This window comes from Pseudomonas sp. PAMC 26793, assembly GCF_000313235.1.
GTDB lineage: Bacteria > Pseudomonadota > Gammaproteobacteria > Pseudomonadales > Pseudomonadaceae > Aquipseudomonas > Aquipseudomonas yamanorum.
Genome location: NZ_AMXG01000045.1, coordinates 1 through 113003 on the forward strand (window position 1 = coordinate 1; position 113003 = coordinate 113003).

Sequence of the window (113003 nt, forward strand, 5' to 3'; positions counted from 1 at the left end):
CCCGGCGTCCTGCCGGGTTACCCACGCTCCAAAGCCTGCGTTCGGCCAGCGTGGTTTAACGGGGCGCCTAAGATCAAGATCAAAATCAAAAGCAAGAGCACAGCGGCCTCCCGGCCGGCTTGAGTGTTTAGAAGCAAAATCAAAAGCTAAAGCGGGCACGGTCAAATGTGGGAGCTGGCTTGCCTGCGATAGCATCAACTGGGTACACCTGATGCACCGAGGTGTCTGCATCGCAGGCAAGCCAGCTCCCACAGAAAAGCAGCTCTGTTTTCGCTCTGGCTTTTGATCTGGCTTTTAACACTCAAGCCGGCCGGTAGGCCGCTGTGCTCTGCTTTTGATCTGCTTTTGATTTTGATCTCGGGCCCCGTAACCACGATGGCCGCAAGTAGGCACGGTGGAGCGGGTAAATCGGCAGGGATGCCGATTTAGCCGCGCCGGGCCATGGATGGCCCGTCGCGGCGGCCCGCGGAATCGGGCCGGGGGGCGGGCATGCCGAGCCTAGGCGAGGCACCGAGTGGTGGGGCAAAGACCTTTTGGTTACTTTTGGGGCGTTTGCCAAAAGTGACCCGCTGTAAGAGCGGAACCCTAAGCGGCCGTTACCGCAGCAACGGATATGTACACCGTCCATTACAAACAACTCAAACCCCACACAACGAACGCAACAACCCCGTATCCAAATGCCGCTCTACCAAATCCGCCAACCGCTCAATATCCCGCTCCCGCAACCCGTGATAATCCACCTCTTGCACATCTTCCAACCCGGCCCAACGCAACAAAGCACTACAGGCCGCCGGAGCCTCAAACAACCCATGCAAATAGGTCCCAAAAATCTGCCCATCCTCACTCTGAGCCCCATCCCGACGCCCATCGTCCAACTGCACCGCAGCCCGCACCAAACCAGCGCCACTGGTAACGCCCGCGTGGATCTCATACCCACTCACCTCGGCATCCTCCAGCAACAACCGCCCGCGCACATTACGCAGCTGCTTCTCCTCCTCCAGGGTCGTACTGAACGCCAACAACCCCAACCCCGCACTCGACCCGCAAGGCCCTTCCAACCCGAGCGGGTCATGCACCTGCTCCCCAAGCATCTGCAACCCACCACAAATCCCCAGCACCTTCCCGCCATAACGCAGATGCCGCGCCACCGCCGTGTCCCACCCGTTGGCCCGCAAATACGCCAAATCACTGCGCACACTCTTCGAGCCCGGCAAAATAATCAGGTCCGCCGCAGGAATCGCCTGCCCCGGCCCCACAAACTGCAAATCCACCTGCGGATGCAACCGCAACGGATCAAAATCCGTGTGATTACTGATCCGCGGCAATACCGGCACCACCACCTTGAGCACTTGCGCCGCCTTGTCGATCTGGCGCTGGTCGATACCGTCCTCCGCCTCCAGATGCAGATCCATCACATACGGCAGCACCCCCACCACCGGCTTGCCCGTACGCGCCTCCAGCCAATCCAGCCCCGGCTGCAACAGCGCGATATCGCCGCGAAAGCGATTGATGATGAAGCCTTTGACCCGCGCCTGTTCGGTGGGTGACAACAATTCCAGCGTGCCCACCAAGTGCGCAAACACCCCGCCGCGATTGATGTCGGCAATCAGCAGCACCGGGCAGTCCACCGCTTCGGCAAAGCCCATGTTGGCAATGTCATTCGCCCGCAGGTTGATCTCGGCCGGCGAACCCGCGCCCTCGACCATCACCACCGGATACGCCGCACTCAACCGCGCATGAGAGGCCAGCACCGCCTGCATCGCGATGGCTTTGTAATCGTGATAAGCCACGGCGTTCATGGTGGTCACGGCGCGCCCGTGGATAATCACTTGGGAGCCTGTGTCGCTGTTGGGCTTGAGCAGCACCGGGTTCATGTCGGTGTGGGGCGCCAGGTTCGCGGCCTGGGCCTGCACCGCCTGGGCTCGGCCGATTTCCCCGCCTTCGGGAGTCACGGCGCTGTTGAGTGCCATGTTCTGCGGCTTGAAGGGCACCACCGGGATGCCCTGGCGCACCAGCCAGCGACACAGCGCGGTCACCAACGTACTTTTGCCCGCGTCGGATGTGGTGCCCTGCACCATCAAGGTACTCATGAGGCTTCCCTGTAGGCGCTCAGCGCCTGTTCCAGCCGTAACCAGTCGGCCTCGGTATCCGGCAGGCCGAAACGCAAGCTGCTGTTGTCGACAAACAGGCGCAGCAAAATACCGCGCTGAGCCATGAATTCATGCAGCTGTTCTGCGCGGTCCGTGATCATCCACTGAAACAACCCGCAGCCGCCCTGAGGTCGCAAGCCATGGCGTTCAAGCAGGTCAAACAGACGCTGGCTGGCCGACTCGCAACGCAGCCGCTGTTGCGCATGGCCGACGGTATCGCGCAGGCAGACTTGCCCAAGCACCCGCGTCGGCCCGCTGACGGCCCACGGCCCCACCTGTTCGGCGAGCAGCTTGAGCAGATTGCGCTCAGCCAGTACGAAACCCAGCCGCACGCCAGCCAGGCCGAAGAACTTGCCGAACGAGCGCAGCACGATCAGGCCGACTTGATGGGCCTGGCTTGCCAGGCTCAACTGCGGGGTGATGTCCATAAAGGCTTCATCCACCACCAGCCAGCCACCGCGCTGGGCCAAGCGTGCATGCCAGTCCAGCAGGCGTTGCGGCGTCAGGCTCAGGCCGGTGGGATTGTTGGGGTTGACCACCACCAGCACGTCGAGGCTCTCGAGGAAGAAGTCGACTTCCTGCTCCAGTACTTCGCGCACGATGTACCCGGCGCGACGCCAGGCTTCGGCGTGTTCGGCGTAACACGGCGACAGCACACCAACCTTGCCCGTCCGGCGCAGGCGCGGCAATAACTGGATCGCGGCCTGGGAGCCGGCCACGGGCAGTACGTGGGTCGCGCCGTAATATTCGCAGGCGGCCTGTTCCAGGCCGTCATCGGTTTCAGGCAGGCGCGCCCAGGCCCGCAGCGGGATGTCCGGGATCGGAAACGGCCATGGCGCCAGGCCACTGGACAGGTCCAGCCAATCGGCCTCTGCAATACCGTAATTCAACGCCGCCTTGCGCAAGCGGCCACCGTGCTCAAGCATAAAACTCAGCCCCCACACACAGGATCAGCAACCACAGCCACACGCCGCGCTGCACCAGTTGCCAGCCGCGCTCGATGGAGTCCGCATCCGCGGGCGGCCCTTCGCCCAGTTGCGGGCGCTGGTGCAGCTCGCCGTGATAAATCGCCGCGCCACCCAGCTCCACCCCAAGGGCGCCAGCCCCCGCCGCCATCACAGGGCCAGCATTGGGGCTGTCCCAGGTCGGGCCCTGGGTGCGCCAGCATTTGAGGGCCAGGCGGCTTTTGCCCAGCAGCGCGTAGGTCAACGCCACCAGGCGCGCCGGAATGTAGTTGAGCACATCGTCGATCTTGGCCGCAGCCCAGCCGAAACGCTCAAAGCGTTCATTGCGATAGCCCCACATGGCATCCAGGGTGTTGCTCAGACGATAGAGCACCACGCCGGGCACGCCAGCGACCACAAACCAGAACAGCGCCGCAAATACCGCATCGCTGCCGTTTTCCAGCACCGATTCGGTGGCCGCACGGGCAACTTCAGTGCGGTCCAGCTCGCTGGTCTGGCGACTGACCAGGTAGCTGACGCGTTTGCGCGCTTCGTCCAGGTCATCGCTGCGCAGCGCTTGCGCCACCGGCAGCACGTGTTCGCCGAGGCTGCGCATGCCGAGGGCGCAATACAACGCAAGGATTTCCAGGACCCAACCGATGTAAGGCGCCCACGAGAGGGCCGTGGCCAACAGGGTCAGCGGCACCACCGCGATCACCCAGGCAGTGACGCCATGGCTGCGCCAGCCACGGCCGCCGGAGTTGAAACGCTGCTCGATGCGCCCGGCAAAATTGCCGAACGCCACCAGCGGATGCCAGCGCCTGGGCTCGCCCAACAGCGCATCCAGCGCCACCGCAGCGACACTCAGCAAGGCCACACTCATTGACTCACTCCCCAAACATTCTCATACAGCATGTCACTCAGTGGCCGTGGTTCGGTCCAGCCTTCGAGCTGCAACATCGGTGCCGGGTAGAACTCGGTCACCGGGCCCAGGCACAACACAGCCAGCGGCTTGGCGCCGGGCGGCAGGCCCAGCAGGTCGGCCAGGGCCTGGGGCTCGAACAGCGAGACCCAGCCCATGCCCAGCCCTTCGACGCGGGCTGCCAGCCATAGATTCTGGATCGCACAGGACAACGACGCCATGTCCATTTCCGGCATGGTGCGGCGCCCGAAGATATGCCGTTCGCGATCGTCCATCAACGCCGCCACCAGTACTTCGGCGCAGTCGTTGATGCCTTCGACCTTGAGCTTCATGAACTGGTCGGAGCGCTCGCCAAGGGCCTCGGCGGTGCGTACCCGTTCTTCTTCCACCAACTGCTGGATCTGGCCGCGCAGGTTGCGGTCGCTGATGCGGATAAAACGCCAGGGCTGCATCAACCCGACGCTGGGCGCCTGGTGGGCGGCTTGCAGCAGGCGGTGGAGCAATTCAGGCGCGACGGCGCCGCCGCTGAAGTGGCGCATGTCGCGGCGCTCGGCGATGGCGCGGTAGACGGCTTCGCGATCGGCTTCCGGAAAGGCGTTGTCAGTCATGGCCTCATCGCGGGCAAGCCCGCTCCCACCGTAGATGGCGTTTCAACTCGGTCAAGTGTGGGAGCAGGCTTGCCTGCGATGGCGGCCTCAAGGCTTGGCGCAAACAAGGCAGCCACCGCCGTCGGGTTGGACGGGAAGTAAAAGTGTACGTAGGAAGCCGTCATCCGGCCCTGACGATAAACCGCCTCGGCGCCGCGCCCTCCATTAGGGCTCAGGCCCCGGGCAATCGGCTGCCACTCGGTGCTGGTCAACGAATGATGGTAGGTGTGGCCGCGCAACAGGCCTTCGGGCAGTTCGACGTTTTGCAGCGCCAGTGCCGCCAGGCGCTTTTGCATCACGGCATCGCCCTGGAGCAGGCCCACCAGTTCGGCACGGGTACCGTCGACATCGGTGAGCGAATCCAGCAGATAGAGCATGCCGCCGCATTCGGCCAGCAGCGGCTTACCGGCAGCGTGATGGGCGCGGATGGCGTCCAGCATCGCGGTATTTTCCGACAGCGCCTGGTGATGCAGTTCCGGGTAACCGCCGGGCAGGTAGAGGCTGTCAGCTTCGGGCAATGCGCGGTCACGAATCGGCGAGAAGAAGCACAGTTCGGCGCCCATCGCCCGCAGCAGGTCGAGGCTGGCGCCATAGGTAAAGGCGAAGGCTTCGTCACGGGCCACGGCGATGCGTACGCCGGCCAGTAACGGCTCAGTCTCGATCACCTCGGGTGCGGCGAACTCCACCGGCGGTGGCAGCGCTACCTCACAGCTGCTGCCCAAGGCTTGGGCGGCGGCGTCGAGGCGCAAGTCGAGGTCGTTCAGTTCACTGGCCTGCACCAGGCCGAGGTGGCGGCTGGGCAACTCGATGCCGGTGTCTCGGGACAGTGCGCCGTACCAGCGCAGGCCTTCGGTGAGGCTGCCTTCAAGCAGTTGCGCATGGCGCAGCGTGCCGACACGGTTGGCCAGTACGCCGGCAAACGGCAGGTCCGGCTGGTAACGCGCCAGGCCCAATGCCAGGGCGCCGAAGGTCTGGGCCATGGCCGTGCCGTCGATCACCGCCAGTACCGGCACACCAAAGTGCCGCGCCAGGTCGGCGCTGGAGGGCGTGCCGTCGAACAGGCCCATCACGCCTTCGATCAGGATCAGGTCGGCTTCCCCCGCCGCTTCCCACAGCAACCGGCGACTTTCCTGCTCGCCCACCATCCACATGTCCAACTGATAGACCGGCGCACCACTGGCGCGCTCGTGGATCATCGGGTCCAGAAAGTCCGGGCCGCATTTGAACACCCGCACCTTACGCCCCAGGTTGCGGTGCAAACGGGCGAGAGCGGCGGTGACGGTGGTTTTGCCCTGGCCGGACGCCGGCGCGGCGATCAGCACAGCAGGACAGTGACGGGGCTGATTCAAAGTTCGATGCCTTTCTGTGCCTTGATACCGGCCTGGAACGCATGCTTGAGCATGCCCATTTCCGTCACGGTGTCGGCCATTTCGATCAATTCAGATTTCGCGCCACGGCCGGTGACCAGCACGTGTTGCATCGGCGGGCGGGCCTGCAGGTCGCTGAGTACCTGGTCCAGGTCAAGATAGCCGTGCTTGAGGGCGATGTTCAGCTCATCCAGCACCACCAGGCCGATGGCCGGGTTCTGCAGCATTTCCCGGGAGACCGCCCAGGCGGCTTCGGCGGCCACGATGTCGCGCGCACGGTCCTGGGTTTCCCAGGTAAAACCTTCGCCCATTACGTGGAAGCGCACCTGCTCGGGGAAACGGCGGAAGAACAGTTCTTCGCCGGTGCTGTTGCGGCCCTTGATGAACTGCACCACGCCGCACTGCATGCCGTGGCCCATGGCCCGCGCCAGCATGCCAAAAGCAGAACTGCTCTTGCCTTTGCCGTTGCCGGTGAGCACCAGCAGCAACCCGCACTCGTTCGGTGAATTGGCAATGCGCTCATCAATCACGGCTTTTTTGCGCAGCATGCGCGCCAGGTGGCGTTCGTCACGATCGGGGGATTCAGTCATGGCAGCTCTCCGTTGGGGCTGGACAAAAACGGCGGGCAGGAAAAAGACACATACAGACAGCCAAGCATCGCCCACCGTGATGCTGTTGGATGGATCAGGCCGGTCTCCGGGCTCATGAGTGGCATTGGATGCCGAGGGTGCGCCTTCCCATATCGCGGGCGATACAGTGGCTTAAGGCACCGTCTTGACTCATTTACCGTTGCGGGGGCAGCGCCGGGATCGTGGCGGCACTGTAGAAAAATGCGCTCACTCACCGGCTTCCCTGTTTCACTCAGTCGGCGCGTACGCCACAGAGCACCTGAAACAAGCCGCGAAGGTTAGTGGGTTGGGGGTGGAGCGTCAATTAAAGCCGGACATGCGCGTGAACCATCGAGCCGCTACACGCCTCTACCCTACAGGTATTAAGGAGAAAACCATGCACAAGACCCGACTTGCCCTACTGATCATGGTCGCCGGCACCCTCGCCGCCTGTGGCGAAAGCTCTACCCTGCAAGTGTCCGACGGCACCGGGCCCTCGCCCAAGCTGCCGGAACCGAATAAAACCCTGATCCCCACGGTAAACATCGCCCCGGCCATCGGCTGGCCCGAAGGCGCCAAGCCGACCCCAGCGGCAGGCACCCAGGTGGCCGCGTTTGCCGAAGGCCTGGATCACCCGCGCTGGCTGTACGTACTGCCCAATGGCGATGTACTGGTGGCGGAAACCAACGCACCGCCCAAGCCAGACGATGCCAAGGGCATTCGTGGCTGGGTGATGGAAAAAGTCATGGGCCGTGCCGGGGCCGCCGTGCCCAGCCCGAACCGCATCACCCTGCTGCGGGACGCCGACCACGACGGTGTGGCCGAAACCCGCACGGTGTTCCTGGAGAACCTGAACTCGCCGTTCGGCATGACACTGGTGGGCAACGACCTGTATGTGGCCGATTCGGACAAATTGCTGCGCTTCCCTTATCAGCCAGGGGAAACCTCGATCAAGGACGCCGGCACCACCGTCACCGACCTGCCAGGCGGCAGCATTAACCATCACTGGACCAAGAACGTGATCGCCAGCAAGGACGGCAGCAAGCTGTACGTCAGCGTAGGCTCCAACAGCAACGTGGGGGAAAACGGCCTGGAAGCGGAGCAAGGCCGCGCCGCGATCTGGGAAGTGGACCGCGCCACCGGCCAGCACCGCATCTTCGCCTCCGGCCTGCGCAACCCCAACGGCATGGCCTGGGAACCGCAAAGCGGCAAGCTATGGACGGCAGTCAACGAGCGGGATGAAATCGGCAGCGACCTGGTGCCGGACTACATCACCTCGGTCAAGGATGGCGCCTTCTATGGCTGGCCATTCAGTTACTACGGGCAGCACGTGGATGGGCGCGTGAATCCGCAGAACCCGGAGCTGGTGGCCAAGACGATTGCACCGGACTACGCGGTGGGTCCGCACACAGCCTCCTTGGGACTGACCTTTGCCGAGGGCAGCAAGTTACCGGCGCAGTTCAGCCATGGCGCGTTTATCGGCCAACATGGTTCGTGGAACCGCAAGCCCCACAGTGGCTACAAGGTGATCTTCGTGCCGTTTGAAGGCGGCAAACCGAAAGGCCAGCCGGTGGATGTGCTGACCGGCTTCCTCAACAGCGATGAGAAAGCCATGGGCCGTCCGGTCGGTGTGGTGATCGACAAGCAGGGGGATTTGCTGGTGGCGGATGACGTGGGGAATAAGGTGTGGCGAGTGTCGGCGGCTAAATAGCCAACTTCGCAAACACCGCAAAACAAATGTGGGAGCGGGCTTGCTCGCGAATACGGTGGATCAGCCGACAATTAGGTGACTGACACACTGCATTCGCGAGCAAGCCCGCTCCCACATTTGGTTTCGTGTTTTCCTAGGGGTTTCGTGCCAGGTGCTCGGCCGGCAACACGCGCTTGGCGCTCAGGTAGGCGTTCTGCCAATAGGCCTTGGACAATGTGTCCAGCTTCACCGTACCGCCGGTTTGCGGCGCATGCACAAAGCGGCCTTCACCTACGTAGATCCCGGCGTGGCTGACCTGCGAGCCGCCGCCGGTGGCGAAGAAGATCAGGTCGCCGGTCTGCAGGTTGTTTTCGCTCACGTCCTGGGCGCGCATCACGATCAGCTCGCGAGTGGTGCGTGGCAGAGAGATGCCTGCCGCGTCACGGTAGACGAAACCGATCAAGCCACTGCAATCAAACCCCGAGTCCGGCGTGTTGCCGCCCCAACGATAAGGCGTGCCGACCAGGCCCAGCGCACGAAAAAGCACGTCTTCGGCCGCAGGCGAGAAACTTTGGGTGGCGTAGGTATTGAACACCGGCTTGGGCTTGACGGCCACGGGAGCCGGCGGAGGACGGCTTGCGCAGGCGCTGAGGAGCGCGGCGCAAACAAGAAGAATTAGGCGGGCCGAGGTCGACATGGGCAGAACAATCCTGATCTGGATGCGGCTTTCGCTGCCGAACGTTGAAAAACAGAACGCGCAAGCAAAGCTCGCGCGATCAATTTACAACAATGTCCAGGGATTCTAGCGCTTACACGTCAAACTTCAAGTATCACTTTAACTTTACTTGCTAGCGGTAACGGTAGTCGGGGCCATCGCCAGGGCGCGCTTGGCTTCGATGAAGGTTTTGCTCCAGTAGCTGTCGCCCAGGTTGTCGACTCGCACACCACCGCTGCGGCGGCTGCTGGAGTGGATAAACTGGTTGTCGCCGAGGTAGATACCGGCGTGACTGACGCGACCACGGCCAGCCGTACTAAAGAAAAGCAGATCACCGGGCTTGAGGTTGTTTCGTGCGACCAACGGTGCATCCACGTTGATCATTTCGCGGGTGGAGCGCGGCAGATTCATGCCAGCTTCCTCGCGGAACAGGTAGCCGATGAAACCGCTGCAGTCGAAACCGGCTTCAGAGGTACCGCCGAAACGGTAACGGGTACCGATCAGGGACATGCCGCGTTCGAGAATGCTGTCGGCCAGAACTGGAAGCTGGTAAGGCTTGGCGCCGGCGAAGTCGGCGAGTTCTTTTTCAGTTGCGATCTCTTCCTGATAAACAGTGGAAGACTGCGACGCAACGAATTTTGCCTGGGACTGCTGTACTGGTTTTTGCTGCTCAGCCACGTTTTGAGTGTGGGTGGCGCAACCAAACAACAGGGTAACGAGTGCGAGAGGCACGAGGGGTGCGAAGCGATTTAGCATGGGCACGACCGTGGCTGATGTGTAAAGAAGCCGAGACTATGCCTTCTATCACATCCATTTGCAAATTCAATCGTGATCTATGTGACTTCTTGTTTGAACGATGACATCTAAGCCCTTAACACCCCATGGACCCCATTTGCGTGGCCAAAACGGCCAAAACGCAGGATTTCTGGCGCCTGGAATTTGCCGAAAACCGCGATTTTAAAGGGCTGGCTACCAGCCGAGGGTTTCCTTCAGGAAGGGAATGGTCAGCTTGCGCTGGGCCTGCAAGGAGGCCTGATCGAGCTGTTCGAGCAAGTCGAACAGTGCACTCATGCTGCGGGTGCCACGGGTGAGGATAAAATGCCCGACTTCATCCGTCAGGTGCAATCCACGGCGGGAAGCACGCAGTTGCAGGGCACGCAATTTGTCTTCGTCGGACAATGGGCGCATCTGGAAAATCAACGCCAGGGTCAGCCGTGACTTCAAGTCCGCCAGGTTCACCGGCAGCTCACGTGGAGAGGTGGACGCGGCAATCAACAAACGCCGACCACTGTCCCGCAAACGGTTGAACAGATGGAACAGCGCCTCTTCCCAATCCGCCCGCCCCGCTACCGCCTGCAAATCATCCAGGCACACCAGTTCGTATTGTTCAAGGTTGTCGAGGATCTCGATACCGCGATCCAGCAGCTCCGCCAGCGGCAGGTACACCGCCGGTTCACCCATCTGTTCGAAGCGCAGGCAAGCGGCCTGTAACAAGTGGGTACGCCCCACGCCGTCCTTGCCCCAGAGGTAGATCAGGCTTTCGGTCCACCCGGCGTCGGCTTCGCAGAGCCGCTCGACATAGCCGAGTGCAGCGGCATTGGCGCCTGGGTAGTAATTGATAAAGGTGGCGTCGTCACGCAGACGCACACCTAGGGGCAGCTGAATCGGTTTCATGCTGACTGAACGGTTCCAATCGAACCGTTAGTGACCTCTGTGTAAAGTTTGCAAAGTTTATACCCGTGACGCCGGGCGCACAATGCAGCAGACCACAAGCAAAATCAAAGGTTTGCGTTAACTTGTTGGATTTGGTGAAGATTGTTTGACGCAATGGCGAAACGCCAGAGCCCATAAAAGACAAACCCGGCCTTGAGCCGGGTTTGTGATACTGCGGTTACAACTCCGGTTCGTCGACCCCGGAGTACATGTCCGAGTCCTTGTACAGGTCGTGCACATGGCGCACCAACACCATGATCACCGCCGCCACCGGCAGCGCCAGCAGGATCCCGGTGAAGCCGAACAGCTCGCCGCCCGCCAGGATCGCAAAGATCACTGCCACCGGGTGCAGACCGATCCGGTCACCCACCAGCAACGGCGTCAGCACCATGCCTTCCAGGGCCTGGCCGACCATGAACACCGCGACAATCCCAAGCATCGGGTACAGGTCGCCGTGGAACTGGAACAGCCCGGCCACCAGCGCCGCACCGATACCAATCACAAAACCCATATACGGCACGATGGCCGCCAGCCCGGCGATCAGGCCGATCAACAGCCCCAGCTCCAGACCAATAGCCATCAGCCCCGCCGCATAGATGATCCCCAGCGCCAGCATCACCAGCAACTGGCCACGAACGAAGGCGCCAAGCACCTCATGACACTCCTCGGCCAGGGAGACGATGCGCTCCTCACGGTCGCGTGGCAGCAGGCCGCGGATCTTGGCCATCATGATGTCCCAGTCCCGCAGCAGGTAGAACGCCACGACCGGGATCAGCACGAGGTTGGTCAGCCAGCCGATCAGCGCCAGGCTTGAAGCCGTGGCCTGGCTCAACACCACGCCGACGATGTCAGTGGTCTGGCCCATGTGCTCACTGATGGCGGCCTTGACCTTGTCGAACTTCCAGAAGCCATCTGCCAGCCCCAACTTGGCCTGCGCCCACGGCATGGCCGTGTGTTGCAGCCAGTCGAGCATCTGCGGCGCCAGTTCATAGAGCTTGAACAACTGCTTGGCCAGCATCGGCACCAGCACCAGCACCAGCGCCGTGATGATCAAAGTGAACAACGCAAACACCGCCACCACTCCCCAGGTACGTGACAGGCCGATCTTTTCCAGGCGATCCACCACGGGATCGAACAGATAGGCCAGCAGCAACGCGACCAGAAACGGCGTCAGGATCGAATGCAGCAGGAACACAAAAACGCACAGCAGGACGACCCCGCCAATCCACACCCAACGACGCGTATCCGCCATAAACCCTTCCCTCTGTTATTTGCTTCCTGCTTCTATATAAGAAGGAAGGTTTACCAATGAAAACGTAGTTGCGGCGTCGGCTCGACCGGCGCCGGTTGTGCACCTTCCACCACCGGCTGCGGAGCCGGCGCTTCACCCGCCGGGATTTCTTGCAACTTGGCCAGGCTCAACTGGGTGCGCAACTGCTCGGCGCTGCCATTTACACGATAGACGATGCGAGTGCCATCCACCCGCACCGGCTGGGCACCGAACGGCTCCAGCAGGTGACCCAGGGCGGCGTAATGTTCCAGGTTCATGCCCTGCACTTCCAGCAACTGATCGCTGGTGGCAGCGCCGGCCTTGACCGCAAAGCGCGGGGCCAGGCGTTCGCTGACAGCCAGCAGCACGGCGTCGGCCAGCGTGGCGGTGTCAGTACCGGTGGCGGTGCCCTGCTCACTTTTATCGCCCAACCACAGGCGCCACTTGGCCGACCATTGGCCACCGTCTTCGCGGGCATGCACCGCCAGCAAGGCGTCGGCGCCATAACGTTCGGACGCGGCACGCAGTGGCGTGGCGTCGGGGCTTTCAAGATTCGGAGCGGTGGCGACGATTTGTTCGTCCAAATCACCCAACGGCAGGCGCAAAGGCAACCCACGGTGCTGGGCCGCGCGGCGCAACGGCTGGGCGATGGCTTGGCCATCGCCTACCAGGCTGCTGCCGTCGACGGAGTCGTTCAGCCACCAACCGAGGATCGACGGCCGATTGCTGCCCCACAGCGCCAGGCCTGCGCCACGCAGGGCGCGATCGGTACTGACGGGGTCGAAATCCACCTGCAGGCTTTCCGGAGGGCCTGCGTCGTAGCCGTACTGGCTGATGATCTGTTGCGGGTCCTTGCGAATGGCCGCCAGGCCTGGGCCATCGGCGGCCTTGGCGTCGCCGGTCAGGCGGATCACCAGGGTTTGCAGGGCACGCTGGGTAGCCTGGTCACGCTCCTGGGGAGACTGGCTGCTGACTGGCTCCAGCACTTGATAGAGGCCATTGAGGGTTTCGGCATGACTCGCCAGGCTGACCAACGACAAACAGCCCACAAAAAAATATTTACTCAGACCCATGAAAGAAGATTCCCGAACGGCAAAATAAGCGGTTGGAACAGACCGCGTGAACACTGTTGAGCAAGGCTGTGACCACAGCGACCGGCAAAACATTCACAGGGTCTCGGTAAGTTTTTGTACTGTCATAACGATAGCGAGTTAAAGGCTATACCTTAATACGGCCCGTGACCGACTCGATTAGCAATTTTTTAACAGCTATTGCCCCTGCCCGTCGGCCCGAGGATGGCCGCTGCCCCTCAAGCCTGATAAAATCGCGCGCCTTCGCAGACCGTCAATGGCAGGCCATGCTGAAACTTCAGGTTTCGGTATACCCGCCGCATTCGGTCGTTACCCCTGAATCCCCCCTAAAGGCCTGGATCATGAGCAAGCAACCCTCCCTGAGCTACAAGGACGCCGGTGTAGACATCGACGCCGGTGAAGCATTGGTCGAACGCATCAAGAGCGTCGCCAAGCGCACTGCGCGCCCCGAAGTCATGGGCGGCCTGGGCGGTTTTGGCGCCCTCTGCGAGATCCCGGCCGGCTACAAGCAGCCTGTATTGGTCTCCGGCACCGACGGTGTGGGCACCAAGCTGCGCCTGGCACTGAACCTGAACAAGCACGACAGCATCGGCATCGACCTGGTTGCCATGTGTGTGAACGATCTGGTGGTGTGCGGCGCCGAGCCACTGTTCTTCCTTGACTACTACGCCACCGGCAAGCTCAACGTCGAGACCGCGACCCAAGTGGTTACCGGCATTGGCGCTGGCTGCGAACTGTCCGGCTGCTCCCTGGTCGGCGGCGAAACCGCTGAAATGCCAGGCATGTACGAAGGCGAAGACTACGACCTGGCCGGTTTCTGCGTCGGCGTTGTCGAAAAATCCGAAATCATCGACGGCTCCAAAGTCGCCGCCGGTGACGCCCTGCTGGCCCTGCCATCGTCCGGCCCGCACTCCAACGGCTACTCGCTGATCCGCAAGATCATCGAAGTGTCCGGCGCCGATATCGAAACCATCCAGCTCGACGGCAAGCCTTTGACCGACCTGCTGATGGCCCCGACCCGTATCTACGTGAAGCCGCTGCTCAAGCTGATCAAGGACACCGGCGCAGTCAAGGCCATGGCCCACATCACCGGTGGCGGCCTGCTGGACAACATCCCGCGCGTACTGCCTAAAGGCGCCCAGGCGATTGTCGACGTGGCCAGCTGGCAGCGCCCGGCAGTCTTCGACTGGCTGCAAGAGAAAGGCAACGTCAACGAAAGCGAGATGCACCGCGTGCTGAACTGCGGCGTGGGCATGGTCATCTGCGTGGCTCAAGAGCACGTTGAAACCGCGCTGAACGTCTTGCGTGAAGCCGGCGAGCAGCCTTGGGTCATCGGTCAGATCGCCACCGCTCCTGAAGGCGCGGCTCAGGTTGAACTGAAGAACCTTAAGGCGCACTGATGCCTGCAACCTGTGATGTCGTGGTGCTGCTCTCCGGCACCGGCAGTAACTTGCAGGCCCTGATCGATAGCACGCGTACCGGCGACAGCCCGGTACGCATCGCTGCGGTGATCTCCAACCGCAGCGACGCCTACGGCCTGCAACGCGCCAGGGACGCGGGTATCGACACCCGCTCCCTGGATCACAAGGCCTTCGAAGGTCGCGAGGCCTTCGACAGCGCCTTGATCGAACTGATCGACGCCTTCAACCCCAAACTCGTGGTACTGGCCGGCTTCATGCGCATTCTCAGCGCTGACTTCGTGCGCCACTACAACGGGCGACTGCTGAATATCCACCCGTCCCTGCTGCCCAAATACAAAGGGTTACACACCCACCAGCGTGCCCTGGAGGCCGGCGACACCGAGCACGGCTGCAGCGTGCACTTTGTTACCGAGGAACTCGATGGCGGGCCTCTGGTCGTACAGGCAGTAGTTCCGGTAGAGTCTGCGGACTCTGCGCAGACGCTTGCGCAACGGGTTCACACCCAGGAACACAGGATTTACCCGCTGGCTGTTCGCTGGTTCGCTGAGGGGCGGTTGATTCTTGGCGACCACGGTGCATTATTGGACGGTCAGTTACTTGCGGCCAGCGGCCACTTGATTCGAACCTAGGAGACTTTATGCGTCGCGCCCTGCTCTTCGCCTTTGCGCTGTTCGCCTTGCCTGCCGTGCAAGCGGCAGACCTTCACCCTTTCTCCGCGAGCTACACCGCCGACTGGAAACAGTTGCCCATGAGTGGTTCGGCAGAACGTAGCCTGACCAAGAATGACAACGGCAGCTGGACCTTGAATTTCAAGGCTTCCATGATGATCGCCAGCCTGACTGAAACCAGCGTGATTCGTTTCGACAAAGATGCCCTGCAGCCGGTGAGCTACACCTTCGAACGCGGCGGCCTCGGCAAGACGAAGAAGATCAACCTCGACTTCGATCAGACGGCCAAGAAAGTCACCGGCTTTGAAAACAAGGACCCGGTCAACGTGGCCCTTCAAAGCGGCATGCTCGATAAGTCGACTTACCAGTTGGCATTGCAGCGCGATGTTGCCGCCGGCAAGAAAAGCATGAGCTACAACGTCGTCGAAGGCACTGATGTCGACACCTACGACTTCCGCGTGATCGGCCCGGAAAAGGTCCAGACCAAAGCCGGCTCCATCGATGCAATCAAGGTCGAGCGCGTGCGTGACCCGACTCAAAGCAAGCGCATTACCCAAATGTGGTTTGCCAAGGACTGGGGCGGCATCCTGGTTGCCCTGCGTCAGGTCGAGACCGACGGCAAGGAATACAACATCATGCTGCAAGACGGTACCGTTGACGGCAAGGCTGTCAAAGGCAGCTGATCCTCAGCACAGTGAAAGAGCCCCGCGCATGCGGGGCTTTTTTTCGCCTGTCACCTGACGCCAACATGAAACTTTTGTCATATAACTCAGCGCCCTGCGACGCAATGTCGCGGTTTCCGTGGGCTCGGGCGATTACTGCAAATCCTGTAAAGGTGTGTTGCAATTCCTGGTTATTTACTTAGCAAGCTAACAAATCATATAACAAAGGCCTGCGACGCCTTGCCGCAGATCAACCAGAGATTGGAGCAAGCAGATGACTGTAAAAGTAACTGAACGCGACGATGAACATATGTCCCATGAAGCAGTAGCCCACGGGATTCACATCTGGGATGTACACCAGCAAGACCTGCTGGTCGGCATGTTTCACGACGAGACCGAAGCTCATAATTATAAAAACGAGCTCGAGACCCTTGAGATGAAACGCCAGGCGCAAAGCTCCTGAAACTCTGAAATCCTGTAGGTAGCCAGCCCCACGCAGCTGGAATATCTAAAAACACAAACCCCGCCTTTTGAGCGGGGTTTGTGTTTTTGGGGGTTGGGGGTTGGGATTTTGGGGGCGCTTCGCGCCCCAGCGGGAGCAAGCTCCCTCGCCACAGCAAGCTTACTCACCACAGCAAGCTCCCTCGCCACAATGTGGTTTCTAACGCATTACCACATCAGATCGTCAGGGATCTGGTAGGCGGCGTACGGATCATCCTCATCCGGCACCTGGCTTTCGGTCAGGACGTTCATCTGGACAATACGCTCCGGCGCCCGCTCCTGGATCTTCAGCGCGGCTTCGCGCGGGATTACCTCGTAACCGCCACCGTGATGCACGATCGCCAGGGAGCCGTTGCTCAGCTTGTTACGCATCAGCGTGTTGACCGACAGGCGCTTGACCTTCTTGTCGTCCACGAAGTTGTAGTAGTCCTCAGTGGTCAGCTTGGGCAGGCGCGAGGTTTCGATCAGTTGCTTGACCTGGGCAACGCGGGCCTTGGCCTCGGCTTTTTCCTGCTGCTGACGGTTCAGCTCCTGATCACGCTTAACCTTCTCGGCATGGGCTTCGATAGCCAGGCGCGCCTGGCTATCGTCGGCTGCGACCTGGCCTTTATGCACTAGCCGCTGCTGTTTCTGTTTCTCTTTGCCGACCTGCTTGGCCTGCTTTTGGTTGACCAGGCCTGCTTTGAGCAACTGGTCGCGAAGGGAAATGCTCATGGTGCTTACTCACTTGGGCAACGGCTCAGCCGCAGCTGGACAGATTCTTTTCCTGGCGTTTGGCTTCGCCCCACAGGGCGTCCAACTCTTCGAGGGTGCAATCTTCTATGGATTGGCGTGTGTCGCGCAATGCCTGTTCGATAAATCGGAAACGTCGTTCGAATTTGGCGTTGGCTAAACGCAAGGCCGCTTCCGGGTCGACCTGGAGGTGACGGGCCAGGTTGACCGCCGCAAACAGCAGGTCGCCCACCTCATCCGCGATGGCTGCCGGGTCGTTATCGGCCATGGCCTCCAGCACTTCATCCAGCTCTTCGCGTACGTTATCCACCACCGGCAACGCGGCCGGCCAGTCGAACCCCACCTGCCCGGCGCGCTTTTGCAATTTGGCGGCACGGGAAAGCGCCGGCAAGGCTGTGGGCACATCGTCCAGCAAGGACAGTTGCTCCGGTGCGTCGGATTTTTCCGCACGCTCCTCGGCCTTGATCTGCTCCCAGCGTTCCTTGACCTGTTCTTCACTCAACTGCGGGATGTCCAGCGGCGCATACAAGTCGCCGGTGGGGAACACATGCGGGTGACGGCGAATCAGTTTGCGGGTAATGCTGTCGATCACCCCGGCAAATTCAAAGCGCCCTTCTTCCCGCGCCAGCTGGCTGTAATACACCACCTGGAACAACAGGTCGCCCAGCTCACCTTGCAGGTGATCAAAATCCCCGCGTTCGATGGCATCGGCGACTTCGTAGGCTTCTTCCAGGGTGTGGGGGACGATGGTGGCGTAGGTTTGCTTGATGTCCCACGGGCAACCGTATTGCGGGTCGCGCAGGCGGTTCATCAGGTGCAGCAGGTCTTCAAGTGAATACATCAGTCTCTTTCCGCAGAAGTGGGAACGCTGAAGATCAACTGTGGGAGCGGGCTCGCTCGCGAAGGCGGTGTGTCTGTCAAATATCAGGCAACTGACACGACGCCTTCGCGAGCAAGCCCGCTCCCACATTTTAGTCCGCGCTCATCCAGCTACTCATGGTGTCCGATTGCGCCGGGTCTCAATGATGTTCGGCAGCTGGGAAATACGCCCCAGCAACCGCCCCAACGCGTCCAGCCCCGGAATCTCGATGGTCAGGGACATCAATGCGGTGTTGTCCTCTTTATTCGAGCGGGTGTTGACCGCCAGCACGTTGATCCGCTCATTGAGCAGCACCTGCGACACATCGCGCAGCAGGCCGGAACGGTCGTAGGCACGGATGACGATGTCCACCGGATAGGTCAACACCGGCACCGGGCCCCAGCTGACCTGGATGATCCGCTCCGGCTCACGCCCGCCCAGTTGCAACACCGAGGCACAGTCCTGGCGGTGAATGCTCACCCCACGTCCCTGGGTGATGTAACCGACGATAGCGTCGCCCGGCAATGGCTGGCAGCAGCCGGCCATTTGCGTCATCAGGTTGCCCACGCCCTGGATCTGGATATCGCCGCGCTTGCCCGGCTTGTAGCCGGTGGCTTTACGCGGGATCAGTTCCAACTGCTCGCTGCCACGTTCCGGCTCAACCAGTTGCTGGGCCAGATTCACCAACTGCGCCAGGCGCAAATCGCCCGCACCGAGGGCGGCAAACATGTCTTCGGCGATCTTCATGTTGGCCTTTTCGGCCAGCTTGTCGAAGTCCACCTGCGGCAGGCCAAGACGCGCCAATTCGCGTTCGAGCAAGGTCTTGCCGGCGGCGACGTTCTGGTCGCGCGCCTGCAATTTGAACCAGTGGACAATCTTCGCCCGCGCCCGGGAGGTGGTGATGTAGCCCAGGTTCGGGTTCAGCCAGTCGCGGCTCGGCGTACCGTGCTTGCTGGTGATGATCTCGACCTGTTCACCGGTCTGCAGGCTGTAGTTGAGCGGCACGATGCGCCCGTTGATCTTCGCGCCACGGCAGTTGTGGCCGATCTCGGTGTGCACGCGGTAGGCAAAATCCAGCGGCGTGGCGCCCTTGGGCAGGTCGATCGCGTGGCCGTCGGGGGTGAAGATGTAGACCCGGTCGGGTTCGATGTCCACCCGCAACTGGTCGGCCAAACCACCGATGTCGCCCAGCTCTTCATGCCATTCCAATACCTGGCGCAACCAGGAGATTTTCTCTTCGTACTGGTTGGACCCGGCCTTGACGTCGGTGCCTTTGTAGCGCCAGTGAGCGCATACACCCAGCTCTGCCTCTTCGTGCATCGCATGGGTACGGATCTGTACTTCCAGCACCTTGCCCTCGGGGCCGATCACTGCCGTGTGCAACGAGCGGTAACCGTTTTCCTTGGGGTTGGCGATGTAGTCGTCGAATTCCTTGGGGATGTGCCGCCACAGCGTGTGGACGATACCCAGCGCGGTGTAGCAGTCGCGCATTTCCGGCACCAGCACGCGCACGGCGCGCACGTCATAGATCTGGCTGAAAGCCAGGCCCTTGCGCTGCATTTTGCGCCAGATGGAATAGATGTGTTTGGCCCGGCCGCTGATGTCGGCTTCAACGCCGGTGGCCTGCAATTCCGTGCGCAACTGGCTCATCACGTCGGCGATGAAACGCTCACGGTCCAGCCGCCGCTCGTGGAGCAGCGTGGCGATCTGTTTGTATTGATCGGGTTCGAGGTAACGGAAGGACAAGTCTTCCAGTTCCCACTTAATATGGCCAATGCCCAGGCGGTGGGCCAGGGGCGCGTAGATGTCGAACACCTCGCGGGCGACGCGGTTGCGCTTTTCGTCGTCGGCGGTTTTCACCGCACGAATCGCGCAGGTGCGCTCGGCCAGCTTGATCAGCGCGACGCGTACGTCGTCGACCATCGCCACCAGCATCTTGCGCAGGTTTTCCACCTGGCCCTGGGTGCCCAGCACCATGGACTGGCGCGGGCTGAGGCTGGCACTGATCGCCGCCATGCGCAGCACGCCGTCGATCAGCTTGGCCACCACGGTGCCGAAACGCTGGCTGACGGTGGGCAGTTGAATATGCCCTTCGCGCACGCCGCGATACAGCACCGCTGCAATCAGCGAATCCTGATCGAGCTTGAGATCGGCGAGGATCTCGGCGATTTCCAACCCGGTGCGAAAGCTTGAAGTGCCTTCGGCCCACAGGTTCTTGGCCGCATTGTCTTGCTGTTCAGACTCACGAGCGAACTCGCAGGCTGCTTTCAAGGCTTCACGGTCCAGTGCCGGGTCGACACTGATGGCATGATCCAGCCATGCCTCGAGATTGATACTGCCGTCGGTGTTGATCGGCTGGTGTGCTCTCACCTGTACCATCTTGCTTACCTTCCCTACGACGCACCTTGAGTGCGTCAAAATCATCGCTGACCTGCTTTACAAAAAAGCTTGTGCACGCTCCCTGGCAGGTCACAGGCCCAGGAGATGCAGGCCAGTCGGATTAAACGGGCGTCCTAGCCCGCTTCAAATAACGCCATGGCCTCGACATGGGCCGTCTGGGGAAACATGTCGAGGATCCCGGCACGTTTTAGCCGGTAGCCTTGCTTGACCAACTCGACCGTGTCCCGCGCCAGCGTTGCCGGATTGCAGGACACATACACCAGGCGATCAGCCCCCAGGGTAGCGAGCTTGCGCACAACCTCCAGGGCACCATCGCGGGGTGGGTCCAAGAGTACCGCAGAAAAGCCCTGTTTGGCCCACTCCGCGTCGGTCAAAGGCTGAGACAAATCGGCCTGAAAAAACTGCACATTATGCAAATCATTGCTGACAGCGTTGTGTGCCGCCCGGTCCACCATGGCCTGCACGCCTTCCACCGCCACCACTTCCCGCACTTGGCGTGCCAGCGGCAAGGCGAAGTTGCCCAACCCACAAAACAAATCCAGCACCCGCTCGTCGGGCTTTGGCGCCAGCCATTCCAGGGCCTGGGCGACCATCGCCGCGTTGACCCCGGCGTTGACCTGCACGAAGTCTCCCGGGCGGTACGCCAACTGCAGATCCCACTGTTCCAGACGATAGCCCAAGGCCTGGTCCGGTTCGAAGGGTTGCGGCTGCCCCTCTCCATGCAGCCACAATTGCGCTTCATGAAAAGTACAAAATTCCTGCAGGATCGTCAGGTCCGCTTCGGACAAGGGCGCCATGTGTCGCAACAACACGGCGATCGACGACCCGCTGAACAACTCCACATGCCCCAACGCCTGAGGTTTGCTCAAGCGCCGCAGCATGTTTGGCAACCGCTGCATGATCGGCTGCAAGGCCTGTACCAGCACCGGGCAATCATCGATGGCGACGATGTCCTGGCTGGCCACGGCGCGAAAGCCGACTTCAAGTTTCTTCGCCTTGGCATCCCAGCGCACAGCCACGCGGGCGCGGCGGCGATAGCCGAATTCCGGCCCGCTCAAAGGCGCGGCCCACTCTTGGGGTTCGACACCGGCCACGCGGGATAATTGCTCGGCGAGCATGCGCTGTTTCAGGGCGAGCTGTTCGTCATGGGGCAAGTGTTGCAGGCTGCAACCGCCGCAACGGCCAGCGTGCACACAGGGTGCCGGGCGGCGCAGTTCGCTGGCGGTAAATACGCGCTCGGTGCGGGCCTCGACCACTTTGCCGTGGGCGCCCAACACCCGCGCTTCCACTTCTTCGCCGGCCAGGGCACCCACCACAAACCAGGTGCGACCTTCAAAGAACACGATGCCACGGCCGTCGTTGGCCAGGCGCTCGATGGTCAGGCGCTGCTTCTTGCCTACTGGAATCTGTGGGGCCCGGCTGCCGCCCGTCGGTTGGAAGCGCAGGCCTCTCTCGTGCTTGGCCATCAGTTGGGCGCGTCGAAAATGCCGGTCGACAGGTAACGGTCGCCACGGTCACAGATGATCGCGACGATCACCGCATTTTCCAACTCTTGGGACAAGCGCAACATTCCGGCCACGGCGCCACCGGACGACACGCCGCAGAAAATACCTTCTTCACGGGCCAGACGGCGGGTGGTGTCTTCGGCTTCACGCTGGGCCATGTCGATGATGCGATCAACCCGAGCGGCGTTGTAGATCTTCGGCAAATACTCTTCGGGCCAACGACGGATCCCCGGGATCGCCGAGCCTTCCATCGGTTGCAGGCCGACGATCTGGATCTCGGGATTCTGCTCCTTGAGGTAGCGCGAGTTGCCCATGATGGTGCCGGTGGTGCCCATCGAACTCACGAAGTGAGTGATGGTGCCCTGGGTCTGGCGCCAGATTTCCGGGCCGGTGGTGGTGTAGTGCGCCTCGGGGTTGTCGCCGTTGGCGAACTGGTCCAGCACCAGGCCACGGCCTTCGGCAGCCATACGCTCGGCGAGGTCGCGAGCACCTTCCATGCCTTCTTCCTGGGTGACCAGGATCAACTCGGCGCCATAGGCGGTCATCGCCGCCTTGCGCTCGGCGCTGCCGTTGTCGGGCATGATCAGGACCATCTTGTAACCCTTGATCGCCGCAGCCATGGCCAGGGCAATCCCGGTATTACCGGAAGTGGCTTCGATCAGGGTGTCGCCGGGCTTGATCTGCCCACGCAACTCGGCGCGGGTGATCATCGACAACGCGGGGCGGTCCTTGACCGAGCCGGCCGGATTGTTCCCTTCGAGCTTGAGCAGCAAGGTATTGCTGGTGTTGCCCGGCAGGCGCTGCAAGCGGACCAGCGGGGTGTTGCCGACGCAATCGGCAATGGTGGGGTACTGCAAGGTCATGGCGTATTCGCAATCCAGACTGCGGGGGCGACCATCATACCGGGAAAGGCTGGCGGGCCATATCACGCAAAGTGTGGTGCTTATCGCTTAATGGAATAAGTCAGGCGGGGCCGTGGTTTCGCTGGAACACTTCATCGCCCATCGCGGCAATTTGTCCGTCGATCAATGCCTCAAACGGTTTCAGCAGCGGCTCGAATGACGTGGGCGCTTCGAGCACCTGCAACGCCTGCACGATGGCCTCCACCGTCGACAATGCCCCGGGCCCCGGCGCCTTGCGCAACCGGTACCGGGACACGGCGCCCTCCGCCAGCGTCACTCTCGGCAGTGCCGCCAACAACGGGTTGAGGTGCAGCAACTTGCGCGCCTTGCGCCAAGTGCCGTCCGGCACTACCAGCAACAACGGTTCGTCGGATGGCGTGTAGGCCTGCAACGGTTGTGCATCCTCGGCAGGGAATAACAATCGCGCCTGATAACCCGGCGGATTCAACAACCCCTGCAAATTCTCAAACACCTCCCCCACCACCAACTGCGCATTCACCAATCCGAGCGCCGCCAGCCGCGCCGTATTCAAGGCGTGATTGACCTCGCTCGGATGCTGCAACAGCAACACCCGAGTGCGGCTATCCAGCCGGGGGATCAGCGGGCACAGGCAATGAGCAGTGGGCCGCAGGCAGCGGGGGCATTGGGGTCTGGACATGGTTTCAGGCCTGGTTGAGCTGGGCTTTAAGTAAATCGCGGAAGGTCTGGATCAGTGGTTCGCGGCTGCGGCCCCGGCGCATGATCATCGAGAACGGCGCCTGGTAACCAAAGGTCGCCGGCAACAGCACCCGCAAATCACCCTTGTCGGCCCAGGCCTGGGCGTAGTGTTCCGGGAGGTAGCCGATGTAGGCGCCGGACAGCACCAGGATCAGTTGCGCCTCCATACTTTCCACCGTGGCGGCGCTGTGCTTGAAGCCGTGGCGCGCCAGTTCGGCCTGGCTCCAGTAACCACGACCGACCATGCGTTGCTGGGTGATCACTTGCTCGGGGATGCGCCGCTCGTTGAACAACGGGTGGCGGGTGCTGCAATACAGCCAGTGCTGCTCGCGGTACAGCGGCATGTAGATCAGCCCGCTCATGCGGTTGGAGAAGGCACCGATGGCCAGGTCCAGGCGATTGTCCTGTACCCCCAACTGCAATTCGTAAGGGCTCATCACCGACAAGTGCAGATGCACCGCCGGGTGTTCCTGGCTGTAGGCGCCGATGACTTCGGCAAACGGCAGGGCTTTGTCACTGACGGTGGAGTCGAGCACGCCGAGTTTCAGGGTGCCGCGCAACTCGCCTTTCAGCGCAGCGGCGTATTGCTCGAAACCTTCCAGCTCGCCCAGCAGGCGCAGGGTTTCCTGATGGAACAGCTCGCCCTTGCTGGTGAGGCTGAACCCGCCCCGGCCGCGATGGCACAGCACCAGGCCCAACGCGGCTTCCAGCTGGCTCATGTAAGTGCTGATGGCCGAGGTCGACAGGTTGAGTTCGTGCTGGGCATTGGCGAAACCCTGATGCCGCACGACGCTGACGAAGATGCGCAGGAGTTTCAGGTCGGGCAAGGCGTTGGCCATGGGCTCTCCAGAAGCAAACATAAAACCTGTGGGAGCCGAGTTTACCTCAGGCATTAGTTTAGAAAAATCTGAACTAAGTATTTGCCCCTGCCGATTCTTCCCTTCCCGTGCATTTCGCAGAATCGGCCTCTAATAAACACAACGATGAGGCAATCCCGTGGACAAGATTTTCCACCAACCACTGGGCGGCAACGAAATGCCGCGCTTCGCCGGCATCGCCACCATGATGCGTCTTCCCCATCTGCAATCGGCCAAGGGCCTGGATGCCGCCTTTGTCGGCGTGCCCTTGGACATCGGCACCTCCCTGCGTGCCGGCACCCGTTTCGGGCCGCGGGAAATCCGCGCTGAATCGGTGATGATCCGCCCTTACAACATGGCCACCGGCGCCGCGCCGTTTGACTCGCTGTCGGTTGCCGATATCGGCGACGTGGCGATCAACACCTTCAACCTGCTGGACGCCGTGCGCATCATTGAAGAAGCCTACGACGAGATCCTCGAACACAACGTGATCCCGATGACCCTGGGTGGCGACCACACCATCACCCTGCCGATCCTGCGGGCGATCCACAAGAAACACGGCAAGGTCGGGCTGGTGCACATTGATGCCCACGCCGACGTCAACGACCATATGTTCGGCGAGAAAATCGCCCACGGCACCACCTTCCGCCGCGCCGTGGAAGAAGGCTTGCTGGATTGCGACCGCGTGGTGCAAATCGGCCTGCGCGCCCAGGGCTATACCGCCGAAGACTTCAACTGGAGCCGCAAACAAGGCTTCCGTGTGGTCCAGGCCGAAGAATGCTGGCACCACTCCCTGGCACCCTTGATGGCTGAAGTGCGCGAGAAAGTCGGCGGCGGCCCGGTGTACCTGAGCTTCGACATCGACGGCATCGACCCGGCCTGGGCGCCTGGCACCGGCACCCCGGAAATCGGTGGCTTGACCACGATCCAGGCGATTGAAATCATCCGCGGCTGCCAAGGCCTGGATCTGATTGGTTGCGACCTGGTAGAAGTTTCGCCGCCGTACGACACCACCGGTAATACCTCGCTGCTCGGCGCCAACCTGCTGTACGAAATGCTCTGCGTATTGCCGGGTGTGGCGCACCGCTGATGAGCGCCCAGGCCGAGGTATTAAAAGCCGCGGCCGACCTGGTGTCGGCCTTCGCCCGCAATGATCGCGATGCCTATTTCGGTGCGTTCAGTGCCGACGCCAGCTTCGTGTTCTACACCCTCCCCCAACCGCTGCTGAGTCGCGATGCCTATCAGGTGTTGTGGGACAGCTGGCGCCGGGACGAGGGATTTGAGGTGCTGTCCTGCACCTCAAGCAACGCTTTCGTCAGCCTGCACGGTGACGTCGCGGTATTTGTGCATGACGTGGCCACCGAGCTGCGCATGAACGGGGAGCAATTCTTCAGCCAGGAACGCGAGACCATTGTCTTCAAGCGACAAGGGGATCGCACACAACAAAAAGAAGGCCTGTGGCTGGCCTGTCACGAACATTTGTCCGCTATGCCGGAAGGGCTGCCGCCCCATTAGCCAATGTGATCGGAGCAGATCATGAATAATAAAAACAACGAAAACAGTATTCGCAACATAGAAACCAACGGCGTCGAACAGATCCCGGACCACGAACGTACCGCCGGGCCGAAGGATTTGTTTCGCCTGATTTTCGGCGGTGCCAACACCTTCGCCACCGCCGTGCTGGGGAGCTTTCCTGTGCTGTTTGGCCTGTCGTTCCAGGCCGGCGTCTGGGCGATTGTGCTGGGCGTGCTGGTGGGTGCAGTGATCCTCGCGCCCATGGGCCTGTTCGGGCCGCTCAATGGCACCAATAACGCCGTGTCTTCCGGTGCGCACTTTGGCGTGCACGGGCGGATTGTCGGCTCATTCCTGTCGCTGCTGACCGCTATCGCGTTCTTCTCACTGTCGGTGTGGAGTTCAGGTGATGCGCTGGTGGGCGGTGCGAAACGTCTGGTGGGCTTGCCGGAAACCGACCTGACCCTGGGCCTGGCCTACGGCGTGTTCGCCATCCTCGTACTGACGGTGTGCATCTACGGCTTTCGCTTCATGCTGTGGGTCAACCGCATCGCGGTGTGGGCGGCGAGCCTGTTGTTCCTGCTGGGCATCTTCGCCTTCGCCCCCGCTTTCGACAGTCACTTCGCCGGCACCGTTGCCCTCGGCCAGGCTGGCTTCTGGGCGGCGTTTATCGGTGCGGCACTGGTGGCCATGAGCAACCCGATTTCCTTCGGCGCGTTCCTCGGTGACTGGTCGCGCTACATCCCCCGGGAAACCTCGAAGACGCGGATCATGCTGGCGGTGGTGTTCGCGCAGATCGCCACCTTGATCCCGTTCCTGTTCGGCCTGGCCACCGCGACCATCGTGGCAGTCAAGGCACCGGACTACATCGCGGCCAACAACTATGTCGGCGGCCTGCTGGCGGTGGCACCGAGCTGGTTCTTCCTGCCGGTGTGCCTGATCGCGGTCATCGGCGGCATGTCCACCGGCACCACCTCGCTGTATGGCACCGGCCTGGACATGTCCAGCGTATTCCCGCGCCTGCTGTCTCGGGTCAAGGCGACGCTGCTGATCGGGGTGATGTCGATTGCCTTCATCTTTATCGGACGTTTCGCCGCCAACCTGGTGCAGAGCGTGTCGACCTTCGCCGTGCTGATCATCACCTGCACCACGCCGTGGATGGTGATGATGATCATCGGCCTGATCGTGCGCCGGGGTTACTACTGCCCGGACGACCTGCAAGTGTTCACCCGCGGTGAAACCGGCGGGCGCTACTGGTTCAGCCATGGCTGGAACTGGCGCGGCCTGGGGGCCTGGATCCCGAGTGCGCTGGTGGGCCTGTGCTTCGTCAACCTGCCGGGGCAGTTTGTCGGACCGCTGGGCAACCTCGCCGATGGCATCGACATCAGCTTGCCGGTGACCCTGGGCCTGGCCTCGCTGGTGTACCTGACACTGCTTCGTCTGTTCCCTGAACCGGCTGCCGTCTACGGGCCGACTGTGGCGAGGGAGCCTGCTCCCGCTCGACTGCGCAGCAGTCGCGAGGCCGCCTGATGAATTGCGTGGAATGGATTGGGGCTGCTGCGCAGCCCAGCGGGAGCAAGCTCCCTCGCCACACAGCCCCCTTTAGCCTTACATAAAAAAGATAATCGGAGACCCGCCGTCATGGCCTTAGATCTATTCGTCGTCCTCATCTACGCCGCCGGCATGCTGGTGCTCGGCTACTACGGCATGCGCCGCGCCAAGACCCATGAAGATTACCTGGTGGCCGGCCGCAACCTCGGCCCGACGCTGTACATGGGCACCATGGCCGCCACGGTGTTGGGCGGTGCGTCCACCGTCGGCACCGTGCGCCTGGGCTATGTCCATGGTATTTCCGGTTTCTGGCTGTGCGCCGCGCTGGGTGCGGGGATCATTGCGCTGAACCTGTTCCTGGCCAAGCCGCTGCTGAAGCTGAAAATCTTCACCGTGACCCAGGTCCTGGAAAAACGCTACAACCCCATGGCCCGCCAGGCCAGCGCAGTGATCATGCTGGCCTACGCGCTGATGATCGGCGTGACCTCGATCCTCGCCATCGGCACCGTGCTGCAAGTGCTGTTCGACCTGCCATTCTGGATTTCGGTATTGGTAGGCGGCGGCGTGGTGGTGGCGTACTCGACCATCGGCGGCATGTGGTCGCTGACCCTGACCGACATCGTGCAGTTCGTGATCAAGACCGTCGGCCTGATGTTTATCCTGCTGCCGATCTGCCTGTACCGCGTCGGCGGCTGGGATGAACTGGTGGCCAAACTGCCCGCGTCGAATTTCAGCTTCACTGAAATCGGCTGGGACACCATCATCACCTACTTCATGATCTACTTCTTCGGCATCCTGATCGGCCAGGACATCTGGCAACGGGTGTTCACCGCCCGTGACGAAAAGGTCGCCAAGTACGCAGGCACGTTCGCCGGTTTCTACTGCATCCTCTACGGCCTGGCCTGTGCGCTGATCGGCATGGCCGCCCATGTACTGATCCCGGACCTGGACAACGTCAACAACGCGTTCGCCGCCATCGTCAAAGTCTCGTTGCCGGACGGTATCCGCGGCCTGGTGATCGCCGCCGCCCTGGCCGCGATGATGTCCACCGCCAGTGCCGGCTTGCTCGCCGCGTCCACCGTATTGACCGAAGACCTGCTGCCGCGCCTGCGGGGCGGTAAACAGTCGAGCCTGAAGATCAACCGCCTGTTTACCTTGCTGACGGGCGTTGCCGTGCTGGGTATTGCATTGGTGGTGAACGATGTGATCAGCGCGTTGACCCTGGCTTACAACCTGTTGGTGGGCGGTATGTTGATCCCGCTGATCGGCGCGATTTTCTGGAAGCGTGCGACGACTTCCGGGGCGATCACCTCCATGACCCTGGGCTTTGTGACCGCACTGGTGTTCATGATCAAGGATGGGTTGGATGCCAACACGCCGATCTACTACAGCCTGGGCGTGGGCCTGGTGAGTTTTGTAGTGGTGAGCTTGCTGTCCCGTCGCCCGGAGGCGGTGGCGGCTCGGGCGATCTGAACGAACCCTTGAAAGAAGCTTTCTTCAGCGGGTGCGACGTCGGATGTCGCACCCGTTTTTTTATTCCCACATTGCCGAAACAGCTGGCGCTCTCGCCTGGATGACTTCCTGGACCAAAGATGCCCAAACCAATCCCTGGGTGGTGCCTGCGGCATAAGTTGCCCCCGCTGCAATTCGGTTGTATGCGGACCAATGAACGATTGAAAGTCCATCTGCGGTGCCGGGCCTGGCACATTCGATAATGTGCAATTCGCCGCTTTCTATCGCCCTGCGGTAAGACTCCGGAAAGTGCCGAGAAACAGCCGCCAGACACGCCGCCAATATCTGCTCCTTGTGCTCTTGCGTTGAATCAGGTGGAACCTGCCCGCCGGAGACAAGAATGCAGTCCCCGTCCAACCGGCAATTCATGACGCCGATTGGCAGATCGTACTGCAGCTTGAGTCCGCGCATTTCGACACCTTCATTACCAACGGCGCGAAGCTTGAAAAACCAGCCAATGATCGCAACTACCTCCGGCTCCTCTACCCCCATGGCGGTGACGACGAAGTGCTCTCTACTCAGGTCAGCAATTTGGACCGGGCTAAGGTGCACGGGCATGAACTGAACCCCGGAGCGCCGCAAAAGCGACGCCATCTCCTCCATAAGATCGCTGAACTCCAGATCGTAGCCCGACACCTCAATCGCCCGACAGACCCCAGGGACGCCATACGTTGCCTGGAATTGCAGTTGACCGATCTCTGCAAGTTCACGTCCCGGCTTGCCACTCGGCCAAGGCCTGTTTTCGATATTGCGTTGCTCGCTGATCGCGGCCTCTACGCCACTGGCACCGTCCACATAGGCGCGTACAATCCGCGACCGCGCGAATCGCGCCAACGACGGGTTGTCGGCCAGGAGCTTTTCAAACAGCTCGATGCCGGCTCGATTGCACTCAACGGCCAAGTACTGATTTCCGGGAGTCAGATAATCGTTATGCAGCGGCTTTGCAGTCGTCTCCGTTGCTGACAGATGACGCATGTTCACCTGCTTGTGACTGGCGCCATCCCGCTCCTGATTTCCTCCGTAAACCATGACCTGATAATTCGCCAGGCGGAACATCGCGGCTTGGAGCAGGCCGTTGATACCTCTGCCGATGATCGACACGCGCGGCGCAGCGGCATCGGCCTGCTGAGGGGGGATCGTCAAGGAGTGTGCAAGCTTGCGCCTGACAAGGCCGCGCAAGGCCATCAAGCTCAGTTGCACAGAGACCGCATAGTCGAGGTCGCAATGGCAGGCTTCGGTGGTGGCCGCCTGTGTCGTCAGCATCGCCGGCTTGCGCCACGTGGAGACACAGCAGCCGAGCGCTTGTGCACGCATCCGAAACGCATCCAATGTCCGGGGGCCGTAGTCCAATACCAGCTGGGTATCTTCAGCCATTGCCAGGGTCTGCAAAGCATCATCGCTAAAGACATCCGGCTTGGAGACACAGACCAGGCGAGCTCGTCTGTGCAGACGTTGAATGAGGGTCCGATCAATACGATGCGCGGATTCATCATTCAAGGACACGCATACGGCGATCGCATAGGCCCCCTCCAGCGCCTCGAGCCAGTCTGCGACAAATGCAACTCTACAATCGGAAGAGGCTTTCCCCATATTGCCAGCTACTCGATCACGTCGATCTAATACCTTAATCCGAATACCCGGATCTTGATCAAGCAGTAACTTAACAAGCTCTTTCCCTACATTGCCGTATCCCAGTACACAGATATCACGGGGCATGGAGCCATCCGCCAGTGTCAGCCAGTGTGCAATATAGGCGGCAACATGCGGCGCGTTTATGCCTGGCGTATTGATTACTTGAATATTGTGGGAGTCGCAAAGATCCAGTCGCACCTTATCCAGACTCGCACCACGGCGGACCAAATGGAGGTTTCCAAATGGATGAGATATACGCCACTGGCCGATGACGTCGGCATCGATAACTTGGTCTGCGACAACGATCGTTGATGGGCGCAGAAGTCCAATCTGTATAAGCAGAGCTTGCTTGGTTAATGCCGGAGGGAAAAACACGACGTTGCTGGGTGCGTCAGCCTTCCAGCCTCTGGATGCAGGTGCGATATGCAAGATATTTTCGGTGGTGGCGATCAGTGAAGCGGCGACTGGAGGAACGGAAGAAAGCATCATGGCTTTATCTCCAACAATTCTGACTTGCGCAGGGGAAGTTCAATAACGGTGGGGGATTTGAAAACGCAAACGATACAAATCTTTTCCTAACGGAATTCAACCTACGCTTATCTTTAGAATTGAATAAGCCAGCCGACTCTGACAAACAGGTAGTCCGATTCCGACACTTGAACGCCAAAACCTGACTGACGTGCACAGATTCGGACTACTCAACTATTACCGTGAAACATCAAACGGCGTGTTCAAAAAGCTTTCCCGACTACAGTTTGTTTGCACGTGCACAAAACAAATGTGGGAGCGGGCTTGCTCGCGAATACGGTGTGTCATTCAGTGTAAAAGCCACTGATACACAATATTCGCGAGCAAACCCGCTCCCACATAAAATTTATGCCGCTCCAGGCTGCACCCAAACCCAGGGGTTTGAGCGCTTTTCCAGGACTTACCTGCGACGCGGGCGACGCTGCTCGTCATCGGTGCGGATTGGCACCGGTTGCAGCGGTGGCTCGATCAAGCCGAGTGCGACGCCGAGGTCGTGCAGCCAGTTTTGCAGTTTCTCTTTCATGGTGCCCCCTTGGGGTAATGCCGAGCGGCTGGAATTCTGTGGCCGCTTCCTACAGATAGTAGTCTTAAGTCCTACCTATTGCTTGAACGAAACCACAACGAACTATTACTGAATTGATCAAAATCCTGACGGATCGTTCAAGCGATGGCTCTGGTTTCGCTTTCCGGTAGCACCTTGCCCTCTTGTTGCAGGTCAATCCACGCATTGAGGTTAGCGCCGAGCATACCCTTACGCCACATCAACCAGGTGGTGGCGCTGGCAAATGGCTCCGCCAACGGATGAATGGACACGCTGTCCTTGCCCGGCAAGCTGTCGAGCATTGATTCCGACATCAGCGCCACCCCGGATCCGGCGATCACACAAGCCAGCATGCCTTGGTAGGACTCGATCTCGATAGCCCGGCCCATGGCCACGCGGTCGTGGGAAAACCAGGCTTCCAGGCGCGCACGGTAGGAACAACTGCGTCGGAAAGTGAACACCGAGCGGCCGGCAACATCCTGCGGCCCACGCACGGGCGGGTGATCCGCCTCGCAGATCAGCAGCAGGCGCTCTTCGCACAGCGGCACGCCATCGAGGGTGGCGAGGGTCAACGGCCCGTCCACCAGCGCGGCGTCCAGGCGCCCGGTGATCAAGCCTTCCAGCAGTTCACCACTGGGGGCCGACTGCACCTGCAGGTTCACCATCGGATACGCCTTGTGGTAGCGCGCCAGCAGCTTGGGCAAATGAATCGCCGCCGTGCTGTACATGCTGCCGAGCACAAAGTCGCCGGCTGGTTGCCCGCCTTGCACCGCGCCATGGGCTTCGTCGTGCAGGGCCAGCAAGCGTGCGCTGTAATCCAGCAGTACTTTGCCTGCGGGAGAAAGCTGCAAACGCTGACGCTCGCGTACGAACAGTTCGACGCCCAGCTGTTCTTCCATTTGTTTAAGCCGGGTCGACAAGTTGGACGGCACCCGGTGCAAACGCTCGGCGGCACGGGTGATGGAGCCCTCCTCGGCCACGGCCTGGAAAATCCGCAATTGACTAAACTCCATCACCTTTCTCCAAAACTGAACAAGTTACTCACTATTATTCATTTCTACAGAAAGTCAATCCGCTTTAGCCTGATGGTCACTCGCTGCTCCCAGGAAAAAACATCATGTCACCGCTGATCCGCTTACTCGCCAGCTTTATCGCCTTGATGATGGCCATGGGCATTGGCCGCTTCGCGCTTACCCCGCAAATGCCGCATTTGCTCAGCGAAGGGCAGATCGACCTGACCGGCGCGGGCCTGATTGCGGCGGCCAACTACCTGGGCTATTTCGTCGGCGCGGTGGATTCGATATTCGCCCGCAGCCATCACCATGTACGCGGACGCTTGTACGGTGGGCTGTGGTTATGTGTGCTGCTGACCCTGGCGTCGTACTGGGCCCATGGGTTCTGGCCGCATCTGCTGCTGCGCTTCGGTACCGGCGTGGCGAGCGCCTGGGCGTTGGTGATGATCACCAGCCTGAGCCAGCCGCTGGCCATTGCGGCCGGGCGCCCACGCTTGGGTGCGCTGGTATTTGCCGGGCCGGGGTTGGGGATTCTGTTGACCGGGCTGCTGGCGCTGGGCTCCAACCTGCTGGGGCAGGATTCTGCAACCTTGTGGCTGGTGTATGGCGTGGTCGCGCTGGTCATGCTGCTGGCAATCCTACCGTTCCTGCCCAAGCCTTCCGCCACCAGCTCCCCCGCTGCCAGCCACACTGACGTGGCCAGCAACGGCAGCATCACTCACCTGTGCTGGATCTACGTGTTGTATGGCCTTGGCTACATCATCCCGGCGACATTCCTGTCGCAGATGGCCAGCGCGCAATTCAAGGGCGCCTGGCAGGCGGACCTGTTCTGGCCCTGCTTTGGCCTGGCCGCCGCAATTGGCGTGGTGGTCGCGAGCCTGCGCCGCAAGGACCCGGACACCACCCGTCGCTGGCTGATGACCACCCTTTGGCTGCAAGCGGCCGGGGTGTTTGCCTGCCTGCTGGGCAACGGTTGGGGCCTGGCGCTGGGAGTGTTGCTGTGCGGCGGGCCATTCCTGGCGTGCATGCAACTGGTGATGGCGCGCTTGCGTGAGGTCGCCCCCCACGGCTACCAGCGCAGCACCGGGTTGCTGACCGCCAGCTTTGCAATCGGCCAATTGAGCGGGCCGTTGCTGGCGTCGGTGAGCAGCCACCTCAGCGGTGGCCTGCAACCGGCGCTGGTGGTCGCCGGCGCCGGATTGCTAGTGGCCGGATCGGTCCTGGTCAGCCGGCAACCATCGGCACAGGCGCACGCACCTGTTCACGCCGCGCCAGCACCAGGAAAAACAGCCCACCCAGGAAGCAGCCGGTAAACCAGGCGAAGTTGGCCATGCCCTGCAGCGCCGGGGTAAAGGTGATCGCGACGCCCACCAGCGTCGCGGGTACCAGCGCCTTGACCGCCGTCCAGTTCACGCCACCATCGAAGTAGTAGCGCCCGCTCGGGCTGTCATCGAACAGCGCATCCACGTCGATCTTCTGCTTTTTGATCAGGTAGAAGTCCACCAGCAGAATCCCGAACAACGGCCCGATAAACGCGGCGAGGATGTCGAGGGTGTAGTGGATCATCAACGGGTTGTTGAACAGGTTCCACGGAGTGATGAAGATCGACGCCACCGCGGCAATCATCCCGCCGGCGCGCCAGCTGATTTTGCTCGGTGCCACGTTGGCAAAATCAAAGGCCGGCGAGACAAAGTTGGCGACGATGTTGATGCCGATGGTCGCGGTAACGAAGGCGAACGCCCCCAGCAGCACGGCCATGTCGTTGTCGATGCGCGAAACGGTAGCGATTGGATCGTGGAGCATTTCGCCGAACACCGGCAAGGTGCCCGAGACGATCACCACGGTGACCAGGGAGAACGCCAGGAAATTTACCGGAAGGCCCCAGAAGTTGCCGCGACGCACGTCCTTCATCGTCCGGCAGTAGCGGCTGAAATCACCGAAATTCAGGGTTGGCCCGGAGAAGTACGACACCACCAAGGCGGTCGCCACGATGATTTGGCCAAACGCTTGCCAGCCTGACAGGGACTTTTCCGCCAGGGTGAAGCTGATATTGGCCCAGCCGGCCTTCCAGACGATCCAGCCGGCCAGGGCAAACATCACCGCATAGACGATGGGCCCCGCCCAGTCGATGAAACGACGGATGGACTCCATGCCGGCCCAGAACACCAGCGCCTGGAGCGTCCACAAGCTGAGGAAACCGAACCAGCCCAGGTACGACAGACCGGCAAAATGCGGCTCTGCGTATACCGCCATCTGTGGGAAAAAGCGCAGCACCACAATGATCAATGCGCTGGATGCCAGGTACGTCTGGATCCCGTACCAGGCCACCGCGATCAAGCCGCGAATTACTGCCGGGATGTTCGCCCCAAAAACCCCAAAGGCCAGCCGGCAGATCACCGGGTAAGGCACCGCCGCCTGCTGGCTCGGCTTGGCCACCAGGTTGGCGATCAATTGCACAATGCAGATCCCGGCGAGCAAGGCAATTAACACCTGCCAACTGGCCAGCCCCAGGGCGAACAGGCTGGCGGCAAATACGTAGCCACCGACGCTGTGCACGTCGCTCATCCAGAAGGCGAAGATGTTGTACCAGTTCCATTTTTGCGGCAGCGGCCCCAGGTCCTGGTTGTACAGGCGCGGGCTGTAGCCTTTGGGCAATTGTTCGGTCATCGCGGGGCTCCTCGTAAATACCGGCCTGCCACCCGCGACGGGAGTGCGTACGGGAGGCGGCATCGTTTGTATACGAGTTGATGAGCAGAATGCGTGCCAATGAATTAAAACTCGGCACAATCCCTCTGGGACAACGGTCTACAGAAGGTTACACAATGGCACGGGGATGATTAGACGGTGCAGGCTCGCTCAGGGATGGTGCAGACCAATCCTGTACACAATCAATTGTGCACCCTGCGTGCACATTGATAGCCCACGGTGCAGCAAACGGCACTGAGGAAGGTACCCCACGCAATGTCCATGACGGCCAACCCGGCGGACCAGCCCTGCAAGGTCGCCCAATTGCTCAGGTCATAAGTGCCATAAGCCACCAGCCCCAGCAACGCACCCAGCCGCGCGGCACGTTGCCAGCCGCCGCTCGCCAAAGCCGGAAGGACGACAAACACCACACAACCGAATACGTAGAGGACATAGAACGCCACGGCCGGGAACAGGCGCGGCTGGTCGAGCATCAGTGGGCCGAGCAGCGCTTTGTAGGTCGGCCCCATCAGGACGCCGAGCCAAAGACCGTCGAGGATCAGAAAAGCAAGCAAGGTGCCGAGGTAGGCGAAGAGTGTTTTCCTGGACATCCTGGCGGGCCTTTTGTAGGAGCGAACGTGCTCCTACAAAAGAGCAAACCGGAATCAGCTTAGTTCAATGCGATCCGCGTGGATCACGATGTGACCCTGTTTGTAGAGGGCACCGATGGCCTTCTTGAAGTTGCCTTTGCTGACACCGAACAAACTGCTGATCACTGCCGGATCGCTTTTATCGCTGACCGGCAAGGTGCCGTTGTTGTCACGCAACTTGGCGAGGATCTTCGAGTTCAGGCTGGACGCTGCCTCTTCACCCACCGGCTGCAGGCTCAGGCTGATATTGCCGTCAGCGCGGATTTCCTTGATGAAGCCTTTCTCTTCCTTGCCCGGGCGCAGGAACTTGAACACTTCGTTCTTGTGGATCAGGCCCCAGTGCTTGTTGTTGATAATGGCCTTGAAGCCCATGTCGGTGGCTTCGGCCACTAGCAAGTCAACTTCCTGGCCGACCTTGTAGGTGGCCGGGGTCTTGTCCAGGTAGCGGTCAAGGCGCGCAGTGGCGGTGATGCGCTTGGTGTGTTTGTCGAGGTAGACGTGCACCACGCAATACTCACCGGCAGTCAGCTGGCGCTTTTCTTCGGAGTAAGGCAGCAGCAAATCCTTGGGCAGGCCCCAATCGAGGAAGACACCGATGCTGTTGACTTCAACCACTTTCAGACTGGCAAATTCACCCACCTGTACTTTTGGTTTTTCGGTGGTTGCGATAAGTTTGTCATCGCTGTCCAGATAAATAAAAACGTTGAGCCAGTCTTCATCTTCACTGGGAATATCTTTGGGGATATAACGGTTGGGCAAGAGGATTTCGCCCTCTTGATCACCATCCAGGTACAAACCAAAGTTAGTGTGTTTAACCACTTGCAAGCTGTTGTAGCGCCCGACTAAAGCCATTTCCAATACCCTCATTGCGTGGGCGGCATTCTACCCGAGTTGACGGCGGCGGTCCCGTGTAGCGGCGTACAGCCCTGAAAAATCATGGGTTTGCCGGGCAACGCCCCGCTCGTCAGATCATCAGCCTGAATTCTGCCGGCGCCCCGGGCATGTTTTCTTCCTGGGTTTCGATTTAAAACAGCGAGTTAGGTGACTATTTCAATCATTCATTGCAGACAATTCATAAATCCGCCGTATATTTCAGGAGGATATTTGCCAAGCAATTGTCAAGCATTTCATGTACGATGCATGGCCAAGTTAATTTTCTACAGGTTAGTGGCCGCCATGCGCGTAAAAGCATCCAACAGCAAAGCAAAGCCAGCTCCCGCCGTTGAAACCAGCGAATCGATCAACAGCCAAATCGCTGCATTCCTCAAGCAGGGCGGCGAAATCCAGCAGATTGCCAAAGGCGTAAGCGGCCAGACTTTCGGCCCGTCCAAGCAGATCACCCTGGGTAAAAAGTAATACTTGCGCATCACACCTGGTCCCTAAGCGCTTTGCCTTTCAAGGCGCTAGGACTAGAGCCCGCAACACCCTCTGATCCACCCCTCTTTTACACCAATCGACGAACGGGCTTCATCTGCGGACCATCGTCGGTATGCTTGCACACGTCTAGATCGGGCATTTGCCTGATATTTCCCGTTACTGCTCCTCGCTTTTCATGGAGTGAAGCATGCTCAAATCCTGCATTTTCCTGGCCGGTGCCCTGTTGGCCAGCCCCCTTGCCGAAGCGCAGGTTTTCCAGCGTGAACTGGGTGATTTCGACCTGAAATTGGGCACAACCCCTAGCCGAAGCATGGCTCAAGGCCTGGTAAAGCCCACTGCGCCCGGGAGCGACTCGTTCCACGGCGGCCTGGACCTGAGCCACGGCAGCGGCCTGTACCTCGGCCAATTCTCACCGAGCATGGGGATTTCCCCTACCAGCAATCTCGAGGTCGATTCCTACTTGGGCTTCAAGCGCCCTTTTGACCAGACCCTGGGCTACGAGCTGGGGATGATTCATTACAGCTATCCCAAGCTGAGCCCCCTCGACAGCCAAGAGTTCTACGGCGGCCTGACTGTGCTGGGCAACCGCTTCGGCGCCTCCTTCAGCAACGACCCGGACCGCCAGGACAGCACCGTGTTTGCCGACCTCGGCGGCACCAAGCCTTTCGGCATCGGCGTCAGCATGAAGTACACCACCCACCAGTTGGGCACTCCGGTCTCGGTCGCCGATGGCAGCTCCATTCGCAACTTCAGCGATTGGTCAGTGCAATTCTCCCGACCGTGGATGGGCGTCGACCTGAACCTGATCTATAGCGACTCAAGCCTCAGCGGCGGCGATTGCTCGGCCTACTCCGGACATAACTCGCAATGCGACGGACTATTGACCCTGAAAGCAGAGCGGGCGTTTTATTGATGGGCTGAACTGTCGCTGCACTGACGGGTTCAGATGCAATACTCTCGTCTGCGCAAGGACTCGCTCATGCTGCGTCGGTTAAAATTTCTGGTGATGTTGCTGACCCTCAGCCTGGTGCTCGCCGGCTGCAACCGGGTAGGGCTGGCCTATCGCAATCTGGATGTGATCATCCCCTGGACCCTCAGCGACTACCTGGACATGAATGCCGGGCAGAAGAGCTGGTTCAACGACAAACTCAAGGAACACCTGGCCTGGCATTGCACCACTCAATTGCCGGGCTACCTGGACTGGCTCGACCGCCTGCAACAGATGGTCGACAACAACCAGGTGACCGACGCCGCACTGCAAACCCGGACTACCGAGGCCAAGCAAGCCATTGCCGAAAGCGCCCGGGCGATCACGCCGTCTGCCGTCGAGCTATTGCAGGGGCTGGACGACCAGCAAGTACAGGCTATGGAGCAAGCATTTGCCAAGGACCTGCGTAAGCGTCAGGACGAGTACCTGAAACCGCCCCTCGAGCAGCAGATCAAGGAGCGCGCCGAGCGCATGAACAAACGCCTCGATGCATGGCTCGGGCCGTTAAGCGCCAACCAGCAGAATCGCGTCACCGCCTGGTCGATCGCCTTGGGTGAGCAGAACCAGCAGTGGATCGGTAACCGCGCTCACTGGCAGGCGCTGTTTATCGCAGCAGTCAAAGACCGCCACAGCAGCGACTTCCCCCACAAGATCGAACAACTATTGGTGGACCGCGAAAGCCTGTGGACCCCGGAATACCGCCTGGCCTACGCCCAGACCGAAACCGCCGCTCGCCGCCTGATCGTCGACCTGATGTCGCAGAGCACCGTGCAACAACGCCAGAAGCTGACGCAGAAGATCGACAAGGTGCGCAGCGATTTCCAGGCGCTCAAGTGCCTGAAAAGTGCCTAACCCGCAAGCCTCGGACTCACGGTGCCTATTTCAGCACAGACATGTAAGGCTCCGGACCGCTTGAAGCGGCTCGTTTCAGCAGGTTGAATCAGCAACAGTCAAAACCAAAGGCGTACACCCATCACCCAGCGCCATTCGCTGCGGTCATCGCCCTCCTCACGTACGTATTTGGCCGTTTGGCCGTAGGAACGATTCCAGGTGACGCCAACGTAAGGCGCAAACTCGCGGCGGATTTCATAGCGAAGCCGCAGGCCTATTTCGCTTTCAGAAAGACCGGAACCGATCTGACGCTGCGGGTCGTTCTTGCCGTAGAAATTGATCTCGGCCGTCGGCTGGAGCACCAGCCGATTGGTCAGCAGAATGTCGTAGTCACCCTCAAGGCGCGCCGCAGTCTGGCCGGCCTCGCCGACAAACAAGGTTGCCTCGGCTTCAAAGTTGTAAAGGGCCATGCCCTGCAGCCCGAAAGCGGCCCAGCTTTCACTGTCGCCGGGTTTGAAATCCTGGCGCACACCGCCCACCAGATCCCACCAGGGACTGATGGCGTGCCCCCACAACGCCTGGACCTCTGCCTTCTCGGTCCTGCCCTTGGCCCGCTCGCCCTCAGTACGCAACCACAAGCGGTCAATGTCGCCGCCCACCCACCCTTTGGCATCCCAGCTCACCGCGCGACCGTCGTCCGCGCCCTGCCACTCCAACTGGTTGATCACAAACAGCGAGTTGATCTGGCTGTCATGAACCCTGTGCCCATCGGGAGCGTCATAGACCGCCGCGCGGTCAGCGTCGGTCAACGCGGGAATCGGCGTGCGACTTGAGGTCGTGACAGCCGGGCTCATCCCTTGCATCTGACTGTGATCCATCTGCCCGGCCGCCAGCGCAACAGGACCGACGATTGTCGTTGCCAACATCAACACAATACGGTTCATGGTCGCTCCTCACTCGTGCACGCGGACTTCACGGAACATGCCCATTTCCATGTGGTACAGCAGGTGGCAGTGATAAGCCCAACGCCCCAGTGCATCGGCGGTCACCCGATAGCTGCGCCGGCTGCCAGGCGGCATATCGATGGTGTGTTTACGGACTTTGAAGTGGCCATTTTCGTCTTCCAGATCACTCCACATGCCATGCAGGTGAATCGGATGAGCCATCATCGTGTCGTTGACCAACACCACCCGAACCCGCTCGCCATAGGTCAGCCTGAGCGGCTCGGCGTCAGAGAACTTCACGCCATCGAACGACCAGGCGAACTTTTCCATATGCCCGGTGAGGTGCAACTCAATCGTGCGGCCGGGCTCACGGCCATCGGGGTCGTCAAAGGTGCTTCGCAGGTCGGCATAGCTCAGCACCCGGCGCCCGTTATTTCTCAAGCCGATGCCAGGGTCGTCGAGCTTCGGAGCAGGACTCATCGCCTGCATGTCCACCAGCGGGTTATTCATTTCGCTGGCGGGATGGTTTTGCATCGACATCCCCGCCATTGCGCCATGATCCATGCCGGCCATATCTCCCATGGCGCCGTGGTCCATGCCGCCCATCCCCATATCGTCCATGGTCAGCCAGGGGCGGGGATCAACGGGCGGAACAGGCGCCACCAGGGCGGCGTGACTGCTGAGGGTGCCTCGGGCGTAGCCGGTTCGGTCCATCGACTCGGCGAACAGCGTGTGCACGGCCTGCGTGGGCTCGACGATCACGTCATAGGTTTCGGCCACGGCAATTCGGAACTCGTCGACACTCACCGGCGTTACCGGCGTTACCGGCTGCCCATCGGCCGCCACCACGGTCAGCTTCAGACCGGGAATGCGTACGTCAAAGTAGGTCATGGCCGAGCCATTGATGAAACGCAGGCGGATCTTTTCGCCAGGCCGAAAGAGCCCCGTCCAGTTCACGTCCGGGGTCTGGCCATTGATCAGGTAGGTGTAGGTTGCGCCACTGACGTCCGCAAGGTCGGTAGGGTTCATCTTCATTTCGGCCCACATCGCGCGGTCAGCGACGGTGGCCGACCAGCCCTTCTTGCCGACATCCTGGATGAAATCACCCACGGTGGGTTTGTGGTAATTGTAGTAATCGGACTGTTTCTTCAGGGTCTTCATCAGCGAAACGGGGTCTTCATCCGTCCAGTCTGTCAGCATCACCACGTAGTCACGCTCATAGCTGAAGGGTTCGGGTTCCTTGGGATCAATCACCAGCGGCCCGTATACACCCTGCTGCTCCTGAAGACTGGAATGGCTGTGGTACCAATAGGTGCCATGCTGGTTGACCGTGAACTGGTAGACATACATCCCACCCGGCTCGATGCCCTTGAAACTCAAGCCGGGTACGCCATCCATGTTGGCGGGCAGGATGATGCCGTGCCAATGGATCGACGTGGGCTCCGCCAGGCGGTTCTTTACCCGCAGCGTCACGGTGTCGCCTTCGCGCCAGCGCAATAGCGGGCCGGGCAAGCTGCCGTTGACCGTCAGCGCCGTACGCGCCTTGCCGGTGAAGTTGACCGGGGTTTGGCCGATAGACAGATCAAATTCAGTCCCCGCCAGGACGGTGGGCTGCCCCGGGCCGGGCAGCGCCCAGACCGGCGGTCGCCAGAGCCCGAACCCACCCAGCAGGCCGCCGGCAGCCAAGCCTTTGACGAAAGTTCGCCTGGAAGTATTGGAGTGCATGCCGATTCAGTCCCATCAATTGAATGGCAGCAGGTTATAAGCCTGCAGCTGTCAGCAGGCTTAGCGTCACATTACCGATTGGTCAGTTTCGCCCGGCACCGGATACAGGTGCCGGGCGAAGAAGATGAGGCGCGATGGGGCTCAGGCAATCTGTGCTTTCGAAGCCACTTCATCGAACGTCGCCGGATCCAGCGCATCCACCTGCTCGTCCAGCACCTGCCGCGGGTGACTTTCGCCGGGGATGCTGCTGTCGATCAGGCTCAGCAACTGTGAGCCGCGCAGCGTTAATTTGAAATTCTCACCATTGCCGCACTCTTTCTCTGATCGCGACTCAATAAAGCCGCGCGTGAACAACAACCCCTCGTAATCCGCTGCGAGCTTTTTAAACTCATCGAGATTACCGATGGACTCTCCGGCGGCAGTCCTTTTAGTCGCTTCCTCTTCGGCATATTTGCGCGGGGCGAAGCTGGCGCCACCGTTCTGTACTTCATGCAGCAATCGTTCGATCAAATCCCAATCGTAAGTCGTCATCCTGATTCCTCCTGAAGGCACACGAAATAGGCCCTTCAAAGGTGTGACATGCCGGACCCATCGTCCGTTCAGCCTAGCGGACAAGCGCGATTTCGCTGAACTTTTAAGCGTTCGGAACCCTCAACCGAACATCATCGCCCTGGAGGTCCGAATCATGAAAACCCTGCTGAATATGGCCGTCGCGGCCACGCTGCTCGCCGCCCTGCCCGCCTGGGCCTGCACGCTGGAAGAAGCCACCGCCAAACGTGAGCAACTGGCCAAGGAGGTGACCAAGCTCACCCAACAGAACCCGCAGAAGGCCAAAGAGATCAACGACGAGCTGCAGAACATGAAGCTGGAAACCGCCAGCGCAGACCTGCCCGACAAGTGCCAACTGATCGACCAGCGCCTCAAGGAAATAGACGAGGCCGCTGCAAAAGCCAAAAACTGAGGCAAAAAAAACCGGACATTGTCCGGTTTTTTTGTGGTTCAAGCCTTATTCGGCAGCCGGTGCTTCCGGCTTGCGGCGCTTCAGAGGCGCCATGCCGTCCTTGCTGACAAACGACAGGTTGTCGGTCTTTGGACGGTTGGCAATCTTGCGCTTGGTCGGCGACTTGGCGCCGGCCTTCTTCTTGTCGCCCTTGGCGTCGACCTTTTTCTTCTTCACGCCAACGGCCTTGCCCGATGCCTTGACCTTCTTCGGCCCGCCGTAGGTGCCTTTGACTTCCTTGATGGTGCGGCGCTCGAACGACTGCTTCAAGTAGCGCTCGATGCTCGACATCAGGTTCCAGTCGCCATGGCAGATCAACGAGATCGCCAGGCCATCGTTACCGGCACGCCCGGTACGGCCGATACGGTGTACGTATTCGTCGCCGCTGCGGGGCATATCAAAGTTGATCACCATGTCCAGGCCGTCCACGTCCAGGCCGCGGGCCGCAACGTCGGTGGCGACCAGGATCTTCACGCCGCCTTGCTTGAGGCGGTCAATGGCCAGCTTGCGGTCCTTCTGGTCTTTTTCACCGTGCAGGACGAACGCCTTGTACTCCTGAGCCACCAGGCGACCGTAGATGCGGTCGGCCATGGCCCGGGTGTTGGTGAACACGATGGCCTTCTGATAGGTCTCGTTGGCCAGCAACCAGTTGAGGATCTGCTCTTTGTGCACGTTGTGGTCAGCGGTGATGATCTGCTGACGGGTGGTCGAGTTCAGGTCGCTGACGTTGTTGACCTGCAAGTGCTCAGGGTTGTTCAGGACCTTGGCGACCATGTCGCGCAAGGTCGAACCACCGGTGGTGGCCGAGAACAGCATGGTCTGCTGGCGGTTCACGCACTCTTGCACCAGGCGCTGCACGTCGTCGGCAAAGCCCATGTCGAGCATGCGGTCGGCTTCGTCGAGCACCAGGACTTCAACTTCCTTGAGGTCCAGGTTGCCGGCGTTCAGTTGTTCGATCATCCGGCCCGGGGTGCCGATCAGGATGTCCGGCACCTTGCGCAGCATGGCGGCCTGGACCTTGAAGTCTTCACCGCCGGTGATCAGGCCGGACTTGATGAAGGTGAACTGCGAGAAGCGCTCCACTTCCTTCAAGGTCTGCTGGGCCAGTTCGCGGGTCGGCAGCAGGATCAGGGTCTTGATGCTGACGCGGACTTTTGCCGGGCCGATCAGACGGTTAAGAATCGGCAGGACGAAAGCGGCGGTCTTGCCACTCCCGGTTTGAGCCGTCACCCGCAGGTCACGCCCTTCGAGCGCGAGCGGGATGGCCGCTGCTTGCACAGGCGTAGGCTCGACAAATTTAAGCTCGGCCACGGCTTTGAGCAGGCGTTCGTGCAGGGCGAATTGGGAAAACACGGGTGCTACCTCGAAGAAATACAAAAAAACAGCTGCATAGGGTAACGGTTTCGGGCGCTCAGGCCGAGTTTCTTTACGCGAACTGCGTTAATCAGCCGCTTTTTTGTCAGGGGATTTGTCCACAACCACAACTTTGACGTACTTAAATGCTCTAATCGGCCCGTCACGTCTTACAGAAGAATCGCGTTTACCCATGGATATCAAACAGCTCTGGCTCAACGTCAAAGACCTTTGGGGCACCCTCGACGAACACCCGCTGCTGCATTCCAGCCTCGCCCTGGTGGTGTTGCTGGTGGTGGCATTGCTGCTCGGACGAGTGGCTCGCTACCTCATCCTGCACGCCGTCAAGCTGCTGGGCCGGCAACCCGCGCTGCACTGGCTCAACGACCTGCGGCACAACAAAGTCTTCCATCGCCTGGCACAGATGACACCGTCACTGGTAATCCAGTTCGGCCTGTACCTGGTGCCGAACCTGAGCAAGACCGCCACTCTGTTCATCGGCAATGTCGCCCTGGCGTTCACCATCCTGTTCATGGTGCTTGCGATCAGTGCACTGCTCAACGCCCTGCTGGATATCTACGCCCGCACCGAACACGCCCGCACCCGCTCGATCAAGGGCTACGTGCAGTTGGCGAAGATGGTGCTGTTCGTGTTTGGCGCCATCATCATCGTCGCCACCTTGATCGACCGCTCGCCGCTGTTGCTGCTTTCCGGTTTGGGTGCGATGTCGGCGGTGATCCTGTTGGTCTACAAGGACACCCTGCTGTCGTTCGTCGCCAGCGTGCAGTTGACCAGCAACGACATGCTGCGGGTCGGCGACTGGATCGAAATGCCCCAGGTCGGCGCGGACGGTGACGTGGTGGACATCACCCTGCACACCGTGAAGGTGCAGAACTTCGACAAGACCATCGTCTCGATTCCCACCTGGCGCTTGATGTCCGAGTCGTTCAAGAACTGGCGCGGCATGCAGGCTTCCGGTGGCCGGCGAATCAAGCGCAGCCTGTACATCGATGCCAGCGGCGTGCGTTTCATCCGCGACGACGAAGAGCTGAGGCTTTCCCAGGTACACCTGCTGACCGACTACATGAGCCGCAAGAAGGCCGAACTCAAGGCCTGGAACGAAGCCCAGGGGAATGTCGCCGCGATGTCCGCCAACCGTCGGCGCATGACCAATATCGGCACGTTCCGCGCGTATGCCTTGGCCTATTTGAAAAGCCATCCGGAGATCCAGCCGAACATGACCTGCATGGTGCGGCAGATGCAGACCACGGCCCAGGGCATTCCGCTGGAGATCTACTGCTTCACCCGCACCACCGCATGGGCCGACTACGAGCGGATCCAGGGCGATATCTTCGATTACCTGCTGGCGGTGCTGCCGGAATTTGGCTTGAGCCTGTACCAGCAGCCGAGCGGCGGTGACTTGCGGGCGGGGATGTTGCCGGCGGTGCTGGGGGCCAGTCATTTGCCGGAGGCTGAGCAACGTCATGGTTGACTAGGTCGGCATGCCGTGGCGAGAGGGTCGAACCCTCGCCACGGGCGTCACCATTTTTGCCAAACAAGCCCCATGCAGCAAGCCAGGAGCCAAGCGATCCCGAAGTAAAACGGCCAGGTTGCCCAACGCCTTAGGGCCAAAGGAACTGACGCCAGCTCCTTCGCAGTAACCTTCCCAGCTTTAATATGAGCTTGAGGTTGCATCAGAAAACCAATAATCACGCTCAAACGCATAGTTTTATCGATCAGTCGATTTTTTCGCCAGAAACGCTTGTTGCGCTGAATGGCATCGTTTTCACTAAAATAGCTTTCCAGCTCATCCAGTTTTTTGTATTTGACAAACAGGTCTGCGCCCAACATGACTAAGGCCTCAATGAACAGAACAATTACGAAGGCAATACCCAGGGACATGATTATTGCCCTACTGATTCATACATAAGATCGCCTACCTCTTCTCCACCTGCCCCTAGAAGGCTACCTCCCGCATAACCTCCAGCCGCTCCGCCCACTATCCCGCAAGCAAGCTTTCCAGCGCCCTTCAGAACCACTCCCAGGACCAAGCTGCAAACACGCCGCGCAGCCTCAGCGCCAGCAATTCCGCCTCGCGCTGCTCCCACCACACCACCCACCAACTTCCCCCCCTCCACATACTTCGCCCGAGTGCACTGCGCTTCCCGCCCTTGCATGCACGCTTCTTTAATCTCTAACCCCGTCACGCCAACATCCAACGCTAAACCTATATAAGTCCCCTTGCCCAAAAATTTCGACGTTTCAGCAATACTGCGAATCCGCTGCGCATAACCAACGATTTCACTCTTGTGCAAATAGCTCTTGGTGGAAATCCCTAACACTTTCTTCAGTGACTTATTCGTTTGCAGGCTGGTACCCAACCGCGCCGCACCTTGCAGTTGAATATCCAAACGCCGGAATAACAGCTGGCGCTGCTGGATAAACGCCTCCTTGTTCACAGCACCGCTCTTCAGTTGCTGATGCAACCGTTCAATCTCCTCCAGTGTGTGCTTGACCTCATCCAAATGCCGCCCCCAGGCAGACGCCGCACTGCCGATGCCAATCGAGCTGTACCCCAGCAAACTTTGCAACAAGTCATAGTTATTGATCACCGCCGCCCCCGCCGATGCGTCCAGTTCCAGATTGCGGCGAATCTCTTGGGCATGGCGCATCAACCACGCATCGTCGGCGGTACACGCCACACCGTAGTCGTCTGGAATGATCACCATCTGCCCCGGCGTCACCAGGCGGTCCTGGCGCAAGTGCAGATTCAGCGCGTCGAATTGATCGGAGAGCTGCCGGCTGGACCCGGTCAGCAGCCGGGATTTCAAACTGAGGTAGTCCGTAGTGCGATCATTGATGTATCCCTGCGCCATAAATTACATCCCTGATGTAATGAATATGGCGTCGGAATATAAGCAGGCGAGTACGCCCGGGACACAAGCCTGGGAAGGCGGAAATCACATTTGGGAAATCACCTACTCGGCAGGTAATCAGAGCCTACAAAAACACCTCGAGTTAACGTGCCAAACGGCCCGACGACCGCAGGCCCAACCGACTGATCCACACCGCCGCCAGGATCACCGAGCCCCCCAGGAACAGCCTGCCGAGCGGCTCGTGTTGATTCCAGATCAGCAAGTTCAGCAACAATCCCACCGGCACATGCAGGTTGTTCATCACCGCCAATGTGCCGCCATTGACCAGGCACGCGCCCTTGTTCCACCAGTACATGCCCAGTGCCGTGCTGACCAAGCCCAGGAATACCAGCACGCCCCATTGCAACGGCGCTTCCGGCAGGAAGTTGGCCTTGCCGAACATCAGGAACGCCGGCAACGCCACCGCCAACGCGCCGAGGTAGAAGTAACCAAAGCGCCGGTAGTGCGGCAGATCACTCGGATGACGGGCCACCAGGTGTTTATAAAGCACCTGCCCGGCGGCATAGGTGAAGTTGGCCAGTTGCAGCAGCAGGAAGCCCACAAAGAAGTTCGGGGTGATCTGGTCGAAGCGGATCACCGCCGCCCCGCTCACCGCGACCAATGCGGCCACCAGCGCCCAGGGATTGAAGCGGCGGTTCAACGCGTCTTCGATCAGGGTCACGTGCAACGGCGTCAGGATGGTGAACAGCAACACCTCCGGCACCGTCAGCACACGGAAGCTCAAGTACAGGCACACGTAAGTCACGCCAAACTGCAGCGCGCCGATCAACAGCATGCCGCGCATGAACGCCGGTTCTACCGAGCGCCAGCGGGTCAGCGGGATAAACACCAGCCCGGCCAACAGCACGCGCACCAGCACCGCGAAATAACTGTCGACGTGACCGGCCAGGTATTCGCCGATCAAGCTGAAGGAAAACGCCTGGATCAGCGTCACAACAAGTAAATAGCCCATGCTCGCCTCATTTTGAATGGGCGCGACATTAGCGGTTTTCGGACACTTGCGAAACTCAAGGCAAAAAAAACCCGACCTCGCTAAAAGCGTCAGTCGGGCGGGAGCACTCAGGAGCAAAAAGTGCAAAGGGAGGTTCGATACGCGTACTTGAAGGGTTGCGTGGATCTATCTAAACAGCGGGCGATTATCTGACGATTAACATCTCACGCCACTTGGGCAAGCAGTGCCTTGGCCTGGTTCACGCCTTTTTCCTGGAAGTCGCCGCCCAGGTTCACCCCTTCGGCATGAATGAAGGTGACGTCGTGGATGCCGATAAAGCCCATGACCTGACGCAGGTACGGTTCCTGGTGATCGGTGCTACCGCCGGCATGAATGCCGCCGCGGGCGGTCAGCACAAAGGCGCGCTTGTCGGTCAGCAGGCCCTGGGGGCCGGTGGCGGTGTACTTGAAGGTCACACCGGCACGCAGCACATGGTCCAGCCAAGCCTTTAGGGTGCTGGGAATCGCGAAGTTGTACATCGGTGCGGCCATCACCAATACATCAGCGGCCAGCAGCTCATCAGTCAGTTCATTGGAGCGATCCAGGGAAGCCTGTTCGAGCGTGCTGCGCTGCTCGGCAGGTTTCATCCAGCCACCCAGCAGGTGGGCGTCCAGGTGCGGCACCGGGTTGATGGCAAGGTCACGCACGGTGATCTGATCAGCCGGGTGAGCGACTTTCCATTGGCTGATGAATTGTTGGGTCAGTTGGCGGGAGATTGAGTCCTGCTGACGGGCGCTGCTTTCGATGATCAGAACACGGGCCATGATTATGTAAGCTCCATCGGTGAATGCTGTAAGGCGATGGAGTGAAGGTTAATCAGAGCCCGTTCGATTAAAAAGCGTAAAAAACTGCTATAACCCATCTATAAATTTGTTTATAAGCGGAGTATTGCTGTAGGCGTCCTCCGCTTTTGCCTTATTTCGGTGCGCAGGTCAGCTGGATACGCATCTTGATAATGGCACGGCTGAAATTGACCGTGGTGTTGGTGGTTTTCCCTGCCGCGACCGTGACCTTGCGGGTACGCGGCGCTTCCGGACCATTGGTAAAGCGTACCTTGCACTCCGCGTCATTGGGGCCGTAGTTGGTGAGTTGGATCGAACTGATGTTGCTGTCGACGTCCGACGCGCTGTAATCGATCTTCACGCCCTGAATGTCTTTCGTCACATCGGTACTGAATGCAAACGCACTCAACGGCAGCAGCGCCAGCAGCACACAACAGAATTTTCTCATTCGGCAGTCTCCAATAAGGACCGCCAGCTTAGGACAAGAGGAGCTCATCTTGAAAGCGCCCCGCGTTACCCTTGATCAATGGCGCACCCTGCAAGCCGTGGTGGACCATGGCGGCTTCGCCCAGGCGGCCGAAGCGCTGCACCGCTCGCAATCCTCGGTGAGCTACACCGTGGCCCGCATGCAGGACCAACTCGGCGTGCCGCTGCTGCGCATCGACGGGCGCAAGGCGGTGCTCACCGAAGCGGGTGAGGTGCTGCTGCGCCGCTCCCGGCAACTGGTGAAAAACGCCAGCCAGCTTGAAGACCTGGCCCACCATATGGAACAAGGCTGGGAGGCCGAGGTGCGGCTGGTGGTCGACGCGGCCTACCCCAACGCCCGCCTGGTGCGCGCCCTCACCGCCTTTATGCCGCAAAGCCGTGGCTGTCGGGTACGCCTGCGCGAGGAGGTGTTGTCCGGTGTCGAAGAGCTGTTGATGGACGGCATGGCCGACCTCGCCATCAGCGGGTTCATCATTCCGGGTTACCTCGGTACGGAAATGAGCGACGTCGAATTTGTCGCCGTGGCCCACCCCGAACACCCGCTGCACCAATTGCACCGCGAACTGAGCTTCCAGGACCTGGAAAGCCACATGCAGGTGGTGATCCGCGACTCTGGCCGCCAGCAGCCACGGGACGTTGGCTGGCTCGGCGCCGAGCAGCGCTGGACCGTCGGCAGCCTGCCCACCGCCGCGACCTTTGTCAGCAGCGGCCTGGGCTTTGCCTGGTTGCCCCGACACCTGATTGAACGCGAACTCAAGGAAGGCCTGCTCAAGCTACTCCCCCTGGAACGAGGTGGCAGCCGCAACCCGACCTTCTATCTTTACTCGAACAAGGACAAACCCCTGGGCCCGGCCACGCAGATTCTTGTCGAATTGCTGCGCACCTTCGACACTGCCCCACTGGACGCGCCGTTCGCCGCACCGCAGCAAGCCTGAACAAGGAGTTCCCATGGCCTATTTCGATCATGAAGGTTGCACCCTGCATTACGAGGAATATGGCCATGGCGCGCCGCTGATCCTGATCCACGGCCTGGGCTCCAGTTGCCTGGATTGGGAGCTGCAAGTGCCGGTACTGTCACAACACTACTGGTTGATCGTGGTGGATGTGCGCGGTCACGGACGCTCCGACAAACCCCGGGAGCGCTACAGCATCGCCGGCTTCACCGCCGACCTGGTGGCCTTGATCGAACACCTGCAGTTGCCCCCGGCCCACGTGGTCGGCTTGTCCATGGGCGGCATGATTGCCTTTCAACTGGCGGTGGATGAGCCACAAATGCTCAAGAGCCTGTGCATCGTCAACAGTGCGCCCCAGGTCAAGGTTCGCACGGCCAGCGATTATTGGCAGTGGGCCAAGCGCTGGAGCCTGGCACGCATCCTCAGCCTGAGCACCATCGGCAAAGCCCTGGGCACTATGCTGTTTCCCAAGCCCGAACAGGCCGAACTGCGGCGCAAGATGGCTGAGCGCTGGGCAAAAAACGACAAACGTGCTTACCTCGCCAGCTTCGATGCGATTGTTGGCTGGGGCGTACAGGAACAACTTTCGAAAATCTCCTGTCCAACCCTGGTCATCAGCGCCGACCACGACTACACCCCCGTGGCGCAGAAAGAAATCTATGTAAAACTGCTGCCCGATGCGCGACTGGTGGTGATCGAGGATTCCCGCCATGCCACGCCGCTGGACCAACCCGAACACTTCAATAACACCCTGCTCGATTTTCTCAAGACAGTCGAAACCACAACCCAGGATCACTGACCCATGCTGAAAAAAATCGCCTTCTTTGCCGGTTCCGTACTGTTCGCTGCCAACCTGATGGCGGCCGAACCCGCCAAGCCCCCTCACGTCTTGATCACCACCACCAATGGCGACATTGAAATCGAACTGGATCCGGTCAAGGCCCCGATCAGTACCAAGAATTTCCTGGCCTATGTCGACAAAGGCTTCTACACCAACACCATTTTTCACCGGGTAATCCCGGGTTTCATGGTGCAGGGCGGTGGGTTCACGTCGCAAATGTCGCAAAAGCCGACCGACGCACCGATCAAGAACGAAGCCAGCAACGGCCTGCATAACGTGCGTGGCACCCTGTCGATGGCACGTACCAACGACCCGAACTCCGCCACCAGCCAATTCTTCATCAACGTTGCGGACAATGCCTTCCTCGACCCTGGCCGTGATGCCGGTTACGCGGTGTTCGCCAAAGTGGTCAAGGGCATGGACGTGGTCGACATCATCGTCAACTCGCAAACCACCACCAAACAGGGCATGCAGAACGTGCCAATCGATCCTGTCCTGATCAAGTCGGCCAAGCGCATCGACTGAAGGCTACAGGGAGTTTCGCGCGGTGCCCGCAAGGCACCGCGCGCATTTGAACAGGAGAGCCCGCCGCGCGGGCGTCATACCTAATGCTCTATCGTCGTTTTGAACAACTGATCGACATCTTCCGCGACGCTCCCAGCGCGGCACCTCCCGATAAAGTCCTGCCGTTCTACATCTATTACCTGCGCCAGGTATGGCCGTGCTTTGCCGCCTTGCTGGTGGTGGGCCTGATCGGCGCGCTGATCGAAGTGGCGCTGTTCAGCTACCTGAGCCGCATCATCGACCTGGCCCAGGGCACGCCGCCCGCCAACTTCTTCCAGATCCACGCCAATGAGCTGATCTGGATGGCCGTGGTCGCCCTGCTGCTGCGCCCGGTCTTCGGCGCCCTGCATGACCTGCTGGTGCACCAGACCATCAGCCCCGGCATGACCAGCCTGATCCGCTGGCAGAACCACAGCTACGTGCTCAAACAGAGCCTGAACTTCTTCCAAAACGACTTCGCCGGGCGCATTGCCCAGCGCATCATGCAAACCGGCAACTCCCTGCGCGACTCTGCGGTGGCCGCCGTGGACGCGATCTGGCATGTGGCGATCTACGCCATCAGCGCCCTGGTGCTGTTCGCCGAAGCCGACTGGCGCCTGATGATCCCGCTGATTACCTGGATCATTGCCTACAGCCTGGCCTTGCGGTACTTCGTGCCACGGGTCAAGGAACGCTCGGTCATCTCCTCCGAGGCACGCTCCAAACTGATGGGGCGCATTGTCGACGGCTACACCAACATCACCACCTTGAAGCTGTTCGCTCATACGAATTACGAGCAGAACTACGCCAAGGAAGCCATCGCCGAGCAAACCGAGAAAACCCAGCTGGCCAGCCGCGTCGTGACCAGCATGGACATCGTGATCACCACCATGAACGGCCTGCTGATTGTCTTCACCACCGGGCTGGCCCTGTGGCTGTGGACCCAATCCCTGATTTCGGTGGGCGCCATTGCCCTGGCCACCGGCCTGGTGATTCGGATCGTCAACATGTCCGGCTGGATCATGTGGGTAGTCAACGGCATTTTCGAAAACATCGGCATGGTCCAGGACGGCCTGAAAACCATCGCCCAACCGCTGGCAGTGACCGACCGCGAGAATGCCCCGCGCCTGGAAGTGCCCCATGGCGAGGTGCGGTTCGATCAGGTGGACTTCCACTACGGCAAGAAGAGCGGAATCATCAGCGGCTTGAACCTGGACATTAAACCGGGTGAAAAAATCGGCCTGATCGGTCCGTCCGGCGCGGGTAAATCCACCCTGGTCAACCTGCTGCTGCGCTTGTACGACCTGCAAGGCGGACGCATCCTGATCGACGGCCAGAACATCGCCGACGTCGCCCAGGAAACCCTGCGCGAACAGATCGGCATGATCACCCAGGACACCTCGCTGCTGCACCGTTCGATCCGCGACAACCTGCTGTATGGCAAGCCGGACGCCACCGACGAAGAGCTTTGGGCCGCGGTGCACAAGGCCCGCGCCGACGAGTTCATCCCGTTGCTGTCGGACGCCGAGGGCCGCACCGGCCTGGACGCCCACGTCGGTGAACGCGGGGTCAAACTCTCCGGCGGGCAACGCCAGCGGATCGCCATCGCGCGGGTGCTGCTCAAGGACGCGCCGATCCTGATCATGGACGAAGCCACCTCGGCACTGGATTCGGAAGTGGAAGCGGCGATCCAGGAAAGCCTGGAAACCCTGATGCAGGGCAAGACGGTAATCGCCATCGCCCATCGGCTTTCTACCATTGCCAGAATGGACAGGCTGGTGGTGCTGGAAAAAGGCCAGATTGCCGAAAGCGGCAGCCATGCCGAATTGCTCGCACACGGCGGTTTGTATGCCCGACTGTGGCAACACCAGACCGGCGGGTTCGTCGGAATAGACTGATTCCGTTGGTTAACTGCACCCTCAATTCCGAACAATTCTGACAGTTTTCTCCATCTCACTGGTCTTGCGACACAATCCTGCTGTACTCCAATCAGGCCCCAGGAGGGCCCTGATTTAAGGCGGCAGGGAAGCGTCACAGACCCGTTAATCAGATAGAGCAATCTACTAAGGATGTGTTCATGTCACTGTTCAAGCGTTCCGTTACGGAAGGACTGGGTACGTTTTGGCTGGTGTTGGGTGGCTGCGGCAGTGCGGTACTGGCCGCATCGTCGCCTGTCGGGATCGGCGTGCTCGGTGTGGCCCTGGCGTTCGGGCTCACGGTACTGACCATGGCATTTGCCATCGGGCACATCAGCGGTTGCCACCTAAACCCGGCGGTGTCAGTGGGGCTGGTAGTGGGCGGAAGATTTCCGGCCAGGGAGTTACCGGCGTACATCATCTCCCAGGTCATCGGCGGCATCGTCGCCGCTGCGTTGTTGTACTTCATAGCCAGCGGCAAGCCAGGGTTCGAACTGGCCTCGGGCCTGGCGAGCAACGGCTACGGCGAGCATTCACCCGGTGGTTATTCAATGGCGGCAGGCTTTGTCTGTGAGCTGGTGATGACGGCGATGTTCGTGCTGATCATCCTCGGCGCCACCGACCGCCGCGTGCCGGCGGGTTTCGCGCCGATCGCCATCGGCCTCGCGTTGACGCTGATCCACCTGATCTCGATCCCGGTCACCAACACCTCGGTCAACCCGGCTCGCAGTACCGGCCCGGCGCTGATTGTCGGCGGTTGGGCGCTCCAGCAGTTGTGGATGTTCTGGCTGGCGCCGATCCTCGGTGCAGTGATCGGCGGCATTACCTATCGATGGCTGTGCGCGGAAAAACCCGCCTGAGTCAAACGGGTTCAGCCCTGCCGGTAAGGCAGGGCTGCCCTCGCCTCCTCGGCATACGCCAGGACCCCCACGCTTTCGCGCTCCAGGAAATCCGCCACCGCGGTCTTCAAACCCGGATGTCGCAGGTAATGCCAGGAATGCGTGATCACCGGCTCAAACCCGCGAATCAACTTGTGCTCGCCCTGGGCACCGGCGTCGAAACGCTGCAGGCCATGGGCAATCGCGTAGTCCATACCTTGATAGAAACACGTCTCGAAATGCAGTCGGTCGAACTCCGCCAGGCAGCCCCAGTAACGCCCATAAAAGCTGTCGCCACCGATCAGACTGAAGGCCATGGCCACCGGCCGTGAGCCTTGCTTGGCCAGCACCACGCGAATCGCCTCGGGCATGCGCTCGGCCAGCAGGCTGAAAAAATTCCGGGTCAGGTACGGCGATTGTCGGCGGATGGCGTAGGTATTGGCGTAACAGGCATAGACAAAATCCCACTGCGCCTCGCTCAACTCATGGCCTTGCAACCATTCGAACTCAATCCCCTGCCCCGCCACCTGCTCACGCTCCTTGCGCATCTGTTTACGCTTGCGCGAACTCAGGGCGTCGAGGAAATCCTGGAAGTCGCGGTAACCGCGGTTCTGCCAATGAAACTGGCAGCCCAGGCGTTGCAGCCAACCCGGCTGCTGGGCCAGGGCAGTGTCGGCCAGGGCGTCGGTAAAGTTGATATGGGCACTGGAAAGGCCTTCGATTTCCAGGTAACCGGGCAGGCTTTTAAGTAGTTCGAAACCGTCCTCGGCACGGGCGGCCAACAGGCGCGGGCCGCTGACCGGGCTGAAGGGCACGGCCGTGAGCAATTTCGGGTAATAGTCGATGCCCGCCCGCTCGCAGGCGTCGGCCCAGCCGTGGTCGAACACGTATTCGCCGTAGGAATGCCATTTGCGATAGCTGGGCAACGCGGCAATCAGCCGGCCACCTTCATAGTGCAGCAAATGCTCCGGCTGCCACCCGGAGTGCGGGCCGATGCTGGCGCTGTCTTCCAGGGCACTGAGGAACGCATGGCGCAGAAACGGCTGATCAGCGGGGACCAACCCATTCCATTCATCGGGCGCAATCTCGGACAGGTTATTCAAACGTTGTAACGGCATCCCATTCCCCGACGGTCACGGCTTTGTGTAGGAGCGAGCTTGCTCGCGATGGTCGTTAACGATAACGCGAGCATTCTGACAGAACGCGGTGATCTCTGGTTCTTTGCGAGCAAGCTCGCGCTTACAAGACTCGACGCAAAAAAAAGCCCCGCCAAACGGCGGGGCAAACCAAATGAGGAGCGCTTTGACGGATGAAGAAAAAGCGCTTTGGAGCGGTATTGCGGGTTGCTTAGAACACGTACTGCACGCGGGCCACGATGGCGTCGCCGCTGTCGTCACCGGCGGCGTTGACGATTTTGTCGGTCTTGGCCTTGATGTAGTTGGCAGAGATTTTCACCGCTTCGTTGGCGTACCAGTTCACCCCAATGATGTTCAGGTTGGCCTTGGCATCGCCCACTTCCCGGGTGGCGGTGTTGCGCACCACGTTTTTGTCATCCACGGTGATATTGTCGTAGCGGTAGAACACTTCCCACGCGCCGTACTGCTTGTTCTCGGGCTTGATGGTGTCGAACTTGGCGCCGTCGAGTTTGTAGACACGGGATTCGCCGGTCAGGGTGTACGCCACCTGGCCGTAGAAGCCGCTGGCTTTCACGTCCTGATAGGCACTGCTGTCGGCCTTCAGCTTGCGGTTCAGGTATTCGCCCTGCAGGGACAACGGACCACGGGCGAATGCAAATTCGCCGCCGAACACGGTGTCGGTGTCGTAGGCGTCGTTCGCCGTCAGGCTGCCGGAATCCAGGCCCACACCGCCACCAAAGGTCGCTCGGTTGCCGTTGGCACCGGCATCGTTGCCGCCGTTGGTGGAAACGCCACGAACCCCAAGACGTGGACGAATACGCGAGTCGAAGGCCGTGTCTTTCAGGTCACGTACCGCGTAATCCAGGCCCAGGTGCAGCACGTTGCCGGTGTCATGCATCGGTGCGAACACCGCACGGGCGTTGAATTGCTTCACGCCTTTGCCGTTCTTGTCGTTGATGTCCTTGGAAGAAACGCTGGCCGACAGGTAAGCCATGTCACCGACGACCGAACTGGCCTGGATACCCATGCCGTTGGCGTGGGAGTGAATCCAGTCAGCGACTTCATACGCCGCGTTGCGGTCGATGCCGGTCACCCACTTGGAGCTGGTGGCTTTTTCCAGGCCGAAGTCTTCGTCGAAGCGGCCGGCGCGGATCACGACAGGCTTGAAGCCGGTGTAGGAAAGGGAAGCTTCGTCGAAGTAACCATCATCGGCGTTGCCGGAGTTGTGGGACAGGTCGTAGTTGACCTGGTACTTCCAGTCCTTGTAGACGGTGCCGCCGAACTCGATGTAGGCACGGCGGAAATAGGCCGCGTCAGCCGAGTCACCATTCTTGGTGTAAAAGCCATCAAACGTACCGTAATCGGCCTGCAAACGACCACCCAGCTTGAAGCTGAAATTCTGGTCGGTGGTTGCAACCTCAAGGCCGCCCTTGGTTTTGACAACGATATCGGCGCCGTCAGTAGTGACAGTACCGGCGAAAGCCTGGGCGGTGACAGCCAGGGCCAAGGCGCTGGCCGCGAAACCGGCGAAGTGCTTACGGATCATCGAAGAATTCCCCTAATTGATGGTCTTGTGCATTGGTAAAACACGCGGTTTAGAGCCGCTGGTGTTGGGGGGGCGATCTTGGCGAGGGGATATTTCAGCCGGGTTGCTGGAACATAAAGATTTTGTTACTCGTGAACTTTTTAATAGCCAATCGAAATAAGCCGAAGCCCTTGTAAATCATGGCTCCAGCGCTAAAAAATGGTAAAAATGCCAGATATTGCAAAATGTAAAAACACCCGAGAAAAATGAATATTTTTTCATGCTGGTTATTTTTTGAGCAAAAAAAAGCCCGCATCATTTATCGATGCGGGCTTCGTTTCTGTGTGAAAAGTGACGGGTATTACTGGTCGCGGGAACGCTCGGCGGCCAGGCGTTCGGCCAACGCATCAACATCGGCGATGGGCGGCTCGGGCAGGATTTTCAGCGTCGCCTGCATCAAGCGCATCTGCCGGATAAAGCGCCGGCAGTTGGGGCAAAACATCAGGTGGTGACGCACCAGCAGACGCTCGCGAAAGGTCAGTTGCCCATCGAGATAGTCACTGGAACGCGCCACTTGTTCTTTACAGGTCAACATTCGCCGGTTTCCTCAAAATGCTCCACCGTGGCGAAGACTTTAAGCCGTGCTCGATGCAGCAGCACACGAACATTGGAGAGCGATAGCGTCAGAAGATTACAAATCTCCTCCAACTCCAGCCCCTGACGTTCGCGCAGCAGCAGTACGCTGCTTTGCAGTTCGGAAAGACTGGCCAACGTGTGCTCCAGGCATTTGCGCAGTTCGTCTTCGGTGAGCAGCGCTTCGGGAGTGTCCTGATGCCAGGCAAACGGCGCGACGGCCCAGTGGCCATCGTCAGGCACAAAGCGGTCATCGCCGATGGTGCCGTGGGGCGACGGCAGGTCATCAAGCAGCACTTCCCGGCGATTTTGCTTGTAGCGGCCTTTGGCCGAGTTGGCCGTGATGGTCAGCAGCCAGGTCTTGAGGCTGGAGCGCCCTTCGAACTTCGCCAGGTTGCGCACCACCGACAGCCAGGCGTCCTGAACCACCTCATCGGCATGACGCTGGCCAACGATGGCATAGGCCACTGCACGCATGGCGCTCTGGTAGGTGGTGACCAACTCCTTGTAGGCTCGCTGCTCACCCTTGAGCAATCGTTCAAGCAGGTGCGCGTCGTCCGCTGCTGCCATTCAAGACCTCGATGTCAAAACATGATCAGCGTTTGCGCAGAATCACGCTACCAATCGAATACCCGGCGCCGAACGAGCTCAGCACGGCCACAGCGCCCTTGGGCAAGTCGTCCTGGTAGGTGTGAAACGCAATCACCGAACCCGCGGAGCTGGTGTTGGCGTAAGTATCGAGGATCACTGGTGCTTCTTCCACCGAAGCCTCGCGGCCCAGCAGTTTCTTGACGATCAGGTGGTTCATGCTGAGGTTGGCCTGGTGCAGCCAGAAGCGCTTCACATCGCCGACATTCAGCTGGTTTTCCGACAGGTGCTTGCCGATCAACTCGGCGACCATCGGGCAGACATCACGGAAGACTTTGCGGCCTTCTTGCACGAACAGCTTGTCTGGGGCACCGATGCCCTCTTCCGCCGCGCGGTTGAGGAAACCAAAGTTGTTGCGGATGTTGTTGGAGAACTTGGTCAGCAGCTTGGTGCTCACCACGTCGAACTGGTGGTCGGAAGTGGCCAGGTCGGCCCGCTCGAGAATCACGGCGGTGGCCGCATCACCAAAGATAAAATGGCTGTCGCGGTCACGGAAGTTCAGGTGGCCGGTGCAGATCTCCGGGTTGACCATCAGGATCGCCCGGGCCTGGCCCAACTGGATGCTGTTGGCGGCGTTCTGGATGCCGAAGGTCGCCGAGGAACAGGCCACGTTCATGTCAAAGCCGAAACCCTGGATGCCCAGCGCTTCCTGGACTTCAATGGCAATCGCCGGATACGCCCGCTGCAGGTTGGAACAGGCAACGATCACACCATCGATGTCGGCGGCGGTCTTGCCGGCGCGCTGCAAGGCTTGCTCGGCAGCACCCACGGCCATCTGGCAGAGGATCGACCACTCGTCGTTGGAGCGCTCAGGCAGGCGTGGCGCCATGCGCTGCGGGTCGAGAATGCCGGCCTTGTCCATGACAAAGCGGCTCTTGATGCCCGAGGCCTTTTCGATGAAGGCGGCGCTGGATTCGGTCAGTGGCTCGACGTCACCGCGTTCGATGGCTGCGGCGTTATCCAGGTTGAACTGTTGCACGTAAGCATTGAAAGACTGCACCAGCTCTTCGTTGGAGATGCTGTTGGCCGGGGTGTACAGGCCTGTGCCGCTGATGACGACGTTATGCACGGTCGTTCCTCTAAATCTGTTCAGGCAGAAGGGTATTGGTACCGTCGTACCAAACCGTAAGTAGTTTTATGCCGCTCAGCGGCCTTCAAACGGGTAACGCTTTATTCCATCGCGCCATGGCTGCGCCAGCCCAATTCGACGATCCCGGCATTTATAACCGCGAAGTTTGCCATAAAGCCTGGGGTTTGGCGCCATTTGCTCGACGGGCGCCTGTCCCCGGGATTGTGGTCACGCTTCGACCAGGCTCCATTGCTTGCTCAGGCGCTTGTCGGAAATCGGCACCTTGGTGCCCAACTGCTGGGCAAACAACGACACCCGGTACTCCTCCAGCCACCAGCGATACAACTCCAGCTGAGGGTCGCGCTTGCCTTCCTGGGCGTGCTTGTTCAAGCGGTTCTGATACTGGCTCCACAAGCCACCCAGCTCGGTACTCCAGACCCGATCTTTCTGCACCTGGCTCGGCAGTTTCTCCAGGCGCAACTCGATGGCCTTGAGGAAACGCGGCAGTTCCTTGAACCATTGCGCCGGGGTTTCCCGTACAAAACCGGGATACACCAGGTTGCTCAGTTGCTGCTTGATGTCATTGAGAGCCACAGCCTGGGCCAGGTCAATCTTGCCCTTGAAGCGTTTTTGCAGGCCATGCCACAGTTTCAGGATGTCGAGGGTCAAGCGCGCCTGGCGCTCGGCATGTTCGGTCCAACTGCCACGCTTGCGCTCGGCCAAGGCGGCCAGGCCGGCGCCGTCACGCGGCAGGCTGGCTTCGCCTTCCAGCACGCAGCTGTCGAGGCTGGCCAACAGAATGTCTTCCACCAGGGCCTCGATACGCCCCAGCTCGCGGTACATCAGCCCCAACTCGGTCAGGCCGGGCAACTTGCCCCGCAGAAATTTTGCCGGCTCGGCCAGTTGTTGCAGGAGCAAGCGCTGCAAGGCCCGACGGTGCTGGAACTCCGCCTCGGCGGCGGTGGAGAAACGCCCTTCCTTGACCGTGCCGTTTTCTTCCACCAATGCCGGATACACCGTCATCGACAGGCCGGCGATGTTTTGCTGGGTTTTCTCGGCCACCGCTGCAAAGACCTTGGCTTCCACCGGCTGCTGGCTTTTCGCGGTCTGCGGCACGGCCAATGCGGCTTGGCTGGCTTCGGCAAAGCGCGCAGTCAGCTCGGCCAGGTCGCGGCCTTCACCGAGGAACTTGCCCTGGCCGTCGACCACTTCAAGGTTCATCTTCAGGTGGTTTTCCACCTGCTGCGCAGCCTCGGCCCAGGCTTCATCGCTGACCCGTGCCCCGGTCATGCGCAGCAACTCGCGCCCCAATGCCTGGGGCAACGAGCCTTGGCCAAACTCGATGCGTTGCAGGGCCGCCTTGACGAAATCCGGTACCGGCACGAAGTTCTTGCGCAGGGCCTTGGGCAAGTTGCGCACCAGGGCAATGCACTTGGCCTCGATCACACCCGGCACCAGCCACTCCAGGCGCTCGGGCGGCAAGGCCGGCAACAGCGGCGCCGGCACTCGCAAGGTCACGCCGTCCCGGGGATGGTTGGGTTCAAAGTGATAACTCAAGGCCAGGGCCAGGTCGCCCAAGTGCAAGGTGTCCGGGTAATGGGCGGCGGTGACTTCACTGGCCTCGCGGGCCAGCACGTCTTCTTCGCGCATGATCAACAGTTGCGGGTCTTTCTGGCTGTTGACCTTGTACCAACTGTCGAAGGTCGCAGTCTGGTGGATCTCGGCGGGCAGGCGCGCATCGTAGAAGGCGTACAGGGTTTCCTCGTCCGCCAGGATGTCGCGCCGGCGAGCCTTGGCTTCCAGCTCATCCAGTTGTTCCAGCAGTTGCTGGTTGGCCGTCAGGCAGCGGGCCCGGGACTGAATCTCGCCGCGCACCAGGCCCTCGCGGATAAACAGCTCACGGGACGTCACCGGATCAATCGGCCCGTAATGCACCGGCCGGCGCCCGACGATGATCAACCCGAACAGGGTGATCTGCTCAAACGCCACCACTTGGCCGCGTTTCTTCTCCCAATGGGGTTCGAAATGGTTTTTCTTGATCAGGTGCCCGGCCAACGGCTCGATCCAGTCGGCGTCGATCTTGGCCACCATCCGTGCATACAGCTTGGTGGTTTCCACCAGTTCGGCGGTCATCAGCCACTGCGGGCGCTTCTTGCCGATGCCCGAGGAAGGGTGAATCCAGAAACGCCGCTGGCGCGCGCCGAGGTAATCGCCCTCTTCAGTCTTCTGCCCGATCTGGCTCAGCAGGCCGGACAACACCGCCTTGTGCAGTTTCGGGAAGTCCGCCGGTTCCTTGTTGACGGTCAACTGCATGTCGCGGCAGATCAGGCTCAACTGGCGATGGGAATCACGCCACTCCCGCAGCCGCAGGTAATTCAGGAAGTTCTTGCGGCACCAGTTACGCAGCGGGCTGGCGGTCAATTCCTGGCGCTGTTCTTCAAACCCACGCCACAGATTCACCAACCCGGCGAAGTCCGAATCCGGGTCCTTCCACTGTGCGTGAGCCTGGTCGGCGGCTTGCTGGCGTTCCGGCGGACGCTCGCGCGGGTCCTGGATCGACATGGCACTGGCGACAATCAGAACTTCCTGCAAGCTGCCGAGCCTGGCGGCTTCCAGCAACATGCGGCCCATGCGCGGGTCCACCGGCAAACGCGCCAACTGGCGGCCCATCGGGGTGAGCTGGCTGTTGCGGTCAACGGCGGACAACTCTTGCAGCAGGTTGAAACCGTCGCTGATGGCCTTGCCATCCGGCGGTTCGATAAACGGGAAATCGATGATCTCGCCCAGGCGCAGGTGCAGCATCTGCAGGATCACAGCCGCGAGGTTGGTGCGCAGGATTTCCGGGTCGGTAAATTCCGGACGCCCGATAAAATCTTCTTCGCTGTACAGGCGTACGCAAATGCCCGGTTCAACCCGCCCACACCGGCCTTTACGCTGGTTGGCGCTGGCCTGGGAAATCGCCTCGATCGGCAAGCGCTGGACCTTGGCCCGGTAGCTGTAGCGGCTGATGCGCGCGGTGCCACTGTCGATGACATAACGAATGCCCGGCACGGTCAGCGAGGTTTCCGCGACGTTGGTCGCCAGCACCACGCGCCGGCCCGGATGGGACTGGAAAATCCGCTGCTGCTCCGCCGGCGACAGGCGCGCATACAGCGGCAGGATTTCAGTGTGCTTGAGCTGGGCCTTGCGCAGCATGTCGGCGGCGTCGCGAATCTCGCGCTCGCCGGGCAGGAACACCAGCACATCGCCGGGGCTCTTGCGTTCGCTGCGTTCAAAGGCGGCGATCTCATCAAGGGTGGCGAGAATCGCCTGGTCGACAGTCAGGTCGTCCTCGACGCGGTTGCCCTCTTCATCCTGCTCCAGGGTCAGCGGGCGGTACCAGGTTTCCACCGGGAACGTGCGGCCCGACACCTCGACAATCGGCGCATCGTCGAAGTGCTTGGAAAAGCGCTCCAGGTCGATGGTCGCCGAGGTAATGATAACTTTGAGATCCGGACGACGGGGCAGCAGGGTTTTCAGGTAACCCAGCAGGAAGTCGATGTTCAGGCTGCGCTCGTGGGCTTCGTCGACGATGATCGTGTCGTAGCGTTCGAGGTAGCGGTCGTTCTGGGTTTCGGCCAGCAGGATGCCGTCGGTCATCAGCTTGATCAGGGTGTTGGAATCACTCTGATCTTCGAAGCGCACCTGATAGCCAACCAGCGCGCCCAGCGGCGTCGCCAACTCTTCCGCGACCCGACTGGCCACGCTGCGCGCTGCAATCCGCCGCGGCTGGGTATGACCGATCAAGCCGTATTGCCCGCGGCCGATCTCCAGGCAGATTTTCGGCAACTGGGTGGTTTTACCCGAGCCGGTCTCACCGGCAATGATCAGCACCTGATGCTTGAGCAGCGCCGCCTTGATTTCGTCGCGCTTGGCGGCGATCGGCAGGCTGTCGTCATAGCGAATCACCGGCAGGCTGGCACGCCGCGCCGTCACCTGGGCGCAGGAGGCCTGCATCCGCGTCACCCACTGCGCAAGTTTTTCCTCATCGGGTTTCTTGCGCAGCTCAAGCAGTTGCCGCCGCAAGCGGTGGCGGTCGGCGAGCATGGCGTGATCGAGGTTTTTCAGCAGTTGGTCGATAGCGGGCGCTTGGTCAGTCATCAGGTACGCAAAGGTCGTCTATGTAGGCAGGGGGCGGATTGTCGCAGAAAAGCGCCGCCACGCGCTCCCCTCATTCATTTTCCAGGCCCTTGCGCCGGTAAGGAAACACATCGATCACCTTGCCGGCGCGAATCGCCTCTTGCAGGCCTTTCCAGTAGTCGGCGTTGTACAACTCGCCGTGCAGTTCGTCGAACAGCCGGCGCTGGCCGGCATCGGCAAACAGGAATGGCGGGAATTCCTCCGGGAACACATCCAGCGGGCCGATGGAATACCAGGGCTCGGAGGCCATTTCATCTTCCGGGGTACGCGGCGCCGGGATGTGGCGGAAGTTGGCCTCGGTCAGGAAACAGATTTCGTCATAGTCGTAGAACACCACGCGACCATGGCGGGTGACGCCAAAATTCTTCAGCAACATATCGCCGGGAAAAATATTCGCCGCCGCCAGTTGCTTGATCGCCAGACCGTAGTCTTCCAGCGCTTCGCGCACCTGGGCTTCGTTGGCGTTTTCCAGATAGAGGTTGAGCGGGGTCATGCGCCGCTCGGTCCAGCAGTGGCGGATCAGCACCGTATCGCCTTCCACTTCGACGGTGCCGGCGGCGACTTCAAGCAACTCAGCCAGACATTCGGGCTCGAACTTGCTCAACGGAAAACGGAAGTCGGCGAACTCCTGGGTGTCAGCCATGCGCCCTACCCGGTCGACACTTTTCACCAGCCGGTACTTCTCGATCACGGTGGCGCGGTTGACGTTTTTCGACGGTGAAAAGCGGTCCTTGATGATCTTGAACACGGTGTTGAAGCCCGGCAGGGTAAACACGCTCATGACCATGCCGCGCACGCCCGGGGCCATGATGAACTGATCGTCGGTGGTGGCGAGGTGGTTGATCAGTGCCCGGTAGAATTCGGATTTGCCGTGCTTGTAGAAGCCGATGGAGGTGTACAACTCGGCGATATGCTTGCCCGGCAGGATGCGCTTGAGGAAGCCGATAAACTCCGCCGGCACCGGCACGTCCACCATGAAATAGGAGCGGGTGAACGAGAAGATGATCGACACGTCGGCTTCGTCGGTGATCAGCGCGTCGATCTGGATGCCGCGCCCTTCCCGGTGCAGCAGCGGGATTACCAGCGGCCACTGTTCGTCGCGGGTGTAGATGCGTCCTACGAGGTAAGCGCCTTTGTTGCGGTACAGCACCGACGAAAACAGTTCGACATTCAGGTCCGGGTCTTTGCAGACCCAGTCCGGCAGGTTTTCGCGCAATTGCGCTTCCAGGCGGCGCAGGTCGGCGGGCAAGTCGGCGTAGGGTTCGCTGAAACGGTAGTCGGCGAAAATCTGTTCCAGCATGCCCGCCAGCTTGCCGCCCGGCTTGTAGGTGCGGGTTTGCGCCGCCCGGGCGCGGCGCAGGCTGGGTCGGGTGGTGTGAATGAACATGCAGCCGTCGCTGATCAGGTCATGGCTGAACAGACCGCAAAACGTCGAGTTGTACCAGGTCTCGGACAGCTCATCGTCAAACCGCAGGTCGATCAGGCTGATGTAGGCGCTTTTCACCAGCGGCCAGGCTGCAATGTCGAGCAACACGGCCTCATCGAAGGCCGCCCGCAGCCGCGCCGTGACTTCGCTGACCTTGTCTTCATACAGGTTGATGCGCGCTGCCGAAGCCGCCTGCCCTTGCTGCCACTGCGCCTTTTCGAAACGCTCCCGGGCGCCATCGGTGATCTGGCGGAAGTGCTCGCGGTAGTCGTCGAAGCCGTCGAGGATCATCTGCGCAATGTCGAGGGCGGGCGTTTGCTGCGGCATTTGGGAAACCTCTGCGGGCATTTGGAGTGAGCTGAGCTTAGCCAGTGTGCAGGGACAGGAGAAGGGACATTTTCCGTTCAGACTTGTACGGGTTTGTTCATTTTGTACATTTATTTTCAATTTTATTAATTCGACCATTTGGTCAATAAAAAACCTTGAAGTCATCCTTGCCAAGTTAAACGTTTCATCTGAAAGCCTTTAGCCACGGGCCTCCCTCGGGTGCCCCTTGGAAAACCCGAGTATTTGCTCTAGCACGCTGGACCTCACGTTCCTTGAGAGCATTGGATCCAACGTAAGGGAAACCCTTATTACCTTACGTGATGGCTCTTTGCTATATAGCGCGCCCTCTCCCACCTAACAAGGTCAGAAGACCGATCCGGGAACAGGTTCTAATCGCCCAAGGAGCATTGAGATGTCATTGAGGAATATGGGGATCGGTCTGCGCGCCAGTCTGAGTTTTGGGGTGTTGGCCAGCCTGTTGATAGTGGTCGGCCTGTTTGGCCTGGGACAGATGGCCAAGCTGCGGGAAAGCGCGCTGATCATCGAAGAGTCGTGGATGCCGAGTATTGAAAACATTCACGACAGCGCCGCCTATGTCGCCAGCATCCGCCTGGAAGCGTTGCGCTTGCTCACCACCGATGAGTCCCGGGTGCGTGACAACAGCAAAAGCCTGATCACCCGCCAGCGCAGCGACCTTGAAGAATTGCTCAGCCGCCACGAAACCCTGCTGAGCAACGAGCAGGAACGCGACATGCTCAAGCAGTTGAAAGCCAACGTTGCGACCTACATGACGATCGTCGCCCAGATGATTCAACTGGTCGACCAGGACCAACAGCAAAACGCCATGGACTTGCTCAATAGCCGGCTGGCGCCCCAGGGCATGGTCCTCAATAAAAGCCTGGAAGACATGATCACCTTCAATCAAAAAGGTGTGGAAGACGCCGCAGAGTCGGCAGCCCAGATGTACACCAGCGCCCAATGGGTGGTCGGCACCATCATTGTCACCGCCCTGCTCGCCACCTTGTTGCTGGCCTGGCTGCTGACCCGCAGCATCACCGCGCCCATCGGCCAGGCACTGACGGTGGCCCGCACCATCGCTTCCGGCGACCTGAGCCGGCCGATTGTTGTGGAAGGCAAGGATGAGCCGGCGCAACTGCTGACGGCCCTGGCCACCATGCAGACCAACCTGCAAGACACCATCCGTGGCATCAGTGAGTCGTCGCAGCAGTTGGCCTCGGCGGCGGAAGAGATGAGCTCAGTAATGGAACAAAGCACCCGCGGCCTGCAAGCGCAGAACGATGAAATCGAACAGGCCGCCACTGCCGTGACGCAAATGAGCGCGGCAGTGGATGAAGTGGCGGGCAATGCGGTGTCCAGCGCCGAAGCGTCCAAGGCCTCCGACGAAGACAGCAAACACGGCCACTACCAGATCAGCGAAACCATCAGCTCGATCCAGAACCTGGTGGACGAGGTGCTCGGGGCCTCTACCAAGGCCGAAGGCCTGGCCGTGCAGGCCCAGGACATCAGCAAGGTGCTGGAAGTGATTCGCGGGATTGCCGGTCAGACCAACCTGCTGGCACTTAATGCGGCAATTGAGGCGGCCCGCGCAGGCGAGGCCGGTCGCGGTTTTGCCGTGGTGGCGGACGAAGTGCGCTCCCTGGCGCAACGCACCCAGGACTCCACCGAAGAAATCGAGCAGATGATCAACGGTATCCAGCAAGGTACCCAGGACACCGTCGGTGCCTTGAACAGCAGTGCCGAACACGCCGGGCAGACTTTGCAGCGGGCCAATAGCGCCGGCAGCGCGCTGGAGAAAATCACCGCAGCGATCTCGCAGATCAGCCAGCGCAACCTGGTGATCGCCAGCGCCGCCGAGCAGCAAGCACTGGTGGCCCGAGAAGTGGACCGCAGCCTGGTGAACATTCGGGACCTGTCGACACAAACCGCCGCCGGTGCCACCCAGACTTCGGCGGCCAGCCAGGAACTGTCGCGGCTGGCGGTGGACCTCAATGCCTTGGTGACGCGCTTCGTGCTGTAAAACATGTATTAGCGATTGTGTCAGACAGGTCCGTGGGCAACACTTCCGCCCTTATCAAACAGGAGTGTTTCCGTGAGACCTGTCGACACCCTGCACCTGTTGGTGCTGGCCGCTATCTGGGGCGCGAGTTTTTTGTTCATGCGAATTATCGCGCCGGAAATCGGCACCATTCCTACGGCATTTTTCCGGGTGTCGATTGCCGCCACCGGCCTGCTGGTGATCCTCGCCATGATGCGGGTGAACTGGGATTTCCAGGGCAAGTTCAAAACGGTCCTGTTACTGGGCGTGATCAACTCGGGCATTCCCGCGACCATGTATTCGGTGGCGGCCCAAGTGCTACCGGCAGGTTACTCGGCGATTTTCAACGCCACGACGCCACTGATGGGCGTGCTGATTGGCGGGCTGTTTTTCAGTGAGCGTCTGACGCCGTCGAAAATTGCAGGAGTGTGCCTGGGGCTGTTCGGCGTTGGCATCCTGACTCGCGCCGGGCCGGTGGCCTTCGACCTGGAACTGCTGATGGGTGCGCTGGCGTGCCTGTTGGCGACCACCTGCTATGGTTTTGCCGGCTTTTTGGCACGGCGCTGGCTCGATCAACGGGGCGGGCTGGACAGCCGTCTCGCAGCCTTGGGCAGCATGCTCGGGGCCACGCTGTTCCTGCTGCCGCTGTTTGCCTGGAGTGCCATCAGCCATCCACCGGCCAGTTGGGGTGGCTGGCCTGTGTGGTTGTCGTTGCTGGGGTTGGGGCTGGTATGTACGGCGTTTGCCTACATCCTGTACTTCCGCTTGCTGACCTCCATCGGCCCGGTGAAGTCGATGACCGTGACCTTCATGATTCCGCCGTTCGGGGTGTTGTGGGGTGCGTTGCTGCTGGATGAGCCGCTGTCCATGGCGCATCTGTATGGCGGGTTGTTGATTGCGGGGGCGTTGTGGCTGGTGCTTCGGCCAGGGAAATTGGCCGGGAAGCTGTAGGAGCGTTTCGGCTCCTACAGCTGGGGTTGATCAGCTCTTACGGAACACAAAAGCCAATCCGACAATGATCAGCCCCATCCCCACCAAGCTCAGGATTGCCAGCTTGTTGCCGAAGATCAGGTAATCCATCACCGCCGTCACCGCGGGCACCAGATAGAACAAGCTGGTGACATTCACCAGGTTGCCCCGAGCGATCAGCCGGTACAGCAACAGCGTCGCCAGCAACGACACCACCAAGCCCATCCACAGCACCGGCACGAAAAAGCCGCTGCTGTGTTCAAAGTGGAACGGCTGGAACGGCACAAACACCGAGCACAACAACAAGCCAGCGAAGTACTGCACCGGCAGCGTGCCCAGCGGGTTATCGGTGATGCGCTTCTGCATGATCGAGCCGAAGGTCATGCTGGCCAGGGCCAACAGGCCAAAGAGCATGCCCGCCAAGGACATCCCGGACATGCCGATGCCCTGGTACACCACCATGATCAACCCCGCCAACCCCAGCGCCAGGCCGAACATCCGGCTCCAGGAGCGCTGACGCTCCATCAACACCACGGTCAGGATCGGTTGCACGCCCATGATGGTTGCCATCATGCCGGGCGTGACTTTGAGGTCCAGGGCCAGCAGATAGAAAATCTGGTAGGCCCCCAACAATACCAGCCCGGTGGCTGCCGCGTAGAGCATCGGCTTGCCAGGGCGCGGCAACTTCAGCTTGAGGATCGGGACCAGTATCACCAGCCCCGCCAGGGCGATGGCAAAACGGATCAGCAAAAACGCAAAGGGCGAAGCGTGGGCCAGGCCCCATTTGGAGAAAATCGCCCCGCTGCTCCACAGCAAGACAAACAGGCTCGTCGAGGCCGCCGCGGCCACGGATTGTTTCGAAAGAACAGACATGGATACCACCTGTAATCAGGCAAAAAGCCAACTCAGCAAAGGCTGAAATTCAGTAGGTTTTTTTCAGGCGGGCACAGGGGAACAGCCATCAGCTGATCAGCCCGAAATGCCAACACCCGGCGGTGATACGACTGCGTACACCGGCGTGCTACTGACAGGTGGGGGGTAGTGACTGATCTGCGCAGGCTGCTGGCTCCCGCACGGCACGACCACAGCGTTGACCGCTGAATCGACTACCGCTATGCGCAAGGAAGCTGGCATGTGCTGATCTTTTTTGAGGGGATGGACAAGGTGTCTGAAAACACCTGCGGCCGACTATAACCAGCTGGGGACATGCTTTGCAATGACTTCGCCAAAAGGCCAGTAAGGACAGCTTGGGTCAACGCCACTAGCCTTTGGAAAAACCAATCCGCTCCGAATCCGGGGGCTTTTAACTCATGATGACCAATGGCAAAAAAACGCGATTCTCTGCGCTATCAGTTATACCGTTCAAAGGCGGGCTTAGCATCGCAACCATGCTCAATTAATAATCAACAGTGGAGGCTAATATGGGAGCAGTTCCTGAAAACTCCGTCAGCCAGAAATCATCATCGAAGCCAATAAAAGAGTCTGGAGTCCCAGCACTAGCACTCACCGCCAATCAGCGCCGCTTTCTCAGTGCAGCGATGACGACCAGCGTTGATGAGCCCAGCCTTTTAGCGGGCAACCCCGACAAATCAAAAGCATAAAAAAACCGCTCACTCGAGCGGTTTTTTTATGCCTGCGAAAGCCTTAACCAAACAACCAATACCCCAACGCCGTCAGCACCACCACCGCCAGCACTGGCCGCAGGATGCGATAAGCCTTCGGATGCTTGCGCTTCCACTGCTTGACCACACCGCTGAAGCTGTCGCTGAAGCGCTTGCTCCAGGCGTACGCCTGGTTGATCCCGCCAACACGTTCGTCATCCAGGTTCTGCGGCGCGGTAGCGCGGCCCAGTTGCGCGCTGACCCAGCGGTTGATGCGCGTCATCAGGCGGCTGCTCAGGGGGCGTTCGATGTCGCAGAACAGGATCACCCGGGTGTGCTCGGTTTCGTTCTTCACCCAGTGCACGTAGGTCTCGTCGAACATCACGTCTTCACCGTCACGCCAGGCGTACACCTGGCCGTCGACGAAGATGCGGCAGTCGTCGGAGTTGGGCGTGGACAGCCCCAGATGGTAACGCAGGGAACCGGCAAACGGGTCACGGTGCGGGTTGAGGTGGCTGCCACCGGGCAACAGGGCAAACATCGCGCCCTTGACGTTGGGAATGCTGCTGACCAGGGCCACGGTTTTTGGGCACAGCAGTTCAGCCGACGGCAACGGTTTGTCGTACCACTTGAGGTAGAAACGCTTCCAGCCCTTCTTGAAGAACGAGCCGAAACCGGCATCGTTGTTCTTCTCGGCGGCGCGGATGTAGCCCTCGTCGAACAGGTGCATGGCCTCTTCGCGAATCACTTCCCAGTTGTCCTTGAGCACGTCCAGCTCAGGAAACTTGCTGCGGTCCAGGTACGGCTTGGACGGCACGGCGGAGAAGATGTACATCAAGGCGTTATACGGGGCGAACAGCGCCGAATGGTTGACGAATTGACGCAACATCGGCAAACGGGCCTTGCCACGCAAATGCACGTACAGCGTACTGCCGATAAACAGCAGCAACACCGACAGTTTGGCGGCCAAAGAAAAGGTCATGCAGCAACTCCTGGAAATAGGCGTCTGGCCATTAGCCTCCCATTATCGGGAAACCAGACGTAGCAGCCGGCCATGATAAACACTCCGGGCCTCGGGAAAAACCCGCGCACTCCAACAATCAGCATCTAGCGGTGCGCGATAACGGGCCAATTATGCATAAGGGCCACGCCATCGCGCTGATTTGAATCAAGCCTGGTTTTCCTGATCGGTAAACAAATCGGCGAACAGCATGCTCGACAGGTAGCGTTCACCGGAGTCAGGCAGCACCACGACGATGGTCTTGCCCTGCATTTCCGGCTTCTCCGCCAGGCGCACCGCCACGGCCATTGCCGCGCCACAGGAGATACCGCAGAGAATCCCCTCCTCCTGCATCAGCCGCAAAGCCATGGCCTTGGACTCTTCATCGCTGATCAGTTCGACCCGGTCGACCATCGACAGGTCGAGGTTTTTCGGCACAAAACCGGCGCCAATGCCCTGGATCTTGTGGGGGCTGGGCTTGATCTCTTCACCGGCCAGCGCCTGGGTAATCACCGGCGAGCTGATGGGCTCCACCGCCACCGACAGGATCGGCTTGCCCTGGGTGTTCTTGATATAGCGCGACACCCCGGTGATGGTGCCGCCGGTGCCTACGCCTGCCACCAGCACGTCCACGGCGCCATCAGTGTCATTCCAGATTTCCGGACCGGTGGTTTTCTCGTGGATCGCCGGGTTGGCCGGGTTTTCGAACTGGGCCGGCATAAAATACTTGGCCGGGTCGCTGGCGAGGATTTCGCCGGCCTTTTCGATCGCGCCCTTCATGCCCTTGGCCGGCTCGGTCAACACCAGTTCGGCGCCGAGGGCCTTGAGCACCTTGCGGCGCTCGATGCTCATGGAAGCGGGCATGGTCAGCAACAACTTGTAACCACGAGCGGCGGCAACAAACGCCAGGCCGATGCCGGTATTGCCGGAAGTCGGCTCGACAATGGTCATGCCCGGCTTGAGTTTGCCGCTGCCTTCGGCGTCCCAGATCATGTTTGCGCCAATCCGGCATTTCACCGAATACCCCGGGTTACGCCCTTCGATCTTGGCCAGGATAGTCACGCCACGCGGGGCGATGCGGTTGATCTGAACCAGGGGCGTGTTACCGATGGAGTGCGCGTTGTCTGCAAAAGTGCGGCTCATGACGGGTCCTTAAGGCAATTTCAGGAAGGCCCCAAGGGTATGCCTCGTGTTGCGAAGCGTCCAGTCAGGCGAACGTCCAGCCGCTGTAGGAGTCAATCGTCTACACGGATGGAGAAAATTCCCATGAAGCGTCGCTACAGTTGGCCCCTCTGGACCCTCGCCGGGGTCGTGGTACTGCTGGTCGTCCTCGATATCGCCCTGCCCTATCTGGTGCGCAACTACCTGAATGACAAACTCGCCGACATGGGCGATTACCGCGGCCAGGTCACCGATGTCGACCTGGCACTGTGGCGCGGCGCCTATCGAATCAACGGGCTGCAGATCGTCAAGGTCGACGGCAAGGTGCCGGTACCGTTCGTCAAGGCGCCGGTGATCGACCTGTCGGTCAGCTGGCATTCGCTGTGGTACGACCACGCGGTGGTGGCCGAGGCGCAGTTCATCAAGCCGGAACTGAATTTCGTCGACGGCGGCACCAACAAGCAGGCATCCCAGACCGGTCAGGGCACCGACTGGCGGGAACAACTGGGCAAACTGTTGCCGATCACCCTCAATGAGGTGCACATCAACGACGGAAAAATCGCCTTCCATAACTTCAGCTCGAAACCGCCGGTGAACATGTATGCCACTCAGGTCAACGCGACCTTCTACAACCTGACCAACGTGGTGGACGTCAAAGGCCAGCGCGATGCGCGTTTCGACGGCAAGGCGCTGTTTTTGGGCCAGGCGCCGCTGGAAGCCACCGCGACGTTTGACCCCTTGAGCAATTTCGAAAACTTCGAATTCCGCTTCCGGGCCCGGGATATTGAACTCAAGCGCATGAATGACTTCGCCTCGGCCTACGGCAAATTCGACTTCAATGCGGGCACCGGCGACCTGGTGGTCGAAGCCCAGGCCGAAAAAGGCCAATTGACCGGCTACATCAAGCCTTTGCTGCGCAATGTCGAAGTGTTCAACTGGCAACAAGATGTCGAGAACAAGGACAAGAGCATCTTCCGCTCGATCTGGGAGGCCGTGGTGGGCGCCAGCGAGACCGTGTTGAAAAACCAGAACAAAAACCAGTTTGCCACCCGCGTGGAGCTGAGCGGCAACGTGCACCAGCAAGATATCAGCGCGTTCCAGGCGTTTTTGCAGATTTTGCGCAACGGTTTCGTCCAGGCCTTCAACGCCCGCTATGAACAGCCCAAGCCCAGTGCAGACTGAAACATTGGCCCCTGTAGGAGCGAGCTTGCTCGCGAAAAGCCCCAAGGCGCCGCGTTTACTCAGAATGCACGCGTCATCGTTGCCGTTTTTCGCGAGCAAGCTCGCTCCTACAATTCAGAGACTGAATAGCCCGTCTGCGTTCACAGTCGCCGGGGCTGCGCGGTATAGTCGGGCCAAGCTGATTACTCGCCCGCTTCGGTCCCGGACCGTTCGGCGTCACGTTCGAGGATTGATAGATGAAGTTCGAAGGCACCCAGGCCTACGTTGCCACCGATGACCTGAAACTGGCCGTCAACGCCGCCATCACGCTGGAGCGGCCACTGCTGGTCAAGGGCGAACCGGGCACCGGCAAGACCATGCTCGCCGAGCAATTGGCCGAATCCTTTGGCGCCAGGCTGATCACCTGGCACATCAAGTCCACCACCAAGGCGCACCAGGGCCTGTACGAGTACGACGCGGTGAGCCGCCTGCGGGACTCGCAGCTGGGCGTGGACAAGGTGCATGACGTACGCAACTACCTGAAAAAGGGCAAGCTCTGGGAAGCCTTCGAGTCCGAGGAACGGGTCATCCTGCTGATCGATGAAATCGACAAGGCCGACATCGAGTTCCCCAACGACCTGCTGCAAGAGCTCGACAAGATGGAGTTCTACGTCTACGAAATCGACGAGACCATCAAGGCCAAGAAGCGCCCGATCATCATCATTACCTCCAACAACGAAAAAGAACTGCCGGACGCCTTCCTGCGCCGCTGCTTCTTCCACTACATCGCCTTCCCGGACCGTACCACCCTGCAAAAGATCGTCGACGTGCACTACCCGGACATCAAGAAAGACCTGGTCAGCGAAGCCCTCGATGTGTTCTTCGACGTACGCAAGGTACCGGGCCTGAAGAAAAAACCGTCCACCTCCGAACTGGTGGACTGGCTGAAACTGCTGATGGCCGACAATATCGGCGAAGCGGTACTGCGCGAGCGCGATCCCACCAAGGCCATCCCGCCCCTGGCCGGTGCCCTGGTGAAAAACGAGCAGGACGTGCAGTTGCTGGAGCGCCTGGCGTTCATGAGCCGTCGCGGTAACCGATAAGGGCGATTGCCATGTTGCTCAACCTGTTCAATGAAATGCGTGCAGCCAAGGTGCCGGTCTCGGTGCGTGAGCTGCTGGACCTGATCAACGCGCTGAAACAGCGCGTGACCTTCGCCGACATGGACGAGTTTTACTACTTGGCCCGGGCGATTTTGGTGAAGGACGAACGGCATTTCGACAAGTTCGACCGGGCCTTTGGCGCCTACTTCAATGGCCTGGAAAAACTCGACGATCACCTGCAGGCGCTGATCCCCGAAGACTGGCTGCGCAAGGAATTCGAACGCTCGCTGACCGACGAAGAGCGCGCGCAGATTCAGTCCCTCGGCGGCCTCGACAAGCTCATCGAAGAATTCAAGAAACGCCTCGAAGAACAGAAGGAACGCCACGCCGGCGGCAACAAATGGATCGGCACCGGCGGCACCAGCCCGTTCGGCTCCGGCGGTTTCAACCCCGAAGGCATACGCGTGGGTGATGCCGGCAAGCGCCAGGGCAAGGCGGTCAAGGTCTGGGACCAGCGCGAGTACAAGAACCTCGATGACTCGGTGGAACTGGGCACCCGCAACATCAAGATCGCCCTGCGCCGCCTGCGCAAGTTCGCGCGTCAGGGTGCGGCGGAAGAGCTGGACATCGACGGCACCATCGACCATACGGCGCGGGATGCCGGGTTGCTGAATATCCAGATGCGCCCGGAGCGGCGTAACACCATCAAGCTGCTGTTGCTGTTCGACATCGGCGGCTCGATGGATGCCCATGTGAAGACCTGCGAAGAGCTGTTCTCCGCGTGCAAGACCGAGTTCAAGCACCTGGAGTATTTCTACTTCCACAACTTCATTTATGAATCGGTGTGGAAGAACAACATGCGCCGGGGCTCGGAACGCACCTCGACCCAGGATCTGCTGCACAAATACGGCGCCGACTACAAAGTGATCTTTATCGGCGATGCGGCCATGGCGCCGTATGAAATCACCCAGGCCGGCGGCAGCGTCGAGCACTGGAATGAAGAGCCCGGGTATGTGTGGATGCAGCGGTTCATGGAGAAGTACAAGAAGCTGATCTGGATTAATCCGTACCCGAAAGACACCTGGGGCTATACGGCGTCCACCGGGATTGTCCGGGACTTGATCGAGGACCAGATGTTTCCGTTGACGTTGCGTGGGCTTGAGGAAGGGATGCGCTTTTTGTCGAAGTAACCTGTTTCCCAGACAACCACGATCAAATGTGGGAGCGGGCTTGCTCGCGAAGACGGTGTATCAGCCAATATATTCGGTGACTGACACTGCGCTTTCGCGAGCAAGCCCGCTCCCACACTTTGTCCTGCGGTGGTCTTTAGTTTCTGGCGAAGCGGCGTAAATACTCCACCTGCTGCCGATGCGCCGTCTCCTGCATCACCGGCGCCAACCTCACTTTCTCCCCCGGCAAACACTGCGCCAGCCGTGCCAGCGCCAACGGCGTCAACGCCCCCAGTCGCGGATAACCGCCAATGGTCTGCCGGTCATTGAGCAATACAATCGGCTGCCCATCCGGCGGCACCTGGATCGCACCCAGCGGAATACCTTCCGAGATCAGCGACGGCCCCTGATATGCCAGCGGCGTGCCCAGCAGGCGCATACCCATGCGGTCGGCGCGGCTGTCGAGGGTCCATTCGCCGTTGAACACATCAAACAGACTCTGCCCGCCGAACTGGCCGATCTGCGCCCCGAGGATCACCTCCAGTGGCGCCTTCGAATCCAGTTTCGGCAATTGCTCCGCAGACAACACCCGCATCGCACCGCCCACACCTGAATAGCTCAACTGCGCACCTTCAGCCAGCGCTCGACCAAAGCCATCCAGCCCGCCCAGTTCTTCTCGCCCCACTGTCGAGCAACTGCCCAGCACCTGCGGCGCATCAAACCCGCCCGGCGCTGCCAGGTAGGCCCGCGCGCCGCTGAACGGCTGGGTAAACCGCAAACGCTGGCCTTTTTGCAGAATAAAACTGCGCCCCGGGCTGATTGCTCTTTCATCGACATAAGCGCCCAAGTCCGCCCCGGCCAGCGCCAGCAGGCAATAGTCCTCGGCCTGCACGGTGAAGCCACCCAAGGTAATTTCCACCACGGGCGCATCCAGGGCGTTGCCCAGCAACCAATTGGCCCACGACATCGACACCCAATCCAGCGCACCGCCCTGGGTCACGCCCAAATGCCTCACACCAAAACGTCCAGCGTCCTGCAACAGGCACAGCGGGGTGCTGGCCTCGATCAACAAGCGGCTCATGCCTGGGCCTCCAACGGTGTGTCATCGCCACCCAGGTTGATGAATTCGCTATGGCTGACCGCTTCGTAACGCACGGTGTCCCCCGGCTGCATCAGGCTGTAGCCCTCGCGCGCTCGATCAAACAACTTGGCCGGTGTGCGACCGATCAGGTTCCAGCCGCCCGGCGATACCACCGGATAGGCCGCTGTCTGCCGCTCGGCGATCCCCACGCTGCCCGCCGCCACCCGCTTGCGCGGCGTATTGAGCCGTGGAGCGGCGAGCAGTTCGTCCACCAGGCCCATAAAGGCAAACCCCGGTGCAAAGCCCAAGGCGAACACCTGGTACTCGTGCTGGCTGTGGCGACGGATCACCTCCTCCACCGCCAGCCCACTGCGCTGGGCGAGTAACGGCAGCTCGGGGCCGACGCTCAGGTCATACCAGACCGGCAACACATGGCATTGCCCGCTGCCCTTGGGCTCCGGCTGCAGTGCTTCAAGCACCTGATCAATCAGCTCCCGCGCCTGGGCCGGGCTCAGCGCCATCAGGTCGTAATGCACCATCAAGGTCGTGTAGGACGGCACCAGGTCCACCAGCGCCGGGCCAAACCCTTCCCGCAAACGGCGGGTGGCGGCGAGCATCCAGGGCATGTTGTCTTCGGCGATCACATCAAACAGGCGCACCATCAGGCAGTCGATGGCGACGACTTCAATCCGTGGCTTCATGCTGGGGTCAACGCCTCACGGATGCGCTGCACAGCGGCCACCGAGCTGGCGTTATCGCCATGCACACACAAGGTATTGGCCTGCAGGTGCAACGGGCTGCCGTCGCTGGCGACCAGGTGTTCACCGCGAGCGATGATCAAGGCCTGCTGGATGATCTTTTCCGGATCGTGGTGCACCGCCCCCGGCAACTGGCGGGAGACCAGATGGCCAGCGCTGTCATAGGCACGATCGGCGAAGGCTTCGAACCATAGGGTCACGCCATATTCGTCGCCCAGGGCCTGGGCAGCGCTGTTGTCGCGGGTGGCCATCAGCATCAACGGCAGGCTGGCGTCGTAGGCCGCCACGGCCTGGATCACCGCACGCAATTGCGCCGGCTTGGCCATCATGTCGTTGTACATCGCACCGTGGGGCTTGACGTAGCTGACCCGCCCGCCTTGGGCTCGGCAAATACCGTCGAGGGCGCCGATCTGGTAGTGCAACAGGTCCTGGATTTCCTGCGGGGTGTAGGCCATGGAGCGGCGGCCGAAACCCTGCAGGTCCTGGTACGCCGGGTGCGCGCCCACCTGCACGCCGTGCTCGAAGGCCAGGCTGACGGTCTTGCGCATGATGCTCGGGTCACCGGCGTGGAAGCCGCAGGCAACGTTGGCGCAATCAATGAACGGCATCACCTCGGCATCCAGACCCAAGGTCCAGTTGCCAAAGCTTTCGCCGATGTCGCAGTTCAATAGCAGGCGGCTCACGGTAGGGCTCCTGTAGGCTTTGTTTTTTTGTAGTGTGGGATCTTTTACCAAGATCTCGCAACGATGTTGTCCTGAACCCCAACGACGCTTATCGTGAGACAGCTCGATTTTTGGCGTTTGCGACACGCTGCGTCCAACTAATAAAAACCGATCCTTGCATAAGAAAAGTTGATCCCATGAATTTGAAGTTCCTCGAAACCTTCGTCTGGGTGGCCAAGCTCAAGAGCTTTCGCCTGACGGCGGAGAAGCTGTTCACCACCCAGGCCTCGATCTCCAGCCGCATCGCCGTGCTGGAAAGCGAGCTGGGGGTGAAGCTGTTCCTGCGCGACTCCCGGGGGGTGAGCCTGACGCCGGAGGGCTTGAAGGTGCTTGATTATGCCGAGCAGATGATGGCGACCATGCAAGGGCTCAAGCAGTCCCTGGAAACCACCAGCAGCAAGGTCGGGCGTATCCGCATCGGGGTGATGGACACGGTGATCCACACTTGGCTCAGCGCGCTGGTGGCAGAACTGACGGACCACTTCCCACGGGTGGAAATCGAGTTGGTCGCCGATACCGCACTGAACCTCAGCGATCAGTTGCAAAAAGGCTTTCTCGACCTGATCCTGCAAACCGACCTGCTGCGCCAGGAAACCGTGCGCAGCCTGGAACTGGCCAGCCATCCCATGGGCTGGATCGTGGCCAGCCACTCGATCTACAACCGCGACTACGCGTCCCTCGCCGAACTGGCCCAGGAGCGCATCATCACCTACTCGAAAAACTCCTGTCCGCACCAGGACGTGCTCAGCCTGATGCAGGCGAACGGCGTTGCCGCGCCACGCATGAGCTGTGTGAACTCGGTGTCGGCGATCACCCGCCTGCTGCGGGACGGGTTCGGGATTGGTGCGTTTGCGCCCGTATTGGTCAGCGAAGAGTTGGCACGAGGAGAATTGACCATGCTGCCCATGGAGCAACGACCACCGAACTTGCAGGTGGTGGTGTCGTGGCGGGTGGGCGTGGAGTTGGTGGAGGAGATTGTGGCGCTGTGCCAGAGCGTGGTGGAGCAGTACGCGCAGAAGGTCGGCGAGGGTTTGATGGTGCTGAGCAAACCCATGCCACTGAAGGAACCGATTTAAAACTGTGGGAACGGGTTTGCTCGCGAATGCAGTGTACCAGCCAACCTATATGTCACTGACGCACCGCATTCGCGGGCAAGCCCGCTCCCACAATTTGACCGCGTCAGCCTTTAAAGCCCCTTGAGGTCCCGCTCTTCAATCGGCCGGCTCTGGCGCAGGCGCTTGCCGCCCAACACCACCCAGTCGATCAGGCGGAACAGGCATTCCAGGCCAAACGACAACAGCATCGCCCCACCCAGGCCCCAGCCCATGGCTTCCGGGGTCAGTAACAGCATGTAGCTGTAGCCATTCCAGGTTTCCTGGCGAATTGCCGGGTCGGCAGCCACGGCCACTTGCAGCGCGCGGATGTACCACGGGCCTTGCATCGCCTGGAACTGTTTATCCAGCGCTACCTGGCGGTCGAGCAACGTGCCCAGGCTGTTGGCATCGCTGCGAAACACCGGGTCGTCACTGGCACGGTAATGAGCCACCAGCGCCTGCAAGTCGCCGTTGAAGAACTGCTGCGCCGTGGCATCGAAGCCGCGCAGGCCGGTCTGGGCCTCGATCAGATGGGCTTCGACGCGCTTGGCGTAGTCACTGATAAACCCCGGCACCTGCACACCGACCAACAAACCCACGGCAAACAACACCAGTCGCAAATAGCTGAGCAACATATTCGACGTCCTTATTCCGTTTTGCCTTGGCTGACACATTCGCCGCGTCGCCACAGGCTCCACTGGCCCGGTTCGTAGCGGGTCCAGGTCTCGTTTTCGGTCAGGGGTTCGGTGGCAATCACCGTCACCACGTCATTGGGGGTGGTTTCGGCCTGAAAATCGACGATCACGTCGACATCTTTCAACCGTGCGGGGCCAAACGGCGCACGCCGGGTGATCTGTGCCAGTTTGGTCGAGCAATAGCAGAACAGCCAGTCACCGTCGCTGAGCAGGCAATTGAACACGCCCTTGCTGCGGTATTCGCTGCAGGCGGCGATCAGGTCAGGCAGCACCTGTTCGATGTCCACCGGCTCCGGGAAGGCTTCACGGACGCGGTTGAGCAAATCGCAGAATGCCGCTTCGCTGTCGGTATCGCCCACCTGGCGGTAGAACGTGGCGCGGGGATTGAAGTCCGCCAGTTGGCCGTTATGGGCGAAGCACCAGTTGCGGCCCCACAGTTCACGCACGAACGGGTGGGTATTGGACAGGCACACCTTGCCGACATTGGCCTGGCGGATATGGCCAATCACCACTTCACTCTTGATGGGATAACGCTGCACCAGCAGCGCGACTTCCGATTCGCTGCTGGCCGCCGGGTCTTGGAACAAGCGCAGGCCACGGCCCTCGTAGAAGGCGATGCCCCAACCGTCGCGGTGGGGGCCGGTCCGTCCGCCGCGCTGCATCAGCCCGGTAAAGCTGAACACGATATCGGTCGGTACGTTGGCACTCATGCCCAATAATTCACACATGCCAGGCTTCTCGATACAGGGCGTACAACGTTAAAGGCGCGGTTCGACCCGCATACCGCTGACAGGTGCCGGGCGACCGTAACGCTCATCGGCGAAGGGTTCGTCGTCATCCTCCGGCTCGGCGGCAGCGGCTGCCGCAGCGGCGGCCTTCTGCTCACGGCGGGCCCTGGAGGCACGCTCGATGGGCCAGCGGATCAGCACAAACACCAGGTACACGCCAAACGCGATCATGGAATACATGAACAGATCGGAAATCGCCCGCCAGGCGTTGTTGCCGACCTTGAGCACCAGGTCCAGGGCGGTGATGGCCACGGCCGGGGCGAACTGAGTCTTCACCGGGTCGACAATGGTCGGGCTGAACAGCAGCACCGCCATCAGCAGCCGCAGCGGTTCGCGCAGCCAGCGCCACATCCAGCGGGTCATGGCAAACCACACCAACAGGCAACCCAGGGCTGCGAAGGCGTAGAGGCCCCAAGCGATCAGATAGTCGTTCTCGGTCATGGTGTCCATGGCAAGGTAGGCAAACAGGCCGCTATGATAACGGCTTTTCAGTGCCGAGGCTGCAATGCCGTCGGCCAACCGCCAGACAGAGAGTGATCCATGCCCCCAGCGACCCACATCACTGCCGCCCCGATCGCCCGCAAGGCCCCCGGCACCGACCCGTACGCCTGGCTGCAAGCGCGGGACAGCGCCGAGGTGCTCGATTACCTCAAGGCGGAAAATGCCTGGCAAGAAGCTCAACTGTCCGACCAACAGGCGCTGCGCGAAACCCTGTTCGAAGAGATCAAGGGCCGCATCCTCGAAACCGACCTGTCCCTGCCCTCGCCTTGGGGCCCGTACCTGTATTACACCCGCACCACCGCCGGTGACGAATATGCCCGCCACTACCGCTGCCCGCGCCCGGCGGATGACAGCCAACAGGTCGACGAAAGCGCGGAAGAGCTGCTGCTGGACCCGAACGTGTTGGCCAATGGAGGCTTTTTCTCCCTCGGCGCCTTCAGCATCAGCCCCGACCACCAGCGCCTGGCCTACAGCCTGGACACCAACGGCGAAGAGATTTACACCCTCTACGTGAAGGAATTGGCCACCGGCAAGGTCAGCGAACTGGAGTTCGAAGACTGCGACGGCAGCATGACCTGGGCCAACGACAGCCTGACCTTGTTTTTCACTGAACTGGACGACACCCACCGCCCCCACAAACTGTATCGCTATCGCCTGGACGGTACCGCCGCCGAAGAAGTGTTCCACGAGCCCGACGGCCGTTTCTTCCTGCACTGCTACCGCTCAAGCTCCGAGCGCCAGTTGCTGCTGGCCCTGGGCAGCAAGACCACCAGCGAGATCTGGGCCCTGGACGCCGAGCAGCCGCAGCAGGCCTTTACCTGCCTGGCGCCACGGGTCGAAGGCCATGAATATGACGTCGACCACGGCAAGCTGGACGACCAGTGGACCTGGTTTATCCGCAGCAACCGCGACGGCATCAACTTCGCCCTGTTCCAGGCCGCCGACACCGGCAGCGTGCCGACCCAGGACGACTGGCAGAACCTGATCCCCCACGACGACGCAGTGATGTTGGATGGCGTGAGCCTCAACGCCCGGGCCATGACCCTGAGCCTGCGCATCGGTGGTTTGCCGATCATCGAAGTGCACCCACAAGGCCAAGCGCCTTATAGGGTGGAATTGCCGGACGCGGCCTACAGCCTCTACGTGCAGAACAGCCTGGAATTTGCCAGCGACAAAATCCGCCTGCGCTATGAGGCCCTGAACCGCCCGGCCCAGGTGCGTCAGCTGGAACTGGCCAGCGGCGCGCAACAGGTGCTCAAGGAAACCCCGGTGCTCGGTGTGTTCAACGCCGACGACTACGTCAGCCAACGGTTGTGGGCGACGTCGGCCGATGGCACTCAGGTGCCGATCAGTCTTGTCGTCCGCCGCGACCAGTTGGGTAAGCCGACGCCGCTGTACCTGTACGGCTACGGCGCCTATGGCCAGAGCCTCGACCCGTGGTTCTCCCACGCGCGCCTGAGCCTGCTGGACCGTGGCGTGGCCTTTGCCATTGCCCATGTGCGCGGCGGCGGCGAACTGGGCGAAGCCTGGTACCGCGCCGGCAAGCAGGAGCACAAGCAAAATACCTTCAGCGACTTTATCGCCTGCGCCGAACACCTGATCGCCCAGGGCCTGACCACCTCCAAGCAACTGGCTATCAGCGGCGGCAGCGCCGGCGGCCTGTTGATCGGTGCAGTGCTCAATCAGCGCCCGGAGCTGTTCCAGGCGGCCATTGCCGAAGTGCCGTTCGTCGACGTGCTCAACACCATGCTCGACCCTGAATTGCCATTGACCATCACCGAGTATGACGAATGGGGCAACCCTGAAGAGCCAGAGGTGTATGAGCGGATCAAGGCTTACGCGCCGTACGAAAACGTCAGCGCCCAGGCCTACCCGCCCACGCTGGTGATCGCCGGCTATAACGACAGCCGCGTGCAATATTGGGAAGCGGCCAAGTGGGTGGCCAAGCTGCGCGACACCAAGACCGACGATAACCTGCTGCTGCTCAAGACCGAGCTAAGTGCGGGCCACGGCGGCATGAGTGGGCGTTACCAGGGATTACGTGAAGTAGCACTCGAATATGCATTTGTTTTCAAGGCGCTGGGGCTGATTTAAGGAACTCCGCCTGGCGGGCGGGTCTGAACACCTGACCGCCGGGCGCGCCCTGCACGATTTATGGACAAAGACTGTAAGCCTCATGCCAGAACCGACCTTACTCAATAACGAAATCCGCGACATGCTGATGGATTGCGGCCTCTTCGACCCGTTGCTGCCGGAAGATTTCCATGTGGCGGCGGGCTATTTCAACATCAGCAGCATCGCCCGCGATGAAGTGATATTCCTCGAGGGCGACGCCGGCACCTTCATGTGCATCATCCACTCAGGCCAGGTGGCGGTGCAGAAAACCAACCATGAAGGCCAGCGGCTGACCATCGCCACCTTGCGCAGTGGGCGGGCCTTTGGCGAGATGGCCGTGCTGGATGGCGAGCGCCGTTCCGCCAGCTGTGTGGCGGCCAGCGATTGCGTGCTGTTGAACCTGGGCAAGGATTCCCTGGAAAAAATGCTCAACGATGCGCCGAAAATCGCGGCCAAGATAATCCGTGCGATTGCTATCGCCCTGTCCAGGCGCCTGCGCATGGCGGACGGGCAATTGCTGTCCCAGCAGTTTTAACCGCCTGGGGTCTTGGGCTTGATGTCGTTTTGCTGCAAGCCCGGGATCGTCTGGTCCTTCGGCGGCGTGGGCAGCACGATAGGCGCCAACAACGGCTCACCGCTGCCGGCCGCCTTTGGCGTCGCCGGTGGCGTGACTTGCGGGTAAGGTGTGGGCGTTGCAGTACCCGGTGAACCCGCCGTCGGCGCCGGGGTAATCGGTACGGTTTGCGACTCCTGAGCCTGGGCCACACCGCCAAGGGCGAGCGCGCTCCACACAATGACCGTTAGAATGCTGCACTTCATCGATGGCTCCATGGCCTGACCGTAAAGTCGTAAGGCTACTCCCAACCGCGCAAGAATGCCCTTCCCAATGAGATTTCCATGAAACGTTTCGTTCTGCTGGACACCACTCCGATCCCCGACAACGGCGGTGCCTTGTGCCTGTTCGAATACGGTGAGGATTTTGTCATCAAGATTCAGGGCGGTGACGGTGGCCAGTTGATGAACACGCGCATGCACGGTTCCGAGGATGCATTGGCGGAGATTCCGTGCCGTAAAGTCGCCGGTCGGCCCGGCTCGCGGGTGTTGATTGGCGGTCTGGGCATGGGCTTTACCCTGGCGGCGGCGCTTAAAGCTTTGGGCAAGACTGCCGAAGTGGTGGTCGCCGAACTGGTGCCCGGCGTGGTGGAGTGGAATCGCGGGCCACTGGGGGAAAAGTCCGGCCGCCCGCTGCTGGACCCGCGCACCGTGATCCGCCTGGAAGACGTGGCCAAGGTGCTGCAGGCCGAGCCCCAGGGCTTTGACGCGATCATGCTGGATGTGGACAACGGCCCCGAAGGCCTGACGCAAAAAGCCAACAGCTGGCTGTATTCCGCCGGTGGCCTCAGCGCCTGCGCCAAGGCCCTGCGGCCCAAGGGCGTACTGGCGGTGTGGTCGGCCAGCGCCGACAAGCAGTTCAGTGACAAACTGCGCAAGGCCGGCTTCAAGGCCGAGGAAGTGCAGGTGTTCGCCCATGGCAACAAGGGCACGCGGCATACCATCTGGATTGCTGAAAAGCTCAAGGGCTAAACATTCACTGCGCCGGCCGTAGGTCAGATCGACCGGCGCAGTCGATTCAAATGCCTCAAGCCTTCCAGCACCAACACCACCACCGCCAGCCAGATTGGCAGGTAGGTCATCCATTGGCCCGGCTTGAGGCTGTCTCCCAGCATCAGCGACACGGCCACCAGCAGCACCGGCTCCGCGTAACTGAGCAAACCAAACAGGCTGAACGGCAACAGCCGGCTGGCCAGGATGTAGGAATAACCCGCCGCCGCACTGACCAATCCCATGAGCGGCACCAGCCAATAGAGCGCCGGGCGTTGCGCCAGGGTCTCGCCGATGGGTTCGCCACCGAGGACAAACCACAGCGCGACCGGGATCATCAGCATCATGTCCAGCCACAGTCCGCCGAGGTTATCGGTGCCACAGCGCCGACGCAGTACGAAATACAGCGGATAACCCACGCACACCACCAGGGTGGTCCAGGAGAACCCGCCCGTGCGGTACAACTCATTGGCCACACCCACCGCCGCCAGCGCTGCGGCAATCTTTTGCAGATGTGAAAGGCGTTCGCCGTAAACGATGCGGCCGGTGATGACCATGGTCAGCGGTAACAGGAAATAGCCCAGCGACACATCCAGGCCGTGACCATTGAGTGGCGCCCACATGAAGATCCACAACTGCACCCCCACCAGCGCGCTGGTGACCACGACACAGGGCAGCAGCGCGGGTTTCTCCCGCAGCCGCTTGCAAATCAACGGCACCCACCTCCAGTCTCCGGAGAGGCACAGCAGCAACGTCATGAAGGGCAGCGAAATGAGCATTCGCCAGCCAAATATCTGCTGACCATCCAAGGGTTCAAGAAGGGAGGTAAAGAAATACAGCACGCCAAACAGGAAGGAAGCGGAAACCGCCAGAACAACACCTTTAGACACAACAGCCTCTACAAAAAATTGCATATATTTGATTGAAGCAGGCAGTTGTATTCACGTAGCGCGAATATAAGCGAGATGAACATCAGAAGTTTATTAACGAGCACCACAACTTCATAACTTGCACAGGGCAATGATCCTGAACTTTAAAATTATATAAGCCAGGCAACTCGTCGATTTTTTATTGTTCGTACGACGATCATCAGACACTTCAACCTACCCGACTTCGGTTATTTGAAGCAGCGCGCTCTGGACGAGCGACTCTGATTTGAAACGCCACAATATCAGCCATATGGGGTTGATACCGTGAAGGGGAACCCGGTTGACGGGGAACTAACAGTCGTCAGGAAAGACCTGAGACACTGAACATCTGGCGCCACTGCAGAGCACACTAACGGCAGCTGGCCAAGAGGCGCTACATTAAAGAAACCGGCAAAGTTAGTCCAACACTTTATTACCCAAATCCTATTTAAATCACCGAGGGCATTTAAATCGATATTCGCCCCGCCATTACTGTATATTCAGCCGTTATACGCCCGACAGAAACGGCGCCAGGCCGCCCCTGTCGGTTCGTCACTTAGTTACTTCTACTGTCGATAACGTAGGGCACTTTCTTCTTGAACGTATCGTTCAGTTCTTTGCGGTCAAGTGATGTGAAGCCGCCCAACTGCTGGGCGCTAAAGCCGCTGTCCCCTACCGGCGCATCGGGCGCCAGGCTGACCATGCGCTTGGCTACCGCCTCGATTGCCTTTTCATACCCGCCCTGCTTGTTCAGGTTGAACGCACTCAGATCAATCTGCGTGCGCAACCACCCTCCCCAGTAAAACTCCAGGAATTCCGGCACCACCGCACCAGAGGTCGGCTTGCCGTAGGACGCCTTGCGGGAGAAGTAAACCAGGCTGCGGAACATGTCGTCGCCCAGGTCCTTGAAGCCCAGGTGTGCCGGAATTTGCTCAGGCGTGATGGTCTTGCCCTGGCCGTCCTTGAGCCAGACCTTGCGGCCCTGCTCCATGCGTTTCCAGAAAGTCGCCAGGTCGGGACTGTCGCTGAAGTTATCGGTGACCCGCACCCACATCTTCAGTTTGGCGCCGGCACCTGGCTGCTCCCACAAGGTACTGAACGAATGGTGGCCGTCAGTAAGGTACAGCTGGCCAGCAGGGCCGACCACCACGGTTTTCATGTCCGCCGGGTGAGTCCCCACCAGGTCTTTGCAGGTAAAGCTGCCTGGTTTATGCAGGTCGGCATCTTTAGGCACCTTGCTGGCTTCGCCCTGGCCATTGGTTTCACAGTATTCGTCAAACACCTTCTTGGGTGATTCGGCAAACACCCCCAGCTTGTAATGGATCTGATCAAAGCCAATCACCGCCTGGGTAGGGTGGAGCTGCTCCAGCGCCACATCAATCAACTGGCCCGGCTGGGGCGTGGAAAACGCCTGGGCTTGAACGCTGAGGACGAATAACAGCAACGCCCACCATCCTGTATGCATCCGCATGAGTACCGCTCCTTATGAATTCAGTTCGCCGATACTACAAACAATCCCCACCACCTGCGTGTACTGCCACTGAAAAAGCCGGAGGTTTATTACCCCGCAAGCAGCTAGAATCAACGCTATCCGTGATCCACTAAAAGACAGGAGCCATGATGAGCTCGACCAACCCGCCCTCCCACACCGCCAAGCTGGACCGCATCCTCGCCGATGCCCAGCGCGACCGGGAAATGGGCTACCGCGACAAAGCCCTGAAGATGTACCCCCACGTGTGCGGCCGCTGCGCCCGTGAATTCGCCGGCAAGCGCCTGAGCGAGCTGACCGTGCACCACCGCAACCACAACCATGATGACAATCCCCAGGACGGCTCCAACTGGGAGTTGCTGTGCCTGTATTGCCACGACAACGAACACTCGCGCTATACCGACCAGCAGTATTTCGGCGAAGGCTCCACCAGCAGCCCGACGATTGCCAAGGCGACGCATAACCCGTTTGCGGCGTTGGCCGGGTTGATGAAGAAAGACGACTGAGTATCTTCGCTGAATGTGACGGCCTCATCGCGGGCAAGCCCGGCTCCCACAGGGATTGCATTCCAAATGTGGGAGCCGGGCTTGCCCGCGATAGCGATCGCCCAAGCAATACACTAGCCCGAGGCCGTATAATCGCGGCTTTTCTCGAAGGCACCCTTTCCCGTGGGCAATAAACGCTACAGCTGCATCGGTCTGTACAACCCCAAATCCCCCGAAAACGTCGGTTCGGTGATGCGCGCCGCCGGCTGCTACGGCGTGGCCTCGGTGTTCTACACCGGCAAGCGCTATGAGCGGGCCCGGGACTTTATTACCGACACCAAGAAGGTCCACCACGACATTCCGCTGATCGGTATCGACGACCTGAAAAAGATCCTGCCCCTGGGCTGCATCCCCGTCGCCGTCGAGCTGGTGGAAGGCGCCCGCCCTCTCCCCGAATACACTCACCCCGACCGCGCGCTGTATATCTTCGGCCCGGAAGACGGCTCCCTGGACAAGGAGATTCGTGACTGGTGTGAAGACGTGATCTACATCCCGACCACCGGTTGCATGAACCTCGCCGCCACCGTCAACGTGGTGCTTTACGACCGCCTGGCCAAGGGCAACAACACCCGTTCGGGCCCCAAATACTGATTTTCTGGGAACATCCGCGGCCTGTGTGCAGTCAGCTGCATATCAATCAGCCCTTGTTGGAGACAGATCATGAGCGACAGCAAAACCCTGCGACCCGTTATCCGGTCCACACCGTTCGAGCGCCAACCCACGCAAAACGTCCAGGGCTGGGAGCGCATCGGCTCCCTGGCCGGCGGTGTGGTGATGATGGGCAAGGGCCTGCGCCGTGGTGGCTTTTTCGGTTTGATCCAGGTGGCGATTGGCGGCGTGGCCCTGGCACGCGGGATCAGCGGGCACAGCTCGGCGAAAGAGTTGCTGGAGCGCAGCCGCCAGGAAATGAACACCGTGCGAACCAAGATCGAACGCGCCGGCGAGGAACTGAAGAACCTCAAGACCAAGGCTGAAGTGGCGGCCGAGCAAGCGACCAAAACTACAGGATAACTTCGATCAAATGTGGGAGCGGGCTTGCTCGCGAAAGCGGAGTGTCAGTCACTGAATGTGTTTCTGATACACCGTATTCGCGAGCAAGCCCGCTCCCACATTGGTTTCAGTGCAGCAGCTTGCTGTCGAGCACCACCGACGACTCACCCATAATGCTCTCCCCCAACTGCACAAACTCTTTTGTGCTGATGCTGTTCATGCGCATCACCGCCTGGGTCAAATCATCCAGCGAACGCTTGTTGTGGGTTTTCACACGAATCTCGCGGTCCAACTCCTGCAACAACACCACTGCCCGCGCCACTGTCGCACTGTTGGCGTGCTCGACCCGCAGGGTGGTCACGTCCTTGCCCTCTTTGGCCAGCCGGGTCTGGAGCGTGGCATAACGGTCGTCACTGATGCCGCCCGCACGGCGCATCAACTCAATGGCGTAGTACTGCGCCAGGCCCTCGCTGATCCAGTCGCTGCCCTGCTGGTCGTTGAAGCGACCGATGGCCTGCACCACTTCGCGGATTAACGGGCTGCTGCCGTTTTCGCTGACCAGCGGCGTACGGCTATTGAGGTAGATCGAGTCCCGTGCCGAGTACGCACCGCGCCGCATCGGGTCACTGGCGCCCACCACCAGGAGTTTCGCCGGGTGCCGCGGGAATGCGGCCTGCACTTGCGGCCAGACGAACGTCAGCAAGGTCAGCACATCCATGCGATGCATGCCCTGCCCTTTGGGCGACGCCACGGTGATTTCGGTTTCCCCCAGGCGCATCCTGCGGCTGCCCAACGTACCCGCGAGCATCCAGCCGGTGGGCCGGTCAAACAGGCGGGAAACATTATCGATGCGGAATTTATGCTTGCCGATGCGTGGCCAGGACGTCTCGACGCTTTTCCAGCCGGCGGGCAGTTCAAACACCAGGCGCGACACCAGTTCAGTACCGTCCTGCTGATCCAGGCGCGCGGTGGGCACAAGGTCTTCGCCACGAAACAGCGCCCAGCTCGGGGTCATGCGTGCTTCGTAAACGCCCTTCTTGCGGGCGTGGGTCAGGCGAACGCGGTAGGTCAGGCTGGCCTTGTCGGCACTGGGTTGCCACAGGCCACGGCTGGCGCCCGGCGTATTGCCCGGCAATACCTGCCACTGGCCATCGGCCTTGAAATCGCTGTAGTCGCCGTCACGGCCCAGGTCGAAGTTGAGGCTGCGCACCGCCGAGCCCTGGGACAGGCTCAGGCGCACCTCTGCCTGATCACTTTGGGGCAGCAGCTTGACGTGGTAGTCCAGGTCGACTTTCTTCGCCCAAGCCGACGTACTCAATGCCAACAACAGCAAGCTTGCCGCCAGCCGGGCTCCAACCGTCATACACACTCCTTCTCAGCCTGCGCGAAAAATCAGGTAATCCTCCCAGTCATCCTCGGGCACGCTGCCTTCGCTGAGCATGCGCCCGGACTGGGAAATGCGTTCCTGGTGCACGGCGTCGCGATCGCCGCAGACGAGGTGATGCCACAGCGGCAAGTCCTTGCGCTCACTGACCAACCGGTAACCGCAGGTGGGCGGCAGCCATTTGAACTGGTCGGCCTGGCCCGGAGTGAGCTGGATGCAATCGGGCACCGAGTCGCGACGGTTGGGATAATCGGTGCACTGGCAGGTTTTCAGGTCCAGCAGTTTGCAGGCGATACGCGTGTAGTAGACGCTGTTGTCGTCTTCATCCTCGAGCTTTTGCAGGCAGCACAGGCCGCAGCCGTCGCACAACGACTCCCACTCATCCTGGTCGAGTTGTTCGAGGGTTTTGCGGATCCAGAAAGGTTCGACTTTGGCGGCCATGGCTCTACATCAATATCGGTATGTTAAAAGGCCGCCAGTCTAGTGCCCATGGCTTCCGGGGCCAAGCGCTTACGACTGTCGGTACAACAAGACTTGTCAGCCATCCAGCGGCGAAGTAGTTTTGAACCCCGTTTTTCATCAGGATCAGCCCAATGAGCAGCAACCCTCGCGTCGCCGACTACCCGATCCACCCACAATTTACCGACCGCTGGTCGCCGCGCGCCTTCACCGGCGAAAGCATCCCGGTGGAGACCTTGTTGAGCTTCTTCGAGGCCGCGCGCTGGTCACCCTCGGCCTACAACTCGCAGCCATGGCGTTTTCTCTACGCCCGTCGCGACACGCCAAACTGGGAGCGTTTCCTGGGCCTGCTGAACGAGTTCAACCGCGGCTGGGCGCAGCATGCCTCGGCCCTGGTGATCGTCGCATCGAAGACGACCTTCACCGTCCCCGGCGCCACCGAAGAAACCCCGGCGCTGTGGCACACCTTTGACACCGGCTCGGCCTGGGGCCACCTGGCGCTGCAAGCCAGCCTCAGCGGCTGGCACACACACGGCATGGCCGGTTTCGACCAGGAACTGACCCGCAAGGAGCTGAAGATTCCTGAAGGTTACGCCCTGCACGCAGCCGTGGCGATTGGCAAGTTGGGGGACAAGTCGACCCTGCCTGACTACCTGCAAGCCCGGGAAACCCCGAGCCCGCGCAAGCCGTTGAGCGAGTTGGTGTCGGAAGGCGACTTCAACCTGTAAGACAATACGGGAGCCGGCTGCCCGGCTCCCGCACTATCAGTAACCGCGCTCGAAACTCACTTCCCCGCGCAACGCTTCCTGCGCCTGATACGCTCGCAAATTCTCGACAAACAACTGCACCATCATCCCCGGCGAAGTCGGCGCCGAGCTGTGGCCGGTGAGCAGCAAGCCCCAGGCAGTCCAGAACGGATGGCGCTGTGGCAAGGGTTCCTGACGGCAAACGTCGATCACCGCGCCGGCCAGATGGCCTTCCTTCAACGCTTCCACCAGGTCTGCATCGACCACTGCCACACCGCGCCCGACGTTGATAAACAACCCGGTCGGCTTGAACTGCTTGAACAGCGCGGCATCGTACAAATCATGGGTATTCGGCGTGTTGGGCAGCAGGTTGACCACGTAGTCCACCTCGCCTACCAGGCGCGGCAATTCTTCGAGCCCTGCGACTTCGATAAACGGCGCCTGCTCACGGGCTTCGCTGGCGATGCCATACAACTCAACACCAAACGGCAGCAGGAATTGCGCAACGCTACGGCCGATATCACCGGTACCGACGATCAGCACCTTGCGCCCCGCCAGGCTTTGGCCCATGCGGTTGTCCCACTTGCGCTCGACCTGGCTGACCAGCCGCGCCAGCACTTCACGCTCATGGCCGAGCATGTAAGTCAGCACGTATTCGGCCATTACCTGGCCAAAGATACCCACGGCACGGGTCAGGCGGTAATCCCGGGGCAGGCCTTCAGCCAACAGCGGCGTGATGCCGGCCCAGGTGGACTGCAGCCATTGTGGCTGGTGGCCCTGACGCAGCAAGGTGGCCAACAGGTCCGGCTGGCCCAGCCACACCGGGCAATCGGCCGCCAGGCGCGACAATTCGGCGGAGTCGCCGCTGGTCATGACCTCAAGGTCCGGCGCCGCTTCGCGCAGCAGCCGGGCGTACAGCGGGTGATCGTGTTCAGCAATCAGAACGCGCATGGTTCAAACCTTTCAAAAACACTGCAGGCGGCCGCCGACGCAGTTCGCTGTCCGTTGCGGCCACCGCCAAAAATTGAATTCCATTGATGATGTGCCCCGAACGGGGCACTGACCGATCACATCGGGTCATTACGTCGCAGCAGCTCTTCGGGCAAGTGTTCGATGTACTCGTCCTCGGCCGGCGGCATTTGCAGGTGGTAACCCTGCTTCTCGAGGTTCTCCAGAACCACGGTGATGTCCTCGCGGGACAGCTTGCGCTCCGGGCTCAGCACTAGGTCAAAGGCGTGTTGCGGCTTGCCGAAGGCAGCCAGCAGACTTTCCGGCACGCGCTCCAGTGCATCGCTTTTCAGCACGTAGAGGTACATCTCGTTTCGTTTGAGGCTGCGATAGATGGAGCAAATACGTTTCAAGGCTGTTCTCCGGCATTGGCCAGGCTGTCCAGCAGTGCCTGGCCCATCAATTCGCGGCGCCAGCCACGCAGCGAATCTGGCAATTGGTAAGGCCCCTCGGGGTAGCCGCTCTTGACCAGGGCTTCGAGGGTTTTCTTGCGCAGCATCAGTTCCGGCGCCATGTCCAGGCGTTCAGCCTCGGCCTGGCCCAGGGCGCGCAGTTGCTTGATCAGCGCGGCGGCGTCCACCGGCAATGGCTCGGCAACCGCCGGTGGCCATTGGTCCATGGGCACGCTGCCGGCACGCTTGATCAGGCCCAGCAGGAACTCGCCGTCCTGGCGCACGGTGCGCGGGTGCATGTCTTCGATTTTGCCCAGCGCGGCGAGGTTATCCGGCTGGGATTTGGCCAGGGGCCATAACGAGTGTTCACGAATGATCCGGTTGCGCGGCAAGTCCCGGGCACGGGCCTGCTGCTCCCGCCAGGCGCACAGTTCGCGCAATACCGCGAGCTGGGCACGGGACAGTTTCCAGGCCAGCTTGGCGTCGCGGTAGACCTCGTACGGGTCGACTTCGCGGCGCAGGTTGGCCACCAGTTCGGCACCGTCTTCCAGGACCCACGCGTATTTGTCGTCGGACAGCTTCGGACGCAGGCGTGTGTAGACTTCCGCCAGGTGCACCGCGTCTTCGGCGGCGTAGCTGATTTGCGTCTCGGACAATGGCCGCTGCAGCCAGTCCGAACGGGTTTCACCCTTGGGCAGGTCGATATCGAGGACGGCTTGCACCAACCGCGAATAGCCCATGGAGAAACCGAGGTTCAAATACGCCGCCGCCAGTTGGGTGTCGAACAACGGCACCGGCAGGCTGCCAGTCAGGCGCAGCAACACTTCCAGGTCTTCGCTGCAGGCGTGCACTACCTTGATCACCGCCGGGTTTTCCAGCAAGGCGGCCAAGGGTTGCCAGTTGTCGATGGTCAGGGGGTCGATCAGGTAAGCGCGAACGCCATCACCAATCTGGATCAGCCCGGCAATGGGATAAAAGGTGTCGACCCGCATGAATTCGGTGTCGAGGGCGACGAATGGCAACTGCTGCCATTCGGCGCAGTGCTGGCCGAGGCTATCGTTGTCGCAGATCCAGTGAATATCGATGGCCACACGGCTCTCCCTTGAAGAATGGCGCGCAGTATATATCGCGAAAGGGAGTTGCGAGCATTCGCAGTACAGCATCCGCCATGAAAACTCTTACAGGAGCTGAAGAATAGTCCGACAGCCGGTACTTATCCTCTCTTGCGAAGGACGTACACGCGCCACATGGCCGAGCCGGGCAGGAATTCCTGTTGATTGAGGACCTTGAAGCCGGCCTGGCGAAACTCCGCTTCCACCTGCGCCCGATGGCTGGCAACCGCCGCCAGTGCGGGCTGCACAGCCCGGTAGCCGCTGTCACTGTTGACCGAGACGATCACCGTGTCACGGCTCACCCGGTGAAACTCCCCGAGCAGGGCCAGGCGCCCTTCTGCCGTGGGCACATGGCGAAACAACTCCAGGCAAAAAATGCAGTCCACTGCGTTGGCCGACAGCCCGATGGAAAACGCCGAGCCCTGGAAGGTCTTGATCCGCTTGAGCAAGCCCGGCGCGTGGTGAGTGCGGGCGTGGTCGAGCATGTCTTGGGAGTTGTCCGACGCGAGGATCACCCGGTTGCTGTGCTCGGCCAGCACCGGCCAGAACCGCCCGGTACCGCATGCCAAATCGAGGATCAGCCCCGGCTCGCCAGCGATTTTCAGCGCGCGGCGCACCAACCGCTCATCGCGCCACAACCCCAGGCGCCGCAACAGGCCCGGCGGACGTGTGTCCGCGCAGACCCGGGCATGCTCCTGGCCTGTGCGTTCGGCAAATTCAATCTCGATGGAAGACGGCGGTTGCGACGGCATCACACGACTCTGTTAATGGATCAGACATTCGCAGCTTAACCACCGTCTCGTGAAAAAAAGGTCGAAGGATTGTTCACCGTTCATACCGATCCAGTATCCAGCGCGCAGCCTGTCTGTTAACTGTCTGTGATCAAGGCTTCATCTTCAGGCCTGATGCAAATACCAGCGCCAGTCCTGCTCGCCCACCTCGCCCATGAACTGGCGGTACTCGGCCCGCTTGACCGCCAGGTACACGCCAAGGAATTCGCGGCCAAACGCCTCCCGCGCCCAAGCCGAGCCTTCAAGCGCACGCAAGGTGGTCAGCCAATCGGTCGGCAGCAACTCCTTGGCCTGGGCATAACCGTTGCCCTCCACCGGCGCGCCGGGGTCGCGCTGTTCGCGGATGCCGCGGTGAATACCGGCCAGAATCGCGGCTGCCGCGAGGTACGGGTTGGCGTCGGCGCCGCAGATACGGTGCTCGATATGCCGGGAAAACGCCGGCCCGCCGGGTACTCGCAGCGTGACGGTGCGGTTGTCCACGCCCCAAGTGGCGGCCAGCGGCGCGTAGCTGTTGGTCTGGAAGCGCCGATAAGAGTTGGCGTTCGGGCAGAACATCAGCAACGAGTCGAGCAACGTACTGAGCATGCCGCCCACCGCATGGCGCAACAGCGGCGTGCCGTCGGGCGCTTCGCTGGCAAACAGGTTATTGCCGTCGCGGTCCGCCAGGCTGACGTGCATGTGCATGCCGGTGCCGGCTAGGTCATCGAAAGGCTTGGCCATGAAACACGCGGTCATTCCGTGCTTGTGGGCCACGCCTTTGACTAGGCGCTTGTAACGCACTGCTTCGTCCATGGCTTGCAGGGCATCGCTGCGATGTTCCAGGGTGATTTCCACCTGGCCCGGGGCGTATTCGGAAATCGCCGTGCGCGCCGGGATGCCCTGGAGTTTGCAGGCGCTGTAGAGGTCGGCGAGAAACGGTTCGATCTGCTCCAGTTCTCGCAGGCCGTAGACCTGGGTCGAGCGTGGACGGCCGCCATCGACATCCCGCGCCGGTTGCGGGCGGCCGTTGCTGTCGGGCTTCTGGTCGAGCAAGTAAAACTCCAGCTCCGCCGCCATCACCGGGTAATAGCCGTCGGCCTTGAGGTCGTCGATCACCTTGGCCAGCAAGTGCCGGGGATCGGCCACGGTGGCGGGCATGCCTTCGGTGGGATGCATGCTGACTTGCACCGCCGCCGTCGGAATCAGCCGCCACGGCATACGCTGCAAGCTGCCGCTGACCGGGTAGGCACGGCAGTCGATATCGCCGACTTCCCAGACCAGCCCGGAGTTCTCCACGTCGTCGCCATTGATGGTCAGGCCGAGGATGGTACTCGGCAGCGGCCGGCCACTTTCATACACCGCCAGCAGTTCATCGCGGTGCAACAGCTTGCCCCGGGGCACGCCGTTGTTATCGAGGATGAACAGCTCGAACATCTCGATATCCGGGTTCTGTTCAAGAAAGGAGTGGGCTTCGTGCAAGGTGGCAAAGGGCGTGCTCATGGGCATTCTCATACGTTCGCGTGAGGCAGGCGCACAGGCGCTGCCGGGCAGATGCGCGGGGCATCCATGGGGCCAATCAACGTAGGAGAAAGGTGTCCGGTGGGCGTGCGTGGCGGCAGTGCCACAGCGCCCAGAAGGCGAGCTCGGAGGGAAGCGCATCAGCGGTGATCCGACGACGATCCGGACGGCTGGACGCAGCAGCGCCTGGCGATGTCTCAGTGTGTGTGTCGGGGGAACCGTCCATGCGCAAATCACAGTGAAGAGATGCCGGGCAGCCTCACACGCGAGGTTAAGCCGTTAAATCCAGTCTTGACGGAGTTTGGTTGTGCCATGGCTAAACATTTGCAAATAATGGCGGCCCTGCCCATGCCCAAGGACCCGACCGCATGAAAGCTTTGCTGACCCTTTCCCTGCTGGCTGGCCTGTCCGCCCAAGCTCTCGCCGACAGCCCTGTGTCGCGCCTGGATGAAGTGCTCCAGCGCGGTGAAATGACCGTCTGCACCACCGGCGACTACAAGCCCTACACCTATCTGCGCCCGGACGGCAGCTACGAAGGCATCGACATCGCCATGGCCCAATCCCTGGCCAAGAGCCTTGGGGTTGAGGTGAAGTGGGTGCCGACCACCTGGAAAACCCTGATGCCGGACTTCCTGGCCCAGCGCTGTGACATTGCGGTGGGCGGTATTTCGGTGTCCCTGGAGCGGCAGAAGAAGGCATTTTTCAGCCAGCCATTGGGCGTCGACGGCAAGATCCCGCTGGTGCGCTGCGCCGATGTGCAGCGCTATCAGACCGTCGAGCAGATCAACCAGCCGCAGGTTCGGGTGATCGAGCCTTCGGGCGGCACCAATGAAGTGTTCGCACGGGCGCACTTGGGTAAAGCGCAACTGACGCTGTTCCCGGATAACGTGACGATTTTTGAAGAGCTGCTGGCCAACAAGGCCGACGTGATGATCACCGACGCCAGCGAAGCCCGGTATCAGCAAAAACTCAAGCCGGGGCTGTGTGCGGTGAACCCCGAGCGGTACATGCAGTACAGCGAGAAAGCGTTTTTACTGCCTCGCGATGACGTGGCCTGGAAGAGTTATGTGGACCAGTGGCTGCACTTGAGCACGGTGACCGGCGTGTACGACGGCATCATCAATCAGTGGTTGGCTGCGCCCTGACCAATTCAACAAATGCCCTGCACGCGGCACTGCGGTAAGCCCCCTTGCGACTGAGCAACGCCGCCGCGCGTTGCGGCAACGGCGGGCTCAGCGGCATCGCCTGCAACCCCGGCTGTACCTGGGCAATGGCGCTGGGCAAGATGGTTACCAGCGCCGTGTTGCGTACGATTTCGATAATTGCACTGATGGAATTGGCCTCCATGGCAATCAGCGGTTTCACCGCCTGGCTGCGAAAATACTCATCGATATAGCGGCGTGTGGCGAAGCCCGAGTTCAGCAACACCAACGGTTGTTGAAGCCATGACTGTTGGCCGATATCCGAATGGCCAGCACTCACCACCACACTCAACGCCTCGACAAACACCCCTTCACATTCGATATCCGGCAAATGCTCGCCGGTGAAACCGATGCCGATATCCAATAAATCCTCGGTCAGCGCCGCCTCCATGCGGTCCTGGGTCAGTTCCTCGACGCTCACCGTTATGCCCGGGTACAAACCGTTAAAACGCGCCAGCAAAGGCCCGCTCAAGTAGGCGGTAAACGTCGGGGTCATGGCCAGGCGCAAGTTGCCACGGCTCAAGTCCTGCACGTCATGCATGGCGCGGGTGCCGGCCTGCAGATCCTGCAAGGCCAGGCGCGCAAACCGTACATAGGCCTCGCCCGCGTCGGTGAGGCTGACGCTTCTGCCAGAACGATCCAGCAGCGGCGCGCCCAGGGTATCTTCCAGTTGCTTGATCTGCTGGGACAAGGTCGGCTGCGACACATGCAGCGCCTCCGCCGCCCGGGTGAAATTACGGTGCTCGGCAACGGCCAACAGGTAGCGAATATGACGCAGCAACATGGGTGGCGCTCCAACTATAGGCATGACTTATAGAAACCATAATAAGCCGGTCTTGGACGCTATAGCTGAAAACTTCCATCCTTGCCCCATCAGCGACGCAAGGAGAACCACCATGCAAGACCTCATCGACGGCTTTCGCAAGTTCCAGGGTGAAGCCTTCACCCAACGCAGCGACCTGTTCAAACACCTGGCGACCACGCAAAACCCTGGCACGTTGTTCGTGTCCTGTTCCGACAGCCGTGTAGTACCAGAGCTGTTGACCCAGCAGGAACCCGGCGACCTGTTTGTAATCCGTAACGCCGGCAACATCGTGCCGTCCTACGGCCCTGAGCCCGGTGGAGTGTCGGCCACCGTCGAATACGCAGTAGCCGTTCTCGGCGTCAGCGATATCGTGATCTGCGGCCACTCCGACTGCGGCGCCATGACGGCCATTTCCACCTGCAAATGCCTTGATCACTTGCCTGCCGTGGCCAACTGGCTGCGCCATGCCGAGTCGGCCAAGGTGATCAACGCCGCTCGCACTCACGCCTCCGATGCCGACCGGCTGAACTCACTGGTGCGGGAAAACGTGGTCGCCCAACTGGCCAATCTCAAGACCCACCGTTCCGTGGCCCTGGCCCTGGAACAAGGCCGGCTGAGCCTGCACGGCTGGGTCTACGACATCGAAAGCGGCGGCATCGACGCCCTGGATGGCCGCAGCGGGCGCTTCGTGTCACTGCTGGACAACCCGACTACCCGCGCCCACGCCGCCTGAACCTTATTCAACCCCAAGAGGAAATCATCATGTTGCAATCCCAATTCGCCCAATCCCCACGCCTGGCCCTGGCCGACACCGTCATCGACATCAAGGCGCGCAAGAACCTGTCGTGGCAGGACCTCACCGACGGCACCGGCCTGAGCCTGGCGTTCGTCACCGCCGCCCTGCTCGGCCAGCATCCACTGCCGAAAGACGCTGCCGATGTGGTCTGCGACAAGCTCGGCCTCGACCAGGACGCCAGTCGCCTGCTGCAAACCGTGCCCCTGCGTGGCAGCTTCCCCGGCGGTGTGCCGACGGACCCGACCATGTACCGCTTCTATGAAATGCTGCAGGTCTACGGTTCGACCCTCAAGGCCCTGGTGCACGAGCAGTTTGGCGACGGCATCATCAGCGCGATCAACTTCAAGCTGGACATCAAGAAGGTCGAAGACCCGGACGGCGGCTCCCGCGCGGTGATCACCCTGGATGGCAAATACCTGCCGACCAAACCGTTCTGATTTGCCGGTAAACCGTCTACGCTCTTGGCACACCAACAAGAACGAGGGACGGGTAATGAAGGCAATGCTCCGAGCCACCTGGCTGCTGCTGTTGTGTTTTGGCCAGGTGCACGCCGCCACCGCTGAGGAGGCGGATGCCCAAGCCGCCAAGGCCTTGTTGGAAAAGGCCTTGGCGTATTACCAGAGCAATGGCGACAAAGCCTTTGCGGCGTTCAGCCGACAGGGTGAGTTCGTCGGTCAGGACCGTTATGTGTTCGTGGTCAACACCAAGGGCGTGCTGCTGGCAAGTGGCGGGCCCTCTTCTGCGTTGATCGGGCGCAATGTTTCCGAGGTGCTGGGGCCGGATTTGAACAAGTCGTTCAAGGATGCGTTGGCAGTGCCTGAGGGCAGTGGCATTCAGCAGGCCGATTACCGTTGGCAGAACTGGAATGACGGTAAGGTGGAGCGCAAGCATGTGTATTACCAGCGCGTCGGGCAGCGGATTCTAGCCGTCGGCTACTACCTGCCGCGGGCTACGCCGGAACATGCGAAGTCTTTGCGGGACAAGGCGGTCAAGGCGTTGGAGAAGGACCCGGCCGGGACGCTCAAGGCGATCAACGCCATGCAGGGCGGCTTTTTGCAGGATGATCTGTATGTGTTTGTGGTTGACCTCGATACCCACCGCTACGTGGCCCATGGCACGACTCCGCGGCTGGTGAATACGGATTTCAGCAAGATCAAGGACCCCGACGGGAAGCCGGTGGGTGAGCCGATCCTGGCGGTCATGGCCGAGCAGGACCAGGGGGAATATCGATACCGCTGGAAAAATCCGGTGACCGGGAAGGTTGAGAACAAGCATGCGTACTTGCGCAAAACCGGACACTTCATGGTGGCTGTGGGGTATTACAGTCCGTGAAGGTCACCTATTTAAATGCTGGAACGCTATCGAATGTGGGAGCGGGCTTGCTCGCGAATGCGGTCTGTCAGCTGATAAATAGGCTGGCTGATGCACCGCATTCGCGAGCAAGCCCGCTCCCACATTTTAATCGTAACGCCCTGATTTTTTTCAGCCGGAAAACTTCCTTTGTCGACGGCGGAGTATTTCCCTGATCCGTTTTCGCCTGTAGCGAAGCTCGAGGAACTTTCCACGCATTTCCCGGTGGCGCCTGCTGTTAAGTATCAGCAGGCCCAATAACGGCCAAAATAGACTTTCTGCGTAAATGAATTTGTTTGGAGAGAACTGAATTGTCGGCAGTGCCGTCAACAGACAAACAATAAAGTAGACCACTAGAGCCCACACCCACTTGGATCGCCCATATAAAACCATGAAATTGCTGAGCGTAATAACCATACTCAAAGCCATACACACTCCAAACTCCACCCTGGCGCCAACTTCCAAAGGCACAGCCCGAAAATAAGTGCTCCCAGCCAACGAAACGGTTGCTGTGCCTCCGACAAAGGCTACATAAATCCCTGCCATCAGGACAGGAAGGTAACGCGCTAGAAAAGGACGAAGGGAAAGCAACAGAATCACTCTGGCATCTCCTCATACAGTCCGACTGCGATGATTCTGATATTCCCGGCCAAGGCGCTACTGGCTATTCCAAGCGCAGCTCCCAACGCCTCTTGTATCTGGATAAATGTGCCCTGCCTGATTTCAGTGGGTGTATGCCGCTTGGGCATAGCTCCCGTCATTTGCTTGAGCTTGATCATTCTGCGAGTCATTTCTGGATGCTTAACGCTCAGCAGCTCACTCGTTAGCCTTGCACGTTCTTGACGATTAAGCCCTTTGAGAACCTGACGCGGCGTTTTACCGGTCGATGTCTTGGCCACGTTCACCAATTTGACGGTTGTCAACAATGAGGTACCTGCTCCCAATAATGAAACAGAATCCAGTCCGATCATTACGTTCTGATACCACTCTTCGCTATCCAAGTAGTCATTACGAGCGGGATTCACCAATTCGTTACGAACTCGGAAAAACCCATTAATGCATTGAGCACCGCTTGCCAACCCGGCTGAAACACCAATGGCAGCGACCACGCCCGAGGCGCCGGCACTGAACGGGATTAGTGAAGCGCCACTCATCGCAACCCTCCAACTCATCCAGGCAGCTGTGCAGGCCAGCGCCATATTCACCAACTCAAACACCACCTGCGATTCCCGCGGCTCATGCTCCAGCCGCCGAATAAACTCCACTCTCCCGACAGAGCGCGGTGCCTCGCGCAAAATCACCTTCTTCGGCACGATGCTGCAAATCGGCTGGAACTCACGCAACACAACCGCCCGTAAATTCCCGTCGAGATACACCACCCCGGCCCCGACAATGGCGGGATCGGCGTCGATGGCAGCAAACAGACGGCGCACGTCGATGCTGCTTTCCACCCGCTGCCGGGTAGTGAGATGGGCACTGGGAAAGCCGTCTTTCAGTAAGCTGGAAGTCATCCCTTTACTCCTTGGTCTTAAAGAGCGCAGAGCGTAAAGATTCAATCCCCTCGAAGAATGTCGGAAAACTCCTCTTTTCCAGACAGGCACTTCCTGATCACTTCCCACGGTCTTGTGGGCAATATCCGAATTAAGAAAAGGTACGTCCCCCCGCCACTACCGGCGAAACATAAGAGGGAACGACGATGGCAACTGATATGTTTTTGAAACTGGGCGACATCAAGGGAGAGTCAAGGGACCAGGTCCATCGCGACGAGATCGATATCACCGAGTGGAACTGGGGGATGTCCCAATCCGGCTCCATGCATACCGGCACTGGCGGTGGCGCCGGCAAGGTCAACATGGACAACCTGATGATCACCAAGCGTATGGATAAATCCTCGCCCAACCTGATGATGGGCTGCTCCACTGGCAAGCATTATCCCGAAGCCAGGCTGGTAGTCCGCAAGGCAGGGGGCGACAGCGCCGTAGAGTATCTGGTGATCACTTTGAAGGAAGTCATGGTCACCTCCTACCAAGCCGATGCAACGGAAACCCTGGATGTACTGACCGAGATTATCGGCCTGAATTTCGCCAAGGTCGAAGTCAGCTATCAGCCGCAAAAGGCCGACGGCGGCAAGGATGGCGGCGCCGTCAAGTACGGCTGGAATATCCGCGAGAACATCAAAGTGTGATCGAATGTGGGAGCGGGCTTGCTCGCGAATGCGGTGTATCAGCCAGCCTATTTATCAGCTGACAGACCGCATTCGCGAGCAAGCCCGCTCCCACATTTAATCTTCATTGTTCCAACTATTTGGCCTTGTCTTCCCGCCCCCGCAACACGCGATTTGGCATGGCAATCGCCGCCGCCAACCCCAACAACGACACCCCGGCACTGACCATCAGCAAATGCCGAAAGGTAATCAGCAACTCCCCCCGCAAAGCATCCTGCGCCGGCCCAGGCGCCGCATTCAAACCATCCAGCAGCACATTCCCGGAACTCCCCTCCGCGACCAGCGCCCCACTGGCCAGGTGCGCAAAACTGGAGTCCTGCAACAACGCCAGCAACAGCGCCGACATGCATGCCACCCCGACCGCACCGCCCAGGGAACGGAACAGGTTGGTGGTGCTGGTCGCCACCCCGATATCCCGCTGCTCCACCGAGTTCTGCGTGCCCACCAGCGAAGTCGGAAACTGCATCCCGGCGGCAATCCCACACAGCAACATAAACAAACTGGTCACTGCCACAGCCTGCGGCGCACTGAGGGCCATGCCGAGAATCGCGATCGGGCTCAGGACAGCGCCAATCAGAATCATCGGCTTATAGCGCCCAGTCACCGAGGTCATACGCCCGGCGAAGTACGCGCCCATCGGCAAGCCCATCGCCAGCGGCAGCAAGTGCAAGGCGGCGCTGTCGGCACCGGAACCGGTCACGGTCTGGTAGCGCAGCGGCATCAACACCGTCAGGGAAATTGTCTGGAAACTGGTAAAGAAAATCGTGCACCAGCACAACACCGCACTGCGGTTGGCAAACAAGTGCATCGGCAGCAACGGCTCCCGCGCCCGGCGTTCGTGCCACACAAACACCGTCAACGCCACCAGAGCGCAGGCCAACAAGCCCAGCACTTCATCGTCGCGCCAATGATGGCCCTGGCCGATTTCGGTGATGCCCAGCAACAGCGCCGTCAAACCGACGATCATCAACACAGTGCCGAGATAGTCGATCACCGGCTTGCGCTGCGGCACCGGCAGCCCCACCAACGTGCGATGGGCCACCCACCAGGCACCCGCGCCCAGCGGCAGGTTGATCAGGAACACCCAGCGCCACGACAGGTACTCGGTCATGTAGCCACCCAACACCGGGCCGGCGACGCTCGCCACCGCGTACATGCTGCTGAAGTAGCCCTGGTAACGCCCACGCTCACGGGGCGGAATGATGTCGCCGATAATCGCCTGGCTGACCGAAATCATCCCGCCGGCACCAATGCCCTGGAGGATCCGCGCCAGCACCAGTTGCTCCATGCTCTGGGCCATGCCGCAAAACAGCGAGGCGATGGTGAACAGGCCCATGCCGATCAGCATCATCGGCCGGCGCCCGTACAGGTCACCGAGCTTGCCGTAGATCGGCACTGCCACGGTCATCGCCACCATGTAGCCGGAGATCACCCAGGCCAGCAGGTTGACGTCATGGAACTGGGCGGAAATCGCCGGCATGGAGACGGCGACGATGGTCTGGTCCAGGGCCCCGAGAAAGATCGCCATCATCAAGGCGACAAGGACACTGCGAACAGCAGGTGTGGCGGGCTGATTGAGGTTGGTCACGGCAGAACCTGCGAGCAAGGCCCACGGGAAAAGGAAGCCCGCGGGAATGCTCGTCAGTGTACTAGATAGCTGGCTATTCGATAGTCTCGTAAGGAAGTCCGACGTAATTTTCTGCAATGGTTTTACGCCCGGCTTCGGAGTCGACGAAGTATTCCAATTCGCTCTGGGCGATGCGCTGGCTGAAGCCGTCCGCTTCAGGGAATTGGTGCAACATCGAGGTCATCCACCAGGAAAACCGTTCGGCCTTCCAGATCCGCCGCAGGCAAATCTGTGAGTATTTCTCCAGTAATTCCACCCTGCCCTCGCGGTACACCTTGAGCAGGATATTGAACAAGGTGCTGACATCACTGGCCGCCAGGTTCAAGCCCTTGGCGCCGGTGGGCGGCACGATGTGGGCGGCGTCCCCCAGCAGGAACAGACGACCGTATTGCATCGGCTCCACCACGAAACTGCGCAATGGCGCGATGCTCTTTTCGATGGACGGGCCCGTCACCAGTTGCTCGGTGAGTGCCTGAGGCAAACGGGTTTTCAGTTCATCCCAGAAGCGCTCGTCGGACCAGTCGTCGACCGACTCATCGGCCGGCACTTGCAGGTAATAGCGGCTGCGGGTCGGTGAACGCATGCTGCACAGGGCAAAGCCGCGCTCGTGCTTGGCGTACACCAGTTCCTCGTGGATCGGCGGCGTGTCGGCGAGAATGCCAAGCCAACCGAACGGATACACCCGTTCAAAGATTTTCAGCGCCTCAGCGGGAATCGACTGACGCGCCACACCATGGAAACCGTCACAGCCGGCGATGTAGTCGCAGTCCAGCCGGTACTGCTCGCCTGCGTGCTCGAAGCTCAGCCACGGCTCTGCGCTTTTCAAATCATGGGGCTGCACGTTGCTGGCAGCGTACAGAGTAGTGGCACCGCTGGCCTGGCGCGCGGCCATCAGGTCGCGGGTGACCTCGGTCTGACCGTAGATCATCACCGTCTTGCCGCCGGTCAGCGCCTTGAGGTCGATGTGGGTCAGTTGCCCGTTCAGTGCCAGCTCAAAGCCCTCATGCACCAGGCCTTCGACATCCATCCGCGCACTGACGCCGGCCTGGCGCAACAGGTCGACCATGCCCTGCTCCAGCACCCCGGCCCGGATGCGGCCTTGCACGTAATCCGGCGTCTGGCGCTCAAGAATAAGGGTTTCAATCCCGGCGTTGTGCAACAGTTGACCGAGCAGCAGCCCCGAAGGACCGGCGCCGATGATGGCGACTTGGGTTTTCAGCGTTTTCATTATTTTTATGGCCCGCAAGCTTCACCCGAACGTATCCGGTGAAAGAGTTGTCATTGAAGGTGTTGCTGGCATTTTTCACTTGAGTGCCCGGCATAAGAAGGTGAAAACTGAGCCCAAAGCTGCGCTTTTCGCCAATCAGGGCGATTACCGCACAACTCTCCCGAAGTATCGGATGAAGCCATGACCAAAACTGCCAGTGCCGCGATTCCAGTGTTCAAGCTCTACGGTGAAAGCCAGCAATGGCCGACCCCGGATTTGTTGCACTGTGAAACCATCTCCCGGCGCAGCCGTGAGTACCAGTGGGAAATCCAGCCCCACCGGCATGCGGACCTGTGTCAGTTGTTGTACGTGCACAAGGGCCAGGCGCAGCTGGAGATCGAAGGCCAGCGCAGCACCCTGAACGAATCGACGCTGCAGGTACTGCCGCCGTTATGCGTGCATGGTTTTCGGTTTTCCGAGGACGTCGAAGGCTTTGTGGTCACCCTGGCCGCGCCGCTGATGGCGCATTTGCAAGGGCAACTGGGCGCGGCGCTGGATGGCCTGAACGCCTTGGGCAGCTATCCCGCCGGCAACGACAGTGACTACCTCAACAGCCTCTTTACGCGCTTGCAGGACGAGTACGCCAGCGATCAACCGGCGCGGGACATGATGATGCACGCGCTGGTCAGCGTGCTGCTGGTGTGGATCAGCCGCCAGGCCATTCAGCGCCGGCATCCACGGGCGCCACGGGGCCGCGAATACTTCCGCCGGTTCACCCAGTTGGTGGAGCTGCATTACCGCGAGCATCCGAAAATCGAAGACCTGGCCCACAAGCTCGGGATCTCGGTCTCACACCTGAACGGTACGTGTCGGGAGTTGGGCGGGCAGCCCGCGTTGCAGATCATGCACGACCGCCAGTTGCTGGAAGCCAAGCGCCTGCTGACTTACACCAGCATGACCATCAATGAGATGTCGGAGGTTTTGGGCTTCTCCGATCCGACCAACTTCTCACGGCTGTTTCGCCGACGCGTCGGGTTCTCCCCGAAGGCGTTTCGGGAGCAGTTGAAAGCCGACCAGGACGCTAGCGAAGCGAACTGAAAGCGGCCATGTGGCCAACGCATTGACCGTGATTGCAGCTGGAGGCGAAGCCCGGCTGCATGCGGGCCTATTCGACGCGGTAGGCGGCAGTGCCATAGAGCGCTGTGGCGGCGGCGCACAGGGTGAAAATCATCAGGTACTTTCTTGTTTTGATCGACATGATGCTGACCTCTGACCGGATCAAGAAGGTGCTTTGATAAGCATAGGTCAGCTGAGGCAAGTCGCCATTATCCGGCGACATTCAACCTGTTTATGTCGGCTCAGAGACCGACGTCCCACACCGGCTCCTCCGGAAACCTCAGTACCAGGAAGTCCAGCAGGCTGCGTAGCGCCGCCGGCATGTGCTTGCGCGAGGCGTACACCGCGTAGATGTTCATCTGCTGCGGCTCGGCCTCGGGCAACAAGCGGATCAACTCGCCACTGCGGATGTAGTCGCCCGCCTGATAACTCGGCAGCCGCGACACCCCGGCGCCCGCCAGCGTCACCCGCAGCAACGTACTGGCCTCGTTGGCGCTGATATTGCCTTGCACCGGCACCGACACCGGCTCGCCGTTTTCCATGAAGTGCCACAGGCTTTTGCCGAAGTAGGAGTGAGTCAGGCAATTGTGCCGGGCCAGGTCCTGTACCCGCTGGGGTTGCGGATGCTCCAGCAGGTAAGCGGGCGAGGCGCAGATCACCGAACGGCACAGCGTGAGGCGGCGGGCGATCAGGTTGGGGTCCAGTTCAAAGCTGGTGCGGATCGCCAGGTCGATGCGCTCATCCACCAGGTTCACGGTGCGATCGAGCATCTGCATATCAACGCTGACCAGCGGGTAGCGCTTGACGTATTCGGCCATGGCATCGGCCAACTGCGCCTGGCCGAACGAGGTGCTGACACTCAGGCGCAGCAGGCCACGGGGCGCTTCGTCCGGTTCGCTGACGGCGGCCTGCATGTCGCTGCACAATTCCAGCATCTGCCGGCAACGGGGCAAGGTTTCGCTGCCGGCGGCGGTCAGGCTGAGCTTGCGGGTGGTGCGGTGCATCAGGCGCGCGCCGACCCAGTCTTCCAGCTCCGCCAGGTAGCGCGACACCACCGGGCGAGAAAGGTCCAGGTGGTCGGCCGCTGCAGACTGGCTGCCCAAGTCCACCACGGCCACAAACACGCGCATTGCTTGAAGACGATCCATGATTTGCCCGCTTTTAGAAACAAACTATGTCCAAGCATCGCATTTTTTGTAGCGTTTGGTGCAACTAAGCTCTGTCCACACCTACCGATGACTGGAGCAGCACATGTTTGGATTCTCCCCGCTCAAGCGCGTGGCCCTGGCCGCCGCCACCCTGGCCTTCGCCGCGCACGCCACGGCTGCCGACTTGACTCTGGACGCCTACAACCCGGGCGAAACCGCGATGATGCCGGTCACCTCGGTACTGGTCAGCGGCGACAAAGACGCGATCCTGGTGGACGCCCAATTCGGCAAGACCCAAGCCGAGCAACTGGTGCAAAAAATCCGCGCCAGCGGCAAGCGCCTGACGACCATCTACATCAGCCACGGCGACCCGGACTACTACTTCGGCCTCGACACCCTGACCGCCGCCTTCCCCCAGGCCAAAGTACTGGCGCCGCAGCCGGTGGTGGACCATATCAAGGCAACCGTTGAACACAAGCTGGCGTTCTGGGGCCCGAAACTGGGGGCCGACAAGCCAGCCAAAGCCGTCATCCCCCAGGTACTTGAAGGCCACAGCCTGACCCTCGAAGGCAAGCAACTGGAAGTGATCGGTCTGGACGGGCCGCAGCCGGACCGCACCTTTGTGTGGATCCCGTCGATCAAGGCAGTGGTGGGGGGTGTGGTGGTCTCCGAGAACATTCATGTGTGGATGGCCGATACGCAGACCGCGAAGTCCCACTCCGATTGGCTGGCAACCCTGCAACGTATCCAGGACTTGAAACCGCGCACCGTGATTCCGGGTCACTACCTGGGGACACCGTCGCTCAAATCCGTAGCGTTCACCGCCGACTACATCAAGGCGTTTGACGAAGAAACCGCCAAGGCCAAGGACTCCGCCGCCCTGATTGCGGCGATGCAAAAGCGTTACCCGAACCTGGGCGACGAAAGCACCCTGGAACTGGGCGCCAAAGTTGCCAAGGGCGAAATGCAGTGGTGAGTTGATTCAACCCTTAACCGTACTGGAGAACGTCATGAGCAAGATCGCAATCATTGGTGCCACCGGTCGTGCCGGTAGCCAACTGCTGGAAGAAGCGCTGCGTCGCGGGCACACCGTCACGGCCATCGCTCGCAATACCGACAAGATTGGCGTACGCCCTGGGGTCACCGTCAAGCAAGTGGATGCACTGGATGCCCAGGCGCTGGAACAGGCCATCCGCGGCAACGACGTGGTGATCAGCGCGGCGCACTTCGCCACCCTGCCTGCGGAAGCGGTGATCAACCCGGTGAAAAAAGCCGGCGTGAAGCGCCTGCTGGTGGTGGGCGGTGCCGGTTCGCTGCTGTTGCCAGGCGGCAGCCGGGTGATCGACAGCCCGGGCTTCCCCGAGGAATACAAAGCCGAAGCCAGCGCCGGCAGTGTCTTCCTCGACACCCTGCGCCAGGAAAAAGACCTGGACTGGACCTTCCTGTCGCCTTCGGCGGAGTTCGTCGAGACCGCACGCACCGGCAAATTCCGCCTGGGCCAGGATGAATTGCTGGTGAGCAGTGAAGGCCGCAGCTGGATCAGCTTTGCCGACTTTGCGATTGCGCTGATTGACGAAGTGGAAACACCGAAGCATTCGCGCCAGCGGTTCACCGTCGGCTACTGACACCCGTTCGATCGTTCCCACGCTCTGCGTGGGAATGCATCTTGAGACGCTCCGCGTCACGGCTCCTAGAGCGGACGCAGAGCGTCCAGGGCGGCATTCCCACGCAGAGCGCGGGAACGATCATTGTGACGGCGACTGCGCCTGGCTCACCAGCCAATCCATAAGCTGCTCCAACCCCGCCGAGGGCTCCGTCCCCGGCGGGTACACCAGGTAATACCCCATGCCCGTCGGCACCCTCAGTTCAAACGGCGTCGCCAGTCGTCCCGACTTGAGATCCTCGCCAATCAGCGCGCTGTCGCCAATCGCCACTCCGGAGCCCTGGGACGCCACCGTCATCGCCAGGTCCAGCGTTTCAAAATGATGCCCCTGGGCAAGATTGCTCAAGCGCGCGTTCGCCGCTTTCAACCACAACGCCCAATCCCGTTCATCCCGCGTAGGGTGCAGCAGCACCTGTTGCTGCAAATCGGCGGGCGTGTGCAAGCCACTGAGCAAGGCCGGCGCGCACACCGGTGTCAGGCGCTCATCAAACAAATGCCGGGCCTGAGCTGACTGCTCGGCAATCGGCGCGTAGATCACGGCGGCATCGAACTGTTCACGGCGAAAGTCGACGGTGTAGGCCACGGTGGTGGTCAGTTCCACCGGCACGTCCGGACGTTCTTGCTGCCACTGCATCAGGCGCGGTAACAACCAGCGCATCACGCAGGTGGAAGCCTTGAGCTGCAAGGTCTCGCGGCGGGTGCCGATCTGTTCCACCGCCTCGCCGATCAGGCCGAACACCTGCTGCGCCCGCAGCGACCATTCACGGCCTTCTTCGGTCAGGCTCAAGCCACGGGCCTGGCGCTGGAACAGCGCATAACCCAGATGACTTTCCAGCCCGGCAATCTGCCGGCTCACCGCCCCCTGGGTAATGTGCAATTGCTCGGCGGCTCGGGTGAAGTTGCAGCACTGGGCCGTGACCCAAAAGGTGTGCAGGGCCGGCAAGGGCGGAAGGCGTTTCATAAGGGCGCAGCCATGACGTGAGGACATGGCTAGTATGACTTTTTATCGATTGTTGCCGCTATGGGCCAGCCGTTCCAATACGGGCCTTTATCAACAATAAGAGCGATGACAATGGCGACCTGCGGCGAAGTATTGGTCAACCTGCTGGAAGGCTACGGCGTGGACCAGGTGTTCGGCATCCCCGGCGTGCACACCGTGGAACTCTACCGGGGCCTGGCACGTTCAAGCATCCGCCACGTCACCCCGCGCCACGAACAGGGCGCCGGCTTCATGGCCGACGGCTATGCGCGCACCAGCGGCAAGCCCGGCGTGTGCTTCATCATCACGGGCCCCGGCATGACCAATATCACCACCGCCATGGGCCAGGCCTACGCCGACTCGATCCCGATGCTGGTGATTTCCAGCGTGCAGTCCCGCAGCCAGCTGGGCGGCGGGCGCGGCAAGCTGCACGAGCTGCCGAACCAGAGCGCGATGATTGCGGGCGTGGCGGCGTTCTCCCATACCTTGATGTCGGCCGCCGAATTACCCGGTGTGTTGGCCCGGGCGTTTGCGCTGTTTCAGGCCGGGCGACCGCGCCCGGTGCATATCGAAATCCCGCTGGATGTGCTGGTGGAAAACGCCGACGCATTGCTCGGCAGCGAGCCCGTCAGCGTTTCTCGCGCCGGTGCCGCGCCGTCGGCGGTCAAGCAGATGAGCCAGTTGCTGGCGGCGGCAAAACGTCCGCTGATTCTCGCCGGTGGTGGTGCGATCGACGCAGCGCCCGAGTTGACGCAACTGGCTGAAGCCCTCGGCGCGCCAGTGGCGCTGACCATTAATGCCAAGGGCATGCTGGCCTCCAACCATCCATTGCTGATCGGCTCGACCCAAACCCTGGTCGCCACCCGCGCCCTGGTGGCCGAGGCGGACGTGGTACTGGCGATCGGTACTGAGCTGGCAGAGACCGACTACGACGTGACCTTCGCCGGCGGTTTCGACATTCCCGGCGCCCTGCTGCGCATCGACATCGATTCCGACCAGACTGTGCGCAATTACCCGCCGCAAGTCGCGCTGGTGGCTGACGCGCAAATCGCTGCGCAGGCATTGCTTGCCGAACTCGGCAACAAGTCCCTGGCCGCCCGGGACAGCGACTGGGGCGCCCACCGCGTCGCCCGCCTGTGGCGCGAACTGGAACCCACCTGGGACGCCGCCACCCGCGCGCAAACCCTGTTCCTCAATACGGTATTGGATGAATTGCCCGACGCCGTACTGGTGGGCGACTCCACCCAACCGGTGTACACCGGCAACCTGACCCTGAACCTCGACCAGCCGCGTCGCTGGTTCAACTCCTCCACCGGCTACGGCACCCTCGGCTACGCGTTGCCGGCGGCCATCGGTGCGTGGCTGGGGCGTGGCAACGGCGCGCCGGTGGTGTGCCTGATCGGCGATGGCGGCCTGCAATTCACCTTGCCGGAACTGGCCAGCGCCGTGGAAGCGCGCACGCCGGTGATCGTGTTGCTGTGGAATAACCAGGGTTATGAGGAGATCAAGAAATACATGGTCAACCGCGCCATCGAGCCAGTGGGCGTGGACATCTACACCCCGGACTTTATCGGCGTGGCCAAGGCCCTTGGCGCTGCTGCCCAGCGCATCCAGGGTGTTGAGGAATTACGCAGCGCATTGCGCGCCGCCACGGATCGCCAGGGGCCGACTGTGATTGAAATCGACCAGGGACTGTGGATGGAGGAGGTGGCGGTATGAGCGCGGTATTGAACGGGCTGTACATCAACGGTGCCTGGCGCGCGGGCCATGACGTGCTGGACGTGATCAACCCGGCGACCGAAGCCACGCTGGCTCAGGTGAACGTGGGTGATGCAAGTGCGGTGAGCGAGGCCGTCGGTGCCGCCAGCGCTTCCTTCCCGGACTGGTCGAAAAGCACCGGGCGCGACCGCGCGGCACTGCTGCGCAAGATCGCCGAGGGCGTGAGCGCCCAGCGTGACCACCTGATGCACCTGCAATCGAGCAACAACGGCAAGCCGCTGTTCGAGGCCGGGATTGATGTGGACGACGTGATCGCCACGTTTGAGTATTACGCCGGTGTGGCCGAAGAAATGGATGCCAGCCAGGACCGTCCGGTGGCACTGCCCACTGAGGATTTCAGCGCCCGCGTGCGCCGTGAACCCTGCGGCGTGGTGGGCCTGATCGTGCCGTGGAATTTCCCGATGGTCACCACCGCCTGGAAACTCGCCCCGGCGCTGGCGGCCGGTTGCTGCGTGGTGCTCAAGCCTTCGGAAGTGACGCCGTTGGCGGAGCTGGAACTGGCCAGGATCATCGCTTCAGTGGGACTGCCTGCCGGTGTGTTCAACCTGGTCTGCGGCACCGGCCTGGCGGTGGGCGCGCCGATGGCGGCTGACCCGCGGATCGCGAAAATCTCCTTTACCGGTAGCAATGCCGTGGGCGTGCAGGTGATGCAGCGCGCCGCCGAAACGGTCAAGGGTGTGAGCCTGGAGTTGGGCGGCAAATCCTCGTTGCTGGTGTTGGCGGACGCCGACCTCGACCTGGCCGTGGAACTGGCCTGC

General features: G+C 60.6%; 110 protein-coding genes and 1 riboswitch (1 of these 111 running past the window's edge). Of the genes, 44 read left to right on the forward strand and 66 right to left on the reverse strand.

Features of this window, described 5'->3' with window-relative positions; genetic code table 11:
• Positions 1–638: 638 nt before the first annotated feature.
• Genes D109_RS0123985 through cobO form a run of 6 tightly spaced genes read right to left on the reverse strand, consistent with a single transcriptional unit; the run spans position 639 to position 6620 of the window.
• Positions 639–2090 (reverse strand): cobyric acid synthase, encoded by a 1452-nt coding sequence (locus D109_RS0123985; RefSeq protein WP_017479117.1) that lies wholly within the window; start codon positions 2088–2090, stop codon positions 639–641.
• Entirely contained in the window at positions 2087–3076 is a 990-nt protein-coding gene (cobD, locus tag D109_RS0123990) for a threonine-phosphate decarboxylase CobD (protein ID WP_017479118.1), read from the reverse strand. The genes D109_RS0123985 and cobD overlap by 4 nt, the downstream gene beginning before the upstream one ends.
• Positions 3069–3977, reverse strand: coding sequence for an adenosylcobinamide-phosphate synthase CbiB (cbiB, locus tag D109_RS0123995; protein ID WP_017479119.1), 909 nt, complete (start codon positions 3975–3977; stop codon positions 3069–3071). Before cbiB ends, cobD begins: the two co-directional genes overlap by 8 nt.
• Positions 3974–4624, reverse strand: coding sequence for a 5,6-dimethylbenzimidazole synthase (gene bluB / locus D109_RS0124000; protein ID WP_017479120.1), 651 nt, complete (start codon positions 4622–4624; stop codon positions 3974–3976). The genes cbiB and bluB overlap by 4 nt, the downstream gene beginning before the upstream one ends.
• The gene (locus D109_RS0124005; RefSeq protein WP_026078191.1) at positions 4621–6012 is read right to left on the reverse strand and encodes a cobyrinate a,c-diamide synthase; all 1392 of its coding nucleotides are present in this window, start codon (positions 6010–6012) and stop codon (positions 4621–4623) included. Before D109_RS0124005 ends, bluB begins: the two co-directional genes overlap by 4 nt.
• Positions 6009–6620, reverse strand: a complete 612-nt coding sequence (gene cobO, locus D109_RS0124010) for a cob(I)yrinic acid a,c-diamide adenosyltransferase (RefSeq protein ID WP_017479122.1) — start codon at positions 6618–6620, stop codon at positions 6009–6011. Before cobO ends, D109_RS0124005 begins: the two co-directional genes overlap by 4 nt.
• A 79-nt stretch (positions 6621–6699) precedes the next feature.
• A riboswitch (cobalamin riboswitch) is annotated at positions 6700–6937 on the reverse strand.
• Between the two features lie 98 nt (positions 6938–7035).
• On the opposite strand from cobO, the gene D109_RS0124015 reads away from it, so the two are divergent.
• A complete protein-coding gene (locus D109_RS0124015; RefSeq protein WP_017479123.1) occupies positions 7036–8349 on the forward strand; it encodes a sorbosone dehydrogenase family protein in 1314 nt (437 codons plus the stop codon).
• A 133-nt stretch (positions 8350–8482) separates the two neighbouring features.
• On the opposite strand, the gene D109_RS0124020 is transcribed toward D109_RS0124015, so the two are convergent.
• The 5 genes from D109_RS0124020 to D109_RS0124040 form a co-directional block, all read right to left on the reverse strand.
• The gene (locus D109_RS0124020) at positions 8483–9025 is read right to left on the reverse strand and encodes a C40 family peptidase (RefSeq protein WP_003210749.1); all 543 of its coding nucleotides are present in this window, start codon (positions 9023–9025) and stop codon (positions 8483–8485) included.
• A gap of 144 nt (positions 9026–9169) precedes the next feature.
• A complete protein-coding gene (locus D109_RS0124025; protein WP_003210748.1) occupies positions 9170–9799 on the reverse strand; it encodes a C40 family peptidase in 630 nt (209 codons plus the stop codon).
• Between the two features lie 213 nt (positions 9800–10012).
• The gene (hda, locus tag D109_RS0124030; RefSeq protein ID WP_017479124.1) at positions 10013–10717 is read right to left on the reverse strand and encodes a DnaA regulatory inactivator Hda; all 705 of its coding nucleotides are present in this window, start codon (positions 10715–10717) and stop codon (positions 10013–10015) included.
• Positions 10718–10934: 217 nt separating this feature from the next.
• Positions 10935–12008 (reverse strand): AI-2E family transporter, encoded by a 1074-nt coding sequence (locus D109_RS0124035; RefSeq protein WP_017479125.1) that lies wholly within the window; start codon positions 12006–12008, stop codon positions 10935–10937.
• A 50-nt stretch (positions 12009–12058) separates the two neighbouring features.
• Complete coding sequence (locus D109_RS0124040) at positions 12059–13099, reverse strand: DUF2066 domain-containing protein (RefSeq protein WP_017479126.1); 1041 nt, start codon at positions 13097–13099, stop codon at positions 12059–12061.
• Between the two features lie 359 nt (positions 13100–13458).
• Here D109_RS0124040 and purM point away from each other — a divergent pair, with 359 nt between their 5' ends.
• The 4 genes from purM (at position 13459) to D109_RS0124060 (ending at position 16331) form a co-directional block, all read left to right on the forward strand.
• Positions 13459–14517 (forward strand): phosphoribosylformylglycinamidine cyclo-ligase, encoded by a 1059-nt coding sequence (purM, locus tag D109_RS0124045; RefSeq protein WP_017479127.1) that lies wholly within the window; start codon positions 13459–13461, stop codon positions 14515–14517.
• On the forward strand, positions 14517–15167 hold the full coding sequence (gene purN, locus D109_RS0124050; protein WP_017479128.1) for a phosphoribosylglycinamide formyltransferase: 651 nt from the start codon (positions 14517–14519) through the stop codon (positions 15165–15167). Before purM ends, purN begins: the two co-directional genes overlap by 1 nt.
• A gap of 8 nt (positions 15168–15175) precedes the next feature.
• Positions 15176–15889 carry a DUF3108 domain-containing protein gene (locus tag D109_RS0124055; RefSeq protein WP_003210742.1) on the forward strand — a complete coding sequence of 238 codons (714 nt, stop codon included), beginning with the start codon at positions 15176–15178 and terminating at the stop codon, positions 15887–15889.
• 253 nt (positions 15890–16142) lie between these two features.
• Entirely contained in the window at positions 16143–16331 is a 189-nt protein-coding gene (locus D109_RS0124060) for a hypothetical protein (RefSeq protein WP_008438187.1), read from the forward strand.
• 206 nt (positions 16332–16537) lie between these two features.
• On the opposite strand, the gene D109_RS0124065 is transcribed toward D109_RS0124060, so the two are convergent.
• From D109_RS0124065 to D109_RS0124095, 7 genes are all read right to left on the reverse strand, one after another.
• Positions 16538–17083, reverse strand: coding sequence for a DUF2058 domain-containing protein (locus D109_RS0124065; RefSeq protein ID WP_017479129.1), 546 nt, complete (start codon positions 17081–17083; stop codon positions 16538–16540).
• A gap of 25 nt (positions 17084–17108) precedes the next feature.
• Positions 17109–17942: a nucleoside triphosphate pyrophosphohydrolase gene (mazG, locus tag D109_RS0124070; RefSeq protein ID WP_017479130.1), complete on the reverse strand. Its 834-nt coding sequence runs from the start codon at positions 17940–17942 to the stop codon at positions 17109–17111.
• Between the two features lie 153 nt (positions 17943–18095).
• Positions 18096–20339, reverse strand: coding sequence for a GTP diphosphokinase (gene relA, locus D109_RS0124075; RefSeq protein ID WP_010176475.1), 2244 nt, complete (start codon positions 20337–20339; stop codon positions 18096–18098).
• Between the two features lie 134 nt (positions 20340–20473).
• Positions 20474–21826 (reverse strand): 23S rRNA (uracil(1939)-C(5))-methyltransferase RlmD, encoded by a 1353-nt coding sequence (gene rlmD, locus D109_RS0124080; RefSeq protein ID WP_017479131.1) that lies wholly within the window; start codon positions 21824–21826, stop codon positions 20474–20476.
• Positions 21826–22728: a cysteine synthase CysM gene (gene cysM / locus D109_RS0124085; protein WP_017479132.1), complete on the reverse strand. Its 903-nt coding sequence runs from the start codon at positions 22726–22728 to the stop codon at positions 21826–21828. Before cysM ends, rlmD begins: the two co-directional genes overlap by 1 nt.
• 100 nt (positions 22729–22828) lie before the next feature.
• Complete coding sequence (locus D109_RS0124090; RefSeq protein ID WP_026078192.1) at positions 22829–23425, reverse strand: tRNA-uridine aminocarboxypropyltransferase; 597 nt, start codon at positions 23423–23425, stop codon at positions 22829–22831.
• 4 nt (positions 23426–23429) lie between these two features.
• Complete coding sequence (locus D109_RS0124095) at positions 23430–24323, reverse strand: LysR family transcriptional regulator (protein ID WP_003210734.1); 894 nt, start codon at positions 24321–24323, stop codon at positions 23430–23432.
• A 157-nt stretch (positions 24324–24480) separates the two neighbouring features.
• Here D109_RS0124095 and speB point away from each other — a divergent pair, with 157 nt between their 5' ends.
• The 4 genes from speB (at position 24481) to D109_RS0124115 (ending at position 28877) form a co-directional block, all read left to right on the forward strand.
• A complete protein-coding gene (speB, locus tag D109_RS0124100) occupies positions 24481–25431 on the forward strand; it encodes an agmatinase (RefSeq protein ID WP_003210733.1) in 951 nt (316 codons plus the stop codon).
• Positions 25431–25856: a nuclear transport factor 2 family protein gene (locus D109_RS0124105; protein ID WP_003210732.1), complete on the forward strand. Its 426-nt coding sequence runs from the start codon at positions 25431–25433 to the stop codon at positions 25854–25856. Before speB ends, D109_RS0124105 begins: the two co-directional genes overlap by 1 nt.
• Positions 25857–25877: 21 nt before the next feature.
• On the forward strand, positions 25878–27383 hold the full coding sequence (locus tag D109_RS0124110) for a cytosine permease (RefSeq protein ID WP_017479134.1): 1506 nt from the start codon (positions 25878–25880) through the stop codon (positions 27381–27383).
• Positions 27384–27494: 111 nt separating this feature from the next.
• A complete protein-coding gene (locus tag D109_RS0124115; RefSeq protein ID WP_017479135.1) occupies positions 27495–28877 on the forward strand; it encodes a sodium:solute symporter in 1383 nt (460 codons plus the stop codon).
• Between the two features lie 60 nt (positions 28878–28937).
• Here D109_RS0124115 and D109_RS0124120 read toward each other — a convergent pair whose 3' ends face one another.
• The 3 genes from D109_RS0124120 to D109_RS0124130 form a co-directional block, all read right to left on the reverse strand.
• Positions 28938–31037 (reverse strand): NAD(P)-dependent oxidoreductase, encoded by a 2100-nt coding sequence (locus tag D109_RS0124120; RefSeq protein ID WP_017479136.1) that lies wholly within the window; start codon positions 31035–31037, stop codon positions 28938–28940.
• A gap of 439 nt (positions 31038–31476) precedes the next feature.
• Positions 31477–31599, reverse strand: a complete 123-nt coding sequence (locus D109_RS1000000135015; RefSeq protein WP_003210728.1) for a PA1414 family protein — start codon at positions 31597–31599, stop codon at positions 31477–31479.
• Between the two features lie 137 nt (positions 31600–31736).
• Positions 31737–32630: a LysR family transcriptional regulator gene (locus tag D109_RS0124130; protein WP_017479137.1), complete on the reverse strand. Its 894-nt coding sequence runs from the start codon at positions 32628–32630 to the stop codon at positions 31737–31739.
• A 104-nt stretch (positions 32631–32734) separates the two neighbouring features.
• Between D109_RS0124130 and D109_RS0124135 the strand changes: the two genes are divergently transcribed.
• Positions 32735–33943 carry an MFS transporter gene (locus D109_RS0124135; protein WP_017479138.1) on the forward strand — a complete coding sequence of 403 codons (1209 nt, stop codon included), beginning with the start codon at positions 32735–32737 and terminating at the stop codon, positions 33941–33943.
• On the opposite strand, the gene D109_RS0124140 is transcribed toward D109_RS0124135, so the two are convergent.
• The 3 genes from D109_RS0124140 to D109_RS0124150 all read right to left on the reverse strand — a co-directional run bounded on the left by D109_RS0124140 (position 33855) and on the right by D109_RS0124150 (position 36817).
• Complete coding sequence (locus D109_RS0124140; RefSeq protein ID WP_017479139.1) at positions 33855–35297, reverse strand: NCS1 family nucleobase:cation symporter-1; 1443 nt, start codon at positions 35295–35297, stop codon at positions 33855–33857. The genes D109_RS0124135 and D109_RS0124140 overlap by 89 nt on opposite strands.
• Positions 35298–35518: 221 nt before the next feature.
• Positions 35519–35926: a DUF2177 family protein gene (locus tag D109_RS0124145; RefSeq protein ID WP_017479140.1), complete on the reverse strand. Its 408-nt coding sequence runs from the start codon at positions 35924–35926 to the stop codon at positions 35519–35521.
• Positions 35927–35980: 54 nt separating this feature from the next.
• Positions 35981–36817 (reverse strand): S1 RNA-binding domain-containing protein, encoded by an 837-nt coding sequence (locus tag D109_RS0124150; protein ID WP_017479141.1) that lies wholly within the window; start codon positions 36815–36817, stop codon positions 35981–35983.
• 324 nt (positions 36818–37141) lie between these two features.
• Here D109_RS0124150 and D109_RS0124155 point away from each other — a divergent pair, with 324 nt between their 5' ends.
• From D109_RS0124155 to D109_RS0124165, 3 genes are all read left to right on the forward strand, one after another.
• Positions 37142–37321 (forward strand): hypothetical protein, encoded by a 180-nt coding sequence (locus D109_RS0124155; RefSeq protein ID WP_003210722.1) that lies wholly within the window; start codon positions 37142–37144, stop codon positions 37319–37321.
• 208 nt (positions 37322–37529) lie between these two features.
• Positions 37530–38255 (forward strand): TorF family putative porin, encoded by a 726-nt coding sequence (locus D109_RS0124160; protein ID WP_017479143.1) that lies wholly within the window; start codon positions 37530–37532, stop codon positions 38253–38255.
• A gap of 66 nt (positions 38256–38321) precedes the next feature.
• Complete coding sequence (locus D109_RS0124165; RefSeq protein ID WP_017479144.1) at positions 38322–39182, forward strand: DUF6279 family lipoprotein; 861 nt, start codon at positions 38322–38324, stop codon at positions 39180–39182.
• Between the two features lie 98 nt (positions 39183–39280).
• Here the strand turns inward: D109_RS0124165 and D109_RS0124170 are convergent, their stop codons facing one another.
• From D109_RS0124170 to D109_RS0124180, 3 genes are all read right to left on the reverse strand, one after another.
• Entirely contained in the window at positions 39281–40105 is an 825-nt protein-coding gene (locus D109_RS0124170; RefSeq protein WP_017479145.1) for a copper resistance protein B, read from the reverse strand.
• Positions 40106–40114: 9 nt separating this feature from the next.
• A complete protein-coding gene (locus tag D109_RS0124175) occupies positions 40115–41830 on the reverse strand; it encodes a copper resistance system multicopper oxidase (protein ID WP_017479146.1) in 1716 nt (571 codons plus the stop codon).
• A 141-nt stretch (positions 41831–41971) separates the two neighbouring features.
• A complete protein-coding gene (locus D109_RS0124180; protein ID WP_017479147.1) occupies positions 41972–42361 on the reverse strand; it encodes a hypothetical protein in 390 nt (129 codons plus the stop codon).
• A 154-nt stretch (positions 42362–42515) separates the two neighbouring features.
• Here D109_RS0124180 and D109_RS0124185 point away from each other — a divergent pair, with 154 nt between their 5' ends.
• A complete protein-coding gene (locus D109_RS0124185) occupies positions 42516–42791 on the forward strand; it encodes a hypothetical protein (RefSeq protein ID WP_017479148.1) in 276 nt (91 codons plus the stop codon).
• A 45-nt stretch (positions 42792–42836) separates the two neighbouring features.
• Here the strand turns inward: D109_RS0124185 and D109_RS0124190 are convergent, their stop codons facing one another.
• Positions 42837–44183, reverse strand: a complete 1347-nt coding sequence (locus D109_RS0124190; protein WP_026078194.1) for a DEAD/DEAH box helicase — start codon at positions 44181–44183, stop codon at positions 42837–42839.
• A 193-nt stretch (positions 44184–44376) separates the two neighbouring features.
• Here D109_RS0124190 and D109_RS0124195 point away from each other — a divergent pair, with 193 nt between their 5' ends.
• Positions 44377–45675 (forward strand): mechanosensitive ion channel family protein, encoded by a 1299-nt coding sequence (locus D109_RS0124195; RefSeq protein ID WP_017479150.1) that lies wholly within the window; start codon positions 44377–44379, stop codon positions 45673–45675.
• A 47-nt stretch (positions 45676–45722) separates the two neighbouring features.
• Here D109_RS0124195 and D109_RS0124200 read toward each other — a convergent pair whose 3' ends face one another.
• From D109_RS0124200 to D109_RS0124220, 5 genes are all read right to left on the reverse strand, one after another.
• On the reverse strand, positions 45723–46085 hold the full coding sequence (locus tag D109_RS0124200; protein WP_017479151.1) for a hypothetical protein: 363 nt from the start codon (positions 46083–46085) through the stop codon (positions 45723–45725).
• A 2-nt stretch (positions 46086–46087) separates the two neighbouring features.
• A complete protein-coding gene (locus D109_RS0124205; protein ID WP_017479152.1) occupies positions 46088–47059 on the reverse strand; it encodes a hypothetical protein in 972 nt (323 codons plus the stop codon).
• Between the two features lie 142 nt (positions 47060–47201).
• On the reverse strand, positions 47202–48071 hold the full coding sequence (locus D109_RS0124210; protein ID WP_017479153.1) for a carboxylate/amino acid/amine transporter: 870 nt from the start codon (positions 48069–48071) through the stop codon (positions 47202–47204).
• A 203-nt stretch (positions 48072–48274) separates the two neighbouring features.
• On the reverse strand, positions 48275–48874 hold the full coding sequence (locus tag D109_RS0124215) for an FMN-dependent NADH-azoreductase (RefSeq protein ID WP_017479154.1): 600 nt from the start codon (positions 48872–48874) through the stop codon (positions 48275–48277).
• Positions 48875–49025: 151 nt separating this feature from the next.
• Positions 49026–49340 (reverse strand): hypothetical protein, encoded by a 315-nt coding sequence (locus D109_RS0124220; protein WP_026078195.1) that lies wholly within the window; start codon positions 49338–49340, stop codon positions 49026–49028.
• A 49-nt stretch (positions 49341–49389) separates the two neighbouring features.
• Between D109_RS0124220 and D109_RS0124225 the strand changes: the two genes are divergently transcribed.
• From D109_RS0124225 to aqpZ, 5 genes are all read left to right on the forward strand, one after another.
• A complete protein-coding gene (locus tag D109_RS0124225; protein ID WP_003210710.1) occupies positions 49390–50313 on the forward strand; it encodes a LysR family transcriptional regulator in 924 nt (307 codons plus the stop codon).
• A 13-nt stretch (positions 50314–50326) separates the two neighbouring features.
• Entirely contained in the window at positions 50327–51130 is an 804-nt protein-coding gene (locus tag D109_RS0124230) for an alpha/beta fold hydrolase (RefSeq protein WP_017479156.1), read from the forward strand.
• 3 nt (positions 51131–51133) lie between these two features.
• Entirely contained in the window at positions 51134–51697 is a 564-nt protein-coding gene (locus D109_RS0124235) for a peptidylprolyl isomerase A (protein ID WP_017479157.1), read from the forward strand.
• Between the two features lie 83 nt (positions 51698–51780).
• Complete coding sequence (locus tag D109_RS0124240) at positions 51781–53613, forward strand: ABC transporter ATP-binding protein (RefSeq protein ID WP_017479158.1); 1833 nt, start codon at positions 51781–51783, stop codon at positions 53611–53613.
• Positions 53614–53792: 179 nt separating this feature from the next.
• Entirely contained in the window at positions 53793–54491 is a 699-nt protein-coding gene (aqpZ, locus tag D109_RS0124245; protein ID WP_017479159.1) for an aquaporin Z, read from the forward strand.
• 11 nt (positions 54492–54502) lie between these two features.
• On the opposite strand, the gene D109_RS0124250 is transcribed toward aqpZ, so the two are convergent.
• The 7 genes from D109_RS0124250 to aceK form a co-directional block, all read right to left on the reverse strand.
• Positions 54503–55627, reverse strand: coding sequence for a GNAT family N-acetyltransferase (locus D109_RS0124250; protein WP_017479160.1), 1125 nt, complete (start codon positions 55625–55627; stop codon positions 54503–54505).
• 229 nt (positions 55628–55856) lie between these two features.
• The gene (locus tag D109_RS0124260) at positions 55857–57191 is read right to left on the reverse strand and encodes an OprO/OprP family phosphate-selective porin (protein WP_017479162.1); all 1335 of its coding nucleotides are present in this window, start codon (positions 57189–57191) and stop codon (positions 55857–55859) included.
• Positions 57192–57531: 340 nt separating this feature from the next.
• A complete protein-coding gene (locus D109_RS0124270; protein ID WP_003210701.1) occupies positions 57532–57765 on the reverse strand; it encodes an anti-sigma factor in 234 nt (77 codons plus the stop codon).
• The gene (locus D109_RS0124275; protein WP_017479164.1) at positions 57759–58373 is read right to left on the reverse strand and encodes an RNA polymerase sigma factor; all 615 of its coding nucleotides are present in this window, start codon (positions 58371–58373) and stop codon (positions 57759–57761) included. The genes D109_RS0124270 and D109_RS0124275 overlap by 7 nt, the downstream gene beginning before the upstream one ends.
• Positions 58374–58398: 25 nt before the next feature.
• Positions 58399–59520, reverse strand: coding sequence for a beta-ketoacyl-ACP synthase III (locus D109_RS0124280; RefSeq protein ID WP_017479165.1), 1122 nt, complete (start codon positions 59518–59520; stop codon positions 58399–58401).
• Positions 59521–59748: 228 nt separating this feature from the next.
• Positions 59749–63660, reverse strand: coding sequence for an ATP-dependent RNA helicase HrpA (hrpA, locus tag D109_RS0124285; RefSeq protein WP_017479166.1), 3912 nt, complete (start codon positions 63658–63660; stop codon positions 59749–59751).
• Positions 63661–63730: 70 nt separating this feature from the next.
• Complete coding sequence (gene aceK, locus D109_RS0124290) at positions 63731–65452, reverse strand: bifunctional isocitrate dehydrogenase kinase/phosphatase (RefSeq protein ID WP_017479167.1); 1722 nt, start codon at positions 65450–65452, stop codon at positions 63731–63733.
• Between the two features lie 427 nt (positions 65453–65879).
• Between aceK and D109_RS0124295 the strand changes: the two genes are divergently transcribed.
• Both D109_RS0124295 and D109_RS0124300 read left to right on the forward strand, forming a co-directional pair.
• On the forward strand, positions 65880–67490 hold the full coding sequence (locus tag D109_RS0124295; protein WP_017479168.1) for a methyl-accepting chemotaxis protein: 1611 nt from the start codon (positions 65880–65882) through the stop codon (positions 67488–67490).
• A gap of 72 nt (positions 67491–67562) precedes the next feature.
• Complete coding sequence (locus D109_RS0124300; protein WP_017479169.1) at positions 67563–68459, forward strand: DMT family transporter; 897 nt, start codon at positions 67563–67565, stop codon at positions 68457–68459.
• Positions 68460–68489: 30 nt separating this feature from the next.
• Here the strand turns inward: D109_RS0124300 and D109_RS0124305 are convergent, their stop codons facing one another.
• The gene (locus D109_RS0124305; RefSeq protein WP_017479170.1) at positions 68490–69350 is read right to left on the reverse strand and encodes a DMT family transporter; all 861 of its coding nucleotides are present in this window, start codon (positions 69348–69350) and stop codon (positions 68490–68492) included.
• A gap of 548 nt (positions 69351–69898) precedes the next feature.
• Between D109_RS0124305 and D109_RS1000000134285 the strand changes: the two genes are divergently transcribed.
• Positions 69899–70078 (forward strand): hypothetical protein, encoded by a 180-nt coding sequence (locus D109_RS1000000134285; RefSeq protein ID WP_152416401.1) that lies wholly within the window; start codon positions 69899–69901, stop codon positions 70076–70078.
• A gap of 43 nt (positions 70079–70121) precedes the next feature.
• Here the strand turns inward: D109_RS1000000134285 and D109_RS0124310 are convergent, their stop codons facing one another.
• Together D109_RS0124310 and cysK are read right to left on the reverse strand one after the other, a co-directional pair.
• Positions 70122–71060, reverse strand: coding sequence for an aspartyl/asparaginyl beta-hydroxylase domain-containing protein (locus D109_RS0124310; RefSeq protein ID WP_017479171.1), 939 nt, complete (start codon positions 71058–71060; stop codon positions 70122–70124).
• A gap of 186 nt (positions 71061–71246) precedes the next feature.
• Positions 71247–72221, reverse strand: coding sequence for a cysteine synthase A (cysK, locus tag D109_RS0124315; protein ID WP_017479172.1), 975 nt, complete (start codon positions 72219–72221; stop codon positions 71247–71249).
• Positions 72222–72344: 123 nt separating this feature from the next.
• On the opposite strand from cysK, the gene D109_RS0124320 reads away from it, so the two are divergent.
• From D109_RS0124320 to D109_RS0124330, 3 genes are all read left to right on the forward strand, one after another.
• On the forward strand, positions 72345–73421 hold the full coding sequence (locus D109_RS0124320; RefSeq protein WP_017479173.1) for a DUF748 domain-containing protein: 1077 nt from the start codon (positions 72345–72347) through the stop codon (positions 73419–73421).
• Positions 73422–73657: 236 nt separating this feature from the next.
• Positions 73658–74503: a MoxR family ATPase gene (locus tag D109_RS0124325; RefSeq protein ID WP_003189627.1), complete on the forward strand. Its 846-nt coding sequence runs from the start codon at positions 73658–73660 to the stop codon at positions 74501–74503.
• Between the two features lie 11 nt (positions 74504–74514).
• A complete protein-coding gene (locus D109_RS0124330; RefSeq protein WP_003210689.1) occupies positions 74515–75693 on the forward strand; it encodes a VWA domain-containing protein in 1179 nt (392 codons plus the stop codon).
• Between the two features lie 136 nt (positions 75694–75829).
• Here D109_RS0124330 and D109_RS0124335 read toward each other — a convergent pair whose 3' ends face one another.
• The 3 genes from D109_RS0124335 to D109_RS0124345 are packed head-to-tail and all read right to left on the reverse strand — an operon-like array spanning position 75830 to position 78194.
• Positions 75830–76753: a biotin-dependent carboxyltransferase family protein gene (locus D109_RS0124335; RefSeq protein WP_017479174.1), complete on the reverse strand. Its 924-nt coding sequence runs from the start codon at positions 76751–76753 to the stop codon at positions 75830–75832.
• Positions 76750–77454 carry a 5-oxoprolinase subunit PxpB gene (gene pxpB, locus D109_RS0124340; RefSeq protein ID WP_017479175.1) on the reverse strand — a complete coding sequence of 235 codons (705 nt, stop codon included), beginning with the start codon at positions 77452–77454 and terminating at the stop codon, positions 76750–76752. The genes D109_RS0124335 and pxpB overlap by 4 nt, the downstream gene beginning before the upstream one ends.
• The gene (locus D109_RS0124345) at positions 77451–78194 is read right to left on the reverse strand and encodes a 5-oxoprolinase subunit PxpA (protein WP_017479176.1); all 744 of its coding nucleotides are present in this window, start codon (positions 78192–78194) and stop codon (positions 77451–77453) included. Before D109_RS0124345 ends, pxpB begins: the two co-directional genes overlap by 4 nt.
• Positions 78195–78370: 176 nt before the next feature.
• Here D109_RS0124345 and D109_RS0124350 point away from each other — a divergent pair, with 176 nt between their 5' ends.
• Positions 78371–79309, forward strand: coding sequence for a LysR family transcriptional regulator (locus D109_RS0124350; RefSeq protein ID WP_017479177.1), 939 nt, complete (start codon positions 78371–78373; stop codon positions 79307–79309).
• A 110-nt stretch (positions 79310–79419) separates the two neighbouring features.
• On the opposite strand, the gene D109_RS0124355 is transcribed toward D109_RS0124350, so the two are convergent.
• Genes D109_RS0124355 through D109_RS0124365 form a run of 3 tightly spaced genes read right to left on the reverse strand, consistent with a single transcriptional unit; the run spans position 79420 to position 81329 of the window.
• Positions 79420–79962 carry a DUF2937 family protein gene (locus tag D109_RS0124355; protein WP_017479178.1) on the reverse strand — a complete coding sequence of 181 codons (543 nt, stop codon included), beginning with the start codon at positions 79960–79962 and terminating at the stop codon, positions 79420–79422.
• 11 nt (positions 79963–79973) lie between these two features.
• Positions 79974–80750 (reverse strand): class II glutamine amidotransferase, encoded by a 777-nt coding sequence (locus D109_RS0124360; RefSeq protein WP_017479179.1) that lies wholly within the window; start codon positions 80748–80750, stop codon positions 79974–79976.
• A 30-nt stretch (positions 80751–80780) separates the two neighbouring features.
• The gene (locus D109_RS0124365) at positions 80781–81329 is read right to left on the reverse strand and encodes a hypothetical protein (RefSeq protein ID WP_017479180.1); all 549 of its coding nucleotides are present in this window, start codon (positions 81327–81329) and stop codon (positions 80781–80783) included.
• 21 nt (positions 81330–81350) lie between these two features.
• Between D109_RS0124365 and D109_RS0124370 the strand changes: the two genes are divergently transcribed.
• Together D109_RS0124370 and D109_RS0124375 are read left to right on the forward strand one after the other, a co-directional pair.
• Positions 81351–83405: a S9 family peptidase gene (locus D109_RS0124370; RefSeq protein ID WP_017479181.1), complete on the forward strand. Its 2055-nt coding sequence runs from the start codon at positions 81351–81353 to the stop codon at positions 83403–83405.
• Positions 83406–83487: 82 nt separating this feature from the next.
• On the forward strand, positions 83488–83961 hold the full coding sequence (locus tag D109_RS0124375; protein WP_017479182.1) for a cyclic nucleotide-binding domain-containing protein: 474 nt from the start codon (positions 83488–83490) through the stop codon (positions 83959–83961).
• Here D109_RS0124375 and D109_RS0124380 read toward each other — a convergent pair.
• The gene (locus D109_RS0124380; RefSeq protein WP_017479183.1) at positions 83958–84245 is read right to left on the reverse strand and encodes a hypothetical protein; all 288 of its coding nucleotides are present in this window, start codon (positions 84243–84245) and stop codon (positions 83958–83960) included. The two genes, D109_RS0124375 and D109_RS0124380, sit on opposite strands and share 4 nt — an antisense overlap.
• A 78-nt stretch (positions 84246–84323) precedes the next feature.
• Between D109_RS0124380 and D109_RS0124385 the strand changes: the two genes are divergently transcribed.
• Positions 84324–85010 (forward strand): spermidine synthase, encoded by a 687-nt coding sequence (locus D109_RS0124385; RefSeq protein WP_017479184.1) that lies wholly within the window; start codon positions 84324–84326, stop codon positions 85008–85010.
• 23 nt (positions 85011–85033) lie between these two features.
• On the opposite strand, the gene rarD is transcribed toward D109_RS0124385, so the two are convergent.
• Both rarD and D109_RS0124395 read right to left on the reverse strand, forming a co-directional pair.
• The gene (gene rarD / locus D109_RS0124390; protein WP_026078197.1) at positions 85034–85918 is read right to left on the reverse strand and encodes an EamA family transporter RarD; all 885 of its coding nucleotides are present in this window, start codon (positions 85916–85918) and stop codon (positions 85034–85036) included.
• 574 nt (positions 85919–86492) lie between these two features.
• On the reverse strand, positions 86493–87407 hold the full coding sequence (locus D109_RS0124395; protein WP_017479186.1) for a ParB/Srx family N-terminal domain-containing protein: 915 nt from the start codon (positions 87405–87407) through the stop codon (positions 86493–86495).
• A 149-nt stretch (positions 87408–87556) separates the two neighbouring features.
• On the opposite strand from D109_RS0124395, the gene D109_RS0124400 reads away from it, so the two are divergent.
• The 3 genes from D109_RS0124400 (at position 87557) to D109_RS0124410 (ending at position 88981) form a co-directional block, all read left to right on the forward strand.
• Complete coding sequence (locus D109_RS0124400; RefSeq protein ID WP_003210675.1) at positions 87557–87931, forward strand: YajD family HNH nuclease; 375 nt, start codon at positions 87557–87559, stop codon at positions 87929–87931.
• Positions 87932–88093: 162 nt separating this feature from the next.
• Positions 88094–88561, forward strand: a complete 468-nt coding sequence (locus tag D109_RS0124405; protein ID WP_003210674.1) for an RNA methyltransferase — start codon at positions 88094–88096, stop codon at positions 88559–88561.
• A 69-nt stretch (positions 88562–88630) separates the two neighbouring features.
• Positions 88631–88981 (forward strand): DUF2892 domain-containing protein, encoded by a 351-nt coding sequence (locus D109_RS0124410; protein WP_017479187.1) that lies wholly within the window; start codon positions 88631–88633, stop codon positions 88979–88981.
• A gap of 106 nt (positions 88982–89087) precedes the next feature.
• Here D109_RS0124410 and D109_RS0124415 read toward each other — a convergent pair whose 3' ends face one another.
• Complete coding sequence (locus D109_RS0124415; protein WP_017479188.1) at positions 89088–90323, reverse strand: hypothetical protein; 1236 nt, start codon at positions 90321–90323, stop codon at positions 89088–89090.
• 12 nt (positions 90324–90335) lie between these two features.
• Entirely contained in the window at positions 90336–90785 is a 450-nt protein-coding gene (locus tag D109_RS0124420) for a YcgN family cysteine cluster protein (protein ID WP_010176530.1), read from the reverse strand.
• A gap of 152 nt (positions 90786–90937) precedes the next feature.
• On the opposite strand from D109_RS0124420, the gene D109_RS0124425 reads away from it, so the two are divergent.
• Positions 90938–91531, forward strand: coding sequence for a nitroreductase family protein (locus tag D109_RS0124425; protein ID WP_017479189.1), 594 nt, complete (start codon positions 90938–90940; stop codon positions 91529–91531).
• 36 nt (positions 91532–91567) lie between these two features.
• On the opposite strand, the gene D109_RS0124430 is transcribed toward D109_RS0124425, so the two are convergent.
• The 5 genes from D109_RS0124430 to D109_RS0124450 all read right to left on the reverse strand — a co-directional run bounded on the left by D109_RS0124430 (position 91568) and on the right by D109_RS0124450 (position 96331).
• The gene (locus D109_RS0124430; RefSeq protein ID WP_017479190.1) at positions 91568–92500 is read right to left on the reverse strand and encodes a D-2-hydroxyacid dehydrogenase; all 933 of its coding nucleotides are present in this window, start codon (positions 92498–92500) and stop codon (positions 91568–91570) included.
• Positions 92501–92616: 116 nt separating this feature from the next.
• Complete coding sequence (locus D109_RS0124435) at positions 92617–92910, reverse strand: YcgL domain-containing protein (protein ID WP_017479191.1); 294 nt, start codon at positions 92908–92910, stop codon at positions 92617–92619.
• Positions 92907–94040 carry a ribonuclease D gene (gene rnd, locus D109_RS0124440; RefSeq protein ID WP_017479192.1) on the reverse strand — a complete coding sequence of 378 codons (1134 nt, stop codon included), beginning with the start codon at positions 94038–94040 and terminating at the stop codon, positions 92907–92909. Before rnd ends, D109_RS0124435 begins: the two co-directional genes overlap by 4 nt.
• A gap of 122 nt (positions 94041–94162) precedes the next feature.
• Positions 94163–94813, reverse strand: coding sequence for a class I SAM-dependent methyltransferase (locus tag D109_RS0124445; RefSeq protein WP_017479193.1), 651 nt, complete (start codon positions 94811–94813; stop codon positions 94163–94165).
• A 144-nt stretch (positions 94814–94957) separates the two neighbouring features.
• Positions 94958–96331: a glutamine synthetase family protein gene (locus tag D109_RS0124450; protein WP_017479194.1), complete on the reverse strand. Its 1374-nt coding sequence runs from the start codon at positions 96329–96331 to the stop codon at positions 94958–94960.
• A gap of 386 nt (positions 96332–96717) precedes the next feature.
• Between D109_RS0124450 and D109_RS0124455 the strand changes: the two genes are divergently transcribed.
• Positions 96718–97494 carry a transporter substrate-binding domain-containing protein gene (locus D109_RS0124455; RefSeq protein ID WP_017479195.1) on the forward strand — a complete coding sequence of 259 codons (777 nt, stop codon included), beginning with the start codon at positions 96718–96720 and terminating at the stop codon, positions 97492–97494.
• On the opposite strand, the gene cynR is transcribed toward D109_RS0124455, so the two are convergent.
• A complete protein-coding gene (gene cynR, locus D109_RS0124460; RefSeq protein WP_017479196.1) occupies positions 97469–98335 on the reverse strand; it encodes a transcriptional regulator CynR in 867 nt (288 codons plus the stop codon). The two genes, D109_RS0124455 and cynR, sit on opposite strands and share 26 nt — an antisense overlap.
• Before the next feature lie 112 nt (positions 98336–98447).
• Between cynR and D109_RS0124465 the strand changes: the two genes are divergently transcribed.
• Genes D109_RS0124465 through D109_RS0124475 form a run of 3 tightly spaced genes read left to right on the forward strand, consistent with a single transcriptional unit; the run spans position 98448 to position 100484 of the window.
• Entirely contained in the window at positions 98448–99089 is a 642-nt protein-coding gene (locus tag D109_RS0124465; RefSeq protein ID WP_017479197.1) for a carbonic anhydrase, read from the forward strand.
• A 29-nt stretch (positions 99090–99118) separates the two neighbouring features.
• Positions 99119–99589, forward strand: a complete 471-nt coding sequence (cynS, locus tag D109_RS0124470; protein ID WP_003210659.1) for a cyanase — start codon at positions 99119–99121, stop codon at positions 99587–99589.
• 55 nt (positions 99590–99644) lie between these two features.
• Positions 99645–100484 (forward strand): cache domain-containing protein, encoded by an 840-nt coding sequence (locus D109_RS0124475; protein ID WP_026078198.1) that lies wholly within the window; start codon positions 99645–99647, stop codon positions 100482–100484.
• Between the two features lie 150 nt (positions 100485–100634).
• Here the strand turns inward: D109_RS0124475 and D109_RS1000000134655 are convergent, their stop codons facing one another.
• Together D109_RS1000000134655 and D109_RS0124485 are read right to left on the reverse strand one after the other, a co-directional pair.
• Positions 100635–101102, reverse strand: a complete 468-nt coding sequence (locus D109_RS1000000134655; RefSeq protein WP_017479199.1) for a hypothetical protein — start codon at positions 101100–101102, stop codon at positions 100635–100637.
• Positions 101099–102013: a hypothetical protein gene (locus tag D109_RS0124485; protein WP_017479200.1), complete on the reverse strand. Its 915-nt coding sequence runs from the start codon at positions 102011–102013 to the stop codon at positions 101099–101101. The genes D109_RS1000000134655 and D109_RS0124485 overlap by 4 nt, the downstream gene beginning before the upstream one ends.
• Positions 102014–102198: 185 nt before the next feature.
• On the opposite strand from D109_RS0124485, the gene D109_RS0124490 reads away from it, so the two are divergent.
• Positions 102199–102687, forward strand: coding sequence for a type VI secretion system tube protein Hcp (locus D109_RS0124490; RefSeq protein WP_026078199.1), 489 nt, complete (start codon positions 102199–102201; stop codon positions 102685–102687).
• Between the two features lie 115 nt (positions 102688–102802).
• Here D109_RS0124490 and D109_RS0124495 read toward each other — a convergent pair whose 3' ends face one another.
• Both D109_RS0124495 and pobA read right to left on the reverse strand, forming a co-directional pair.
• Entirely contained in the window at positions 102803–104314 is a 1512-nt protein-coding gene (locus tag D109_RS0124495) for an MDR family MFS transporter (protein WP_026078200.1), read from the reverse strand.
• Positions 104315–104387: 73 nt separating this feature from the next.
• Positions 104388–105572 (reverse strand): 4-hydroxybenzoate 3-monooxygenase, encoded by a 1185-nt coding sequence (gene pobA / locus D109_RS0124500; RefSeq protein WP_177027179.1) that lies wholly within the window; start codon positions 105570–105572, stop codon positions 104388–104390.
• Between the two features lie 189 nt (positions 105573–105761).
• Between pobA and D109_RS0124505 the strand changes: the two genes are divergently transcribed.
• Positions 105762–106658 (forward strand): helix-turn-helix domain-containing protein, encoded by an 897-nt coding sequence (locus tag D109_RS0124505; RefSeq protein WP_017479204.1) that lies wholly within the window; start codon positions 105762–105764, stop codon positions 106656–106658.
• A 260-nt stretch (positions 106659–106918) separates the two neighbouring features.
• On the opposite strand, the gene D109_RS0124515 is transcribed toward D109_RS0124505, so the two are convergent.
• Entirely contained in the window at positions 106919–107824 is a 906-nt protein-coding gene (locus tag D109_RS0124515; RefSeq protein WP_026078201.1) for a LysR family transcriptional regulator, read from the reverse strand.
• Between the two features lie 103 nt (positions 107825–107927).
• Here D109_RS0124515 and D109_RS0124520 point away from each other — a divergent pair, with 103 nt between their 5' ends.
• Both D109_RS0124520 and D109_RS0124525 read left to right on the forward strand, forming a co-directional pair.
• On the forward strand, positions 107928–108800 hold the full coding sequence (locus D109_RS0124520; RefSeq protein ID WP_017479207.1) for an MBL fold metallo-hydrolase: 873 nt from the start codon (positions 107928–107930) through the stop codon (positions 108798–108800).
• Positions 108801–108834: 34 nt separating this feature from the next.
• On the forward strand, positions 108835–109449 hold the full coding sequence (locus D109_RS0124525; protein WP_017479208.1) for an NAD(P)-dependent oxidoreductase: 615 nt from the start codon (positions 108835–108837) through the stop codon (positions 109447–109449).
• Between the two features lie 120 nt (positions 109450–109569).
• Here D109_RS0124525 and D109_RS0124530 read toward each other — a convergent pair whose 3' ends face one another.
• On the reverse strand, positions 109570–110448 hold the full coding sequence (locus D109_RS0124530) for a LysR substrate-binding domain-containing protein (protein WP_017479209.1): 879 nt from the start codon (positions 110446–110448) through the stop codon (positions 109570–109572).
• 111 nt (positions 110449–110559) lie between these two features.
• On the opposite strand from D109_RS0124530, the gene D109_RS0124535 reads away from it, so the two are divergent.
• Together D109_RS0124535 and D109_RS0124540 are read left to right on the forward strand one after the other, a co-directional pair.
• Positions 110560–112185, forward strand: a complete 1626-nt coding sequence (locus D109_RS0124535) for a 5-guanidino-2-oxopentanoate decarboxylase (RefSeq protein ID WP_017479210.1) — start codon at positions 110560–110562, stop codon at positions 112183–112185.
• Positions 112182–113003 carry the 5' portion of an aldehyde dehydrogenase family protein gene (locus D109_RS0124540; RefSeq protein WP_017479211.1) on the forward strand. Its footprint extends 621 nt past the window's final position, so 822 of the gene's 1443 nt are visible here — the first part of the coding sequence; it begins with the start codon at positions 112182–112184; the stop codon falls past the right edge of the window. Before D109_RS0124535 ends, D109_RS0124540 begins: the two co-directional genes overlap by 4 nt.

Bases quoted from the DNA above. Each gene is read 5' to 3' on its own strand.
- D109_RS0124215 (WP_017479154.1), bottom strand. From the start codon at position 48,874: ATGGCCCGTGTTCTGATCATCGAAAGCAGCGCCCGTCAGCAGGACTCA.
- D109_RS0124035 (WP_017479125.1), bottom strand. From the start codon at position 12,008: ATGGCGGATACGCGTCGTTGGGTGTGGATTGGCGGGGTCGTCCTGCTG.
- D109_RS0124115 (WP_017479135.1), top strand. From the start codon at position 27,495: ATGGCCTTAGATCTATTCGTCGTCCTCATCTACGCCGCCGGCATGCTG.
- D109_RS0124355 (WP_017479178.1), bottom strand. From the start codon at position 79,962: ATGTTGCTCAGCTATTTGCGACTGGTGTTGTTTGCCGTGGGTTTGTTG.
- D109_RS0124090 (WP_026078192.1), bottom strand. From the start codon at position 23,425: ATGTCCAGACCCCAATGCCCCCGCTGCCTGCGGCCCACTGCTCATTGC.
- D109_RS0124430 (WP_017479190.1), bottom strand. From the start codon at position 92,500: ATGCGCGTTCTGATTGCTGAACACGATCACCCGCTGTACGCCCGGCTG.
- D109_RS1000000134285 (WP_152416401.1), top strand. From the start codon at position 69,899: ATGGGAGCAGTTCCTGAAAACTCCGTCAGCCAGAAATCATCATCGAAG.
- D109_RS0124380 (WP_017479183.1), bottom strand. From the start codon at position 84,245: ATGAAGTGCAGCATTCTAACGGTCATTGTGTGGAGCGCGCTCGCCCTT.
- D109_RS0124410 (WP_017479187.1), top strand. From the start codon at position 88,631: ATGAGCGACAGCAAAACCCTGCGACCCGTTATCCGGTCCACACCGTTC.
- D109_RS0124055 (WP_003210742.1), top strand. From the start codon at position 15,176: ATGCGTCGCGCCCTGCTCTTCGCCTTTGCGCTGTTCGCCTTGCCTGCC.
- relA (WP_010176475.1), bottom strand. From the start codon at position 20,339: ATGGTACAGGTGAGAGCACACCAGCCGATCAACACCGACGGCAGTATC.
- mazG (WP_017479130.1), bottom strand. From the start codon at position 17,942: ATGTATTCACTTGAAGACCTGCTGCACCTGATGAACCGCCTGCGCGAC.
- D109_RS0124375 (WP_017479182.1), top strand. From the start codon at position 83,488: ATGCCAGAACCGACCTTACTCAATAACGAAATCCGCGACATGCTGATG.
- D109_RS0124200 (WP_017479151.1), bottom strand. From the start codon at position 46,085: ATGTCCCTGGGTATTGCCTTCGTAATTGTTCTGTTCATTGAGGCCTTA.
- rlmD (WP_017479131.1), bottom strand. From the start codon at position 21,826: ATGGCCAAGCACGAGAGAGGCCTGCGCTTCCAACCGACGGGCGGCAGC.
- aceK (WP_017479167.1), bottom strand. From the start codon at position 65,452: ATGCCGCAGCAAACGCCCGCCCTCGACATTGCGCAGATGATCCTCGAC.
- cysK (WP_017479172.1), bottom strand. From the start codon at position 72,221: ATGAGCCGCACTTTTGCAGACAACGCGCACTCCATCGGTAACACGCCC.
- D109_RS0124310 (WP_017479171.1), bottom strand. From the start codon at position 71,060: ATGACCTTTTCTTTGGCCGCCAAACTGTCGGTGTTGCTGCTGTTTATC.
- cobD (WP_017479118.1), bottom strand. From the start codon at position 3,076: ATGCTTGAGCACGGTGGCCGCTTGCGCAAGGCGGCGTTGAATTACGGT.
- D109_RS0124120 (WP_017479136.1), bottom strand. From the start codon at position 31,037: ATGATGCTTTCTTCCGTTCCTCCAGTCGCCGCTTCACTGATCGCCACC.
- D109_RS0124400 (WP_003210675.1), top strand. From the start codon at position 87,557: ATGAGCTCGACCAACCCGCCCTCCCACACCGCCAAGCTGGACCGCATC.
- D109_RS0124385 (WP_017479184.1), top strand. From the start codon at position 84,324: ATGAAACGTTTCGTTCTGCTGGACACCACTCCGATCCCCGACAACGGC.
- D109_RS0124210 (WP_017479153.1), bottom strand. From the start codon at position 48,071: ATGGGCTATTTACTTGTTGTGACGCTGATCCAGGCGTTTTCCTTCAGC.
- D109_RS0124135 (WP_017479138.1), top strand. From the start codon at position 32,735: ATGTCACCGCTGATCCGCTTACTCGCCAGCTTTATCGCCTTGATGATG.
- D109_RS0124475 (WP_026078198.1), top strand. From the start codon at position 99,645: ATGAAGGCAATGCTCCGAGCCACCTGGCTGCTGCTGTTGTGTTTTGGC.
- D109_RS0124040 (WP_017479126.1), bottom strand. From the start codon at position 13,099: ATGGGTCTGAGTAAATATTTTTTTGTGGGCTGTTTGTCGTTGGTCAGC.
- D109_RS0124230 (WP_017479156.1), top strand. From the start codon at position 50,327: ATGGCCTATTTCGATCATGAAGGTTGCACCCTGCATTACGAGGAATAT.
- D109_RS0124465 (WP_017479197.1), top strand. From the start codon at position 98,448: ATGCAAGACCTCATCGACGGCTTTCGCAAGTTCCAGGGTGAAGCCTTC.
- D109_RS0124155 (WP_003210722.1), top strand. From the start codon at position 37,142: ATGCGCGTAAAAGCATCCAACAGCAAAGCAAAGCCAGCTCCCGCCGTT.
- D109_RS0124250 (WP_017479160.1), bottom strand. From the start codon at position 55,627: ATGCCGTTACAACGTTTGAATAACCTGTCCGAGATTGCGCCCGATGAA.
- cynR (WP_017479196.1), bottom strand. From the start codon at position 98,335: ATGTTGCTGCGTCATATTCGCTACCTGTTGGCCGTTGCCGAGCACCGT.
- D109_RS0124180 (WP_017479147.1), bottom strand. From the start codon at position 42,361: ATGACGACTTACGATTGGGATTTGATCGAACGATTGCTGCATGAAGTA.
- D109_RS0124065 (WP_017479129.1), bottom strand. From the start codon at position 17,083: ATGAGCATTTCCCTTCGCGACCAGTTGCTCAAAGCAGGCCTGGTCAAC.
- D109_RS0124145 (WP_017479140.1), bottom strand. From the start codon at position 35,926: ATGTCCAGGAAAACACTCTTCGCCTACCTCGGCACCTTGCTTGCTTTT.
- D109_RS0124095 (WP_003210734.1), bottom strand. From the start codon at position 24,323: ATGGCCAACGCCTTGCCCGACCTGAAACTCCTGCGCATCTTCGTCAGC.
- D109_RS0124530 (WP_017479209.1), bottom strand. From the start codon at position 110,448: ATGAAACGCCTTCCGCCCTTGCCGGCCCTGCACACCTTTTGGGTCACG.
- cynS (WP_003210659.1), top strand. From the start codon at position 99,119: ATGTTGCAATCCCAATTCGCCCAATCCCCACGCCTGGCCCTGGCCGAC.
- D109_RS0124015 (WP_017479123.1), top strand. From the start codon at position 7,036: ATGCACAAGACCCGACTTGCCCTACTGATCATGGTCGCCGGCACCCTC.
- D109_RS0124275 (WP_017479164.1), bottom strand. From the start codon at position 58,373: ATGGCAGCAGCGGACGACGCGCACCTGCTTGAACGATTGCTCAAGGGT.
- D109_RS0124320 (WP_017479173.1), top strand. From the start codon at position 72,345: ATGAAGCGTCGCTACAGTTGGCCCCTCTGGACCCTCGCCGGGGTCGTG.
- D109_RS0124295 (WP_017479168.1), top strand. From the start codon at position 65,880: ATGGGGATCGGTCTGCGCGCCAGTCTGAGTTTTGGGGTGTTGGCCAGC.
- D109_RS0124160 (WP_017479143.1), top strand. From the start codon at position 37,530: ATGCTCAAATCCTGCATTTTCCTGGCCGGTGCCCTGTTGGCCAGCCCC.
- D109_RS0124260 (WP_017479162.1), bottom strand. From the start codon at position 57,191: ATGATCCGTAAGCACTTCGCCGGTTTCGCGGCCAGCGCCTTGGCCCTG.
- D109_RS0124110 (WP_017479134.1), top strand. From the start codon at position 25,878: ATGAATAATAAAAACAACGAAAACAGTATTCGCAACATAGAAACCAAC.
- D109_RS0124445 (WP_017479193.1), bottom strand. From the start codon at position 94,813: ATGCCGTCGCAACCGCCGTCTTCCATCGAGATTGAATTTGCCGAACGC.
- D109_RS0124205 (WP_017479152.1), bottom strand. From the start codon at position 47,059: ATGGCGCAGGGATACATCAATGATCGCACTACGGACTACCTCAGTTTG.
- D109_RS0124325 (WP_003189627.1), top strand. From the start codon at position 73,658: ATGAAGTTCGAAGGCACCCAGGCCTACGTTGCCACCGATGACCTGAAA.
- D109_RS0124140 (WP_017479139.1), bottom strand. From the start codon at position 35,297: ATGACCGAACAATTGCCCAAAGGCTACAGCCCGCGCCTGTACAACCAG.
- D109_RS0124165 (WP_017479144.1), top strand. From the start codon at position 38,322: ATGCTGCGTCGGTTAAAATTTCTGGTGATGTTGCTGACCCTCAGCCTG.
- D109_RS0124170 (WP_017479145.1), bottom strand. From the start codon at position 40,105: ATGAACCGTATTGTGTTGATGTTGGCAACGACAATCGTCGGTCCTGTT.
- D109_RS0124305 (WP_017479170.1), bottom strand. From the start codon at position 69,350: ATGTCTGTTCTTTCGAAACAATCCGTGGCCGCGGCGGCCTCGACGAGC.
- cobO (WP_017479122.1), bottom strand. From the start codon at position 6,620: ATGACTGAATCCCCCGATCGTGACGAACGCCACCTGGCGCGCATGCTG.
- D109_RS0124535 (WP_017479210.1), top strand. From the start codon at position 110,560: ATGGCGACCTGCGGCGAAGTATTGGTCAACCTGCTGGAAGGCTACGGC.
- D109_RS0124335 (WP_017479174.1), bottom strand. From the start codon at position 76,753: ATGAGCCGCTTGTTGATCGAGGCCAGCACCCCGCTGTGCCTGTTGCAG.
- D109_RS0124490 (WP_026078199.1), top strand. From the start codon at position 102,199: ATGGCAACTGATATGTTTTTGAAACTGGGCGACATCAAGGGAGAGTCA.
- D109_RS0124420 (WP_010176530.1), bottom strand. From the start codon at position 90,785: ATGGCCGCCAAAGTCGAACCTTTCTGGATCCGCAAAACCCTCGAACAA.
- D109_RS0124425 (WP_017479189.1), top strand. From the start codon at position 90,938: ATGAGCAGCAACCCTCGCGTCGCCGACTACCCGATCCACCCACAATTT.
- D109_RS0124240 (WP_017479158.1), top strand. From the start codon at position 51,781: ATGCTCTATCGTCGTTTTGAACAACTGATCGACATCTTCCGCGACGCT.
- bluB (WP_017479120.1), bottom strand. From the start codon at position 4,624: ATGACTGACAACGCCTTTCCGGAAGCCGATCGCGAAGCCGTCTACCGC.
- D109_RS0124515 (WP_026078201.1), bottom strand. From the start codon at position 107,824: ATGGATCGTCTTCAAGCAATGCGCGTGTTTGTGGCCGTGGTGGACTTG.
- purN (WP_017479128.1), top strand. From the start codon at position 14,517: ATGCCTGCAACCTGTGATGTCGTGGTGCTGCTCTCCGGCACCGGCAGT.
- D109_RS0124235 (WP_017479157.1), top strand. From the start codon at position 51,134: ATGCTGAAAAAAATCGCCTTCTTTGCCGGTTCCGTACTGTTCGCTGCC.
- D109_RS0124505 (WP_017479204.1), top strand. From the start codon at position 105,762: ATGACCAAAACTGCCAGTGCCGCGATTCCAGTGTTCAAGCTCTACGGT.
- D109_RS0124350 (WP_017479177.1), top strand. From the start codon at position 78,371: ATGAATTTGAAGTTCCTCGAAACCTTCGTCTGGGTGGCCAAGCTCAAG.
- D109_RS0124450 (WP_017479194.1), bottom strand. From the start codon at position 96,331: ATGAGCACGCCCTTTGCCACCTTGCACGAAGCCCACTCCTTTCTTGAA.
- D109_RS0124020 (WP_003210749.1), bottom strand. From the start codon at position 9,025: ATGTCGACCTCGGCCCGCCTAATTCTTCTTGTTTGCGCCGCGCTCCTC.
- D109_RS0124175 (WP_017479146.1), bottom strand. From the start codon at position 41,830: ATGCACTCCAATACTTCCAGGCGAACTTTCGTCAAAGGCTTGGCTGCC.
- D109_RS0124220 (WP_026078195.1), bottom strand. From the start codon at position 49,340: ATGAGAAAATTCTGTTGTGTGCTGCTGGCGCTGCTGCCGTTGAGTGCG.
- D109_RS0124415 (WP_017479188.1), bottom strand. From the start codon at position 90,323: ATGACGGTTGGAGCCCGGCTGGCGGCAAGCTTGCTGTTGTTGGCATTG.
- D109_RS0124270 (WP_003210701.1), bottom strand. From the start codon at position 57,765: ATGTTGACCTGTAAAGAACAAGTGGCGCGTTCCAGTGACTATCTCGAT.
- aqpZ (WP_017479159.1), top strand. From the start codon at position 53,793: ATGTCACTGTTCAAGCGTTCCGTTACGGAAGGACTGGGTACGTTTTGG.
- D109_RS0124060 (WP_008438187.1), top strand. From the start codon at position 16,143: ATGACTGTAAAAGTAACTGAACGCGACGATGAACATATGTCCCATGAA.
- D109_RS0124360 (WP_017479179.1), bottom strand. From the start codon at position 80,750: ATGTGTGAATTATTGGGCATGAGTGCCAACGTACCGACCGATATCGTG.
- D109_RS0124485 (WP_017479200.1), bottom strand. From the start codon at position 102,013: ATGACTTCCAGCTTACTGAAAGACGGCTTTCCCAGTGCCCATCTCACT.
- D109_RS0124195 (WP_017479150.1), top strand. From the start codon at position 44,377: ATGGATATCAAACAGCTCTGGCTCAACGTCAAAGACCTTTGGGGCACC.
- hda (WP_017479124.1), bottom strand. From the start codon at position 10,717: ATGAAACCGATTCAGCTGCCCCTAGGTGTGCGTCTGCGTGACGACGCC.
- D109_RS0124185 (WP_017479148.1), top strand. From the start codon at position 42,516: ATGAAAACCCTGCTGAATATGGCCGTCGCGGCCACGCTGCTCGCCGCC.
- D109_RS0124520 (WP_017479207.1), top strand. From the start codon at position 107,928: ATGTTTGGATTCTCCCCGCTCAAGCGCGTGGCCCTGGCCGCCGCCACC.
- D109_RS0123985 (WP_017479117.1), bottom strand. From the start codon at position 2,090: ATGAGTACCTTGATGGTGCAGGGCACCACATCCGACGCGGGCAAAAGT.
- cysM (WP_017479132.1), bottom strand. From the start codon at position 22,728: ATGACCTTGCAGTACCCCACCATTGCCGATTGCGTCGGCAACACCCCG.
- pxpB (WP_017479175.1), bottom strand. From the start codon at position 77,454: ATGAAGCCACGGATTGAAGTCGTCGCCATCGACTGCCTGATGGTGCGC.
- cbiB (WP_017479119.1), bottom strand. From the start codon at position 3,977: ATGAGTGTGGCCTTGCTGAGTGTCGCTGCGGTGGCGCTGGATGCGCTG.
- purM (WP_017479127.1), top strand. From the start codon at position 13,459: ATGAGCAAGCAACCCTCCCTGAGCTACAAGGACGCCGGTGTAGACATC.
- D109_RS0124025 (WP_003210748.1), bottom strand. From the start codon at position 9,799: ATGCTAAATCGCTTCGCACCCCTCGTGCCTCTCGCACTCGTTACCCTG.
- D109_RS0124150 (WP_017479141.1), bottom strand. From the start codon at position 36,817: ATGGCTTTAGTCGGGCGCTACAACAGCTTGCAAGTGGTTAAACACACT.
- D109_RS0124105 (WP_003210732.1), top strand. From the start codon at position 25,431: ATGAGCGCCCAGGCCGAGGTATTAAAAGCCGCGGCCGACCTGGTGTCG.
- hrpA (WP_017479166.1), bottom strand. From the start codon at position 63,660: ATGACTGACCAAGCGCCCGCTATCGACCAACTGCTGAAAAACCTCGAT.
- D109_RS1000000135015 (WP_003210728.1), bottom strand. From the start codon at position 31,599: ATGAAAGAGAAACTGCAAAACTGGCTGCACGACCTCGGCGTCGCACTC.
- D109_RS0124130 (WP_017479137.1), bottom strand. From the start codon at position 32,630: ATGGAGTTTAGTCAATTGCGGATTTTCCAGGCCGTGGCCGAGGAGGGC.
- D109_RS0124330 (WP_003210689.1), top strand. From the start codon at position 74,515: ATGTTGCTCAACCTGTTCAATGAAATGCGTGCAGCCAAGGTGCCGGTC.
- D109_RS0124370 (WP_017479181.1), top strand. From the start codon at position 81,351: ATGCCCCCAGCGACCCACATCACTGCCGCCCCGATCGCCCGCAAGGCC.
- D109_RS0124395 (WP_017479186.1), bottom strand. From the start codon at position 87,407: ATGCGGATGCATACAGGATGGTGGGCGTTGCTGTTATTCGTCCTCAGC.
- D109_RS0124455 (WP_017479195.1), top strand. From the start codon at position 96,718: ATGAAAGCTTTGCTGACCCTTTCCCTGCTGGCTGGCCTGTCCGCCCAA.
- D109_RS0124525 (WP_017479208.1), top strand. From the start codon at position 108,835: ATGAGCAAGATCGCAATCATTGGTGCCACCGGTCGTGCCGGTAGCCAA.